The sequence below is a fragment of the Jeotgalibacillus alimentarius genome, assembly GCF_000829445.1.
In the GTDB taxonomy this organism is placed as follows: domain Bacteria; phylum Bacillota; class Bacilli; order Bacillales; family Jeotgalibacillaceae; genus Jeotgalibacillus; species Jeotgalibacillus alimentarius.
On the sequence record NZ_JXRQ01000018.1, the window covers coordinates 113,746 to 229,088 of the forward strand.

Below are 115,343 nucleotides of genomic sequence, written 5' to 3' on the forward strand. Positions count from 1 at the left end.
CTTCAACCTGTCTGCCTGGTCAAATAAAATTTCTGACTGCTTTTCAAAACCTTTGATATGACTGACTGCGTCTGCAAGCTGCAGACTTTTTTCAAGCAGTTCCGACTCATTTCTGACAACTGTTTCAATTGATTCAGATTCATTGATTTCTTCACGGCTGGAGTCCTCGCTGGTCAGGAGGTGGTCAAGAGATGAAATTTTCTCAACACTACCCTCTTCATTCCAGTTTTCAATCCATTGATTTACATTTTCCAGATTCGTATCAATGTTCTCAAGTCCATGAATGTCATCTTCAATTTTTTTCAACTGTTTTAGCACGTTCACTTTCTTGATCAGTTCTGTATGCTCTGCGGACTTTCTCAAAGTATTTTCTTCAATTAAATCCTCAAATTGCTGCAGAATGTGATTTTTTATTTGCAGCATTTGACTTTTTAATTCTTTTCTGCAGTCATCAGCGAGCGCATCGCAATAGTTTAATAACGCTTCACCCGTATATCCTGCCCCCGGCTTGATATTCTTTTTTGCAAGTTTAATTGGGTCATCTATCGACAGTGATTCAATCTCAGCTGTCCATTCAGACTTATTTAAGCCTGACAGCTCCAGATGACGATAAATCAATGCTTTTGCGTGCCAGATCAACTGTTCATCTATGACAGCTGATAAACTTGATCGCAGCTCATTTTCTCTTGCTGTTTTCTCATCCTGCGTTTTTTTAGCTGAGAACATGATTCCTACTTTAAATTTTTCCTGAACTGATTCCAGATACTTTTCAGCAACTGTACGGACTTCTGATGGCATCAGGTAACTTGACCGAAGCATTTTATTCATATCTTTGTCAAACTTTTCAGACCAGTCTTCTGAAGATACGATCTGATCGGCTTCTGAGTCTTCAGCAAGCTTAAACAATTCCTCCTGTTGATCTATATCCTGCCGGCTTATGACCAAACTGTAAGCATCCGTAATTTCTTCAGCTTCTTCCCTGAGGTAATCTGTCATTTCTTCTTTCAGTACGCTTAGAGAGCTAGCCACTGATTCAATTAGAAGGCTATATTTATTAACGGTCATTTTACTGATTTCTTCTTTAAGTTCCGCACTCTGGTTCTCATTCATTTCCGACTGTCTTAGTGAAGTATAGAAAAACTTCTCCGGACGCGCTTCCCATTCAGCAAACGCTCTCTCAACTGACTGTCGATACGTATTGAAAGTAAGCTCTTCTTCTCTATGTTTATCAATCTGATTAATCACAGCGTATATTTTTCGGTTATGCATGGACATTTGCTTTATGTATTCAAAATTCATCTCTGACTGAACGTGATTATAATCCATTACATAAAACAGCAGATCCGCCAGGTGGATAGCTGATTCTGTAGAGCGTTTGTGCGCATCATCAACAGAATCAATGCCAGGCGTATCCAGTAACGTGATACCTTCAGCAAGCGTGGACTCTTTCCAAATATCAATCCGTTTAACACTTACTCCTTCTTTTCCGAGTAAAGAGATTGAACTTTCATTAAGCGGTGGTTCAAGCTCATATACCTGATCATCTGCAGTTGTAATTCTGACAGGTTTGTAACCACCCGCATGAAGCGCTATCAGATTAGCACTTGTCGGAATAGGACTCGAAGGCAAAATGGATTCACCTGCCAGGTAGTTAATCATGGCAGACTTTCCGGCAGAAAAATGCCCACAAAACGCAACAACTATTTCTTCACGATGAAGTTTTTTAGCCAGCATCATTATTTTCTCTGCTCTTTTTACATCTCCTATATCCAGCGCTTTATTGTAAAAGCCGTTACACTCAGCCAGCAGCGCTGACTTACGGGTCATAAATTCAGATCTATCCATTAAAATCATTCCTTTTGTTATTGTTTCTCTATATGACTTTGTTAAAAGTGGCTTTAGATTTATGTACCAAAACAGCATTTGTCTTTATCTTAGACATATTTGAAGGCCGCATGTATGCCTTCATTGTATCGAAAATTCAACATGACAGATAATAAAATTAAAAATAACATAAAAAATATTTGTTCTGACTATTATATATATGAATAAAGTAATGGTATAATATATTCATTATTAGATCGGAGGTTGCGCATGAGTAATTCTAAAGTAGTATCTAATCTCTTAAACGGCATGGTACATTCTATCCGCAGTGTAGTACCTGTGCCAATTGAACATAGTAGCCCTACAGTACTGACTGCACCATATGAGCAGAATCAGATTGCTGTATTAATCGGTATGACCGGCGAGCTCAAAGGTAACATTTTAATAGATGGCGATAAAGCTCACTTCAGCAGTCTGGGAGAGTCTATGTATGGGATGTACCTTGAAGATGACATGCTTATTTCATTTATTGGAGAAGTAGGTAACATGATCGCTGGAAACCTCACTACGTACATCTCTACTGAAGGTGTGGAGATGGATATTACACCGCCTTCTGTTATGTCAGGCCAGACGAAGCTTTATAATTTTGTTCAGGCCATTCATTTACCTTTTAATGCAAATGGAATTGGTGACTTTTCCATTCTGGTTTCGATTCAGCAGTAAAAAGCTGGGACAATGATGTCCCAGCTTTTTTACCGGTTTTAACTGATATTTCAGCTCATGAGTAACATACCGACTTAAATTAAAATCCGTTGATGGTCATGCCTCCATCTACAAATAGCGTTTGCCCGGTGACGTAACTTGCTGCATCTGATGATAAAAATAAAGCTGGGCCAACTAGTTCCTCAACCTGCCCTACTCTTTTCAGGGGCGTCACAGCTAAGATCTGACTCAGATAATGCTCATCTTCAAGCAGCTCTTTTGTCAATGGCGTTTCAAAATACCACGGACCAATCGAATTAACCCTTATATTACTGCTTCCCCACTCAAACGCGAGGACTTTTGTCATTTGTATCATTGCCGCTTTTGAAGCAGCGTATACGACACCTGTTTTGAGTGCCACATGACCAGCAACTGAGGAAACTGAAAGAATACTTCCTCCATTATTCTGCTCCTGCATACGGGCTCCGACGGCCTGCGACATCATGAAGGCAGACTTCACATTCGTATCCATTATTTTTACCCATTCGTCCTCTGTAACGTCACTTGCTTTTGATCTGATATTCATACCTGCATTATTAACAAGCACATCTATACTTCCATGCTCGGCATAAATATCCTGAACTGTCTGCTGAATCGCAGGTGTATCCGTTACATCAAGCGTATATATGGATGCTTTCCCACCATTTTCCTCAACTTCACTTTTTACATGTTCAAGTTCTGTCCTTGTACGCGAGCAAAGAATCACTTCTGCCCCGGCTTGTGAAAAACCGATTGCCAAGGCGCGTCCTATTCCTCTGCCCGCTCCGGTAATAATCGCTTTTTTACCTTCTAGCCCAAACGATGGAAGATGCATTGTCATTGCCTCCTTACTTAACAGCGCTCAGATTATAAAGCTTAGAATATTTTTCTTCGAGGTACTGTATCAGATATTCAGCATTTAACCCTTCGCCTGTTGCCTGCTGCAGGATTTCAAGTGGTTTTTTTGTTTTTCCAAAGCGATGAACCTTTTCAGTCATCCAGTTTTTAATCGGTGTAATGTCGCCGCTTGCAATATGATGATCAAATTCAGGAATATCTTTTAACATCGCCTGTTTGAACTGGGCTGCATACATATATCCTAATGCGTATGACGGGAAGTAGCCAAAAGACCCTCCTGACCAATGTACGTCCTGCAGGATTCCTTCTGCGTCATTTGATGGGACGATTCCAAGATATTCTTCATATTTCCGATTCCATACTTCAGGAAGTTCACTTACCTCACAATCTCCATTGAATAAACCTTTTTCAATTTCATATCTGATCATGATATGAAGTGTATAAGTAAGTTCATCGGCATCAACTCTGATTAGTGAAGGTTTCGATTCGTTAATCCCCTGCAGGAAGTCATCAACAGACACATCACTGAATTGTTCAGGTGAATACTTTTGTAGAGTTGGTAAATGACGACGCCAGAATTCAGGGTGTCTTCCTACGAAATTCTCCATAAAGAGTGACTGTGATTCATGAATACCCATTGATGTACCACCACTCAGAGGAGTTCCTGTAAGCGCAGGATCAATGTTTTGTTCATAAAGTGCATGTCCGCATTCATGGATTGTTCCAAAAATTGCACCTCTGAAGTCATCTTCATCATAGCGGGTTGTAATTCTTACATCACCTGTATTGAGACCGGTTGCAAAAGGATGAACCGTTTCATCGAGTCTGCCCGCTTCAAAATCATAGCCAAGCTCTTTCAGCACATGAATACTGAATTCTTTTTGAGATTCCTTTGGAAAATGCTTATAAATAAACGCTGTATCCGGTTTAACTGTTGATGCTTCGATACCTTTAACCAGCGGTACAATTGCTTCACGCACCCGGCCAAATACCTGGTCAAGAACATCAACTGTTACACCCGGCTCAAACATATCAAGCAGCGTATTATAAGGGTTTTCTTCATACCCCCAATACTCCACAAAGCGTCTTGTAGTCGCTACCAGCTCTGTCAAATACGGTTCAAATAAAGCAAAGTCAGATTTCTCACGTGCTTCTTCCCAGATACTTTCAGCTTTTGATTTCAAAATCACATATTGTTTAAATTCGTCTTCAGGGATTTTGCGGTTCCGGTCAAAATCCTTCCGGCATTCTTCAAGCATTTTGACTGTCAGTTCATCAAGCTCACTTTTGTGAGCAGTTAACTCTTTTATGTATTCAGCCATCTGATCTGATGTTGATAGATTAAATACCTCAGAAGACAGGATTCCAATGACTTCAGATCGCTGTTCAATGGCTTTTTTTGGCGCCCCTGTCCGCAGATCCCAAAAAATTAAACCTAAAGCTTCTTCATATGCAGAAATTTTATTTAAATGGCTTACAAAATTATTTTTTACTGTTTCTAACGTCAACATAATCCCTCCATTCAATAATCACTTTTATCTTATCATACTTTTCTGAACAATCGACTGATTTACTTCGGATTTTGAAATATAAAAAAGATTGAGACGATGTATGTCTCAATCTTTTTTTAGGTCTTTATTCTTTTTATCAATCATACACGATGATTTCAGGCGTTACCGGAAGTATTTTATTAATTTCAGGAATCCACTGTTCTTCTTCAGCAGATAAAAAGATTGATATATGTCCGCTGTCTGCAGAAGAACGGATTAAGCGGCCGACTCCCTGCTGCAGTCTGAGCAGCATATAAGGCAGATCAACTTCAGTCAATGGATCTGCAGCGTGATTTCTTTTCGCTTCAAATACCGGATCATCTGGTGGAAATGGAAGCGAATCAACGATTACATGCTTTAGGCTGCTACCGGGAACATCAAGTCCTTCCCACAAATTAAGTGATGCGAATACAGACATGGCATCCTCCTGAAACTTCTCAACGAGCGAACTGATTTCTTCATCGCCTTCAAATAATAGCTGTTTATGTTCAATTATATTTGTAAACCTGAACAAATCCTGATCATCACGGTTATTAAACAGGATGAGTGAGCCCCCGTCATTTTGATTCACGATCTTAGAAATTGTATCTGTTTTATCGGGATTTTCAAGGTAAATACTGATCTTCATGACTTCATCATACTCATATGGTGATTCCACTGTGAAAGAAGTGTAATCATCAATTCCAAGACTTGAAGCCAGATAAGTGAAATCCTCATCTACTGACAAGGTAGCTGAAGAAAAAATAAATGGAAGTTTTTTCGAAAATACTTCCTCTCTTAAAATTTCTTCTACCATTCTTGGCATAATCACGAGTCTTTCATCATCAAAGCTCTCTTCAAGCCAAATGATCGCATTATCATCTTCTGCAAGCAGCTTTAGTGAGAATAAAACAGTTTCTAAATACTCTTCAGAAATCTTTAGGTCATACTCATCTATCACATATAATTCAGATTCAAAGACAAGCTCTTCAAGCAACTGATCAATTGACTTCTTTAAAGCTGCTGATGTTTTGATTAACTGATCTGTTTTTCTGATTTTCATTCTTTCCGAACTGCGGTCTGCACTTGCACTGATGAGTGAAAACCAGTCATCGTGTAATTCGAGAATTGAATCAATCAAATGCAGCGTCTTTTCTCTGACATCATTAGCAGAAAGTTTCGAAAGGACTTTTTCCATTGATTGCAGAGAAGTTTTATAAGTTAATGCTTTTTGCGCTGCATATTCCAGTAAATGGCCTTCATCAAAAATGACTGAGCTCGCCTCTGGCAATAACGGAAGCTGTCCCTCCCTGATTCTGGAGTCTTTCGTCCAGATATGCTCCATATAAAAATCATGGGAACAAACGATCAGATCGCCTGCCTGCCTGTAATACTCCCTGTGTAGTGTCTGGCCGCAGCGATGTCTCACATCACAGCTGAGGCAATCCTGCAGGGAATCATAATTGACCGCCTGCCACTGTTCATCATCAAGATAAGGATATTCTTTACGGTCTCCGTATGGGTAAAACGATGACATAGACCCTGCTCCATAGACAAACTCAGGCAGCTGAAGATAAACATCTTCAATAGCTTCATCCTCTGTCCGTTTATCGGCATCATCAAGTTTCTTCAGACATAAATACTGTTCTCTTGATTTTGCAAGCCTGACATCAATTTCCATATCAAGCATCTGTTCGATTTTCTTGATATCCCCAGTCGGTTTCACTAATTGTTCTATAAGCGTTTCATCCGCACAGGAAATAATAGCAGGCTTACCTGTATATCTGGCATAGGCAACAGCATAAAGCAGATACGCGATCGTTTTACCGGTTCCTACACCAGCTTCTGCAAAAATGACTGATTTATTTTTATATGCCTGTTCGAGCTGGAATGCCATAAAGATCTGCTCATCACGCAGCTCGAGTCCTTTTTCAGGAAGTATGTCGTAAAATACATCTCCAATCCAGTCCCCCAGTGCTTCATAGAACGACTGGTTACTCGTAATTGGAAAAGGAAGGCTTTTACTTTTCATTATATCATTCCTCTAATTCGTATTTCTTGGTGGGCGCTGACCAAAATACTGATAATAATCTGTACGGATAAAACCGTTGAACAATTTACGTTTCTTCGTAGCCTTTTTACCATACAGATCTTCAAAGTCGGGGTGAGAAGTAATCAGATATTTTGACCAGGTTGGATACTGTTCAAATACCTCACCCATATCGCGGTACATTCTCTCAACCTCTTCTTCCTCACCGATCCGCTCACCGTACGGCGGGTTTCCTACGATAACGCCATAATCTGATGAGGCAGTAAAATCCTTCCCCTGCATCTGTTTAAATTGAATCAGATCACCCAAGCCGGCTTCAATTGCGTTTTCTTTGGCCACTTCAATGATTTTATGGTCTATATCTGAACCATAAATCTCAAGCGGCTGGTCATAGTTTGCTGCTTCTTCAGCATCTAACCTGACTTTTTCCCAAATTGATTCAGGAATGACAGGCCATTCTTCTGAAATAAATTCCCGGTTAAATCCCGGTGCAATATTTTGACCGATCAGTGCTGCTTCGATCGGGATCGTTCCGGAACCGCAAAACGGATCGTGGAACGGTCTGTCAGGACGCCAGTTCGTCAGCTTAATTAATGCTGCAGCCATTGTTTCCTTAAGCGGTGCTTCCCCTTGACCGGTACGATAGCCTCTTTTATGAAGGCCGGCACCGCTTGTGTCAACAGTCAGCGTAACTTTATCATTACGGATTGCTACTTCAATCTTATAAGTAGGTCCGCTTTCTTCGAGAAAGCTCATTCTCTTATAAGCAGCTTTCATGCGTTCTACAATTGCTTTTTTTACAATCGACTGACAGTCAGGAACACTGTACAGCTTTGACTTTACAGACTTCCCTGATACAGGGAAGGCGGCGTCTACAGGCATTAATGTTTCCCATGGCAGCGCTTTTGTGCCTTCAAAAAGCTGATCAAACGTGTAAGCATTGAATTCGCCCATCACGATTTTTACACGATCTGCAGTACGCAGCCACATATTTGATCTTGCAATAGCGAGTTCGTCACCTTCAAAAAATATTTTTCCATTTTCAACCGTTGTTTCATATCCAAGGTCTTTAACTTCTCTTGCTACGATAGATTCGAGCCCCATCGCTGCAGTTGCAACAAGTTTGTAAGTAGCCATATGTCACCTCGTATTTTTTATATCACTTCTGAAAGAAAAAAGGCAGACCTCCTTAAATGGTCATGCCTTCTGAATTGTAAATGTATTAAGTTGGTCAACCAGCTAATGGTCTGTAAGCCATGTTTTGTTCAAGCGTACTGAAGCGCCTTTTAAGCTCGTACGACAAGCGGCAATCATCTATCTGCCGGCATAATAATGCCAGCCTTTCCCTTTGTTCATTTTCTCCGGGAAAGTGCCTCTACCATTGTTTGAGTTTCTCACTCGCGGGGTTTACCTCGTTCCACTTCTGTCATTTCTGACAGAACTTCGTCACTGTGGCACTTTCAAGAGATGCATACCATATCCGGTGGACTTAGGTATCTTCTCTGCCGTCAGTCCGATCACTCAGACTGCCTTCGCTTATTATTTCGCGAAGCACGAACACTACGGGCATCTCAGCACCGTGTGAGCATGGACTTTCCTCTGCATAACGCAGCAATTGCCCAACCAAATAGCCGGTTTCGCCAAAATCAAATTATACATTGATCAGGAAGGTTTAGCAAGTAACATCTTTTACCTGTCTTCGTATAATTTTCTGCCGAATACTTCTTTTTCCAGATTCGAAAGTCTCTTTAGAATATCAAAGTTCGTTGTGCCGCCTGCAGTTGTTTGTGGCTGAGTCTGCTGAACTGATGATCTGCGCTGTGGTTCTGAACTTTTCTGAGCTTTTTTCAATTCATTTTCAAGCGTTTCGATTCTTTCGTTAAATGCTTCATAATCTTTAATAATCTGATCTAAAAAAGCGTCTACTTCCTCAGGCTTATAGCCTCTCATTGCCGTTTTGAATTCACGTTCAAGAATTTCTTTCGCACTTAATTGCGCTACTTCATTTTTCATACCTTTCACCTCGGCTATTCTTTCCAATACGTTTATTTTTTCAAAAAGCGGGACAGTTGTCAATCGGGTTCTGATTCAGATAACGCCTCTTCATCAGCAATCCATTGAAGATCCTGAAAATTTATACGGATTATATCCAGATTATATGTCATATTTTCTTTTTCAGCTTTCTCAAGCAGGAATGATGGTGAACCTTTTTTGTCTTCATCATAAATGACTAAGAGACCGTCTGCTTTTTGCAATATAAAATCATCTCTGTTTTTAAATTGGGATGGATCTGTATATGGTTTATTTGATATGGAAGATACAAAGTCTGCTTTTTTAATTATGTCATGATAATATGACTGATTACCCTCACTCCATTTTTCCTCCTGGTTAAGAAAAGGCGTGAGTATGGCAAGCTTTAACTCAGGCAGAGTTTCTTTTAATGAAATAACCTCTTCTGCTGCCCATAACTCCACTCCTAGAGATCCTGACACTAAAACCCATTCAAGTCCCTCGTCTGCAAGTGACACAAGATGCTGTCTGATAGATTTTCTGATAATACGGACTGCAGGATCATCATTTTTAAATATGCCAATTTCATGTGACTTATAACCTGTAATAAATATAGTCTTCACAAACCTTCACAACCTTTACACTGTATAAAGAAAAGGCTATGTTAAAGCCCAATCTTGTTTTAGCACAGCTGTTGATTGCAGCGGAAATCAACAGCCACCTTTAACAGAGCAAAAGAAAAAGAAAGCGGCGGGACCTTTATCCTGCCGCTTCCGATTGTCTGTTACTCAGCTGATCTAACCGGTATTTTGATATTATAATACTGAAAGTTGATCCCCAATTGCCGAGAACACGTAAGCCGTTGCACCAATGACAAAGAAAAACAGTAGTAATAATAATTTTCTCATGCTTTCAACCCCAAATTTTATCAATAATTTAATAGTACAATTGTTTTGAATTGTAAACAACCACCTGATAAACATCGAATGATGTCTATTTTGTGAAAATTGTGTGTATGCGTGTAATTTTTTGCGCCAAAAAGGGATGAAAGCTGTCATATAATGCGCTTGCCCGGGAAATATCAGCTTGAATTATTTCCTCATCTTCCGGGAAATCCTGTTCATTCTGTATTTTATTTTTTCGAGCTTGTCTGTTTTCCGCTCCTGCTTTAACTCTTCTGAATCAAGTGCTTTAATCGCCTTCATTGTATATAGATAAGCCTGATCAAGTTTCTTCAGCTGATGTTCATGTATCTTTGCGAGTTCGATCGCTGATTCTCTTTGCTCTCTTGGGGTACCGTATTCAAGAGTCACTTCAAAAAGGGAAATAGCCCGCTCAAAGTGCTCCTGTTTTTTGTAATCCATTGCTAAATAAAAGGCAGCTGAAGGGTTTTGGTCCATTTCAAATGATGCTTTCAGATAGTCACTTGAGATTTTCTGTTCCCCTTCTTTTTTGTACCATTTTCCTGCTTCAAGTTTTTCACTGCTGTTCTGATTTTCATCGTTTCCAAGCAGCTGGCCCGAAATATGAGCATATAAAGTAATCAGTGATAATATATCTTTTTCATTATGTTCAAGTACTTTTAACATACCTTCAGGATCTTTTCTCTCCACAAAATCAAAATAAATAGCAGGTGCGAGATAGCCGGGAATGTCTTCTTTTCTTTCAAACCCAAGCTTTTCTTCTTCAATACTTTTAAGCTTTAATGATGCCATACTTGATTTCCATAAACGTTTTGCCGCGTGGTATAAGTCAAAGTGGCCGGTTTCAGGAAGCTTCGGGACATGATTCCTGATTAATGTATGACGGGATTTAACCTGTGGCCAGTCAAATGATTTCCCATTAAAGGTCACCAGCATCTCATAATTGACGTTTTCAAGGAAGCTGAGATATAAAGCTACTTCATTTGAGGGGTCAGTTAATATATGCTGTTTTAAAATGATTTTCTCACCATCAAACCGGGCATATCCCAAAAGAAAAATTGTTGTACCTGTACCACTGAGGCCGGTTGTTTCAGTATCAAAAAAGAATAAATCCTCTGCTTTATACCCTTTTGCGGATAGCGAATGATTGAAATCACTTTTGTTCCACGCCTCAACTGCTTTGAGTAAAGATGAAAGCTCGAACTGACCATGTAAGTGATCTAATTCAAAATGGACTTCTCTGATCAGACAAAATTGATCTTCAAATTCATACACCGAAGTATCGTGATCAGTCCATACATCCAGAAAAGGGAGCTTTTCTGTCTGAAAAACTGGTTTTTGCGGAGTCTGTTTGATATGAGGCTTCATGCGCTCCAGCTTTTTTTTAAAGTTCATGCTGGTTACTCTCCATCGCCTCTGCAAAAAGCTTAAGCAGGATACCTGCATCTCTTTTACCGCCGGTCAGTGAAATTTCAGTTCCCACACATGATGGACAGCCTTCTTCACAGCTGCACCCGCGAACCAGTCCTGCTGCCTCTGAAATAAGTGTGCTGCCGAGTTCATATACCTTTTCACTTAATCCGATGCCACCCGGATAACGGTCATAGATAAATATTGTAGGCAGCTGATTATGGACAGCTTTGACCTGAGGGGTAATCTGAATATCCTGAGGATCACACATCACATGAACAGGAACAATTGCTTTCAGCGCATGAGCAGCTCCGATCAGGCCCTGCTCCACTCTGTCATCAGTCATATCCTGAAGTTCTTCTTTTAATGAGAACCAGGATGCATTCGTGTGCAGTTCCTCTTCAGGCAGGTCAATTGGCCCTGAGCCGATATTTTCGTGCGTATCAAATTTGATTTTCTTAAAGATTGTAGCCATAGCCCTGACAGATACATCCCCATAAGAAACACGCGCAAGCTCTGTCTCACTGCTTTTGTCTTCCTCAAGGACAGACAGCTGTACAGCAAGGTTGGCATCAGTATAATAATCCACTTCAACCTCTCTGACAAAGGCTTTCTTTTCTTCCCAGTCCAGAAATTCCACCTGATACTGTACACCCTGATGTAAATAGATAGCTTCATCATGTAAAAGCGTCATTGCGCTGAAGCGATCCATCTCACCAAGTACTTTATGTGCAGCCGTTTCAGTCTGATCAATAATCACAACATTTTCCTGAGAGGCAGACCTTAAACTGATGTTATGTGCAGGGAAAGCATCATTCATCCAGTGCCATTTCCCCCTGGATTTGTGGAGCACTCTTTCTTCAGTCAAGTACTCAAGCAGATCTTCCGGATCTACATCCCCAAAGTGTTCTCCTTCTTTGAATGGAAGTTCAAATGCAGCACATTTCAGGTGATCAAGCATGATAATAATGTTTTCCGGGTTAATTCTCGCTGTTTCAGGACTTGCCTCCAGAAAATAATCGGGATGCTGAATGACGAACTGATCCAGTGGACTAGAACTGGCCACCATCAGGATCAACGCTTCGCCCTGTCTGCGGCCTGCCCGTCCGGCCTGCTGCCATGCACTTGCAATCGTGCCTGGATATCCTGTCATGACACAGGCCTGAAGCTGACCGATATCGACGCCAAGCTCAAGTGCATTCGTACTGACGACTCCATATACATCCCCGGTTCTCAGCCCTTTTTCAATTTCTCTACGCTGAGTTGGCAAGTAGCCCCCACGATACCCCCTGATGGATTTTGGACCAAGCTCATTTTTAACCAGTTCCTGTAAGTAAGTCAGGATTATTTCAACCCGCACCCTGCTTCTGGCAAATACAATGGTCTGTATTTTTTCTTTCAGTAATAACCCTGCAATCCGTCTGACTTCAAGGGTTGCACTTCTTCTGATATTCATCTGGTGATTCACGACCGGTGGATTATAAAATACAAAATGCTTTTTAGCAGATGGAGCTCCATTCCGGTCGATTAATTGCATTTGTTTTCCTGTCAATTTTTCAGCAAGTTCTTTCGGGTTGGCAATTGTCGCGGATGTACATATAAAAATAGGATCACTGCCATAAAAAGAGCAGATTCTCTTTAACCTTTTGATAACATTGGCTACGTGACTACCAAATACACCTCTGTATATATGAAGCTCATCTATCACGACATATTTCAGGTTTTCAAATAACGATACCCATTTTGTGTGATGAGGAAGTATAGCTGAATGAAGCATATCAGGATTTGTAATGACAATATGGCCTGCTTTACGGACTTTTTGTCTGATTCCAGCAGGTGTGTCACCATCATAGGTATAGGAATTAATTGACGCTTCAGCAAGTTCTAGTAACTCGTTCAGTTCTGCTTTCTGATCCTGTGCAAGTGCTTTAGTCGGAAAAATATATAAAGCCCTGCTATGCTTATTATTCATAATCTGCTGGATAACCGGCAAATTATAACAAAGCGTTTTACCTGATGCAGTCGGTGTAACCGCTGTAATAGATTTCCCATCAGATACTGCCTGGTACGCCTCAGCCTGATGAGAATAAAGCCTGCCGATACCTCTTCTTTCAAGTGCTTTGGACAGATCCGGATGTATTTGATCAGGAAGCGGTGCATACACCGCTTCCTTCGGTTCAATTGTGTGCCATTTAATAATTTGACTTGCGATTTCTTTATCGTTTCTAAAATTTTCTGCGATTTCGCTAAGTGTTTTTTTACGCATAGAACCACCTCATAGCACTATTATACGAACGTATATTCTTTATAGCAAATTACTACCGGAACACTCTGGTCAGGGACAGTATCAGCTGATTTGCCTGGCTGACTGTACTCATCACCTGATAGCAGGTTGACATAATATTATTAACATCAACCCGAGGTTTTCCCGGTACTTGTTGTGGCGTCTGATCCTGTAAGGTCCTTGGGTCATAGGGAAGATTGCAAAACGGACAGTATTTCATAGCTGATCCCCTTTTTAAACAGCATATGCCTATTCAACAGAAGAGTGACTGGTTAATAGATCTCTGAGCTGTTCAAGTACATATAAGCTTGATTGTACGTAGCTTTTAAACCGTTTGTAGCTTGTTTCCGGGAAAAAGCACTGTACAACAATCAATTCAAGATTTTCGGCTGTAGCGGCGATTTGATTCTGATGTATATTTTTTTTCGGATAACGGATCAGATAATCTGAAGCTTCTTTTTTCCACTGATTTAAAATGACATGCGCCTGATCAGCGAAAGGCTTGACCTCCTGATAAAAATCTCCTTTTTCACCTGTTTCCCTTCTCTGGTTATATTGTTCATCTGCATCATGAGTTATTTGAATCAGCTGAACTGTCTGCTGATAGATATGTTCAAATTTCATTTATTCCACCTCAATCCTTGTATGGTGCTATTTTAACAAACGAAACCGATCATGTAACTTCTTTGCATGTCAGTTCGTCTAATAGTCAGACCTCTGCAGTTTGAGCTGATAAGGCTTGTGGTATGATGTTCAGGTGAGGTGTTACGTATGGAATTTCATTATCCCAACGGAAAAAAATTCAGTCCTAAGAATAAAACAGTTAAGAAAGCACAGGAAAAATCGTTTTCTCATGGAAAAAGAGGAATGACCCTCGAAGAAGATCTGAATGAAACGAATGATTATTATGTGGAAACAGGTAAAGCAGTGATTCACAAAAAGCCTGTTCCTGTTCAGATTGTCACAGTGGACTATCCCAAGAGAAGCGCAGCTGTCATTAAGGAAGCTTACTTTAAGCAGGCATCTACTACTGACTATAATGGTGTATATAATGGCTATTATATTGATTTTGAAGCAAAGGAAACAAGAAACCGCACATCTTTTCCGCTTCAGAATTTTCACCAGCACCAGCTTGACCACATGCAGCAGGTTACAAAACAGAGTGGCATTGCTTTTGTCATTATCAGGTTTTCAATGACTGAGGAGATCTATCTGCTGCCTTATGAGCGCCTGCAATACTTCTGGGAAAGAATGCAAAGCGGCGGCAGAAAGTCTATGAAGAAAGAGGAAATTGAGGAATCCGGTTACTTTATTCCTTTGGGCTTGCAACCGAGGATAGATTACCTTAAAATTATTGATCATTTGCTTGAAGAGCTTTTGAAAGAGAGGAATTAACAAATGGCTGATTATAAATCAAGGGAAGAAAAAAGAAATGCGCAAAAATCTTCTAAAAAGAAAACTAAAAAGAAAAAAGGATCAATTTTTAAAAAGATCCTGATTACAATTCTTGTAATAGGTGTTGCCGGACTATTGTTTGGCGGTGGTCTATTTGCATATTATGCTTCACAGGCGCCTGAACTGAATGAAGAAGATTTTGTGGACCCCATTACGACTGAATTACTTGATGTTAACGGTGACGTATTTGCAAAAATCGGAGCAGAGAACAGAGAGTTTGTCCCTTACGACGAAATTCCCCCGATGGTTGAGAACGCTGTACTTGCTATAGAAGATAACCGTTTTTATGAGCATCAGGGCGTCGATTTTTTCCGCCTGATGGGTGCGGTTCTTGCTAATATTACTGAAGGCTTCGGTGCTGAAGGTGCCAGCACACTGACTCAGCAGGTGATCAAGCAGTCAGTGCTGACGCCTGAAAAATCACTTGAGCGTAAAGCACAGGAAGCATGGCTTGCTTATCAGCTTGAGCAAGACTATGAAAAAGAAGAGATCTTTGAAATGTATGTAAACAAAATCTATTATTCAGACAGCATATATGGAATCAGAACGGCTTCTGAATATTATTTTGATGCTGACCTTGCTGATCTTCAGCTGCATCAGGCTGCCCTTTTAGCAGGATTGCCACAGCGTCCTAATGCCTATAATCCATATGAAAACCCTGAGCTTGCGAAAGAGCGTCGTGATATCGTATTAAGACAAATGCATAATCACGGCAAAATCTCAGAAGAAGAAATGACTCAGGCGATTGAAACGGATATTACAGATGGCCTTGTAGACCGTAGTGAAGGGTCCGGTAATCCAAGACAGCAGCTTGCTGCAGAAGAATCAAAATATGATGCTTTTGTAGATGTTGTACTCGATGAATTGGAAAGCTTAGAAGATGTTAATCCTTATGAAGACGGACTGACAATCAATACAACACTGAACCCTGAAGCACAAACAGTTGTTGAAAATACATTAAATGATGGAAGCATTCAGTTTCCTGCTGATATGAATGGCATGATATCACAAGCTGGTGTAACACTGCTTGACACGCAAACAGGTGCTATCAGAGCGATTGGCGGTGGACGCGGTTATGGTGACGAAGTAAAAAGAGGTTATAACTTCGCTACAGATATTAATCGTCAGCCCGGATCAGCGATCAAGCCATTGCTTGATTATGCTCCGGCAATTGAATACTTGGACTGGTCTACTGCTCACACGTTAGTTGATGAACCATATGAGTATTCCGACGGATTTGCACCAAATAACTATGATGGTCAGTTCAAAGGGCCTATGACGATGAGAGATGCACTTGCTGACTCAAGGAACATTACAGCAATTAAGGCTTATATGGAAGTCGGCCAGGAGCAGGGTACACAGTTTTTAAGAGACCTTGGCTGGAATTTTGAAACGAAAGCATGCGGGGACGTCCTGTGTGAAAGTGCTGCAATCGGCGGTGAACCGCGTACGAATACGCTTGAAATGGCAGGCGCCTACGCAGCATTCGGTAATAACGGTGTCTATAATGAACCATATTCAGTGACAAGCATTGAATTCAGAGATGGTTCTTCTATGGAGCTTGAATCAGAGTCGGAAGTTGTGATGAAAGATTCTACAGCCTATATGATGGCAGATATGCTGAAAGATGTATTAGCGTCTGGTGCGACTGGTGAACTGGCTCAGGTTAATGGTTTGCCTCTTGCAGGCAAATCAGGAACGACTAACTATACAGCTGATCAGTTAAGGGACGGCAATATTCCTTCTAACGGCGCACCTGATTCATGGTTCGCCGGGTTTACGACTCAGTATACAGCAGCAGTATGGCTCGGATATGAGGATGACCAGGATGTCAATTACCTGTCACCACAGGACCGCTGGGTATCGCAATACATTTTCAGAGATATCATGAGCGGTGTTCATGAAGGAATCGAGACACCTGATTTTGAAAAACCGGAGAGTGTTGTTGAAGTAGAAATCGAAAAAGGCACCTCCCCTGTTCAGCTCGCAAGTGAGTATACACCGAGTGATCAGAAATCGGTTGAATTATTTATCAGAGGCACTGAGCCGACTTCAGTTTCAGAGGAATACGTCATCCCGGATCTGCAGGCGCCTTCAAATCTGTTAGCAGCTTACAATGATGAAAACGGCATAATACAGCTGACATGGGATCACAGTCAGGATGAAAATGATAATAGAGAAGTTGAATTTGAAGTACTGGTCAGTATTGATGGCGGTGAAGAAAGAGAGCTTGCTGTAACTGGACAAAACGGCTTAAATATCGAGCAGGTTCAGGAAGGTTCAACTTATACCTTCACTGTGACAGCCATTGCCGATGAAGAGCGCAGCAGTTCAGCAAATACTAATATTGAAATCGTCCGTTCTGAAGATGATGATCAGAATGAAGATGAAGACAATGAACAGGAAAATGAAGAAAACGCTGAAGATCAAAACGAAAATCAGGAAGAACAAAATCCTGAAGATGAAAATAATGAAAATGGAAACAACGAAGGCAACAATGGAGAAGGCAATAACGGCCAGGGTGATGGCCAGAACCAGAACGGTGGTCAGGAAGGCGGTAACGGAGACACTGGTGGACAGGATGGAGAAGATACCGGTGGAGATGACAATCCGGATGAACCTGCTGAAGGAGCATCTGAAGGAGATAACAGTGATAATGAACAATAAAAAGAAAGCGCGGAGCTTAACCGCGCTTTCTTTTTCTCATTGCATGAAATTTAGCTGAGGTCTTATTTAACTCACGAAACATCTCATCAAGCTGGATATACGAAAAGTACACAGCCGGACGCTTCATGACAAATGAAATCCTTTCATGAGCATTCATAATTGATACTTCGAAGTTTTTCAGATCTTCCTCCCATGAAGTAAAAGAAACATGCTGCTCGTTACTCCAATATAACAGAGTAAAAAATAAGGACAGTCCTTTCACCATTGAGTCATATGTCTGATCTGCACGTCCTTCAAACAATGGCTTCATTTCAGCCGAAAGGGTATCCCACTCAAGATTAATCAATTTTGTCCACCGGTCAATATCTTCCCAAGGCTTTATCTGTTGATCAAGGTAGAATAGATCAGGACCAAAATGATGTTCAAATAAAAATGCCTCATTTATCTCCACTTCGGTTGTTTCTCTGTAAAACAAAGGGTGTTTGTATTGTGCAGGAACAGTTATTTTCATGTCATTAACTCCTGATTATTTTTCTTTTGACGTTTCTTTCCTTCCCTGCACAAATGAAGGAGTGGACAATTTACGCAGTCAGGTCTCTGTGCTTTACAATGATATCTGCCAAAAAAGATCATTCTGTGGTGAGTAACAGACCATTCATCTTTTGGAACCTTTCTCATCAATGTCTGTTCCACCTCGAGCACAGAATCCTTCCACCTGCAAATCCCAAGCCTTTTTGATATCCGTTCCACATGTGTATCCACTGCAATCGCAGGCCAGTCAAACGCCACGGACATCACGACATTTGCTGTTTTACGGCCAACTCCGGGTAAGGTTGTCAGCTCTTTATGATCGGCAGGAATTTCGCCGTTATAATGCTCTATCAATCTTTCACACAGATTACGGATATGCTTGGCTTTATTTCTATAAAGTCCAATTGAGCGGATATCATTTTGCAATTCTTCAAGTGATACTTCCAGGTAATCTTCAGGTGTTTTATATTTTTTGAATAATTCTGCTGTCACTTTATTAACGAGCGCATCTGTACATTGCGCAGATAATAATACGGCAATTGTCAATTCAAAAGCATTTTCATGAATTAATTCACAATGAGCATCAGGAAACATTTTTTCCATTTCATCGAGACACTCTCTGATTTGGATTTTAGTCAGCATATCTTCACATCCTATCAGTTTTCAAGCCAGTTATAAAATGGTGCAGGTTCGTGAGGTTTTTCTGTCTGCTGCTTAGGTTTTCTGAACTGTTCACCCTGCTTTTTTGCATCAGCAGATGATTTAATTCCTTTCTTTTTCCATTCAAAAAGAATTCTGTCAATATACCTGAAGTTCAATTTTTCAGAAATGACCGCTTCTCTCAGTGCTGCCTTCACAATTTCTGAACTGTGATCATCCTGGTCAATCCACATGGCAAGTGTTTCACATTCAAGCGGGGAGAGAGGCCTGCCAAATTCCTGCTCAAACATTGTATAAAGATCCGTCTGCATCGCCATGGTCTGTTCGACTGTTTCCTGAAATTTTTCCTGCTCTGCAATTGTCAGGATACAGTTCCATAGCGGGTCGAGTGAATAATGTTCAGTCTTTATCTCTTCTTCACCCTCATGTATGGCAATCAGGTTCTTTTTCATCAGCTTCTGAATGATTTTCAGACATTCTGAAGAAGTAAGAGTCATCCTGTCAGCAATCTGATCCGGAGTTGGAAAAAGGTTGCCTTTATCTATGAACGCATGGAGCTGTATGATCAGCATACTCTCCGTTTCTGTCAGGTTTAACTTTTTATAATATTTCAGCAGCATAACCGGTATAGCTGTATAGCCCTCTTTAATCCAGGATTGCAGTGAGGTCTGTCCCATTATGTCACTCCTTCCTGTTGAAAAATGACCGAAAAGCATTGTCGCTCATTCGGCCATTTTTTTATTATGGGTATAGTCTGTTCAATAGTCTTGGGAATGGAATGGTTTCTCTGACATGTTCCACTCCGCTGATCCAGGCAACTGTTCTTTCAAGTCCCAAACCAAAACCTGAGTGAGGTACAGATCCATACTTTCTCAGTTCTGAATACCACTTATAAGCTTCAGGTTCTAGCTGATGTTCTTTAATTCTTTGTTCGAGCAATTCAAGATTATGAATACGCTCTGACCCGCCGATAATCTCTCCGTAGCCTTCAGGAGCGATCAGATCCGCACACAGGACAACATCTTCATTGTCAGCGTCAGGCTGCATATAAAACGGCTTCAGGCTTGTAGGATAATGTGTGATGAACACAGGCTTGTCATAGCTTTCAGCAATTGCTGTTTCATGAGGCGCACCTAAGTCATCTCCCCATTTAATATCATCGAATCCTTTTTCATGAAGAAACTTTAACGCTTCATCATAAGTGATGCGCGGGAATGGTGCTGTGATTTTTTCAAGTGCTGAAGTATCACGCCCAAGACGGGTTAATTCAAGTTGGCAGTTTTTTAATACTGACTGAACGATGAATGATACATATTGTTCCTGCACTTCAAGGTTATCGTCGAATTCATAAAACGCCATTTCAGGTTCGATCATCCAGAATTCTATTAAATGACGGCGTGTTTTTGATTTCTCTGCACGGAATGTAGGTCCGAATGAGAATACTTTACCAAGTGCCATTGCAGCTGCTTCCATATATAACTGTCCACTTTGAGAAAGGTAAGCATCCTCTTCAAAGTATTTTGTATGAAATAACTCTGACGTACCTTCAGGCGCACTGCCTGTTAAGATTGGAGGGTCAACTTTAACAAACCCTTCCTGGTTAAAGAATTCATACGTAGCGCGGATGATCTCATTACGAATTTTCATCACAGCGTGCTGACGGTTCGACCGCAGCCACAGGTGACGGTGATCCATCAGAAATTCTGTTCCATGTTCTTTAGGTGTAATCGGATAATCTGTTGACTCATGAATGACAGTAAGATCTTTTACATCCATCTCATATCCAAAAGGTGATCGCGTATCTTCTTTAATCACACCCGTTACATAAATTGAGGATTCCTGTGTTAATGATTTTGCTTTTTGGAAAATATCTTCGCCAACTTCGCTTTTTACAATAACGCCCTGAATAAATCCAGTACCGTCACGAAGCTGCAGAAATGCAATCTTACCGCTCGAACGTTTATTTGCGAGCCATGCCCCGATCGTTACTTCTTCACCAACATGACTGCCGGCTTGAGTGATTGATGTTTTCAATATTTTTACCTCCAGAAACTTTTGATCTCTATTGTTTCATCCCTAACGTATTATACCTTTGTTAGGTACTTGGTTCAATCAGCGTTTTTTATTTTCAACATAACTGCTGATTCTTGAGATGGCTTTTTCGAGTGATTCAAGATCAGTTGCATAAGATAGACGGATATTATCAGGTGAGCCAAATCCTGAACCAGGAATCACTGCAACATTTGCTTCGCTTAAAAGATCTTTTGCGAATTCATCAACTGAATCAAACCCGCATAAAGCTGCAGCCTCTTTTACATTAGGAAATAAGTAAAATGCACCCTGGGGCTTAATGCAGCGGAAGCCTTCGATATTGTTTACTTTGTCATATACTTTATTCAATCTGCTTTCAAAAGCCTGTCTCATCTCTTCAACTGCATCCTGAGGTCCGTTGTATGCTGCAAGCGCACCAAACTGTGCAGTAGTTGTCGGGTTGGAAGTAGAATGGCTTGCAAGGTTTGTCATCGCTTTAATAATGTCTGCTCTTCCTGCAGCATATCCGATTCTCCACCCGGTCATAGAATGTGATTTAGATACACCATTAACAATCATTGTCTGCTCTTTTAACTCAGGAGAAATTTCAGCGATCGATACGTGTTCTGTTCCGCCGTATAATAATTTCTCATATATTTCATCGGATACAATCAGCAGCCCTTTATCCATACATGTCTGGCCGATTAATGAAAGCTCTTCTTTAGTATAGACCATTCCTGTTGGGTTACTTGGAGAGTTCAGAATCACGGCTTTTGTATTTGGACCTGCTGCTTCAGCTATCTGCTCAGCAGTAATTTTGTAGTCGTTAGATTCTTTACCTTCAACGATGACCGGTTTCCCGCCTGCAAGCTTCACCTGTTCAGGATAACTCACCCAGTATGGCGTTGGGATAATGACTTCATCGCCATCATTTAAAATAGCCTGAAACAAGCAGTAAAGCACATGTTTTGCACCACTTCCAACAAAAATTTCCGGAAGATCATATGTAATGTGCTGATCTTTTTTGAATTTATCTGCTACAGCCTGTTTCAAAGCTACAGTACCGGCAGCAGGCGTATATTTTGTTTCTCCGCTTTTCATAGATTCATAAGCTGCTTCAATGATATGCTCAGGTGTATTAAAATCAGGTTCACCTGCGCCAAGTCCGATCACATCTTTTCCTTCAGCTTTTAATTCCTTAGCCTTTGCAGTAATCGCCAGTGTAGTAGAAGGCGTTAATGATTTCACTCTGTCAGCAAGTAATTCTCTCATTTTGTCCACTCCTTATAAGTTACGGATCGTTCTCCACCATTCGCCGCTTTCGAATTTCACATAATAATAATTCAGCAATTCATCTTCATCTTCATAGATGACTTCCCATACTGCCCCCACCGGTTCCATACCAATTTTAGAAGACAGGATCTTTTGCGGGTTATCATCTGCTTCAAGCATATTCAAAACCTGCTCCTGATCAACCCCGTCAGCTGCATCTATTATGACGGGTTCCTCACCATTTTCAGGAAGGAAGAACAGCTTCTCTACGCCATCTGAAGTCCCTTCTACAACTGAATACGGGGCACTGCCATAGTAATGATAGCTCTTTTCAACTGAGATCCCTTCATCCATAGCAGCAGCTTCAGCGATATCAAGCTGGTTATTAACCTGATTTTTTGCTGCGTTGAAAATAATCAGAATGCAGGCAATAAATACTGTAATGATCGCAATCATTAACAAGATCCACTTTTTCATAATACCCCTCACTTACGTTCTGTAAATCGTGAACACTGCTTTTGACTGATCTTCTTTATCAAGTGCAAGCCCGAACATGAGATCATCTCTTTTTAAAGATCTGTTTAATGCATCCACAATTTTATATAAGTCTTTGGTGTGATCTACTGTAACAGTGGAAATGACTTCAATTTTTTCACCCATCAGCTTCACTTCTTTCATCAGTTTATCTTAAACAGTATAACAGGTTTTTTTGTGTTATAACCATTGTTCAATATCCTCAATACATTCATCGAGGCTTTTTTCCTCAACAGTCATTTCGGGGATGGAATCAGTAAATGCATGACCGTAAGAAGCATTGATCAGTCTGCGGTCAAATACCATAAATATTCCCCGGTCATTTTCATGTCTGATCAACCGCCCGAAGCCCTGTCTGAATCTGAGAACAGCTTTAGGCAGTGAGACTTCCTGAAAAGGATTTTTATTTTCAAGTCTGGCATGGTTCCACTGAGCTTTTACCAGGGGTTCGTCAGGCGGTGAAAATGGCAATCGGACCATTACAAGACATGACAGATCCTCTCCGGGAATATCAAGTCCCTCCCAAAAGCTGCTCGTTCCGAACAAGACTGCCTTATCAAACTTTCTGAAGTTTTTAGACAGCTTTGTTCTGCTGCCTGCAGAGATCCCCTGAGCGATCAGGACAAAATCTTCCATCTGCTGACTCTCTTTGATCAGTTCATAAGTATTACGCAGCATTTCGTGAGAAGTAAAAAGCACAAGCATTCTTCCGGCAGTCGCCTCTGCAATTACAGCAATATGACCTGTAATCCATTCCACATACTCTTCAGGAGACACTGATTTGATATCCGGAAGATCACTCGGGACCATCAGCTTAACGTGGTTTTTATAATCAAAAGGTGAACCATACTGCTTTAAAATAAGTCGACGCTCATCCAGGCCGGCTGTCCTGATAAAATGGTCAAAGGAATGATTGACGGTAAGCGTCGCACTGACAGCTGCTGCAGGCTGTTTTGTAAAAAATGCACGTCTGATCGAATAGCTGAGATCCAGTTCATTAGCCACCATCGTAATACTCCCCGGTACCGATCGGAGATCCCCTTCGATCCATTTCACATAGTGATCATTATTTTTTATAAATAACAGTCTGATTGTTGTCACAAGTTTTTCAATTTCCTGCAGCAGTGAACCGGCATCCTCTATCACTGCTTTTTCCTGCGTGTTCAAGCTGCTTTTCTTTTTCCGTAATTTCTCCAGCTGCTCACTTAAGATTTTCATGCAATTCTTTAATTCTGAGAGGAGCCGCTCGAAACTGTATTTTATCGTGTTCCAGTCGCTTTGCAGGTCTTCAAGCAAAAGAGAATGTTTTTGTAAGCCTTTTTGCCTTTTCACGTGTGTCTTAAAGTAATGGCTGAGCTGATAAAAAGAAAGATCAGTTTCCTGATTTAACCTCTCCCATGTTTCAACATCTAATGAGCGACATTCGATCGCATGCTTATTTAACAGTTTACTCACTTTTTCTGCAATGCCATCTTCATGATTACCCGAAAGCCGGTTAATCGCAAACTTTACATTCATATAATCAAGCTTAATACCCCACTGTTTTCTGCAGGCATCTTCTATATGATGAGCTTCATCAAGAAGAAGATAATCATAGTGTGGAAAAGCTTGTGTTTCTTTCAGCTTATCAGCAGCGAGCATCGCATGATTTGTAATGACGATATGTGATTTTTCAGCTTTTAAAAGGGAGTGGCTGTAAAAATCCCTTTCTGCCCACGGATCATTATTTTTTTCCAGATACCAGCCGCTGTGTCTGATCCTGTTCCAATATAAGAGACTTCCACCTGAAAGATTCAATTCATCGATATCTCCTGTTTCAGTCTCTGTCAGCCATGTCAGAATCTGCATTTTAGCAAGAACGGTATCATATTGTGAATCTTTGTCTGATAATGACTGCTCAAACTTGAGCATGTGAATATAATTACTTCTACCCTTAAGAATCGTTGTACGAAGAGCATGATCGAGCAGGTGATTCATTTTATCAGCAGTGTAGAATAACTGGTCCTGCTGCTGCAATGTCTGGGTTGATATTAACACTCTGCTCCCTTCAGCCGCTTTTTGCAGAGCCGGAATTATAATCCCAAGTGTTTTTCCGACTCCGGTTCCTGCCTCAATTATCGTATGCCTCCCAGTATTGAATCCTTCCAAAATATCATGAATCATATGAAGCTGGGTCTTACGCTTTTGGTAACCGGGAACAAGCTGATCGATAAAATCTTCAATATCCTTGTTAAATGTTAACTCTTTTTCAGGAAAAAATTCTTTCTTTTTCAGAGCAATACCGCGGAATACTTCCATGTGAGGCGGCAGATCTGACAGGTTCTTCTTTTTTTCATCTGCACATGCCTTAAAGAAAAGCTCCAGATCACTTTTTAAAAACACTGCCTGTCCTGTCAGCTGCTCAACCGTTAATAAAGGTAAATTCATTACTTTTTTATGTAATTTCAAAAGCAATTCTGCTGTTGCCCGGGCATCACTGTCAGCCTGATGAGGCCTGTCGTGGTCTACTGAAAGATTTTCAGTTAAATCACCGAGTTTGAAACTTCCGGCTTCAGGCATTATTGCCCTGGAAAGTTCTACCGTATCCCATGCAGGTCCTGAAAAAGACATGAAACCTGCCTGCGTGAGTTCCCCATTTAAAAAAGGTAAATCAAACTGAATATTATGGGCAACAAAAACAGCCCCCTTCAACATGTCAAGAATGTCGGGAGCAATCGTTTCAAACGACGGAGCATCTTTTACATCCTGATCTCTAATACCTGTAAGTTCAGTGATAAATGGAGAAATAGGCTGCATTGGATTTACAAATGATGAATACGTTCTGATGATCTGCATGTCTTCAATCAGGACGACCGCAATCTGAATGATACGGTCGCCCCTTTTATAGGCGTTTCCAGTCGTCTCAATATCCACCACTGCAATTTTTTCTGATAACATAACCTATTCACAGCCTTTTTCTTATTTCTAGCCTATAATTGTCGCTTCAGGCTCATGGTGAATCATTTCAGTAATTTCGTTGTGTTCATTCATGATCGCTACTTTAGGCTGATGATGTTTGGCTTCTTCATTTTCAACCATCATATATGAAATAACAATAATAACATCGCCTTCCTGAACAAGTCTGGCTGCAGCACCATTCACACACATTACACCACTGCCGCGCTTTCCTTTAATTGTATATGTTTCGAATCTGGCACCATTATTATTGTTAACGATCTGGACTTTTTCATTAGGATATATGCCTACTGCATCCATAATATCCTCATCTATTGTAATACTGCCTACATAATTCAGATTAGCTTCAGTTACTTTTGCTCTGTGAATTTTTCCACTCATCATCGTTCTGAACATTATATTTCCTCCTTTATACTGAATATCACATTATCGATCAGCCTTGCCTGTTTGAACTTCACAGCTGCTGCAATAATAAACCGTCGATCTTCATGAGTCGGCACTTTTAATTCCGGATATGAAAGAATGTCAACATAATCAATTTCTCCGTTAATAGCAGAAATCTGTTTTTCAACATGTTCAATTGCAGGTTCAATACCATGACTGATATATATATCCGCACCTGACTTTAATGATTGATAGATGACAGGCGCTTCCTGTCTTTCTTCATCACTCAGATAAACATTTCTTGAGCTTTTAGCAAGGCCGTCCTCTTCCCTGACAGTATGAACCGGAATGATCTCAACCGGGAAATGAAGACTTTTGACAAGCCCATCTACTACAGCAGCCTGCTGTGCATCTTTTTGACCGAAGTAGCTCTTATCCGGTTGAACCAGATGAAAGAGAATTGAAAGAACAGTCACCACGCCGTCAAAATGTCCGGGACGGGATGCACCGCATAAAACTTCAGTCCTGCTCACTGCCTTTACAGTTACTGAAGGTTCTACGGGGTAAAGTTCAGTTACTTCAGGTGTAAATAATAGATCAACACCAGCTTCTTCAGCGAGTAGCTGATCTCTTTTCATATCTCTCGGATACCGTTCAAAATCTTCTCCAGGTCCGAACTGCAGTGGATTCACAAAAATGCTCATTACTGTGATATCAGATTCACTGACTGATTTGTTCACTAATGATAAGTGACCTTCATGGAGAAATCCCATTGTTGGAACAAACCCGATTATTTTCCCCTGTTTCTTCAGATCTGATGCGATTTGCTTCATTTCTTTTACAGTTGTAATAACTTTCACGAGCCTTTTCCTCCATACAGAGCAATTCTTTCTTCTTCTTTCAGGTTGAAAGAATGGGCTGGAGAAGGAAACTCTTTGTTTTTTACTTCATCATGATAGTTTTTAATGGCTTTGACAATCTCTGGATAAACGTCAGTATATTTCTTCACGAACTTTGGAACCCTGTGCTCACCATAACCAATCAGATCATGATAGACGAGAACCTGTCCATCAGCCTGAACACCTGCTCCAATTCCTACAGTCGGAATGTGACATTGTTCAGAAACTCTTTCAGTAATCTGCTGCGGTATACATTCAAGTACAATTGAAAACGCCCCTGCTTCTTCACAGCTAATCGCATCAGCCATTAACTGTTTGCCCTGTTCAGCAGTTTTGGCCTGTACTTTGAATCCGCCCAGCACACCGGCACTCTGCGGTGTAAGGCCTAAGTGGGCCATGACCGGAATACCGCTATCCACAAGTGCTTCGATCATTGTGATGACGCCTTTTGCACCTTCAAGCTTTACAGCATCAGCACCTGACTCCTGCATGATTCTAGCAGCAGCTTTAAGCGTTTCCTCACGTGAGAGATGATACGTCATAAAAGGCATATCGACGACTACAAAAGTATCAGGTGCACCTCTTCTCACTGCTTTAGCATGATGAACCATATCTTCAATTGTTACCGGTACGGTAGAATCATAGCCGAGAACCACCATCCCCAGAGAATCGCCGACTAAAATCATATCTGTTCCTGCTTCTTCAGCAGCCTTAGCTGAAGGATAGTCATAAGCAGTAACCATCGTAATTTTTTCTCCGGATTCTTTCATTTTCAAAAAATCTAATGTCGTTTTCATTTTTTCTCCTCCTTCATTCAGAGGAAGTCGAAATCTCTGATGACATAAATAAAACCTTCTGAATAGACAGAAGGATGCCGCAGATTATTCCGGTCCTCTGTCCCTGTCACATAATGGATCAAGGCAGATAAGTTAAAATAGATTCATTTCATAGGTGCAGTTCATCGCTGATACTGCCCACACACAGTATAACAGATAATAAAGTTTTACATCTACAAAAACTACTCAATATCAGCTGAGTAGATCAGGTGTGTTTTTCCGGTTTCATCAACGAGTTTAAGGACTCCTTCATTCGTAATACCGGCAGCATAACCGCTGATTTCTTTATTGATCGTCCGTGCTGTAATATGTTTACCAATTGTCACTGCGTATTGTTCCCAGATTTCTTTAATTGGTTCAAATCCTTCTTTGATATAAATATCATAATACCTCTCGAGATTCTTTAAAATTTCCTGAACAATCGTTGCTCTCGAAAATGTCCGGTCACTCTCAATCTTCAATGACGTTGCGATGTCTCTGATGTCTTCAGCAAAATCGCTTTCAGATTGATTCACGTTAATTCCGGTTCCTATGATTAACGAATGAATCTGTTCACTGTCTGCCTGCAGTTCAGTTAAAATACCTGTGATCTTTTTCCCTTTGATCAAGAGATCATTAGGCCATTTAATATCTACTTGTAAATCACAGACTTTCTGAATAGCCTCCACAACAGCAACCGCCATGATTAATGTAAACTGAGGTGCTTTTTGCGGCGGAAGAGCAGGTCTGAGTATTAAGCTCATCCAGATCCCGGTTCCCTTTGGTGAATACCAGTTTCTCGCCATTCTCCCTCTGCCCGATACCTGTTCTTCTGCAATCACGAGCGTTCCTTCAGGGGCTTCTTCCTGCGCCAGGGCATGAGCGATTTTCTGTGTACTTTCCACCGACTCATAATAATGAATCTTTCTGCCGAGCACTGAGGTTTTCAGACCGACAAGCAGATTACTTTCATTCAGTTCATCAGCTTTTCCGAGCAGCCTGTACCCTTTTTTTCTTTTGGATTCAATTAAAAATCCTGAAGATCTTAAATCTTCAATATGCTTCCATATTGCTGTTCTGCTGCAGCCTGCTTTATCCGCGAGCTCCTGTCCTGAAAAATAATTGTCTTCTCCAGAAGAAAGTGCATGGAGGATCGATTCCCTTATTTTTGATGCCATTTTGTTTCCACCCAACTTTTAATATCACTCATATTATTTTGCAGTTGACCATCCAGGATCAGCTGCTCAATTAATGCTGTACATTCCTTTACCCATGGCCCGCCTTTTTGACCGGTCCAATGAATTAAATGAGTCCCTTTAAAGACCAGATCAGATTTAGTTTTTATGCTCATCGAATCATAAAGCACCTTGATCTCTGACGCTCTTACTTCTTTTTTATTCAATACAGACCATATTCTATCTGCAGACTCAATAACGTCATACCCATATTCATACAGATCACTTTTATTAAAAGGCCTCTGGTCTTTCTGATTCACCAGCTTGACCAGCAGCTGCTGTTTCTGGATTACTTTATTCGACATTCTCCAGGCTGAAAGAACTTCTTTAGGATGATGAAATCTTCCCAAAATCAACATGAGTGTCAATCGCTCAGCCCCATATAATATCTGCCATTCAAGTTCATTCAGCTGACTGATACCGTCAGCTGAAATAAGCGGCGGCATAAATGAGGTTAATCCTGAATCTAATGCGTATTCGAGACCTTTGACCATTGAAATACCATTTAACAGCTTATCTATTTCAGCTGCTTTTCTTTCTACAGCTACATTTTTCAACTTTCCGGCATGCTGCCTCATTGCTTCAAAAGTGTTCTCTTCAATGAAAAAGTCTAACTGAGAAACAAAACGCACTGCCCTCATCATCCGGAGCGCATCTTCATCAAACCTTTCATCAGGAGACCCCACTGTTTTAATCTGACGGCTCTTCAGATCTTCACGGCCTCCAAACAGATCGATTAGCTGAAAAGAAGAAGATAGAGCCATTGCATTGATTGTAAAGTCACGTCTTTTCAGATCCTCATCAACTGATCTCACAAAATCCACATGATCAGGTCTTCTGCTGTCAGAATATCCGCTTTCAGTTCTGAAAGTGGTGACCTCAAATTGCCCCGCCTCATGCAAAACCAGTACTGTACCATGATCAATTCCGATATCAACCGTTTTTTCAAATATCATTTTTATTTCTTCAGGCATGGCTGATACTGCAATATCTATATCGCTTATTTTTCTCTCTAACAAATAATCCCTTACACATCCCCCGACAAAAAAAGCTTTATACCCATGCTTTTCAATTTCTTTCAATACAGGAAGTGCTTTGTTAAATTGATCATTCATCTGCATTTTGCTCCTGAATCAGTTCCTGATACATATTTTCGTACTGTCTGATAATCTTACTGGAATGAAAATCATTTTGCACTGTTACGACAGCTTCACGCGAGAAAGCTGAGTGAAGCTCTTCATTATTCAGTAGTTCCACAGCAGCAGCACCCATTGAACCGGTATCTCCCACGGGGAAGATATAGCCGTTTTCATGATGCCTGATCACTTCAGGTATACCGCCCGCTTCAGTACCGATACATGGCACACCGCATGCCATCGCTTCAAGCGCTACTAGACCGAAGCTTTCTTTTTCAGATAACAATAGCATCAGATCACTGATTGAATACAATTCTTCAAGGTTATCCTGTTTACCCAGAAACAGGACCGAATTTTCCAATTGAAGTTCTTGTACTTTCTTAATCACTGCAGACATCTCCGGACCGTCTCCTGCGAGAATTAATCTTGAAGGCATATGGTTTCTGATATGTTCAAAAACAGTTATCACATCGAGTACTCTTTTTACTTTTCTGAAGTTTGAAACGTGGATCACGACTTTTTCATGATCCTCAATCCCGTAATCTTTTTTCAGATAATCAGATTGAACTTTTCTATATATTCTTTCATCGAGAAAGTTATATAAAACCTGAATATCCTTATCAGGAGAAATTAACTGATTTGTCTGGTCTACGAGCGCTTTAGAAACAGCTGTCACCCGGTCTGATTTTTCAATTCCGAATTTTATTGCTTTTGTCAGGCTGTCATCTACGCCTAGGACCGTAATGTCTGTCCCATGTAGCGTTGTCACGATTTTTACATCACGATTTGTCATCTGTTTACCTAAGATTGCACAGACTGCGTGCGGAATCGCATAATGGACATGTAAAATATCGAGGTTCTCACGTTCAATAACATCTGCCATTTTATTAGCCAGGGCTATGTCATAAGGCGGGTATTGAAAAACTGAATAATGACTGACCTCAACCTGGTGGAAATAAATATTTGAGTACATTTTATTCAGCCTGAATGGAACACTCGACGTAATAAAATGTATTTCGTGCCCTTTTTCAGCGAGCAGTTTTCCAAGCTCTGTAGCAATAACACCCGAGCCCCCTACAGTTGGATAACAAGTAATACCGATTTTCATTTTTTTCATGATACACCTACAATATCTTTATTAATCAGGAGAGGCTTATCTGACTTGAACCCTTCAGCTGATTTAACTTCAACTTCTTTTCCGAAAATCTGATCTCTTGCGATGACAGTTTCTATGTATTGATCAGTGAGCGGTGTCACCACACCATCAACAGGTGTGAACTGACTCTTATAAGCTGAGAGCGCCTGGATTTTCTGTTCCTGATAATCAGATACGTCGATGACAAAATCCGGCTTGTGAATACCGTTTATCATGTAATAGTAATGAAGTGCTTTATGAGGAGCCTGACCGGTATCATATTTTCTGATGCGTGCAGAAAAGACGGCTTCTTTTACAAGTTTTGCTGCACTGATATGGTCAGGATGACGATCCTCGTAATAGGGTGAAAATACAACTTTCGGCTTCACTTCTCGAATTACACGTACTACTTTTTCAATTGCATTCTGGTCTATGAAGATATTACGATCACCAATTCCCAGATTTATGCGCTTCGATACATTTAATAGCTGGGCAGCACGGCTTGCCTCAATCAGTCTGTTTTCAGGCGTACCGTTAGAAGAAAGTTCCGCTTTGGTTAAATCACAAATGACCACTGATAATCCTTCAGCCGTCCATTTGGCCAGAGACCCGCCCATACCGATCTCAACATCATCAGAATGCGCTCCAATAGCAAGAATATCAGCCTGGGCAACTTGTCTAAGCATTCTGCATGTCACCTCTGATAATCCCTTTGATCAGAATATTTGCTGAGCCTATATTAGTAGCCATCGGGATATTATACACGTCACCCAGTCTTACCAGGGCAGACACATCCGGCTCATGTGGCTGTGCAGTTAAAGGATCTCTGAAGAAAAACACTGCATCAAGCTCCTGGTTTGCAATTCTTGCACCAATCTCCTGATCCCCGCCAAGCGGTCCTGATTTAAAACGGTGAATACTCAATCCGGTCAGCTCCGTTACTCTTAATCCTGTTGTACCTGTAGCAAATAACTGATGCTTAGCAAATTCACCTTTATACTCGTTCACGAACTTTAACAGCTCTTCTTTTTTCTCATCGTGCGCAATCAGTGCAATATTCATACGATCAGCTCCTCAATCTATTATGTTTTCAACGCCATAGATCAGTTCTTCAAGGTCTATTACGCTTTCAATGCACAGCCTAACACCTGTCATGAATGATCCTCTGTCATGAGAATCATGCTTAATTGTAAGCAGCTGCCCGTCCCCGCCGAACATGACCTGCTGGTGAGCGACGAGTCCCGGGAGTCTTACACTGTGAATTCTGATACCATCAATGTCGCCGCCTCTAGCCCCTGTAACTGTTTCTTTCTCATCAGGATGTCCCTGCTGTTTGCTGTTTCGCTGTTCTTTAATCATTTCAGCCGTTTTCAGTCCGGTCCCTGAAGGTGCATCAAGTTTTTGATCATGATGCATTTCAATGATTTCTACGTCTTCAAAATATTTTGCCGCCATCTGTGAAAATTTCATCATCAGAATTGCACCGATTGCAAAATTTGGGGCAATGATGGTGCCAAGTTTTTTATCTGATGATAATTGTTTTAATTCTTCAAGTTCCTGTGATGAAAAACCGGTTGTACCAATTACAGGTCGCACGTCATTGATTAATGCGGCTTTTGCATGAGCATAGCCGGTCTCAGGTGTCGTCAGATCGACCAGCACATCCGGCTTTACGGATGTAAAACACTGATCTGCATCGGTATAGATCATAGCATCAGACGAAAACCCCTCAATATCTGCAAGCTTCTGTCCTTCAAATTTTCTGTCGATCACAGCAGCGAGCGTCAATCCTTTGGTGCCTTCAACCATCTTGACTGCTTCTCTACCCATTTTGCCGCGTGGTCCGGCTATTACGACTGATATTTCCTTATTCATGATCAATGTCCTCCTTTTTGGTCCATCGGTTTTTATCTCTGGTCTGAAATTTGTTCATGACTCTTTTATGCGCTGATTCAAGGCTGATTCCCTGCTGATTGGCAAAACAAATGATCACAAACAATAAGTCTCCAAGTTCCTCTTCAATCGTGCTCTCATCTTCAGACGATTTTTTAGGCTTCTCACCGTAATGATGATTGATTTCTCTTGATAGCTCACCTAATTCCTCTGTCATTCTTGCAAGCATCGCCAGCGGTTTAAAATAGCCTTCTTTGAACTGGCCGATATATTGATCTACTTCATTTTGCATATCTTTCATCGTTAAGTTATTTTCTTTCATAATTACCCTCCGTCTTATTGCTAAAAATCAGATTTTTGACATATAATGTTGAACGTATGTACAAAAGGGGGATCCGTATGTTTGGACTTAAAATCAAAAATATTCTTTTTATTATGTTTGGTGCTGCAGTATTCAGTTTTGGTATAGTTCATTTTAATATTCAAAACAATCTTGCAGAAGGCGGTTTTACCGGTATTACGCTTTTATTATACTTTATATTTGATCTGAAACCTTCTGTGACGAACTTATTATTAAATATTCCGGTATTTATTGTAGGGTGGAAATTACTCGGATTGCGATCGTTTTTGTATACGCTGATCGGAACATTAAGTGTATCACTTTTTCTGGAGATATTTTATATTTATCAATTCTCGATTCCACTTTCAAATGATCTGTTTTTAGCAGCTTTGTTCGCAGGGGCTTTTATCGGGATTGGTCTGGGTATCATCTTCAGATATGGAGGAACAACAGGCGGAGTGGATATTATCGCAAGACTTGTGAAGAAGTACGCAGGCTGGAGCATGGGCAGAACAATGTTTATTTTTGATGCCGCAGTGATTGCGCTGTCTCTTGCCACTTATTTAAATTACCGTGAAGGAATGTATACACTGGTTGCAGTTTTTATAGGTGCAAGAGTCATTGATTTTATGCAGGAAGGCGCTTATACAGCTCGTGGTGCCATGATCATTTCTCCATATCAAAAACAGATTGCAGATTTGATTTCAAGTGAAATGGATCGCGGTGTTACAGTACTGACCGGCTATGGACATTACTCCAAGGAAAAGCGCGAAGTATTGTATTGTGTCATAGGTCGAAATGAACTCGTGAGACTAAAAAGTCTGATTACTTCCGTCGATCCGCATGCATTTGTATCAGTTACAGATGTACATGACGTACTCGGGGAAGGATTTACGCTTGATGAAAATAAAAAGCCATTAGAAGATTAATAAAAACCGGAAGCGGACCGCTTCCGGTTTTTATTTTAATCGTCTCCGTTCATTCCAATAAACATTAGAATAAAGCGCAGCAATTCAAGCAGTGCTACAAGCGCAGCGGCTACATAAGTGAGTGCAGCGGCATTTAGCACTTTCTTTGCATGAGGTTCTTCCTCATTTCTGATCAGCCCAGTGCTGACCATCTGGTTCATTGCACGGGAGGAAGCATCAAATTCTACAGGCAGTGTAACAAATTGGAACAACACTGCTGCAGCGAAAAAGATAATCCCACCGAGCATAAATTGCATCGAACCAAGCAAAATCCCTGCAAGAATCAGAATAAACGAGAAGTTTGACCCCAGGTTTGCAACCGGCACTAATTTGTGACGGAGTCTTAAAAACGCATAGCTTTCCGCATCCTGAATGGCGTGTCCGACCTCGTGGGCAGCTACTGCAGCCCCGGCAACGGACATTCCATGATAATTATCAGGTGATAAAACAATTTCCTTTGTTTTCGGATTATAATGATCACTCAAAAACCCTTTACCAGGTCTTACTGTCACATCATAAATACCATTCTCATGCAAAATTCTTTCAGCTACTTCTGCACCAGTCATATTAGCCGTCGTTTGTACTTTTGAATATTTCTTGTAAGTTCTTTTCACACGGCTGCTCGCCCATATAGGCAGAATGATAATCAGCGCAAAATAAATCAGTATTTCCATTCAGACCCTCCATTATGATCGTTTGATTAAATTTTACCTTTGTTCTAAATTACCTGTCAATTACTACGATGGCGCTTAGATGCTTTCTTTTTTTCGTTGTCATATTTTCGCCATGAAACATAACCCAGGACTGAAATAATTGAGCCTGCAGTAAATACACTCAAAAATAAAAATGATAGACTGGTCATTTTTATAAGTCCTCCTTGACTTATGTTATGACGATTTATGCAGGCTATGTAAAGATCTCTGCCAGTCTTTTCTATAGACACAGCAATACCAGGTAATTAAAATGGAAGTGATACTTAACCAGAAAGTAAAATATCCGATATGTGTAATCATCTCAGACAGCCTCGAGTATATTGGATATTGCATATAGACATAATCAATTACATCATTGTGCAGCGTCCATATTGCAGCTGCTGCTATATGCCACAGTTTTATTCTGTAATAAGGAGCATATAAAAGACCCTGCAGGGCCATTGCAGCATGTGAAATCACAAGCATCCAAGACACTGCTGTCATCTCGCCTGTCACAGTCCATGTCAGCACATTCATGACGACTGCCCATATTCCGTATTTAAAAAGCGTAATGATCGCAAGCGCTTCTATCAAAGGCCACTGCTTTTTAATTAAGTATCCGAAAATGACAATTGTAAAAAATAAACTGGCAGTGGGACTGTCCGGAACAAATATTAAAAAAATCGGTTCAGTTTCTACAAGCTGGTACCGGTACCAGTAATATCCATAAACCGTACCCAGCAGATTCACTATAAACAGTAAAATAAGGAAATAGCGGTTGGACAGCCAGGAGTAAATAAACTCTTTCATGATTTCACCTCTTCATGAGAAAATAATCATTTTAAAAGCTGATTAAAAAAAGAGCCGGAGAAATCCGGCTCTTTTCTACTATTCAGCTGCAGGATCTGAAATGAATTCAGCCAGCTGCTGTAATTCTTCGTCAGTACCCTCAAATAAACCTGCAGGCATTTGTCCTTGTCCGTTCACCGCTATTTCAGCGATTTCTTCCGGTGAAAGACCTGTGTCGCCTAGAGCAGGACCTGCCCCGCCTTCAAGGTTTTCACCGTGACAGTTAATACAACCCTGCTGTTCATAGATCGCATAACCTTCAGCTTCAGTATTGACCTCAACCTCAGCTACGATTTCACCCTGACTGCGTTGAGTTTCCCAGTCATGGTAAGCAACTGATTCCCAAGTCAGGAAAATAGTTGCTGCCACTCCAAGCAGCATAAAGCCTGTTGCAAGTGGACGCTTTCCAGGACGGCGTGCTGGTCCTCTGTCGATAAATGGAGCAAGCAGTAACGCACCAAATGCGATACCAGGAATAACGAAAGCTCCAATAACATTATATGGACCAGAAGCGAAGTCATATTTAAGTAATTGATACAGGAATAAGAAGTACCAGTCAGGAAGCGGGATATACCCTGCATCCGTCGGGTCAGCAATTTTCTCAAGCGGCGGTTCATGAGCCACAGTTAAAGACAAATATCCTATTAGGAACACTGCACCCACAAGCCACTCTTTAAGTAAAAAGTTCGGCCAGAAAGCTTCCGTTTTTCCAGGAAACTCTGAATAATCTTTTGGAATATTCGGTTTACGGTTTGCCGGTACACGAGAATCTCCGACAAACTTCATCCCTTTTCCACGATGCATAGTTTTCCCTCCTTTTAATCCAGGTGATGTGCAATTTTATAGCGGGCCTGAAATACCCTGCTTACGAATCATAATAAAGTGGGCTGCCATCAGACCAAGCAGAGCACCTGGCAGGAAGAATACGTGAATAGCAAAGAATCTAGTCAGTGTCTGAGCACCTAAAATATTAGGGTCCCCTGCTAATAGAACACGGATTTGCTCACCGATCAGTGGTGTAGCAGCAGCAATTTCAATTCCTACCTTTGTTGCAAATAGTGCCTTCATATCCCAAGGTAATAGATAACCAGTGAAACCAAGTCCAAGCATAACGAAGAAAATCAATACGCCTACTACCCAGTTAAGCTCACGCGGTTTTTTGTATGCACCTGTGAAGAATACCCGTAAAGTATGAAGAAACATCATGACAATAACAAGACTGGCTCCCCAGTGGTGCATTCCCCGGACAATTACGCCGAAGGCAACTTCATTTTGTAAGTAATAAACAGAGCGCCACGCATTTTCAATATCAGGCACATAATACATTGTTAAAAACATTCCGGATAAGATCTGTATAACGGTTACAAAGAATGTCAAACCGCCGAAACAGTAAACAAATGCCGAGAAGTGATGAGCAGGGTTAACGTGCTCAGGAACTTCGTGATCGGCAATGTCACGCCACATCGGGGTGATATCCAACCGCTCATCTACCCAATCATAAATCTTATTTAGCACCCATTACGCCTCCTTTACTTTGCAATTGTGTTTGGAACAACTTGTCCAAGCTGCAGGATGCCATCGTCAGATACTCTTGTCTCGTACATGTCAAGAGGAGCAGTCGGTGGCGTCCCCGGTACGTTTTTACCGGATTTCTCATATAAACCATTGTGGCAAGGGCAGAAGAATCTGTTAGGATCACTTTCTCTACCTTCCCAGCTTACAGTACAGCCTAAATGCTTACACGTTGGATTCAGTGCAATGACATTCTGGCTTTCATCTAAATAAACCCATGCAGTATTAGTTACTTCAGACGTATACCATGCATCAACCTGCTCATAAGAAAAGTCTACGCGAGTCGGAACATCACTCAACTCATCAATTGAAGTACCAGTGGAGATGAAATCCCCGCCTGCTTCAGCAGTTAAAACAGGATCAATTGCAAAACGCACCATTGGCATTAGCATTCCTGCCGCCATGAAACCGCCTACACCAGTTAATGTATAGTTTAAAAATTGACGACGTGAAACACGCTGATTACTCATTAATTTCCCCCCTCTACCTTCAGGTCAGTCCATCGGACATTTTTCGCACAAATATATAACTAGGACATATTCATGATATATCAATATATTATCAAGGTCAATAATCGGTTAAACCTTTTCATTTCAACTATGTGAAGTTTTTTTGAACGTTAATTTTTCTGCCATTTTCCAACAACAATTTTAAGTAGCTGACTAACCTGATCTTCTATCATTTTCTGCTTATATTTCCCATCCATATGTTCCATAGGAATAGATGGCAGCCAGATTAATTCTGAAGCCATCTCATCTTCAGCCAGTCTCCAGAATGAATCAGATGTTACCAGAAAAACGTGAGTAAACCCCTGGTCTTTTAAGTTTGTTGTCCACTCATTCAATCTGTTTTTTTTCTGTTCATCACTTTCAGTTGAAAAATATGTATAAGGCGGCAGCAGCAGCATACGCCCCTTAAACTGTTTTTCAAGTAAAGCTGTAACAAGCGGAATGAATTCTGCCTGATCCGCTTCCTGTTTTGCATCCTCTCCAAAACTGACCGGTAAAAGTGGAATGACTGCAGTATCTATATATTTCTTTTCCTGAAAGTACAGCAGAATATCCTTTGTGTTCCAAATCATGACACTCACTCCTAAAAACTGATTTATTCCTTTAAATTGTAGCATAAAAATACAGACAGCAAATGCTGTCTGTTAATTCATACCTTTCAATAGACCGGAAAGCTGTTCAAACTTTTCACGGTCATTGCTGTCAAGCGCTTCATCTATTTGCCGCATCAGCTGTGCACGCTGATTTTCATGAATACTGTCAGCCAAAAATTTTTCAGCTAATTTCTTTTCATTTGCTGTCAGCTTAAGTTCCTCTCTGATATAAGGATTCTCTTCAAGCACTGCTGCATACTGATAGGATGAATACGCAGATTCAAAGTTCAATTGTATATATAAATCTTCATCCCGGTGGAGCCGTATATCATGAAATGACTTTTCAGCATCCGTCGTCATGACGTGCCCCTTATAAAAACGGAAAGGCACTTCATCTGTACATGTTGCTGACATGACAATACCACGAGGACAGTATCTGGCATCTTCAACAAAATGCAGGTTTTCAATCAGTTGTTCGTGGCTCAGCAGATAATTCATAATCCATACCGATTCTCTTTTCTTTAATTCATAATGCTGTAAAAACCATTTAATAAAGTCTTTTTTCTCATTAGCTGAAATTGACGGGGCCAAGCCAATCCCTCCTTTACTCTCTCGATAAATGATCTACATTCATCTGCCATTCTTCATTTGCAGGATCTTTTTCAAGGAGTTTCTGATAAATTGTCAGTGCCTCCCGGTGACGTCCTTCCTCAAGAAGAAAGCTGCCGAAATCTGTTAGAAAATCACTATGATCATTATATACCACATAAGCTTTTTTATATTCTTCCGAGGCTTTAGAATATTCTTCTTTCAATTCATATGCTTTTGCAGCATCCCACAGAAATTGCGGATCATCTTCGCCGGATTCCTGAACGGTAATGATCACTTCTAGGCATTCATCCGCTTTTTCCTGTCTGAGTAACACTTTATTGAGTACAAGTGCAGCTTCAAGATAATCAGGATCAATGGCAATGGCCTGTCTTAGAAAGTCTTCAGCTTTTTGCTCGTCACCCGTTTTCAATGACAATTTACCCGCAGTATGGAAGAGTTCTTTGTTAAACGGATCGCTTTTTAAGCCTTTAACAGCCGCTTCGATCGCGTTCTCCAGATCTTCTTCATGTTCATATGCAGCTGCAAGCAGCTTGTAGGCACTGTGATAATCAGGATCAAGTTCTATTAACTCTTCAAGTACTTCTGCAGCAGTTATATAATGCCCTGACTGGTAAGCTGTGAATCCATATTGAAACAGTGTTTCAGCATCTCTTTCATGGTGTAGCGCATCTTCATAGTATGGAAGAGCTTCTTCAAATGAGCCTCCTGCGCTGTAGCATTCCCCTAATCTCTTACTGATTAAAACACCTACTATTTCTTCTTCAGACAGCATTTTGTAAAACCTGATTGCTTCTAAAAACCTTCCCTGCTGGATATAAAATTCTGCAAGCGCAAACTGAATGGTTTCTTCATTTTTTTCGTGCTCGTATGCCTGAAGCAGTTTTTGTTCACTTACCTCATGAAGACCCTGCATATGATACAGATCAGCTGACAGCAGCATAGCGCGTGAATAAAATTCATTTGAACTGTTGATTTGTTCAAGCAGCAGCATTGCTTCCTCAATCTGATCGAGTTCTGCGTGGGCTTCTGCTTTTAACATGACTAGCTCGGTTTCTTCAGGATAAAGTTCAAGTAAATCTTCATATAGATCAATGCTTTGCTCTAAAAATCCGAGACTGTACAGGGCTTCTGCCGCTTCATATTTTTCATCATCTGAACCTGTTCTTTTTAAATCACTATATATTTTCATTGCTTCTTCGAGACTACCTGCGTGAAGGTGCTCAATCAGCGTTTGTAGTTGGTTCATTTTATACCTTCTTTCGTTCATTTATCATAATAGAATAAAAGAACCTGAGATCAGATTCAACTATAATCTCTTGTATGTAGTATTCTCTTTAGAAAAGTAAAATCCTTTTTTTGCAATAAAAAAGAGCAGAAAAATCTGCTCATTAGCTTGTTACTGATTCGAGGTCTTCAAAAAATTCAGGGTATGAGACACTGATACACTCAGGATTTTTAATATGCACTTCCCCGTTTGTAATCAGAGATGCAACCGCGAGCATCATCCCAATACGGTGATCACCTCTTGAATCAGTCTCAGCTCCGGTTAACTGTGTTGGCCCCTGAATGATCATTCCATCATCAGTTGCCTCGATATCAGCTCCAAGCTTTTTCAGCTCTTCAACTACCGCATCTATACGGTTCGTCTCTTTCACTTTCAGCTCTTCGGCATCTTTAATCACGGTTTTTCCGTTGGCCTGTGTAGCAAGCAGTGCGATAATCGGAATTTCATCGATCAGTTTTGGAATCAGGTCCCCATCAACTGTGCAGGCATTTAGCTTACTGCTCTTAATAGATATTTCCCCTATTGGCTCTTCATCATGATTGACAGGCGTTACTTCAAAATCAGCGTTCATCTGTTTCAGTACTTCGATGATACCTGTTCTCGTGTCATTAATACCGACTTTTTTCAGCAAGAGTGAGCTGTTTTTAGTAACGGCTGCTGCTGTAAGGAAAAAGGCTGCAGAAGAGATATCTCCCGGAACCTGAACATGCTTTGCTTTGAAGGACTGATGTCCACTGACTGTAATGGTAGAGCCTTCCCTCTTTATATTACCGCCAAAGTGCCTGATCATTTTTTCTGTGTGATCTCTCGTTTTTTGAGGTTCAACGATGATTGTATCTTCTTCAGACTGAAGCCCTGCAAGTATTAATGCAGACTTTAACTGTGCACTGGCAACAGGCAGTTCATAGCGGAAAGCATGAAGTGCTCCTCCACGGATAGAAAGAGGTGTTAAATTGCCGTCGTCTCTTCCGTCAATTCGCGCCCCCATTTCTCTCAGTGGATCTGTCACTCTGTTCATTGGACGTTTTGCTATTGATTCATCCCCTGTAACAACAGAATGAAAAGGTCGTCCTGCAAGTATGCCGAGAAGCAGTCTGGTTGTTGTACCTGAATTCCCTGTATAAAGGACTTCCTCAGGTTCTTTCAGGCCTGAAAACCCTTTTCCTTCAATCAGTATTTCATCACCGTTTTCAGTGATCTGAACTCCCATTTTTCTGAAGCAATCAATTGTTGCCAGGCAGTCATCACCTTTGAGGAAGCCTGTTACTTTTGTCGTTCCTTCTGCAATTGCGCCAAACATAATCGATCTGTGAGAGATGGATTTGTCTCCGGGTACTTTAATTGTTCCCTTTACAGAAGGGCTCTTATATTGAAGTGTCTTCATTACAAAACTCCTCACACAATTATTCTATACTGTAAACACGTCATACTCAGTCACTGACGAAATGCAGTCAGCTCCGCGCTTGCGATCTTCCTCAGTCTGAAAACTGATCGTTAAAACCCCGTAAATATCTTCTCTCGTTTCCATAATTCTGAGGTTAACGATACTGATTTCTTCCTTCGCTAAAATACCTGTTATCTCTGAAATGACACCGGGGTAATCCGGCACATCCACAAACAGGTCGTAAAAAGAGGGAATCGCACCTTTTTGCAGTATTGGCATGGAATCCCTGAATGTTTTTGCTTCTGAAAAATACGCATGAATATCCGCTGCGTTATTTCTTTCGAGCATGTCGATCACACGATTCATTTCTTCCTGCCACTCTGACATCAGGGTTTTGAGGGTATCGATATTGTGAACGGTTATATCTCTCCACATTTCAGGGTTTGAAGAGGCAATTCTCGATATATCCCTGAACCCTCCCGCAGCAAGACTGGAAATGAGAGGCTGCCTCTGATAATTATCTTTTACCTGATGGACAAGTGATGATGCGATAATATGTGGAAAATGACTGACCATTCCGGTGATATGATCATGCTCTTCAGGCTTCACTTCAAGAAACTTCGCTTTACTGCCCTTCAGCCATTTTTTCAGTGCTGCAACGGATTCGGTATCATGAGGCTCTGCAGGTGTTAATAGATAAAATGCATTTTCAAAAAGAATCGCTTTGGCAGCGGAGACACCACTTTTATGTGAACCTGCCATCGGATGTCCGCCTATGAATGATATCCCCTTTTCAGAGAACAGATGACTCGATTCCATAATTCTCTTTTTTGTACTACCGACATCTGTCACGATGACACCAGGTTTAAGATTGAATGAAGATATGGTCTTCATCAGCTCAACCGTTTCATTTACAGGTGTACAGATAATAATCAAGTCTGCACGTTCAGCATCCTCCTGTAAGGAGTCAGACCCCTGACTGATAGCGTTAAGTGCTTTTGCGAGTCTGATCTCTTCTTTTTTTATATCAAAGCCGGTCACAGTTGCCCCGGGATATTCTTTCAGTATTGATAAACCGATTGAGCCTCCAATCAACCCGAGCCCAATAATAAACACATTGCCATTCATACGTTCACAACCTTTAATGTGAGATAGTCTCCCTGATTGCTTTAAGCGTCTTATCAACCTGATCACTGCTGCCGATCGTGATTCTCAGGCTGTTAGGGAAGCCAAGTGCCTGTCCGCTTCTAACAATGATTCCTTTTCTTAACAGGGCTTCAAATAAGTCATCTGCATCCTGGTTAAAATGAACCAGAATAAAATTGCCCTGTGAAGGATAATACGTAAGACCATGCTCATGACAGAATTGCTCAAACTTTTGAATACCTTCTCTATTCTGCTGTCTGCAGCTTTCAATGAACGTCTGATCACCAATGGCTGCTGCAGCTGCCTGCTGGGCCAGTGCATTCGTATTAAAAGGCTCTCTTACCGGTTCAAGAGATTGTATCAGCGCAGGGTTGGCAATTCCGTACCCGACTCTGAAGCCGGCAAGTCCGTAAGCTTTTGAAAACGTTCTTGTGACGATCAGGTTTGAATATGAGTTGATGAGTTCTAAAGCATTGTAATAGTCTTCTGCGGTCACATATTCATAATAAGCTTCATCAAGAACAATCAGGACATCTTTTGGAATCTGATCAAGGAATTGTACCAGATCTTTTTCAGCGATGCTGACACCAGTCGGATTATTCGGGCTGCACACCCATACTACAGCTGTTTGTCCGTTAACTGCTGATGCCATGGCCTGAAGATTATGGTGACCTTCAACAAGAGGAACCTCTATCACCTCAGCACCTTCGATGACAGCGTTGTGTTTGTATTGAGGGAAAGTCGGAGCAGCCATTACAGTGTTTTTAGAGGAATCAAGCATTGCTCTTGAGATAATCTGAATGATTTCATCCGACCCGTTCCCTAAAATAAAATGATTTCCTGAAAGATGGTAAAACGCTGCAAGCGCGTTTCTGAGTATTGTTCCGCCGCCGTCAGGGTAAATTGCATAATTCATTGCGTTATCTTTAATATGATTTTTAACCTGATCTGAACAGCCAAACGGATTCTCGTTAGAAGCAAGCTTAATGATTTCTTTAAGTCCAAGTTCATTTTTAACTTCTTCTATTGTTTTTCCAGGTTTATATGGTGATAGTTTTTTAACCTGATCTTTAATATACATCACTGATTCTCCTTTCCGGTCATTGCAAGGTCCGGACGTAACTTTACTGCCTCATGATGATAAATGTGATAAATATCCTTCTGTTTTTTCGCAGTATTCACATGCACCATCACTCTGACACACCCCGGCAATGCATCTTTAACAGGAATTTCCTGCATACACATGACGGGCACATATTGCCAGCCATCAATTTTTCTTAATGCTTTTGCAGGAAACACTGATCGAATATCGTCAGTAGTTGATATAAATACTGAGGCTGTATCGTCTGCATCAATATTATTTTTTTCAATCATCTCCTCAAGCAGAGACAGAGTAGCCTCAATTACTAGTTCTTCCTTATCTGACTCTACCGTTGTTGCCCCTCTAATACCACGGATCAATGTGTTTCCCCCCTCTGCTGCAGTAGTCGGTGAACCTGCAGTAACTCTTCCTGGTCAATCCTTTTTAACACAGGCTTACCCACTTCTTCTAGTAAGACAAAGCGGATTTGGTGTTTCAGATTCTTTTTATCTTTCTTCATGAGTGCAAGCAATTCTTCATACGGTGCTACAGCCTTAGTATCGTATCCTAGTGAATGAACCCATTCTAAAAAGCCGGCTATATCAAACTTTAGTTCTGTTTGCCTTTGACTCAGCAGAATTGCATAGACCATGCCAATCATCACGCATTCACCGTGGAGTTTGCCTCCATAACCTGACCAAGCTTCAACAGCATGACCATAAGTGTGACCGAAATTTAAAAAGGCACGGATATTCTGCTCCCGCTCGTCTTTTGCCACGATTTCACCTTTAATCTGGATGCCCTTTTTAAGCGCATACTGAAGGAAATCCTGATCAAGGGTTTTGAAATCAGTGACTTGTTTCATTAATTCTTTCAGAAAATCGTTATCTGCTATTAACGCATGTTTAATCACTTCTGCAAAACCCGACCTGATTTCACGCTCAGGCAGCGTTCTGAGAAAAGAGCTGTCATAAACAACGGCAGAAGGCTGATGAAAGCTTCCGGTCATATTTTTCCCAAGGGGATGATTAATAGCCGTTTTCCCTCCCACTGCACTATCGTGTGCGAGGATGGTTGTAGGCACCTGAATATATCTGATGCCTCTCATATACGTTGCAGCTGTAAACCCTGCAAGGTCGCCTGTTGCACCCCCACCACAAGCAATAATGAGAGATTGACGATCTAACCCCGATTCAAGAGCTTTTCCCATCGCCTGCTCATAAACAGCAAATGTTTTTGCTTTTTCTCCGGCCGGCAGAACATGAAAGTCATCAAACGGGATACTTTCATGAATCATATCCTTATGATGTTGATACACTGTTTCATCTACTAAAAGCAGAATAGACGTAACTTCCGAAGACAGATCATGAATGAACTGTTTCAGCTTGCCAAGTGCTTTTTCACCAATTAAAACAGGGTAGTCATTCCCTGCCCGGATGATCAGCTTTTCCATATCAGTAATCCTTAGCGTATGCCCGGTGCTGTTCAACAGATTGCTTTAATTGATCAAAACGATCACTGTCAAACTGATCGCATATTGCACATGCGATCTCCCATGCTACTACTGCTTCTGCTACAACAGCAGCTGCAGGCACCGCACAGCTGTCTGAACGTTCAATACTTGCGCTAAATGGCTCCTTAGAGTCAATATCCACACTCTCAAGCGGCTTATAAAGCGTTGGGATCGGTTTCATGACCCCTTTGACTACGATCGGCATACCGGTTGTCATACCGCCTTCAAAACCGCCTAGACGATTGGATTTCCTGTAGTAGCCCTGCTCCTCAGACCAGGCGATTTCATCGTGAACCTGACTTCCCGGAAGACGGGCCATTTCAAAACCAAGACCAAATTCGACGCCTTTAAATGCATTAATACTCATGATTGCAGCTGCAATCTTTGCATCGAGCTTTTTATCATAGTGAACGTAGCTTCCTAAACCTGCCGGAACATTCTCCACAACTACTTCCACGACTCCACCGATTGAGTCACCATTCTTTTTAGCTTCATCGATTGCCGTTTTCATTTTTTCTGAAGCTTCTGCATCAATACACCTTACTTCGCTTTCTTCAGATTTACTTCTGATTTCTTTTGCTGGCAAACCTTCAATCACGTCCGCCTGTACACCGCCAATTTCTCTCACATGACAGGCGATATTAATATTCAGATCTTTAAGGATTTTCTGAGCAAGTGCACCCGCTGCAACTCTTACAGTCGTTTCACGTGCCGATGATCTTTCAAGAACGTTACGCATATCGCGGTGGCCATATTTTATGCCTCCATTTAAATCAGCATGTCCCGGTCTCGGTCTGGTAATTTTTCTTCTTACTTCCTTTTCCTCATCATCACTGAGCGGTTCTGAACCCATAATCTTTGTCCAGTGAGTCCAGTCTTTATTCTCAACAACAAGCGCAATAGGCGATCCGAGTGTTTTACCATGTCTGACTCCACTTAAGATCTGGGCTTGGTCTGTCTCGATCTGCATTCTTCTGCCGCGTCCATAACCTTTTTGCCTTCTGGCAAGATGTTCATTAATATCTGATGCCACAAGCTCTAATCCCGCAGGAAGTCCTTCAATGATTGTTGTCAGCTGAGGTCCATGGGACTCTCCTGCTGTTAAGTATCTCATCATAATACTTTCCCCCTTCAACTCGCTAAAGTGATATTTGTACAGTCTAACATATTTTTTTGAAGGTATGTAGTGAAATTAACCGACAAGTTCAAATTTTCCGGTAGAAAAATGTTTCAATTGATTCAAAACCATATTTTCCGGGATTAAAAATCTGTTCAGTACTTCCAACAAAAAGGATACCCCCTTTTTTCAATGCTCGGCTGAACTTATGATAGAGCTCATCTTTCGCTTCTTCTGTAAAATAAATCATCACATTCCTGCAGACAATTAAATCAAATCCAGTATCAAAGCGGTCATTTAATAAATTTTGCTGTTTGAAAGTAACACTGCTTTTAATCTTGTCTGACACTTTAAAGAAAGCACCTTGTTTAATAAAGTGTTCTTTTTTGATATCATCCGGTACTTCAGCAAGAGCCCTTTCATTATAAAGTCCAATTTTTGCTTTCTCTATTGCCAGACGGTCAAGGTCAGTCGCAAGAATATTGTTCAAACGCCCTTTTTGTACTTTATTTAGCACCATTGCCAGTGAATAAGGCTCCTCACCGGTTGAGCATGCAGCACTCCACACCTTCAGCTGCGATTGACTTTTGATCAGATCAGGCAGGATTTTAGTCTCAAGTACTTCCCACCTTTTCTGGTTCCTGTAGAACTCAGATACATTAATCGTCATCCGGTCAAGAAATTCATCCATGAGATTCTGTTCTGAAGTTAATGCGCTTGAAAATTCCTTGAAAGATCCGTACCCTTTTTTCTCATATAGAGAAGTCAGTCTTCTTTTCATTTGAGCCTCTTTATAAAGCGCAAGGTCAATTCCTGTTTTACTTTTTATATATGTCACAAAGCCTGAATAATCATTCGTCATATGTACACCTCATTTATTAGCACTATTAATAGCTACTATATAAAAACATCTTAAAAAATGCTATAAAAAAAAGCACCTCTTCAGGTGCTTTTACCAATTAATAAACCCATTCATCGGATGATTTTTTGTATTCAAGTGCTGCATCTTCACCAAAGAAAAGAGTGATTTCACGTTCTGCACTTTCAAGAGAGTCAGAACCGTGAATGATGTTTTTACCTACTGTCAGTCCAAAATCTCCTCTGAGTGTTCCGAGGTCAGCTTCACTAGGCTTAGTAGCACCCATCATATGACGTGCAGTCTTGACAACATCTTCACCTTCCCAGATCATTGCAAAAACCGGACCTGATGTGATGAAATCCGTTAGTTCCCCAAAAAACGGCTTATCAGCGTGTTCACCATAATGTTTCTTTGCCAGGTCATCAGAAATAACCATCAGCTTAGCAGCTGCAAGTTTGAATCCTTTACGTTCGAATCGGCTGATCACTTCACCGATTAACCCTCTTTGTACGCCATCAGGCTTAACCATTAGAAAAGTCTTTTCCATTCTCTATTCCCCCAACTATGTATGTCGGTCTCTTTAAGACCCTCTAAAAGATTATCACTCATTGAACGTTTTGGCAACGTTTTCATTGGAATTTAATACTTTCTTTTTCCAATAAAGAGGGCAATATCGCGAAGTGACTTTTTAGCTTTAGACTGGGGGATTTCATCAAGCTGGTCGAGCGCTTTTCGTAAATATCTCTGGCTGATTGCAGAGGACCGTTTAATTGCATCAGTTTTTAAAATATCATCTATGATCTGCCGCAGATCCTCACCCGGCATTTCTTCATGAACTTTTTTGATTCTGCTGCTGATCTCAGGGTTCTCCATCGCATAAAATACAGGCAGTGTGATATTCCCCTGCAACAGGTCACCTCCGGCAGGCTTACCAAGTTCTTTTTCAGTACTTGTAAAATCAAGAATGTCATCAGTAATCTGATAAGCCATTCCAACATAATACCCAAAACGGTAGAGTCTTTTTTGAATATCAGCAGATGCGTTACCTGCAACTGCTCCGAGCTGACAGCTTACTGCAATCAACAGGGCCGTTTTTCTCTTAATCCGCCGGAAATAATCTCTGGTGCTTTGATTAAAGCGGTATTTATCCTGAATTTGCGCAATTTCACCAATACATAATTCAACAATTGCATCTGACAGAATTTTATGAGCAGATGGATTCTGGATCACTGTCATATAGTTCAACGCTCTTGCGAACATATAATCTCCGGTGTACATCGCAATCTGGTTGTTCCATTCCGCCTGAATTGTCGTTCTGCCCCGGCGCATATCTGCATTATCGATGACATCATCATGTACAAGTGAAGCCATATGAATCAGTTCAAGTGCAACAGCAGCATTTTTCACACGGTGAATATCATATTGACCTGTTTTGGCAGCGAGCAGGACAAAAACAGGTCGGATTCTCTTTCCTCCGGCCTGAAGTAAATGCAGTGAAGCATCCTTTAGAAGCTCTGTATCTGAATGAATTGCCTGACTTAGTTCCTTTTCGACCTCTTCAATATCCGCTTTCAGAAACGAATAGAGCATTGTTAATTTCATAACACTTCCACCTAATTTGCATTTTTAAGCTTTTTTATACCCAAGGTGCATTGCTGCTGCCCCGCCACTGAACTGTTTATAGTTCACACTTATAAAACCTGCTTCTTCAAACATGTCAGCCAGCTGCCGGGCTCCCGGAAAGTCTTTCGCTGACTCCTGCAGCCAGGAATACTCATTATAACTTTTTGCAAGGATTTTTCCGAAAATCGGCATGACATATTTGAAATAAGCGTAATACAACTGTCTGAAACCTGGAATTGTCGGCTGTGAAGTCTCAAGACAGACTGCCATTCCACCCGGTTTTAATACCCTGTTCATTTCTTTTAATACCTGAAGATAATCAGGTACATTTCTCAGTCCGAAACCGATCGTGACATAATCAAATGAATTGTCATCGTATGGTAATGCCATTGCATTACCGTGAACAAGTGAGATTTGTGGATAATTCTTTACTTTTTCATGACCTGTTTTAAGCATATTTTTACTGAAATCCAGACCTACTACTTCGCCTTCAGGACCTGCAGCCTCTGCAAGCGCAATAGTCCAGTCAGCTGTTCCGCAGCACACATCAAGTGCTTTCGAGCCTGTATCAACCTGCATTTTTTCCATCGTGTACTTTCTCCAGCGGACGTGCTGCTGAAAACTGATAATAGAATTCATTTTATCGTAACGGCCATGAATTTTCTCAAAGACCCCGTGGACTTTTTGTTCTTTCTCTGTCTGCATAATTATCCTTCCTCTGCATAAATAATCGACTTTTCATAAAAAGAACTGAAAATCGGCAAATTCTTAGTAGTAGATGGAAGGTTAAGTTCCCGCGCCAGATATTCAATCTCTCCTGAAATTCTCTTGATCAGACGTTTGTAGGCTGTCATGTAGTCTGATGTTTTGATGTGGTGTTTTCCATGTTTAAAAAAATAAAACAAACTTGAGTCATCACCTTGTGCAAAAGATCTTTCTTCCTGCTTTAAACGGTTAGCAAGTAAAAGTTTTTCTGCAAGCGGCACCATTTCATCATAACCGAGATGTCTGAATAGACTTGTGATGATGGAAGATTCTATTTTCGTCAGGCTGTTCAGAAATTCATCTTCTGTCAGCGCATGTGCAGATGTGATTTCAATTTTATGCTCATTAATCTCTTCAATTGAAAAAGCAATCTTTCTGATCAGCTCTATATCCGGTATGCCTGATAGAATCTTGTAATACAGGCCACTGTAATAATCTCCGGCAAGTACTGTAAGCTGCTTAATCCGGTGTGATTCACCTGTAATAGAAACTTTTTCATGCGTGTCTAATGCCTGCTGGATCAAAATAGCAGTAGAGACATAGGATTGATCAAGGTTCGTATATTTATTTTTTAAGTAAAAGGGGAGTAAAAGCAGGGACAGCCGCTCCATATCAATTTCAGGCTGACCGATTGATGCATGGAGATAGGGATGATGAATTTGGTCTAGTATGTGCTGAACAGTCTGGCTCATCCAGCGTTCGGATTGTTTATCGCTCATCTTTCTCTCCCCGTTTCATTAGTTCGTATGTATTAAATGAATAAACCTCTCTTATTATACCATATTCAGTACAGACATTGTGAAGTTGAAAGAAGCCAGCGCTTGCTGGCTTCTTAGAGCGGATTATTTTTTCACTTTTTCATCGCTCAGCACTTCACCATGTGCAGTAAGGATGGATGCCTTCCCACGCACTTTTACTGCTGATGTATGCTCTGTGAATTGGGCAATCATCACTTCACCTTTGTCCAGCTTTTCAGAGTGATGAAACTTTGTATCGGTTCCTCTTGTCAGACCGATTACATTTACCCCATCTTCAAGCGCTTTAATACTAATAAAATTCCCTTGGTCGCTCACAGTTTTCGCTCCTTTATTAATCCATTTTAAGAAGAGTCATTACTTCATTACGAAGAACATGGTCCTCTTCATAAACACCTCTTGCAGCGGTTGTTACTGTTTTCGCTCCGGGTTTTTTAACTCCACGCATTGTCATACACATATGTTCTGCTTCAACGATCACATAAGCACCGTGCGGAGCTAGCATTTCCATAATTGCATCTGCAACAGTCGAAGTAATTCTCTCCTGCAGCTGTGGTCTTCTTGCAGTCGTTTCAACCGCTCTTGCAAGTTTACTTAAACCTGTTACCTTACCATCCTTTGGAAGGTATGCAACATGCGCTTTACCATAGAACGGTACAAGGTGATGCTCACACATAGAATGGAATGGAATATCCTTCACGAAAACAAGTTCTTCATGGTCTTCATTGAAAACAGTTTTGAAATATTCTTTTGGATCACTATTAAGACCCGAAAACATTTCTTCATACATTTTCGCTACACGTTTAGGTGTATCAAGAAGACCTTCTCTAGACGGATCTTCTCCAACAGCTTCTAAAAGCATTGTAATTGCACGTTGTATTTTTTCCCGGTCAACCCGGTTCGTATCATTGCTGTTTAATGTTGTAATATTTTCTGTAGTATGGTCCATGCCGATTCCTCCTGCACTGCATTTATTTCACTTCATATTAGCATAACGCATTTCACAGGCGCAAAGGCAAGAGCTCAGTAAATGTGCAGATTATCATACTCAATAAAAAACCGCACATAAATGTGCGGTTTCGCTCGCTAAAGATATGTATTATTTAACAGCATCTTTTAGCGCTTTACCTGGTTTGAAAGCAGGTACTTTGCTTGCTGAGATTTCGATTTCTTCTCCAGTCTGCGGGTTACGGCCTTTACGTGCTGCACGTTCGCGTACTTCGAAGTTACCAAAACCAATCAGTTGTACCTTATCACCTTTAGCAAGTGCATCTTGTACTGTATCGAATACTGCATCAACTGCTTTAGTTGCGTCCTTTTTAGAAAGTTCCGCAGATTCAGCAACTGCATTAATCAGTTCAGTCTTGTTCACGTCATTCACCTCCTCCCAAAAAAGTTATGGGCAAGTCTCTGTTACTTAGTGAACATTGAAAAGCATCTTCACGATCAGAAATAATCGTTAAAAAGCCCATAGAATCAATGTTTTAGATCAATTCTGTTAAAAGATTATCACATAAAAAATACATTAGCAAGAATTATACGATAATTATTGGGAATCTCTTCTTATTATAGCCATAAACAAGGTAAATTAACCTATAATACGCATATAATGATACCTTTGTCATCATTACTTTTAAAATAAAAAAACAGCCCACTAACCGGGCTGCGCAAAGACAAAAACGGATCATTGTTCTTAAAGGATAATGGCAATCATTCCACCGGAACCTTCATTGATGACTCTTTCTAATGTCTCTTTCAGTTTATATCTTGCATTTTCAGGCATAATGGCAAGCTTGGCCTGAATCCCTTCCCTTACAATTGAACTCAGACTTCTTCCAAATATATCTGAACTCCAGATTGAAAGCGGATCATCTTCAAAATCCTGCATGAGATAACGTACCAGTTCTTCACTTTGTTTTTCAGTTCCGATGATCGGTGAAAATTCTGACTCGACATCCACTTTAATCATGTGAATAGATGGCGCTACAGCCTTCAACCTCACTCCGTACCTTGCACCCTGCCGGATGATTTCCGGTTCATCAAGGCTCATATCAGATAACACAGGGGCCGCAATACCATATCCCGTCTGACGGACCATTTTCAGCGCTTCTGAAAATTGATCGTACTCTTTTTTAGCTTCTGTGTAGTCCTTAATTAAGGTTAAGAAATGATCTTTCCCTGTAACCCGCTCCCCGATCAGCTCTTCGATAACCTGATCAAACAGGTCGTCTGCAGCGTGAAGGTCTATATTGGCTACTCCTCCCCCCATATCCATCGCAGAGAGCTGAGCAGTATCAACATGTTCAAACTCTTCAAACTGCCTCACAACACGATCCACATCCCGTATTCTTCTGATATCATGAATCACATCAGTAATGGCTGTTTCAAAATGGCTCCGGAGCCAGTGCTCCTGATCGAGCACCATTACCCAGCCCGGCAGCTGTACATTCACTTCCAATACGGGAAATTCGTATAGAGCTTCTTTTAACACCATCATGACATCTGCTTCACGCATGCTTTCAACACTCATTGCAACAACCGGAATATCATATTTAACCTGCAATTCCCTTCTCAGGTTTTCAGTCTGCTCCTGATAAGGTCTGGCACTATTAAGCACCATAATGAATGGTTTACCCACTTCTTTTAATTCTGCAATAATTCTTTCTTCTGTTTCTTCATAGCTCTCTCTTGGAATTTCTCCTATAGTGCCATCAGTCGACATCATGACCCCGATCGTAGAGTGGTCCTGAATGACTTTTCTCGTCCCGGCTTCCGCAGCCTCATCAAAAGGTATTGGCTCTTCGTACCAGGGAGTGTGTACCATTCGTGGCCCATATTCATCTTCATGTCCTTTAGCACCGGGGATCGTATACCCTACACAGTCTACCATCCTTACATTGACATCCAGACCTTCTGAAACAGTAATTTTAACTGCCTGATTCGGTATGAATTTCGGCTCAGTCGTCATAATGGTTCTTCCGGCAGCACTCTGTGGAAGTTCATCCTGTGCCCGTTCTTTCTCGGCGGGGTTTTTCATATGCGGAATCACTGCGAGCTCCATCATTTTCTTTATAAATGTGGACTTCCCTGTTCTGACAGGTCCCACCACTCCGATATAAATATCCCCCCCTGTTCTTTCAGCGATATGTTCGAATACATTTTGCTTTTCCATCTGCATGCCTCCCTGTTTCAGCTCACGCAATAATAGTCTATGAGGACATGCTGCAAAAAGAACAAAAACCGGCTCAATTAAGAGCCGGTTTCTTCCTGACCATATTTTATTTCACCGTCATCCCCGATATAATAAGGAACACTGTATGCAGGGACAACACGTGATCCTTCAAATAATATCGGACGTAAATCTTCAAGATCCTGTATCGCGGACTGGTCCATATCCTGCGTTAACTGATACAAATCGGTAATGTAATCCACGTAAACCGTACCATCACCCCGGGCAACGAGAGGAAGTTCATTACCTGTATAAGGGCTTGTTACAACAGGATCTTCATCATATCCCAGTTGCGAAAAGTCGATAGAGTACATATTATTCCCCACCTGACCCTCAAAAGGAATTCCTCTGTTAGCCTGTATTCTGATCTGAAGTGATCTGATGGTTTCAGCTACCCTTAAGTCAAATACATAGACTGTAGGATTCTCTTCAACATCAAGAAGTGTGTACTGAAATACACCGCCATTTTCATATGCATTACCAGGCAGGTCAGCCATAAACCGCGGTTTTAATAAAGAAAAATCAATCTGATATTTTCTGTACATCGGTGTATCATTTTCCACCGTCTTAATCGGAAGAAGACCACCGGTACTTTCCTGATACTGTTCAACTGCCGATTGAACACTTTCAATCTGTTCTTCATATGCAATATCATTTCCCGCCCGTTCCTGAGAGGGTAACATACACCCTGTTAAAACAAGCGATAGAACAGCTGATATTGCAAGAAGGTATTTTGTCATATTTATTCCCCCGAATCAGGCTTCCATAGTCGGTCCGCTCAATACGACCCATAACATAATCAAACCGGCTAAAATCATAAAAATATAAGCAGCAAAAGCTGTAATAAACTTTAAAACTTTATTTGAAATCTTATAGCGGCTGAAATAAATAATAATAATGGCTAAAAACATAAAGCCCATCGAACCGAATGAAATCCACATTTTAGTTAATGCATCCATTAAAGCTCACCCTTTCACAAAACGTGCAGTTTTAATTATACCATATGTACTTTCACTTCATAAAAAAGGTATGTAAGAGTCAGAAAAAGTTCAAGGAATTTAACATTGCACAAAAATAAAATAAACCGGGTCATCCCCGGTTTATTCGTTCTGGTTCTCTAATATATTGACCAGTTCTTCCATTTCGTGTGTTTTAACACGTGTCATCAGCTGATCAACTGCCTCTTTAGGATGGACATCTTCAAAAAGGACTTTGTATAAAGCTGTTGTAATCGGCATTGTCACCTGATGCTTTTCTGCTAACTGATATGCAGCTTTAGTCGTTCTGACACCTTCAACGACCATACCCATCTGCTCGAGTACGTCATCAAGCTTGTGTCCTTTACCCAGCATATTACCTGCTCTCCAGTTCCTGGAGTGCACGCTTGTACATGTAACAATCAAATCACCCACACCAGTGAGACCGGAGAAGGTTAACGGATTAGCACCGAGTTTGGTGCCCAGCCTTGCAATTTCAGCCAAACCACGTGTAATCAGGGCAGCCTTCGCATTATCACCATACCCGAGTCCATCGGTTATACCGGCTGCAAGGGCGATGATATTTTTCAGCGCCCCACCTACCTCAACCCCTGTCACATCGTGATTGGTGTAAACTCTGAAGTGCTGATTCATGAATGCATCCTGAACTTTTTCAGCAGCTTTCATATTTTCAGATGCTGCCGTCACGGTTGTAGGATGACGCTTTACTACTTCTTCAGCATGACTTGGACCGGACAACACAACCAGATCCGACATTGCATCGGCTGATAAAGTATCCTGCAGTATCTCAGATATTCTTAAATGAGTATCAGGTTCAATCCCTTTACTGACATGAACAACCAGTGCAGGAGTGTGCCTGATTTTATTCACCTGTTCTGCAACTTCTCTTGTCGCTTTGGCAGGTACAGCAAATACAATCATTTCCGCAGTGTCTATCGCTTTTTCGAGATCTGAATATGCAGTGATTTCTTCAGGAATGTCTATCCCCGGGAGATATTTTTCATTCTTATGTGTCGCATTAATCTGGTCTGCCTGTGCTTTTGTATGTGTCCACAAATTCACCTGGTGAAGGTTGTCTGCAAGCACAATTGCAAGGGCAGTCCCCCAGCTTCCTGCTCCAAGAACTGCTATGTTTTGCTTGTCCAATCCAATCCCTCCTTAACAGCGTTACTTTCTGGCACGGGCAATCAATCTGATTGGTGTACCTTCAAAGCCAAAAGCTTCCCTGATTCTGTTCTCAAGGAATCTTTCATAAGAAAAGTGCATTAATTCCGGCTCATTTACAAAAATGACGAACGTAGGCGGCTTAACGGCAACCTGTGTCGCATAGAAAATCTTCAGACGCTTTCCGTGATCCGTCGGAGTTGGATTCATTGCAACAGCATCCATTACCACTTCATTCAGAATACTTGATTGAACTCTCATTGAATGATTTTCACTCGCCATATTAATGACAGGCAGAAGTGTATGAATACGCTTTTTAGTAAGCGCTGAAACAAATACGACCGGCGCATAATCAAGGAATTGGAAGTGAGCTCTGATTGTTTTTTCAAACTTGTCCATTGTTTTTTCGTCTTTTTCTACAGCATCCCACTTATTCACGACGATAACAACTGCCCGCCCTGCATCGTGGGCATAACCTGCAATCTTTTTATCCTGATCGATGATACCTTCTTCTCCATCAATTAATACAAGGACCACATCAGATCGCTCGATCGCTCTGAGTGCACGAAGTACGCTGTATTTTTCAGTTGATTCATATACCTTACCTTTTTTCCTCATACCGGCAGTATCAATGATCACGTATTCCTGACCATCGTATTTATAAGGCGTATCAACTGCATCCCGGGTTGTACCGGCAACATTACTTACGATGACGCGTTCTTCACCCAGAAGCGAATTAACAAGGGAAGATTTCCCTACGTTTGGTCTGCCGATCAGAGAAAATTTGATGACTTCTTCTCCGTAGTCATCTAGATCAGTCTGGTCAAAGTGTTCAGCTGCAGCATCAAGCAGGTCACCCAGACCTAACCCATGTGAACCTGAGATAGGATAAGGTTCACCGAATCCAAGAGAATAGAAATCATAGATCTGATCTCTCATTTCGGGGTTATCTACTTTATTGACAGCTAATACAACCGGCTTATTAGACTTATAAAGGATTTTCGCAACATGTTCATCTGCTGAAGTAACACCCTCACGTCCATTGGTCATAAAAATAATAACATCTGCTTCATCAATCGCGATCTCAGCCTGCTGTCTGATCTGTTCTAAAAATGGCTCATCTCCAATGTCGATTCCGCCAGTATCAATAATATTAAAATCATGATTCAGCCATTCTGCTGAATTATAAATTCGATCTCTTGTAACGCCCGGTGTATCTTCCACAATGGATACACGTTCTCCTACAATTCTGTTAAAAATAGTGGATTTCCCTACGTTTGGGCGACCAACTATCGCAACGACCGGCTTTGCTTTTGCCATGACGTTCACCCTTTCTACGCACTTTTTCTAATGTGCACTTTCAATTTATTCGTTCTGTACAGCCAAATCATTGTATCAGTATTTAATTTAATGCACAACTTGCCCTGATACAAGTAAAAGCTGATTTCTTTTTAAGGAAATCAGCTTTTACTTGTTAAAATGGCTCATGATCTTCTGCTGAATTGTTCAGGATGCAGCCCTCTGGAATGAAGCCAGTGGTATAAATCACCGGAAATGACTACAGGGGCGCGGTGTAAAGAAGATACGTTACGACAGCCTAAGGCAGTCATCATCATAACCAGATCTTCGTTCACGTATTCAATTTCCTTAATCAGTGCACTTTCTCCATCTTCAGTCAGTATTCTTAAAAACTTTCCTGCAATGCCGGCTGCTGATGCACCTAGGATCAGACTTTTTAAAATATCGATACTGGACTGAATGCCACCTGAAGCGAGTACTGTTTTTTCGGTAACACTGACAGTTTCAACTATTGAAGCCGCAGTTGGTATGCCCCAGTGGTCGAAAAAAAGTTTTTTTCTTTGCTGCCTGCTGTTTTCGATGCTTGAAAAATTAGTTCCGCCGTATCCTCCGGCATCGATTGCAGTAACAGCAGTATCGTTCAGCTTTGCAGCTGCTTCCCTGCTGATACCAAAGCCTGTTTCCTTCACAATAACCGGGATAGAAAGTTCATTTGCGATATGTGAAATTCTCTCTAATGCTCCATTAAATGAACGGTCACCTTCAGGCATAGCCAGTTCTTGGATAACATTCAGATGGATTTGCAATGCATCAGCTTCAATCATTTCAACCGCTTCAAGCGCCTGAGACAGTGTAGCTTCACTGCCGATATTACCGAATATGACACCATCCGGATTTTCTTTACGTACAATGCTGTAAGTTCTGCGTTCCTGTTTGTCTTTAATTGCAGACATTTGTGAACCGACTGAAACAGCAATACCTGTTTCCTTCGCCGCTCTGGCAAGTGAAGCGTTGATCTCAAGTGTTTTTTCTCCGCCTCCACCTGTCATCGCATTGATAAAAAAAGGCGAACTCAAATTAAGTCCGCCTACTTCAGAGTGAAGAGAAACCTCTTCCACAGAACTGTCAGGGAGACTCTGATGAACAATCTGCACATCATCGAATCCTGTCATGCCTGATGGTTTATCATTTAAAGCATATTGAATATGATCAAGTTTTCTTTTCGCTCTGCTCACTATTATTCACCTAATTATTTGTCATTATTCAAATCTTTTAATTTGTCACCAATCATTTCACCAAGCTGGAAGCCGGAAGATTCTTCAGGCATATCATAGTTTTGCGATACAGACCCTTTATCTTCTTTTAATTCTTTAATTGAAAGGGATAGTCTCTGGTCATTCACATTAACATCAAGTACCTTCACCTGAACTTCTTCACCTTCTGTCAGGACTTCATGAGGTGTACCGATATGCTGATGTGAAATCTGTGATATGTGAACCAGTCCTTCAACACCCGGGAACACTTCGACAAACGCACCATATGATACAAGACGTCTGACTTTCCCGTCCAGGACCGCTCCTCTTGGTGCTTTTTCTTCAATATCTGACCACGGTCCAGGTAACGTCTCCTTAATTGATAAAGAGATCCTTTCGTTATCACGGTCAACAGATAATACTTTAACTTGAACCTTTTGTCCTTCTTCAACAACGTCAGAAGGCTTTTCTACGTGCTGGTGCGATAACTGGGAAATATGAACAAGACCATCCACTCCACCGATATCAACAAAAGCACCAAAATCCGTGATTCTCTGAACAGTTCCATCAAGCACATCATCTGCCTGAATTTTTTCAAGAAGTTCTTTTTTCTTTTCAGCTTTTTCGCCTTCAATTACAGCACGATGTGAAAGGATCAGCCTGTTTTTCTCTTCATCGAGTTCAACAATTCTGAAGGTCAGAGATCTGCCTCTGTAATCTTCGAAGTCCTCGACATAATAGTCTTCTACCAATGAAGCAGGTACAAAACCTCTGACGCCAAGGTCTACTACCAGACCGCCTTTTACAACGTCTTTCACTTCAGCCTCAAACACTTCTTCTGACTCATATCTGCGCTTCATTTCTTCCCAAGCTTTTTCAGCTTCTACTTTGCGTTTAGACAATACCAGAAGCTCTTCCTCGACTTTAGTCACGACTAAATCCAGCTCATCGCCCTCTTTAACGACGTCAGAGGCTTTTTCCACATGGAGGCTCGAAAGTTCTGAAATCGGAATAATACCGTCTATCTTGCTGTCTTTTACATCTACAAGAACCTGTTTTTCCTCCACTTTGGTTACAGTACCGGTAACCCGATTTCCTACCTCTAATGAGTTTACTTCGATGTTGTTCATATCCTCTGTCATATGTACTCCTCCTTAATCCAAGACTGCTGAAATTGTATTAAATGTGAAAAAATTCACAGTTTAATGTTAAATTCAGAATATACTACTAACTTCTAATAAATAGCCGTGTTTGTCAAGCGAGAACTTTTATCGATGATTGTCGGATAGTTGTTTAATCTCATTCATAATGATTTCTGTTACTTCTACTGCTGATGCTTTTCTTTCTTTCAGTTCGGTCATATTAATCGGCTTGCCATAGACGACTTTAAGACGTTTAGACAATTTATAAGGTCCGATAATGGCACACGGAACAACTGCTGCATCCGATCTTAAGGCAAAAAAGCCTGCGCCGGCCAGACCCTTTCCGATTTGTCCATCTTTACTTCTGGTACCTTCAGGAAACAGGCCTACAACATGTCCATCTTTCAGCTGTGCCAGTCCCTTTCTAAGAGCTTCTCTATCGCTCATCCCTCTTTTAACCGGGAATGCATTCAGGTTTGGGAGCAGGCTTTTTAAAACAGGTGCCTTAAATAACTCCTCCTTTGCCATGAATGAAACCGGTCTTGGTGAAGTAATTCCCACAACAGGAGGGTCAAGCACATTAATATGGTTGGCACATATTAATACACCGCCTTCTTCCGGTATATGTTCTTTACCCACTGTGCGTATCCTGTAAGCAGGTGTAAGAATTGTTTTTACAAGTCCTTTGGCAAATGAATATAAGTTCATCGTAAAGCCCCCCGTTCGGCAGCTAATTCTGTTACTTTATTCACGACTTCATCAATTGTCATATGAGTCGTATCAAGTTCTATTGCATCTTCAGCTTTTGTAAGCGGAGAAACTTCACGTGTTGAATCAATAAAATCACGTTCTTCAATTTCTGATTTCAGCTGTTGAAGATCTGACTGAATCCCCTGAGACTGATGTTCTTCAAAGCGTCTTCTTGCCCGTTCTTCAGCGGTTGCTGACATGAAAACTTTTAATTCTGCATCGGGGATCACGGCTGTTCCAATATCACGGCCATCCATCACAATACCCCCGTTTTTAAGAAGGTTCTGTTGTCTTTTAACCATCTCGCTTCTTACAGCCTTATGGAGCGCCACATCAGATACGTGTTTTGTTACCTGCTGTTCTCTGATCTCCCTTGTTACTTCCCTGCCATCAAGAAAAACAAGCTGACCATCTTCTCCAGGCTTTAGCTCTATCACTGTATTCATTAACAGGTTATATAATGCCTGTTCATTTTTAGGATCAACCTGCTGATTCACTGCTTTTAATGTCAAAGTTCTGTACATTGCACCTGTATCTATATAAATAAAGCCAAGTTTCTCAGCAATTTTTTTTGCAGCAGTACTTTTTCCGGCAGCTGCTGGACCATCAAGTGCAATTCGTATGTTATTTATCTTGTTCACCGGCGATTCTCCTCAATCTAATTTAATCACAGTTATTGTATCACAAACGTCAGATTTTCTGATGGTTCTAAACGACAAAACGCTCTTTTATTGTTTTCACAGAAAGAGCGTTTCGGGTGTTATTTTTCTTTTAACTTCAGCTGACATTCAAACGTGTACCTTAATAACAGTTGTCTTTCTAGAGCAGTCAGATCAATAAATTTCACCATACCTATATGTACCCTCTCAACCTGTTTGGTGCGAATGACTTCTCCCTCAACTTTTACATATTGTATATCACCGTTTCTCATTGGAAGTACGATAAAAAGTTCGAGAGGATCACCCTGTTCAAAATTCATTCCATTTTTAATGATAAAAGAAAGCCCTCCGGCACTGATATCTTCAGTAACGGTGGTAAAAGTTGCTGCACCGGATTTGATCGATAGATCTATGGATGAATTTACACGGACAAATTGACGCCGCTGAATTTTAATCAAGTCTTTGTCCTCCGGTGCTTCAACCGAAATCATAGGAATATTTGTATTTTTTCTTCCCTTGACTTCTGTTTCAAAAGAGAATGCATCATTTTTGTCGTCTGTATACGTGACTCTCAGCTGCATTCCATCCGTCAGAAAGACTGTTTTATTTGTCGAGATGCTGATTGGATAATCAATAAAGAGTTTATTATCGCTTACTTCAACAAGTCTGCTTTTATATTTATCATTTTGTGAAGCATGCATCGGTTCAATTGTTAATACAGTTCCAATTTTCATTTGTCACACCCGCCTAAACTACGCTATATGGGTATTATCTCATGGAACATCACAATTTCAATTCCTTTTTCAGTAAGAAAGCATAATCTTTTTTATAAACTATGTTATTGGTTGCTGTTGATTTCAGCTGCAGGGGACCGCTTTCTGCAGGGCGTGCTGTGAACCAGCTCACGCTTTTTACTTCAAGACCTATGCCAATTATGCTAAAGCAGCATTTAACGCAAAAGTATATGAAAAAAACCCTTTTACTCAGTATGCTTTATACGTACTGAATAAAAGGGTTAAATTTTACAGTTTTTCTACTTTTTCTTCCTGACCTGTCTCTGCATTAATATAAATTCTGTATGTTTCATCATTTGAAACACCGGTGAATTCAAAGCATAATACATGTTCATCAAACTCATTTCTGATCAAGGTCATTCTCGTTTCCCCATTTTTATAATCTGAATGAAGCAGTGATAAGGCTTCATCTTCAGACAAAGAAGGTTCGGGTATGTCAATCTCCCCGTAACCCGCCCAATAATCGAAGCCGGTAAAACCAAGTACTTCACCATTATCGAGCGCAACCTTTAAATACACTGAATCATCAAGCACCCATACGTTTTCATCTTCGAGATACTTAACGAATGTAAATGAAGCACTGTGATCTGTCTGCTGGGCCTGATCGAGCTTCAAGTCATTCAGCTTGTTTTTCTTGAGAAATGCTTCAGCTTCAGTTGCTGCTTCATTTAAACTGAGGGATGTGTTATTAATTTCACGATCCTTTATCAGATATAATGGATACCCGCCCTTTAAAGAAAGGTCCATTGAAAAGTTTTCTTCCGGTTCTCTGACAGTCAAAAATGGATAAGGTGATCCTTTCATGCTCTTTGAAACTTCAGCCTGATCCAGTGCCGTCTCAGAAAATGATTCAGCGATTTTTAGTGCTTCCTGTTCTGTAATTTCACTGCCGCTCAAGTGCTGCAGTTGTTTTCGCCGCATTGATGCAGTTTCCTGTTCTGTAGGTGCAAAGGTTTCTGAAGCGTACCCTTTCACAGTACCGTCCACTTTAGCAAAACCATCTACAACAGGCTGAGCTTGCGCATCCCCGGTAGCCATAAGCTCTTCAAGGTCGAGCCAGCTTAATTCTTCATTTAAGATTCTTTCCTGAATGTTTCTAAGTTCAGTCTGGATGTCAGCAGACTGGCTGTATAACTGCTTCAGCTTGTCATACTCTTCTCCTGTGAGCGGTTCAGATGATAAATCTCTGACAGATGTGCGATAGCTGAATTCACCAATTTTCATTAGAAATTTTTCCATTTCACTAAACGGTAGAATACCAAGCGGAAGCTGACCGATGTCTGAGTGTATCATTGAAGTCAACCGCCATACTTCAGTGAGCGCAGGTGTCAATGTACGCCCCCCATTCATCGCGAGTGTGGATCCTATTTCATCATGCAGAAGATCCATTTGAAACGTCATTTCATGAAATGCACGCTGGTATTGATTTTCCATATGCGTTTCGAGAGCCTGGACCTGCCCTTTTTGAAAGGCCGCTGCTGCAGTTGCGATAAAAGCACATAAAAACAATGTGATCAGGATTATTTTTTTCTTCTTCACTTTTTAGACTCCTCACTTACAGACAGAATATATGTTCACCAATCTGTTTAATTTGCGGTCTGGACCAGATCCATTTACTCGTTGCAGTCACTGGATTAAAGTAGTACAGCGCATTCTCTGAAGGATCCCAGCCATTTATAGCATCCATCACCGCGCGTTTGGCCTGCTCGTTAGGTGTAAGCCATATCTGACCATCAGCAACCGCTGTAAACGCTAACGGTTCAAAAATCACTCCTGAAGCAGTATTGGGAAATGCTTCATCCTCAATCCGGTTCAAAATAACAGCAGCTACAGCAACCTGTCCCTCATATGGTTCGCCCCGCGCTTCTCCATATACTGCGTTAGCCATCAGCTGAATATCTTTTTCAGAATAGCCTTTAGGTAAAGTCATTTTTTGAGTGGACGGTTCATCTTTCACCTGGTTTTTCAGCGGTGTCCCGCCGTAATGAGTGAATTTCACACCTTTATTGATGTTCCCTTTCACAAAATCCCTATTATATTCACTTGCATTGATCAGTTTTTGCCTTGTTTCCGGACCTGCAAGACCGTCTATATCCATACCATAATCCTGCTGAAAGTTTCGAAGCGCCCAGTAGGTCCCCCATCCAAAATCTCCATCGATCTGGCCGGTGTAATAGCCGATATACTGAAGACGTGCCTGCAACTCAATGACATCGTCTCCGTAAGCCCCCTTTTGAATCACCTGCCCACTGAATGCATTAGCTGCTGAGCTGTTGCTTAAGAATAATAAGCAGATAAGGATTGTAGCAATATATTGTTTCTTCATGCATATACCTCCTGTAACAATGGATAATATTAATCTGAACCAAATTCAGCAAACTATACAAAAGGCATAAGTCAGAACTCAATAAAAAAAGCATGCAGCTGCATGCTTTTGATGGTTATATACGATTAGCTTTGTGGTGTGCATCAGTTAGAATATGGGCTTTCTTGACTTTCCATAAACCCAGCCACCACAGAAACAGCATGAATGGAATCATATAATAGATCCAGTGCCTGCTGCTCATTAGAATAAAGTCATATACAGAGTGAAGAAGTATTGGGAGTACTAATGATATGAAAACAAAGAAATATCTTTTTTGATTAAATTTTGCTTTTCCTATGTAATAACCCATGACCACCCCAAACAATGCATGACTTGAGACTGGTAATAAAGCTCTTCCGATAGCCGTTTCTAGTCCGTATGCCGCGAGATAAAGTACATTTTCTAGTGTTGCGAATCCTAATGAAACTGCAGCGCCATATACAATACCGTCATATGGTTCATCAAATTCAACAAGATGAAAAATAAAGAAATATAAAATAAACCATTTAAAAAATTCTTCTAATAATCCGTATGTCAGTAGTGATTGAAATATCATATTGCTAAAATCTATTTCAACTTCGATCACGTATTGTAAAAACATAACAGGAAATGTTACAGCAACGCCTAAAATAAATGCCCTGAAAACCACTCTGACTGGCTCTGAGTCATATTGATCCTTCAAATAAAAATAGCTTAAAAGAGCCAGTCCGGGTGCTATCGCAGCTGAAATAAGAGCGATCATGATGTTGCCTCTTTTCAATCTGTTTTTCTCATCGTATCATGGAAAAGAATCTAATTACACAGTTAACTTTCACGGAGGGGTCAAATGTCTAAGAAAAAACTATTACTTATTCATACAGGCGGCACAATATCGATGTCGGAAGATGAATCCGGAGCAGTCAAACCAGAAGGTGCTAATCCGTTAATGAGACATACGCATAATCTTAATGATTATGCTGAATTTATCGTAGAAGCGCCGTTCACACTACCTTCACCGCACATTACGCCGAATCATATGCTCGAACTAAAAAAAATAATTGAAAAATATTATTTAGAAGACGGTATACACGGTGCTGTGATTACACATGGAACTGATACGCTTGAAGAAACTGCATATTTCCTTGATTTAACGCTGAGACTATCAATCCCGATCGTTGTAACAGGAGCTATGAGGTCATCGAATGAAATTGGCTCTGACGGGCTATATAACTTAATAAGTGCTGTAAGGGTAGCCACCTCTGATGAAGCATTCGGCAAAGGTGTACTAGTCGTGTTGAATGATGAAATCCACACCGCAGTCAATGTGACAAAAACACATGCAAGTAATGTCTCCACTTTCCAAAGCCCGCAATATGGGCCAATTGGAATCGTAACAAAAGGTGCTGTCCTGTTCCATCATACACCAAAGCTCGACGTTAAATATTCTATCTCTGAGCTGAGTAAAAATGTCTCAATTATCAAAGCATATGCCGGAATGGATTCAAGACTATTTGAAGCACTTGCTTCTCTGGATTTTGATGGTGTAGTAATTGAAGCGCTCGGCCAGGGAAATCTGCCTCCGGGGACGGTGGATGGACTTGCTCATCTGATTGAAAAGAATATACCTGTTGTGCTGGTATCAAGATGTTTTAACGGAATTGCACAGGATGTATACGGCTATGAAGGCGGAGGACGCCAGCTGAAAAAGATGGGCGTAATTTTTTCTAACGGCTTAAATGGTCAAAAAGCAAGGCTCAAGCTGATGATCGGACTATCTCAATCAGACGATCTGGATTATATCGCTGCAATGTTTCAATAAAAAAGCTGTGTCAATATGACACAGCCTTTTTTATTCAACGGTAATCGATTCGGCAATCTGCTTCCCATGAAAACGTCCATTTTCAATAAAAATCTCATTGGCATTATTCCCGGCTGCAATCACTCCGGCTATATAAATCCCCGGCACGTTTGTTTCCATTGTTTCAGGATTAAAAAGTGGACGACCGGTTTCATAGTCTATTTCCACGCCCATCGATTCTATAAATGAATGATCCGGATGATAGCCGATCATTGCAAATACAATATCATTCTTCATTGATATTTCATTGAATCCATCATGATAGATCAACTCTTTGTCTTTAATTTCCTTTACTTCTGCGTTAAAGATCATCTGTACTGAGCCGTTTTTTACGAGCGCTTCAAATTCCGGCAGGATCCATGGCTTTATGCTTTGAGAATAATCACTTCCTCTGTATAACACTGTCACTCTGGCACCTGCTTTTTGGAGTTCAATCGCTGCATCCACTGCAGAGTTTTTCCCGCCAATGACAGCAACATCCAGATCAAAATAAGGGTGGGCTTCTTTGAAATAGTGATGTACTTTGTCTAATTTGGCACCGGGACATTCAAGTCTATTGGGATGATCATAATAACCTGTCGCAACAACAACCTGCCCGGCTGAATATTCGCCTTTATCTGTACTGATCATAAAAAGATCCTGTTCTTTCCTTACACTTTTCACTTTCTCAAATCTGTTAATCCGAAGCTTATGTCTTAGAGCAACTTCACGGTAATAGACAAGCGCCTGATTTCTTTTGGGCTTATGCTGTTCAATGATGAATGGCACATTCCCGATTTCAAGTTTTTCACTTGATGAGAAAAAAGTCTGGTGAGTCGGATAATGATAAATCGCATTCACAATGTTTCCTTTTTCTATCACAAGAGGATCAAGTCCTTTATTTTTCAATTCAATCGCAGCAGAAAGTCCACATGGTCCCCCACCGATCACAATTACTTTTTCAGTTTTCATTTTGTCACTCCTTATTTCAAAGCAAACATCTGCTATACCCTGCTTCCTTTAAAAAACTCCTATTTATTCATAATAGGAGTTTTACAGTCAGTATTCAATTAATTTGCAGACATATTGAGCGAATTACTGATCCAGTTTTCCCAATCCTCTTTATTGAGACCAACCAGATTTTTCTCGAATCCTTCTTTCTCTGTATCATTCATCATATTAACAGCATTTCCTCCAAGCCCGATAGCAAGATCTTTATAATCTTTTTCAAGATCTTTAATCAATTCTTTCGCTCTTTGAAGATTCTGCTTGAGCGTACAGGACATAAAAAGGAATTTCGGTTCAACTGTATCAAGCACCACCTGTATATCGCCTTCTTTGATACTTGAACCCAGATAAATTACATTAAACCCTTTTCTACGGATAAATAACGTGAAAATCAGTAGCCCCAGCTCATGCCATTCACCCGGCGAACAGACGGCAACCACTTTCGGCAAAAAATTATTTTGGGGAAATGAATGCATTAGTATCCCGATTCTTGATCTTAGGATAGATGTAGCGAAATGTTCATGTGCTGTTGTAATCCGTTCTTCTTCCCATAAGAGACCAATTTTTATCAGGATACTACCTAAAATATCAACAAGTACTTTATCAACCGTATAAAGCGAAAATGCTTCATTTATCAGATCATGTGATTTACTCTCATCGAATTGCATCAGTGCTCTAAGGAGATCGTTTCTCAGTACTGAAAGCTGATCTTCGTTTTGCTCTGATGAAACAACCGTATCCTGCTCCTGCTCAGAAAGCGCAACAGCCTGACTGATCGTAAATCCGGCGTTCACTTTAGAAACGAGCCATTTTAACTTTCTTATATGCTCATCTGTATAAAGTCTGTGTCCTGATTCATTACGGACAGGTGCGACCATCTGATATCGTCGTTCCCACGCTCTGAGCGTTCCAGGCTGTATACCAAGTATATTAGAAACTGCTTTTATATTATATTTTCCTTCGTCAGCTTTCATGGCCTACCTCCTGCTCCGAACTTCGTGATACTTAATTATATATTCATTATACAAAGATGTAAAATTTGTATAGGTTTTTTATAACTGTATCATACAATCCGGATTAGATGTACTTCAGATTTTGCACCAAGTCTCAGCGGGAGAAGTGTTGTACCAAAACCGTTACTGATCAGATGTGCATACTGAGGCTTCCGCTCCATTCTGCCTTTTTGGTAAGGACCGAATCCGAAAAACCTGATCTGCCCCCCGTGTGTATGACCTGATAAGATCAGCTTAATGTTAGAGGCATTCGTTATTTGATTTAATTTTTTTGTAATTCTGGGATCATGACTGAGTAATATGACATCTTCATCATGAATATCAGCCATGGTTTTTTTTATATCATCTTTTTGGTAGTTGATATCACCAACACCTGCAATCACCAATCCTTCATTCAGGTGACATTTAACAGACTCATTTTCAAGCACAGTAATACCTTCATTTTCAAGTATATCCGTAAGTAATGTTTTATCTACTTCTTCATCGTTATTACCAAAAACAAAGTAGGTTTTTTTATTTGAGGCAATCAATGCTGCGTTTTTTCTGACTTTCTCATAAGAAACCCCTTTTTCGGTTATATCTCCTCCGATTACAGCGATATCTGTTTCAGGCAGTGACATCAGCCATTTTTCAGAAACTGAGCGTCTATGAATATCTGAAATAAACAGCATATTAACCGGATTATATTTTTTTTGATTATTTAACTTAACTTCATGTGTAACCAGATTATTTTCGAAAGCTCTTTTAAACATAAAAAGACACATTGAAACAATCATACTTAAAGCAACTAAAAGATATTTCATTGTTTCCTCCTGAACTGGCATTAATATTTCAATGTAAAAAGAAAATCATTTCCCCGTACTACGGGGAAATGATTGATTAAAGATCTTCTTTTATATCAAGAATTCTAAATCCTGACTTTTCAAGTTTCTTCAGGAATTTGTCAAGATTATCTCTCTTTTCAATCTTAAGAACAATTCTTCTGACAAGCTTATCAGTTTCATCAAATGTAACAAGTGAAATAACAGATTCATGAAATTGCTGAATAATTTCAGCAAGTCTTGAAATTCTGCCTTCCGTTTCTACGGATGTAAAAGCAATTCTCACACCGTTTTTGTGCATTCCAAATGCGCTTCTGAACTGATTAAACACATCAAACCTTGTGACAATTCCTTTAAACCTTCTGTCAGTATCTACTACTGACATCAGAGGGAAATCATTCAGCTGATATAACGTTGTTTCAAAAATTTCATCACCCTGCAGGTAGTTATCCTCGTGAGTTAAAATATCACCCGCTTTTTTTGTTTCATAAAAAGCTTCTTTGGACATTCCTGATTTAAAGAAAGCCTGATAAATATGATACCTGGTTGTAACTCCCTTATATGTATTACCACTTAAAACAGGTAATGCATCTACTTCTTTCTCTTCAAGAAGGTTAATTACACGTTCAATTGATTCATCTGCCTGAACGGTAAAACATTTTGCTGCTGGTACCATTGCACTTTTTACAAACATATACACTCACCCCGGTTAATTAGTAACAGCTCAGCTGCTTGTTCATACTATTCTGTAAAACATAGTCAAATTCCTTTTTCCTTTTATGGTAATTGTAAAACCTGTCCTACAAATATTTCATTATCACCAAGACCATTAATTTGTTTCAGCTGATCAACCCCGTCCGGTCCCAGTCCATAATTGACTGAGATTCTGTATAAGGTTTCATTAGCCTGGACAGTGTGTGTACTGCCTGATGGTTCAGGCGTTTCTTCAACTGGTTCAGTTTCTTCAGCAGGCTGTTCTACAGGTTCAGCAGGTTGTTCAACCTCTTCTGCCGGCTGTTCTGCTGGTTCTTCTGCAGCCTGGTCCGAAGTCTCTTCCTGCGGGCTTTCTTCAGGCGTTTCTTCAACTATTTCTTCGCTGGCCGCGTCATTATTTTCTTCAGCTAAAACGGGTTCAGTCTTATCACTTAGTGCTGTTTCTCTCATCTTTTCGATTTGAAATTCGTTTGCATTTTCAAGAGTTGCATTTGTGATGCCCGTTTCGTTATCAGAAAAAAGATAAACTGCTGCCAGGACAACGGTTAACGGTAATACAATAAAAGTAGCGAGCAGTAAGCCTGTAAGCGGAAATGGTTTTTTACCTGATTTTTTCTCTTCTCTTTTTTTCCCGTGTAATTCAACTCTAGAATGCGCAGTCTGTTGACTGCTTTCATTTGTAGATGCCGGTTTAGCTGACTGTATTTCTTTTCTGTCTTTTTCTGCACGGTCCCTGTAAGGATCTCTTTTCATTTTAATCCCCTTCTTTATAAGTATAATGAATATAAATACCTAATATATAGTCTATTATAAAGTGAATCGTGAAAACTGACCATAGACTTTCGGTATATTCATACACAAATCCCAAAATAAAAGATAAGCAAGTAATATTTACAAGCAGGACAAGGTTCTTCAAATACCTGAAATGGATCGCTATAAAGATCATACTGGCTCCTATCAGTCCAATATGAGTTTGTAATACACCCCTGAATAACAGTTCTTCACTAAATGCAATCAACCCTGTTAAAAGTAAGATATGAGCAGGCCGAATATAGCTGAAAAGAGTACGGTTAATTCCGCCATCATCAAATGATTGTTCAGGAAAAACCTTCATCAGCAGCAAATCTATTAAAACAATAGCTGCCCCGGTGATTAAACCGGTGATGAATATGTCTGCGTTGATTTGTAACAGCAGAGCAAAGTCGGAAAAACTGTTAAATAAAATGAACCCGAGAAAGATTGATATGATGATCAGAATGATTTGAGTGACATATACAGCGCGTATTAATTCTCTTCCTGTAAAAGGCTGGTGTTTATTCATTCTTGATCAATAACCTGTCCAGTTTCTCTTTCCAGTTTACTTCTTTGTAAGAGGACTTTTCTCTGTTCATCACCATATTCCCGATTCCGCAGTTGTCACAGCAATGATCTGCTTCAGCTGACGGTGATTCTTCAAAGAAAGCCAAAAGCTTCGCTCTCCTGCAGGAATCAGTTTCTATATAGCTTTTCATTTCCATTACTTTTTCCTTTTTACTGTTCACTCGTTTTTCAAGCAGATGATTAATACGTTCTGCCCAATGTTCAGCAGGTTCATGCTGTATATAATAACGCAGTACTCTAACTTGTGTATCTGTGAGCATCAGTTTTTCCTGGATTTCATTAATCGGCATATCCCTTTTGAACATACTATAAAAATTTTCTATCTGTTCTAAAGCAGGTTTTTCAAGTTCTGCAAGCTGCAGCGGAATAAATTCATCATTTGCACTGTATAGAAGAATGGAGTGAGCCTGCTTCAGGTCCCTGCCTGCCCTTCCGATCTCCTGCAGAAAGTTTTCAACTGATGAAGACATATGAAAATGGATAACCGTTCTGATATTATTTTTATTGATTCCCATACCAAATGCATTTGTCGCAAATATCCAGTCCAATTGACCGTTAATAAATTGCTGCTGGATTAAAATTCGCTGATCTGTCTCCATTCCTCCATGATACACAGAGCAACTGACATGCCTGGCTGATGCAGCCGCCTGCATCTCCTCTGCTTTTTTTCTGCTTGAGAAAAAAATAATGCCAGGTGCTGTGTTGCGTTGAACAAGTAAAAGCAGTTTATTTTCCTTTTGAGCCACATCATTAAATGTATTAACCTCTAAAGCAATATTTGGCCGGTTAACTGAATATACCCATTCTTTCCAATTGTTCAGGTTAAGTTTTTTTGCAATATCTTTTCTTATCTCCTCAGTCGCAGTGGCAGTCAGTGCAAGTGTGCATGGGCTGCCAAGTGTCTTTTTGAGATGTCCAAGTCTCAGATAATCCGGTCTGAAATCAGGACCCCATTGTGAAATACAATGCGCTTCATCAATAACGAGTAATCCAATGCCAATTTCTTTTAACTTCTGGAGCACCTCATTTGAATTCAGCATCTCAGGTGAAAGAAAAATAAAGCGGTATGCTTCAAGATTTGCAATCAACTGTTTTCTCTCTTTAAAAGTCAGAAAAGAATTAATTGCCGTTACTCTCTTTTCTCCCCTCAGCTTAATCTGATCCACCTGATCCTGCATCAACGATAACAACGGAGAAATGATCAAAACCCGGTTGTTGTTTACATAAGAGGGATATTGGTAACAAAGACTTTTTCCCGTTCCTGTAGGCAGCATGGCAATCGTATCCTTGTGATTAATGACTGAGCTGATGATCTCTTTTTGCCCTAAACGGAATGATGAATACCCAAATTTCTCATAAAGTAATTTCTCCATGACATCCCATCCCTCTCTGACGTAGCAAGTACCAGCCTGATTTGAAAATAATCGGCTTCCGGTACGCTGTCTTTTATAAACCTAAGCCTTTTACTGTCTTCGCCTGCTGATCGTATTTCTTTTATTAACTCATCCTGCACATAGAGATTCATGTCAAAGTCAGGATCCAGTAAAGCTATTTCAAGTACGTGATCTTCAATGGTGCTTTTCTTTAAATTCCTTAAAGCTGCAATCTGTTCAATTGAATACTGCTTTGATAAGTAGGTGAATGTTTCAGCTGTTGATTTTGTCAGCAACGTATTTCCAGTGTTTTCTAACATCATCATTTCTGACAAAACCGGATAATCTCCGGTCCTTTTTTCAACAGCTGCCACCATAAAATGGAGTGAATTCAAAAACCGGAGATACACATCGGCAGCATCACAACCCAATCTTTCTGCAATTTGCTGATTGGTCAGTCCGATCATGTCAAACCCGGACAGTTTTTGGACGACTAATTCAGGTGTATCAGGAAAATTTGTTAATGTGAGAACTTCCATTAATTCTTTATGGATCTGTTGAGTGTAATCAAGTAATGCTCTATTAGACTGCTTCACATGATGTCTGACCCAGTTTTGTATATGTATATCCCTGCTGACTGGAAGAAAACGCTGTCGATCATGGATCAGGTTAGATGCTGTCTGAATCATGAGTGTCAGCCTGTGCCAGAAAACCGGCGCTGACTTCTGGTATTTCCAGCCATTAAGATCATAAGGAACCGGTCTCACCTCAAAAAAATCAGATAGTGCTTTTTTTCCTGATGCGGTTACAACGATGATTCCATCTCTTTGTTCTGCAAGAAAGTCTTTTTGCAAAAGACCGGATAATCTCTGATCATAATTCTTTCTGCTCAGTGCAGGGTAAATCTGAAACTGAGGGGATACACCAAACAGTTGCGCATCTTGGATGGTTTGTGAAGTTTTTTTACCTTTTAGAAGATGATAGATGGAGGATTGGGTTCTTTCACCATTGATGATATCGAGTCCGACCATCATCATAGCATCAAGATAGTTCATAGAGGATCTCCTTTATTTACGAGTTATACTCATAGTAACATCTGATTCATACATTCGTCAGTTTTCATTTATGCTGAGACGGGTAAAAGAAATTAAACGGTCTTCTGTATTGAAAATCGAATCGCAGACGAGTAAAATAAGTAATGGACATTTTTCAGCTTATAAATGCTTTTATGAGGAGGTAATCCAATTGGCTAAATATACAATCGTAGATAAAGATACATGTATTGCATGTGGCGCATGTGGTGCTGCAGCACCGGACATTTATGATTACGATGATGAGGGTATTGCATTTGTCGTACTTGATGACAATGAAGGTACTGTTGAAGTACCTGAAGTATTGTATGATGATATGCTTGATGCTTTTGAAGGCTGCCCTACTGATTCGATCAAGGTTGCTGAAGAACCGTTTGATGGCGACGCACTAAAGTTTGAATAAAAGACCCGGCCACAAAGACAATTGATGTCTAAAGTGGCCAGGTCTTTTTTATTGCAGATAAGCGATGTTTCCGCCAACCGGAACGGGTACCGGAGCGCTGAAATCATATCCCTCTATAAACCCGTTTTCAATGCCCTCAAACTGAACAGAATTCATGGAGAAAGATTCAGCTGTCAGCAGAATCGATTCAACCATTTTTATTTTATCTTCACCAGTCAGTTCATTGATATTCCCTTCAAATGTCACAATTAATTCATTTTCAACCACTTCATAATTAACATTAATATTCTCAGGAACAGGTGAAGTGTAACGATCATTCGGCACTTCATCTTCTATCGCTGTCAGCGCTTCCTGAAGCGTGGTAAAATTTTCATTGCTTTTTGCATAATAGTAAGTGCCATTATTATTTTCATATACATAAAATCCTTTTTGATCATTGTTGAGCAGATAGGATTCTACTATACCAAACGCGCCTACTTCTGCAGTCTCATTATTTTCATCTACAATTCTGAACTGATTATAGTCGGAGCCGAAAGTTTCTTTTAATACATTAATTAAAAGGGCCGCTGATGCTCCCTGGGTCTTATTTTCAAGTTCATTGATCATACCCGTAATTGTTTCACCTTCTTCCTTCAGGTTATTGCTTACAGGATGATAATCCATAAATCCCATTTGCTGTTCATTAATGGATTCAGCCCATTTTAAGTATAGAGAGGCCGCTGATAACTTTTCTTCACTATCAGGTACGACAAATGTATATGGAATGATGTATGCATCTTCTGTAACAAGTGCCGCTTCAAAATATTGCCTGTCGCCAAGATTTTCTTCAAAAAGCAGACCTGACTCCTGAGTGCTTTCGATTTCTACTGTTTCAAGTTCTTTATCTGAAGCAGCTGCAGCTTCGCCTTCTTCTTCAGCTGCAGTTTCAGCTGTATCTTCCTGTGGTGCAGGATTTGACTCTTGAGGCTGGCTATCTAATGACTCTTCACGCTCAGTTTCCTGTACATTACTTTCGGCAGATTCATCATTCACTGTCACTGCCATATCGGAAGATGATTGTTCAGTGGAGGGATTATCCTGATTAAACAGACCGGGACCGAGTATAATCATCAGAGCTGCAGCTGCAGTTCCTGCAACTGCCGGCATCCAGGGGAAATTCTTTTTCCGTTTGTTCCTCAAATGAATATGCTGATACATATCATCTGCGCTTAAGCGGTTTTTGATGACTGGCAGTTGCTTCAAATGATATTCAATTTCCTTTTCAGTCGGCTTTTGTTTAGTCATTGATATCCCTCCCATCCTCTGACATCAGTTCTTTCAGTTTTTTAATTGCCCTGTGCTGCGTTGTTTTTACTTTTCCTTCTGACCACCCAAGTACCTTTGCAGCCTCTGCTATACTCAGATCCTGAATATATCTTGTTACAATGACAAGCTTCTGGTCAGTTGTGCATAAATCAAGACAGCTGTACAGCTTTTGAACTTCTTCATTCTGCTCAGTAATTTCTTCCGGGAGCGGTCCGTTTGATGAGATCTCTCTTTCTCCCCAGTCAAAGTGGTCCATTACCCGCTTGCGTATTGTTTGCTGCTTTCTGAAATAATCAATCGTTACATTTTTAGCAATTGAAAATAACCAGGTTTTTTCGGAACTTTTCCCTTCAAACCTGTGATAGGAATTCATCACTTTTATATACACTTCCTGCAACAGATCTTCTGCAGTATCTCTGTTTTTGACCATATAGATCAAAAATTGGAAAACATCCTGCTGATATTCCGAATATAATCGTTTAAAAACGGAGTCCATTAACCGTCTCCTCCCCCGTTCATACCATTAGTCGTATTTAAGATGAAAAAGTTTCTTTCATCAGAACGTTTTCTTATGTTGTCTGTATTTTACACCTTCTCATTTTACATGAGAGGTGTGAACTGTAAAAGATGGATTTAAAATAAATAAAAAACGGACAATTGATTTTTATAGCAGAGCCGGAGATGGTTACGCTGATCCGGTCTGTAAAAACCATTGTCCGCTTCATTCAGCAGGCCTATAGGTGGAATCATGAATTCCGTGGAAGATAAAAAGAAAACGTCGTTCCGTGGTCAACCTTACTTTCTGCTTTGATCTTTCCACGATGTGCTTCAATCAGGTTCTTTACAATCGCAAGACCTAAACCGGTCCCTGCACGTCCCCTTGTCCTTGCCTTATCAGCTTTGTAAAAGCGTTCGAATATAAATGGCAGGTCATCTTCCGGGATACCGACACCGTTGTCTATGACATCAAAACGGATAAATTGATTCTCCATATTTGTACTGATTGTAATGTCACCTTCTGTTTTAGTGTGTCTGATTGCATTGTCAAGAAGGTTGGTAAGTACCTGTTCAATTCTGTCAGGGTCAATGTGAATGGTGACTGATTCATCTAATTCACTTATAAACCGCATATGGATATCATTATCATTTAATCCAAGTTTGAACTTCGATAATACTCTTGATGCAAATTCATTTACTTTAATCTGTTCCTGATTCAATACGATATGTCCTGCTTCCATCCGTGCCAGGTCAAGCAGTTCATTCACAAGCCGGCCCATTCTGAGCGACTCATCGTAAATCACTCTTGCAATTTCTTTTCTTTCTTCATCACTTTGTGGTATGTCGTCTATAATTGCTTCACTATACCCCTGCAGCATCGAGATTGGTGTTCTCAGCTCATGTGATACATTAGCGATAAAGTCTTTTCTAAGTGTTTCTAGCTTTCTTTCCTCAGTCATGTCTCTCAGTACTGCAACGGCTCCTCTGACCGTATCTCCGCTATATAATGGGCTGATAATTGCAACATATGACCTGCCGTTCACTTCAAGTTCACCGGTTTGTTCTTCATTTGTCTGCATGACTTTTTGGATTAACTCTTCAAGAGTCGGCGGCAGCGCGAGCTTGGTGAAATCTTCCTGCTCATCATACCAGTTCTTTAAAAAACGTTCTGCAGGCGGATTTGAGACAAGGACTGTACAATCTTTATTAAAAGTGATTACACCGTCTGCCATAGAACTGAGTACACTTGACAGCTGTTCTTTTTCCTGGCTGAGTGCATCGAGGTGGTGCTTGAGCTGACGGCCCATCTGGTTGAATGCTGTAGCAAGCTCTCCAATTTCGTCATTAGATAAGATCGGAACTTTTGTATCGAACTTACCGCGTGCCACTTCAAATGCGCCTTCCCTCATTTTTCTAAGCGGAGCAGTAATTCTTGTAGACAGGAAAAAGGCAAAAATCGTTGTTAATATGATGGCAATTGCAGCTGCTAAAATAATCAGGCGTGTCGTCTGTTCCGTTGTCTGCTGAATGGCTTCAAGAGACTGATACACATACACTGCACCGATCGACTCACCGTCAGTATCTGAAACAGGTACTCCGACGATCATGACATTATTGTAACGGTTATCGAAATCTTCACCAGTGGGGAATTCATCCTGTACAATAACTGACTCTTCATCTACTCTGCTTAACGAATTGCTCCCCTCAATGACAGATAGAATATCTGTATAATTGATATCATCTGAATAAAAAACAGTTTGATCTTCAATTTTCACAATAGAATGAACAGGATCATCAAGAATTTCAGAAACTATCTGAAGGCTCATATCCAGTTCTTCGTGCTCCTCAATAATACTGGCCGCTTTTTGTGCTTCATACCTTAAAGACTCTTCCACTTCTTCCACATGATAGTTCTGAAAAAACTCCAGAAGCAGGATGGTCAGTATAAATAAAACAAAGGAGACAAGCAGCAGAATTGTCATCCACAGCTTGCCTACCACACTTCTCCAGATTCTCATTCGTCAACCTCGAATTTATATCCTACTCCCCATACAGTAACAATCATCTTACCTGCCTTCTCAGAGACTCTGTTAAGTTTTTCTCTCAGCCTTTTCACATGAGTATCGACTGTCCGCAGATCACCGAAGAATTCATAGTGCCAAACCTCTTTCAGTAATTGCTCACGGTCATATACTTTATCCGGACTTTTTGCCAGGAATAAAAGCAGCTCATATTCTTTAGGTGTTAATGTAACTTCGTGTCCATCAGCTGTCACTCTGTGTGCATCATTATCAATAACAAGGTGACTGTAAGCGATCATATCTTTGGCTTTTGTATCTGTTTTCACATGACTGCTTGTGGCAGTCCTTCTGAGTAATGCTTTTACTCTTAATACTACTTCTCTCGGACTAAAGGGTTTAACAATGTAATCGTCAGTTCCAACCTCAAACCCCTGTACTCGATTTGCCTCTTCCCCTTTAGCAGTCAGCATAATAACAGGTGTTGTTTTCGTTTCACGCAGATCCTTACAAACCTCAATCCCGTCTTTTCCAGGCATCATTAAATCGAGCAGGATACAATCGTAATCTTCTTCAAGTGCCTTTTTCAGTGCACTTTCACCATCTTCAGCTTCTTCAACTGTATATCCTTCACGCTCCAGATACATTTTTAACAGCCTGCGGATTCTTTCTTCATCATCAACTACAAGAATATGACCAAGTTCATTCATTAAAGATCCTCCTTGAGATATGTATTTAAAAGAAGCCCTCACTTACTCGTGAGGGCAATTTGATTAAGCGTAAGAATGGAGTCCGGCAATAATTAAGTTTACTGCTACAAGGTTAAACATAATAATAACAAATCCAATTACTGCAAGCCAGGCGGAACGATTCCCTTCCCATCCTCTTGACAGTCTCAGGTGCAGGAATGCTGCGTAAAACAGGAATGTAATAAGCGCCCAGACCTCTTTAGGGTCCCATCCCCAGAAACGTGTCCAGGCAATCTGAGCCCAGATCATTGCAAAGATCAGACCACCTAATGTAAAGACAGGAAAGCCTATCAGAACTGAACGGTAGCCGACTTCATCAAGCATATCCAGGTTTGCTTTCTTAACAAGCGGCTGGAATAAAGCAGCTACTTTCCTTCTTGAGATCAGTCTAATTAGCAAGTAAAGAATAACACCTACACCGATAGACCAGATCACTGTATTCAATCTTGGCGCATTTACAAGCGGATGCATTTCAAGACCTGTTGAGAATGCGCCTTCTGTAAGCAGTTCACCTTCATTAGGCGTAACCAGTGCAGGCATTGAATAGTGTACAACTGTTTCTGCATCTTCAGCATTAACAAATGTAAATTCAGACTCATAACCTGCAACAGAAAATACTGTTGCGCTTAAGACGAATCCAACTACAAGAATAATACCGAAAAGAACAGACTCAAGCCAGAATACTTGTTTTCCCCCTTTTGACAGATCAATGTCTTTTAACAGGAAGATCAGCCCGGCTACAAAGCTGACTGATAAAATCGCTTCACCAGCAGCCACTGTTGACACGTGAATCGCCAGCCAGTCACTTTGCAGTGCAGGAATCAGAGGAGAAACATCTCTCGGGAACATGCTTGCATATGCAATCGTTAAGAGTGCGACTGGCAATGCGAATACGCCAAGGATATGCAAGCGGTAAATAAAGTAAATGATAATAAATGCTGCAACGAGCATCATCGCGAAAAATGTAATAAATTCAAACAGGTTACTGACCGGTGCGTGTCCTGCAGCAATCCACCTCGCAAAGAAATAGCCAAGCTGAGAAGCAAATCCGATCAGTGTAATGGTAATGCCAATTGTTGCCCATCTGTTTTTTCCAGTCTGATTCGTATGTTTTTTTGATTTAATTGAACCTGCGAAAAATACAGTTGCCACAAGATATAACAGAAAAGCTATATACAGCAGCGTACTACTTATGCTCGCGAGTTGTGCCACTTTCATCTTCCTCCTTTGCATTGCCTTTGGATTCTTTCAGCTCCTGATGGTCATCGGGCTGATCGAGTCCAGCATATTCGAATGCCGGAGCAATGTCTTTTTTCAATCCATACCAGTTTTTATTTGTATGGCCTGCTGCATACAAATTAGAATCGGCATCTGTTTTAATCCAGATTCTTCTGTGATTCCAGTAGGATCCAACGATAACCCCAAACATAAAAATAGTGCCGCCTAAAGCAAGAATCCACAGCGTTAAATCTTTTCTGACAGTTAGCCCTGAAATATCTCTTGTTTCAATGCCATTGAAACTGATTTCATAGTCATTTTCTCCAAGAGGTTCAAGGTTTTGCTGTATGGCGACAAACGCTACTTCTCCATCCGGATGTTCAGGTGAAATCATATTAAATAAAAATGCTGGATTGTTAGGCAGAGGAGATACAGATTGCGGCTCCCCGTCGTCAAATCCGCTGAAATCAGGATAATACCCTGAAATCTCAACAGCATAGCCATCGTTTAATTCATATAATCCTGAAGTGTTCGGGTTAAACAAATCGACTGTAAAACTGCCGACTGGTTCACCGGTTTCTTTACTGTCCATTGTAAAGGACATTTTATATAATTCATCTTCAATATAATCAGTCTGATAAAGTGCAAATTGATCAAATTTCATCGGCACATTTACCTGGATTGCGTGATGGTCAACTTCAGTGATATTGTCAGTTGAACCGGCAATTGCGTTATCGTCTTTTTTATAAAGAATGGCATCCGTCTGGAAGTTCTTAGCGATCGCACCTGTGCGCTGAATGGTTTCATCAAACACCTCAGAATCGCCTTCCTGATAAGTTTCAAGCGTGAACCCTTCGTTTTTCAGAAGATACTCCTGCCCTGTCCCGGGAATGATTTCAGTCTCGCCTTCACGAATCCATAACATTTCATCGACATACATACCAGGTACAAACCTGAGCATGGCTCCAATTAAAAAAATAATCAGGCCGGTATGGTTGATATATGGTCCCCATCTTGAAAACTGGTTTTTCTCAGCTAAAAGACTGCCATTTTCAACTCTGACTTTGTAGCGTCTTTTTTTCAGCCCTTCACTAAGACGGTTAAGTGTATCCTGCGAGCCTTTTGCTTCATAGGCAGAATAAATCCGCTGTCTTTTCAGGAAAGAGTCATGTCTTTCCACACGCTGTTTTTTCAGCGCTTTATACAGCGGAACACCCCGGTCCAGACTTGCTATAATAATCGACGTCCCGATCGCTGCTACCAGCAGCATATACCACCAGGACCCATATAAATCATGAAAACCCAAAACATAATAGATTTTACCGGCTATGCCGTAACGGTCTTCATAGTATTCTACAGCCGGAATATTTTGCGGAATAAAAAATTCCTGAGGAAAAATCGTTCCGATTGCTGAAGCAACCAGTGTAATCACAATCAGCCAGACGCCAACTTTAACTGACGAAAAGAAGTTCCACACCTTATCAATAATAGAAGTGTGATAAGTTTGAGACCTTCTTGCCATTCCCTCATACCGCATCACATCATTTGTTTTTCTTTTTGCAGCTTCTTCAGTTAACGTTCTGCCGCAGGCCTGGCATAACTCAGAACCTTCCGGATTCACGTGGCCGCATTTACAAATCAATTTACTCATTCAGAAGACTCCTGACTTTCAGGCTTGATCATGTTCATGTAGGATACAATCATTTCTTCACTCATTTCGCCCGTAATCACCTTCTCAATTTCTCCGTCAGAGTTAACTAGAAGAGTGGTTGGAAGCGGTCCGATTGAATAAGCATCCATTACGTCACTGTTCACATCTCTGACCACAGGAAATGTAAGACCGAACTGATTGGCAAAGTTGGAAACTTTGAATTCAGATTCCCCTACATTTACTGCAATAACTTCTACTCCCTGGTCTTTGAAGACCTCATAGTGTTTTTGCATATAAGGGAATTCCTCTTTACAAGGTTCACACCAAGTACCCCAGAAATTTAAAAATACACCCTGGCCTTTATAATCAGACAGCTGATGCGTGTCGCCATCCAAATCTTCGAGTATAAAATCGGGTGCCTGATCACCAGCTCTGACAAGAGACCTTTCATCCCCCGTCACACTTGAGTAGATTGTATATGAGACTGCTGCAAGCAAAACAGCAAGAATCGATACACGCATGATGAGCCTTTTTTGTTTTTTCTTACTCATATTAGCTACCCCCTTAAAACGGTCACACTAAAGTATCATTGTCATTATAGCATTCGTTATAAAGGCATTAGCGTGTAGTATTTGAATGAACTGTGAAAATTGTCAGTTATGAAGTCCGTTCTCTGCGAATGATCTCAGTTGTTTCACTTCATGCGGAGTCAGTTCTCTTGCTTCCCCGGCATTCAGACCTGTCAGATGCAAAAAGGCGTATCTTTCTCTTTTCAGCTTTTGAACAGGATGTCCTACTGCCTCAAGCATTCTTCTGACCTGTCTGTTGCGTCCTTCATGAATCGTAATCTCAAGAATCGTTTTATCTTTTTGCTTATCAGCTGAAATCACTTTAGCTCTTGAAGGCGCAGTCATTCCATCTTCAAGCTTGATACCTTTTTCAAGTTTTTTAATCACTTCACGTTTTACGAGCCCTTTCACTCTGGCAACGTATGTTTTAGGGACTTCATATTTAGGATGTGTCAACAGGTTGGCAAACTCGCCATCATTGGTTAGCAGCAGTAAGCCTGACGTGTCATAGTCCAGTCTTCCAACCGGATAAATTCTCTCTTCCACATGCTGAAAATAATCAGTTACCACTTTACGGTTTTTATCATCACTGACCGCTGAGATCACGCCGGATGGCTTATAGAATAAATAATATACTTTGTTTTCCCGCTCAATTTTGACTCCTTCAACTTCGATTTTATCTGAAGCTGTTACTTTAGTGCCAAGCTCTGTAACGGTTTTTCCATTCACCTTTACCTTACCCTGTTTAATTAATTCTTCTGCTTTTCTGCGTGATGCCACTCCAGCGTGTGCAATCACTTTTTGTAATCTCTCCATCTCTTACACCTCTTCATTTGTTCTGCTTCTTACAGCATTATGTCACATATATGGTCAAAAGCAAATCACGATCATATAAAACCCTGATTAACTGTTGGATCTGCGTATTTCTTCAGATATAATGAGCATGATGAAAGAATCTCAGCGTATGCGCTAGAATGGTGATGAAATGGAATACACAGTAAAGCTTGATGCATTTGAAGGCCCGCTTGATCTTCTGCTTCATCTGATACAGGGTCTTGAAATCGACATTTATGATATCCCGATGGCGGAAATTTCTGAGCAGTATACACTTTATATTAAAGCAATGAGTGTACTTGAGCTGAATACTGCGAGTGAATATCTCGTGATGGCTGCTACTTTAATGTCAATTAAGAGCAGAATGCTTCTCCCCAAACAGGAAGAAGATTGGGAAGAAGATCAATCATTTGAAGAAGACCCAAGAGAAGAATTAGTTGAAAAGCTCATTGAATATAAAAAATATAAAAAGGCTGCTACCGAATTGAAACAAAAAGAGGATGAAAGAAGTCTCCATTATACGAAGCCTCCTGAAGATCTTAGTTCATACACAGATCAGGTAACGGCGGGTGCCGAAACAAGTATTGACCTGCATGATCTGATTGGTGCATTTAACAAATTAATGCGCCGGAAAAAAATTAAAAAGCCGATGTCTACACGAATTACCAGACAGGAAATCTCAATTGAAACACGCATGTCAGAAATTCTTCAAACCATACGGTCACACGCTGCGCCACGGGCTTTTTCCGAATTATTTCCCGTAGCTGAAAAACCTCATATGGTGGTTTCATTCATGGCAGTGCTCGAATTAGTTAAAAGACAGGAGATTCATATTAAGCAGGACCATAATTTTTCAGAAATTATGGTGGAAAGTAGTGAAGGAGTGTCATTAGTTGGGCAGCGATAATCAACATGCAATTATAGAAGGACTTTTATTTACAGCAGGAGATTCAGGGCTTTCAGAAGAGCAGATTGCTGAAGCACTGAATATGGAGGTTTCGGAGATTGCTGAGCTGATGGAATCGATATCGTCACGGTATGAGGAAGACTTGTCACGGGGACTTGAAATTGCTGCATATGCAGGAAAATATCAGTTTGTGACGAAAAAAAGTCTGGCAGCTCATATTAAGCTGCTGGCCGATTCACCTTCACCTTCCTCCCTCACTCAGGCCGGACTTGAAACACTGGCAATTATTGCTTATAAGCAGCCGGTAACAAGAGTGCAGATTGAAGAAGTCAGGGGTGTTAAGACTGACGGACCAGTTCACACACTTCTGGCAAGAGGACTGATTAAGGAAGTTGGCCGCAATGAAGGCGCAGGGAGGGCTATTTTATATGGTACGACTGCAGAATTTCTGGATTATCTCGGACTGAAAGATTTATCAGAGCTTCCTCCCCTTCCTGAAGATATAGATGATGAAAATGAAGACAGTGATTTATTTTTTGAATCATTAAGAAACGGCCTATCAGGAAATGAATGACACGTGCTCATGCACGTGTCTTTTTTAGGTCTAATTTTCAATAGGGTTCATAATGATACAGTAGGAGGTGTACCCGATTAAAAAGATTCTGGCTATATGTATCATTTTCCTGTTAATCTGCCAGCCTGTTCATGCTATAGATGTCTCCGCACAATCATCCATTCTAATCGAAGCAGAAAGTGGAAGAGTAATTTTTCATAAAAATGAACACGAAAAGTTAAAAATTGCAAGCATCACAAAAATTATGACTGCTCATGCGGCACTAAAACACGGCAACATCAATGATCAAGTGAAAATTTCAGCAAAAGCTTCATCTGCAGAAGGTTCGAGTCTTTATTTAAAACAAGGTGATACCATATCGTTAAAAGATCTTCTATACGGACTCCTGCTCAGATCAGGTAATGATGCTGCCGTGGCAATTGCTGAACATATCAGCGGGTCTGTAGAAAAATTTGCTGAACTGATGAATAAAGAAGCAAAAGCGCTTCAAATGACCAATTCTTACTTTACAAATCCACATGGACTGGACACTGATGACAAGCACGTGTCAACTGCTTATGATATGGCTATATTGACAAAAGAAGCGATAAAGAATGATCAGTTCAAAGCCATTTTTTCCTCTGAATCATACAAGCCTTCATCTGATCATTATCAATGGAATAATAAACACCGCCTCCTTACAGGCTTATATCCCTATGCAGACGGCGGTAAGACAGGATTTACAAAAAAAGCAGGCAGAACGCTCGTTACAACCGCTACTAAAAACAATATAACCTATATAGCTGTTACCATTAATGCACCTGATGACTGGAATGACCATATAGCACTTTTTGAAGATGCATTCAGGCGTTATGCTATGTTCGAAGTGATATCAAAAGGTCCTGTTCCTGTATTGCCGGGAACACATGAACATACGGATTACATTTCTAGGGAGGTAAAAAAAGTACCGCTGACAGAAGATGAAACGAAGCAGGTTGTCTACCATATTACGCAGGGACATAATCCTTCACTGAGCGTCTACGTTCAGGATGAAGAGTTAACCAGTGTAAAGCTTTATGCAGATCAAAATAATCCTCCTGCGTTCTATCAGACACTGATTAGAAAAATGAAGGAGTTTTTCACATGGTAAACCTGATATGGATCTTCATGCTGATCTCCGGTATCCTGTTCAGTCTGTTCAACGGCACCGTAGATGAAGTAAATAAAGGGCTTTTGGAATCTGCGGGGCAGGCAGTGGAATTAGTGATCGGGTTTGTTGCTGTTTTTACACTGTGGCTGGGCATGATGGAAATCGCAAAACGAGCGGGCTTATTAGAGTTAGTAACTAAACTCGGCTTTCCTTTTATTCGTAGATTATTCCCCGATCTGCCTAAAAATCATCCTGCTGCCGGATACATTATGACGAATTTATCTGCCAACTTTTTCGGACTGGGTAATGCTGCAACTCCTTTTGGCGTTAAAGCAATGAAAGAGCTGCAATCCATGAATAAAAATGCTGAACAGGCAAGCAGGTCTATGGTTACCTTCCTCTGTATGAACACAGCAGCCGTGACTTTTTTTCCGGCCACTATTGTATCGATGAGACTATCTGAAGGTGCCGCTGATCCGCTTGATATTGTCATTCCTGCATTTATTGCCACAATCCTGTCATGCTCTGCTGCTATTTTTTATGACAGGATCAGCTGGAAAATCGTCTCAGGTGGCAGCCGTGATTGATCTTGTATTCTTTGCAAAGCTGATACTGCCGCTATTTATACTTGTGATATTGTTTTCAGCACTGATCACCAGAACAGATGCGTACAGTGCTTTTGTAAGCGGAGGAAAAGAAGGACTACAAATGGCTGCTGAGCTTTTACCGTTTTTAGTTGGTATGATGGCTGCAATAAGCGTGCTCCGGTCTTCAGGTTTATTGTTATGGATCACGAACCTGCTGTCACCGTTATTTCTGACTTTTCATATCCCCGCAGAACTATTCCCTCTTTTTTTAACCAGGCCTATTTCAGGAACCGCAGCGTTAAGCATCACGGCAGATTTGACTCATACATATGGAACCGAGCATATTATTTCGAGAATGGCTGCTGTGGTACAGGGAAGTACAGATACAACACTGTATATTCTTACCGTATATTTTGGTGCTGTTGGCATTAAAAAGATGGGAAGAGCACTTGCTGTCGGACTGCTTGCAGATGTAACAGGCATGATACTGGCGGTGGTTGTTACTCTCTGGTATTTTCAAAATGTTTGGAGCTGAAAAAACCATGTGCTAAACTTGTCCACAAACGGAGGTGCTTACGATTAAAAAATATCCTGATTCCTATATTCAATTTTTAGTGCACTTCCACGGTGATCGTGACTACTTCGAATGTCATGAAGTGCTTGAAGAATATTGGAAAGAAAACACAGACAGGAACAAGCATTCAATCTGGGTCGGTTTGATACAGCTCTCAGTCGCGTTATATCATCACAGGCGTGGAAACTTCAGTGGTGCATTCAGAATGATCAGACAGTCTAAAGAAAAAATCTTAAGTTTTACAGATGCTGCAGAACACTTATCTATTGATACTGATAGCCTGATACAACTGATAACTGAATTAGAAGGTGCCATCCGCACTCATTCACCTTACCAGAGTGTCATGATTCCACTGACTGATCAGGACCTCGTAGAAACATGCAGGAAAATTTGCAGTGATAGAGGCTATAGCTGGGGCAGCACAAGTGACCTTCAGGATAAATTGCTGATCGATAGACATAAATTACGTGATAGAACTGATATTATTTCAATGAGACAGCATGCGCTGATCTCCAAATCCAGATCATCACACAATAAAAAATGAAACCGCAGCATTATTCAGCTGCGGTTTCATTATCATTACATTTTTGAAAAAATCCTTCTGTGTACGATGTACTACCCAATTCTTTTTCGTTGTACATTTCTTTAAGCGCTGAAACAATACGGTGCCCTACTCCTTCATTACGGTGAGAGGGATTAACTGAGATGTGACGCAAAGTAACACGCTCCTCATCAATCTCAACACCTGCAAGACCGATAATATCCTCTTCCTTCCAGAGATATAACTGAAAATTCGGTTCTTCCTCATACTGCTTCATTGACTGCTGCAGTTGTTTGATCTCTTTTTCAGTTGGCATAAAAGACATCAGGCCCATTGCAATTTTCTCAAAGGATTTTTTATAACGAATTAACATAAAGTACTCCTCACCAAGTTGTAATCATATCCGGTTAAATCCATTTAGTACTTATACCGTTACATATCATACTAGATGCAGCAGAACTTTTCAATTTTTGCCTTCAGACGATGAAAGCCCAGTAGATAATTCCCCAGATAACAGCCATAATCAACAGGACAATAAAAGTTATGATGTTTTGCTTTTTCATTTCTGACCTCCATGCTGCACTTTTAATGGCAGGTCATGTCTGATCAGGTCTTCATAATTTTCGCGCTCAATGACAAGTTCCGCTTCACCATTTTCAACAAACACTACAGCCGGACGCGGAATACGGTTATAGTTATTAGCCATTGCGTAGCCATAAGCACCGGTGCAGAATACTGCAAGTACATCTCCTGATGAATGCATAGTGATCGGCAGGTCCCAAATCAGCATATCTCCCGACTCACAGCATTTACCCGCAATCGATACAACAGATTCCGGCTTAGCTTCAGGACGGTTTGCAATGACAGCTTCGTATCTGGCATTATAAAGGGCCGGCCGGATGTTATCACTCATACCTCCATCAACCGCCAGGTAATTCCTGACTTCAGGCACATGTTTTGATGACCCTACTGTGTATAACGTTGTGCCTGCGTCCCCTGTAAGCGAGCGTCCCGGTTCAATCCAGATCTCAGGCATTGTGAGCTGATACTCATCCATAAGCGATTTTACTCTGGTAATAATATCTTCTACATATTTACCAGGAGCAAGCGGCTCATCATCTTTCGTATAGCGTATGCCAAAGCCTCCGCCTAAGTTCAGGACTTCTGCTGAAAAATTATACTTCTGCTTCCATACTGACATTTTTTCAATCATTTTTTCAGCGGCCATGATAAAACCGGTCGTTTCAAAAATCTGAGACCCGATATGACAGTGGAGTCCGAGTACGTGCAGCTGCTGAAGATCGAGTGTTTTAACAAGCGCTTCTTCCGCCTGGCCATTTTGCAGGTCAAACCCAAATTTCGAATCTTCCTGACCCGTTAAAATATAGTCATGTGTATGCGCTTCAATTCCAGGTGTCACTCTCAGTAAAATAGATGCAGTCTTACCTTTTTCCTTACAGATACCTGACAAAAGGTTAATTTCATGAAAATTATCCACAACAAAGCAGCCGATATCAGCGTCTAAAGCCATAGCAATTTCTTCAGCGCTTTTATTGTTTCCATGGAAATGAATTTTTTCAGGATTAAAGCCTGCTTTTAAAGCTGTATACAATTCTCCTCCTGACACCACGTCGAGGCTGAGCCCTTCCTGGTCAATCAGCTGGATCATAGCAATTGAAGAAAATGCTTTGCTCGCGTATGCAACCTGGGAGGTAACACCTAATTGATCAAAAGTCTGTTTGAAACCCCGCGCGCGCTCACGGATTAACTGTGTATCATACACATAAAGCGGAGTTCCAAATTCCTTTGCAAGTTCGATTGTATCTACTCCACCGATTGTTAAATGCCCTTTATCATTTACAGATGATGTGCCATAAAAATGCATATTTTAATCCCTTCTTTACTGCGAAATATCATATATAGATAGTAAGTACATTACCACAGTAAAGTAAATTCATGCAATCCATCAATTTTTCCTCTTCTGTCTGATCCGGTCTTCAGATTTGACGATCATCGGCCTTAAAAACGAGCTGGTTACAGGTACACGCGTAATAACCTGCCAGAGTGCAATAGGTCTGAATGGGATCAGCGGCCATAAATATGGTACCGAAAAAACTTTAATTTTTGCGAGGTAGATGATGATAAGTGTCAGCCCAATCACAAGTCCGCTCGCATGAAAAAATGCAGTCATTAAAAGTAGAAAAATCCGTGCAAATTTATTAGCGATACTCAGTTCATAACTTGGAGTAACAAAAGTACCAATCGCAGCGACAGATACATAAAGAATGACTTCAGGCACAAATAAGCCAACATCGATTGCAATCTGTCCAATCAATACGGCTGCAATCAGCCCCATTGCAGTTGATAGTGGAGTTGGGGTGTGTATTGCGGCCATTCTTAAAAACTCTATTCCTATGTCAGCCAGTAACAGCTGCATAATCAATGGAATGGCGGAGTCTTCTTTCGTGCCGATAAAAGATAATTCAATCGGCTTCATAAACGGGTCAATAGCCAGTAAATACCATAATGGCAGCAGAATCACTGAAGCAATAATTCCACTGAACCGGATAAACCTTAGCATCGTGCCGGCTGCAGGAGACTGTCTGAATTCCTCAGCATGCTGAACATGATGAAAATAGGTTGCAGGTGCAATCATCACACTCGGTGACGTATCTATATAGATACAGATATGACCTTCAAGTAAATGCTCTGCTGCGATATCCGCTCTTTCCGTAAATCTGACAAGCGGGTATGGATTAAACCCCTGTTTGACAATGTATTCCTCGAGTGACTTATCAGTCATAATCAATCCATCAGTATTGATCTCTGAAATTTCTTTTTTGATAATACCTATGAGCTCTTCATTTGCGATTCCTTCAATATAACCGATTGCAACATCCATTTTTGATCTTTCTCCAATTTCAAGCATCTCAAACCTGATACCCTTATCCCGGATCCTTCTGCGTGTAAGTGCAGTATTCACGATAATATTTTCGACAAAACCGTCTCTCGATCCTCTAACTACTTTTTCATTATCCGGCTCTTCCGGCTGACGGCCGGGGTAGCTTCTGACATCTACTAAAAAACATTCCTGATCCCCATCAATCTTAAGTGCAATTAGTCCTGAAAAAACCTGTCTGATTAACTCATCTTCTGAATCTGTCATTTCAACTGAATGATGAATAATCCTCTGATTGACTACTTCTCTGAACATGTCACTGTCATCATAGTCATGCAATGCACTTAATTCATCTAGTATTTTCATGATGAATCTCGTTTCACACAGACCATTTACAGCATATATATTTATCTGCTCAGAGCCAAATTCAATTTTTCTGACGATAAAGTCAAAACTTTTGCCGAGTCCAGCCTCTTTTAACCTGCTGTCCAATTCCCGATTTTTTTTAGGAAGCTTTCTCATTCATTTCAACCCTTCCATACCGGTAAAAAGATCAGCCAGTAAAAAAGTGAACCGGCTACTTTTCCCGCAATAATTGCTGTAATAATAATCTCGAGACTGCCTGCAATTTTCAGACGTCTTGTAATAAGCGGAATCACATTCAACACCTCTGTTAGTGCTGCTGCCATCATCCCGATAAACAGTCCGGAAAACAGACCGGCTGCCGGAACCAGAAATGGTATATCAACAGATACAGGGCTGATCAGCACACCTGTCCCACATAGAGCTCCTGCAATCAGCGCCCATTCTATGATCCGTATCTGAGATTTTTGAGATGTTAATAATATGACTCTCGGTAATACACCAAGTACTGAGATAAATGCAACAAACCCGCCACCTACAGCAAATCCGCCAGATATCCCTGTAAATGCTGCAAGCAGATTTGCAATCATTCGTGATCCCGCCGGTCAGCAGATTTCACATAATCTTCAACCGACTTTTCATATTTGTAAATTTCAATATCGAGCGGGCTCGGTTCATCATTAAACTGCTTTTTAATGATCCGGTTAAAAAACAGCAGCATACCTGCCCCTATTCCGATAGAATACGGAATCTGAAACCAGAAAGGATGAGGATCACCCAGCATACCCACAATGACCTTCTGCGTTTCTGCCATGCTTACATCCTCATGAAAATACATAATGGTTAATGCCGAACCTGTAAACAGCAGCAGACAGACTGCCATTAAAAGAGCGACAGAAGAGCGCGATGCTTCCATTTTCTCTACAATTGTAAGGGCACTGCCTGTAATGACAATGTTTTGATGCTGGTACTTCCTTACGAGGTCTGTTCTGCTGATCACTGAGTACCTTCCATCAATATCCTTCAGTACAATGTCATGCATTAAGAGCCGCTTAAGGTGTTCTTCTGCAAAGATTTCAGCAATATCATTCAATGTAACAGGCCCTTCTGTGACCATTGCTTTTGATTTCATTTCGATATAAGCATCCACGCTCTTCACCCCCTTCTTAAGCTCTCTGTTCTTCTTCAAGCCAATCTTTAATTGAGGATAGTACCTTTTTTTCAATACGTGAAACCTGCACCTGTGAAATTCCTAACTCCTTTGCCACTTCTGACTGGGTCCAGTCTTTAAAATACCGGAAGAATATAATCATCCTGTCTCTATGATCAAGTGTCATCAACGCTTCTTTTAATGCGATCTGGTTAAACCACTGATCGTCCCCGCCTGCAAGCTGATCTAAAAGTGTAATTGGATCCCCTTCACTCTCATATACAGTTTCATGAATGGAAGAGGGTGCTTTAGACGCTTCCTGGGCAAGTACAATATCATCAATCGGTACATCCAGATAATCCGAAATTTCTGAGAGTGTTGGCACTTTATTCAATGTGGCAGACAAATGTTCACGTGCTCTTCTGACTTTGTACCCGAGCTCTTTTATGGACCTGCTTACTTTTACAGTTCCGTCATCTCTTAAAAAACGCTGAATTTCACCGATGATCATGGGAACAGCGTAAGTCGAAAATTTCACATCATAGGAAAGGTCAAACTTATCAACTGCTTTTAACAATCCAATTGAACCAATTTGAAATAAATCGTCCAATTCATATCCACGGTGTTGAAAGCGCTGAACAACCGACCAGACGAGCCTGACGTTTTTCTCAACCATTTTGTCCCTGGCCTGCTGATTGCCATCCTGACTTTGTCTGATCCACTCACGAATTTCTTCCTGATTAATAGAATTTGCATTCATACAAAGTGTCCTACAGACAATTGGCATTCACAGCGGAAAGCTGCTTCACCATTTTGACTGTTGTCCCCTGATTAGATGCAGATCTGACTTCGACTTGATCCATAAAATGCTCCATAATCGTAAAGCCCATTCCGGACCTTTCCATATCAGGTCTTGAAGTATACAGCGGCTCCATTGCCTGCTCCACTTCTTCCATTCCCTTGCCTTCATCAATGATCTCTATCGTCAATAGTCTGTTCTCGATTCGCAGCTTCATCGTTATTTCATGGTAATCTTCTTCGTTATAACCATGGATGACTGCATTTGTAACAGCTTCCGAGACAACTGTTTTAATGTCACTCAGTTCACCAACTGTCGGATCGTATGGCGCGATAAATGAAGCAGCAATCATCCTTGCAAGCCCTTCATTTTCACTGATGGAAGTAAAATGACATGTCAGACTGTTTTTCATTGGACTGCCTCCAATCTTGAAAAAGCCCGTTCTTCTGACAGTTCAACGATGAGAATTTTATACATACCTGACATTTCAAATAATCTCTTCACTGCAGGTGTTGCTGCGCATAACACCATATTGCCCCCGATTTTCTGCAGATGCTTATATCTCCCAAGAATTAAGCCGAGTCCGGAGCTATCCATAAATTCAAGGTTGGCAAGATTTAAAATCATATGTCTGATCGACTCTTTTTCCATCAATTCAATCAGTTCTTTTCGAATAGGACCTACTTCATGATGATCAAGCTCACCGCTCATTCTAAGTAAAAGAACGTTACCTTTGACTTCAGCTTCTACGTTGCACGCCATACCTATTCCTCCTTTTTCAGCTGTCAGACTGTAATCTCAGCTGTAATCCGGAGTATTCACGATTAACGTTACGAAATCCTGCCTCATGACAATAGTAGAAAAAACTAGTTATTTTTCGACTTATTCCGCAAATAATACGCGTTTCCACGAACGTCTGAACAGATCCATCCATTCAGCTTTTTTAATATGTTTGGAGGAAATAAGAAGTTCTTTTGAAATTTCTTTACCGTTTTTCTGCAGGGAGACGTATCCAACCTCCTGGCCTTTGCTGATAGGCGCATCAAGTTTTTTATAAACAGTAAGTTTTCTCGTATATTGAGCTTTTTCATTTTTCTTTTCAATTATTTTCAGGGAGTCCTTTAACTCAGCATGTATTTTTTCAGCTGATCCTTTATTAATTGCTGCTTCTGCAAGTACATCACCTTTTTGACTAAAAGTCTTTGTCACATAGTTTTTAAAGCCGTAATTTAATATTTCTGAAGACACCTGATTCCTTTCTTTTGAGCTTGGTGCACCGAACACTACACTGATCAGTCGCATGTCTCCTCTTTTGGCTGTGGCGGTGAGACAGTATTTAGCTTCATTTGTAAAACCAGTTTTTAACCCATCTGCCCCCGGATAAGATCTGATCAGTTTATTCGTATTTACAAGCCAGAATGGATCTTCATCCTGTCTGAGGTAATCATCATAAGTACCAGTAAATTCGGTAATCTCCTCATACGTCAGCAGTTCCATTGCAAGTCTCGCCATATCCATCGCTGAACTGACATGACCTTCTTCGGAAAGCCCTGTTACATTTTTAAAATGAGTGTTCTTCAATCCAAGCTCTTCAGCTTTTTGATTCATTCTGCTGACAAATGTTTCTTCATTTCCTGCAATATGCTCTGCGAGTGCAACTGAGGCATCATTCGCTGAAGCAATGGAGATTGCTTTGATGAGTTCACGGACGGTCATGGTCTCTCCCTCTTTTAAATAGATCTGGGAACCTCCCATACCAGCTGCTGTGCTGCTTGTAGTAACCTCATCATCCCATTTCAGATTGCCACTGTTCACTTCTTCCATGATTAGAAGGAGTGTCGCAATTTTGGTCATAGATGCCGGTGGAAGCTTTTCACTGCTATTCTGGTCATAGATTACCATTCCGGAATCTGCATCGATCAGAATTCCTGATTTAATATTGTCGAAAGCGGGTTCTGCTGCACTGGACTGTGAATGCAGACAAATAAATAATGTCAGGCAAAAGAGAAATATATATTTCTTCAACACATACACGCCCTTTAACGGTTTTTATTATGATTTGTGGTTTTTGATTTTTTATACATAAAAAGCCGCAGCGTTGAGCTGCGGCTTCGATCTTTATTGTCCTGTTACCTGATCTACGATTAAGGCTGGTGCATGACCCTCTGATGAAACTTCAATACTTTCATAAAGCTTTGCTTTCACCTTTTCTACTTCTGATAAGTCATTTGCATAAATCGTGACAAGTGATTCTCCTTCTTTCACTTCATCTCCGACTTTCTTTTTAAGCATCAGCCCAACTGCAAGGTCGATCTCGCTTTCCTTCGTTGCTCTTCCTGCTCCAAGCCACATGGCTGCTGTCCCAACATTGTCGGCGATAATGCGGCTGACTTTACCGCTGCTCTTAGCAGGCAGTTCAATTTTATGTTCTGCCTGTGGCAGCTTAGCCGGGTCGTCCACTACAGAAGCGTCGCCTCCCTGTCCTTTAAGGAATGCTTTGAAACGGTTAAGTGCTTCGCCGCTGTCAATCGCATCTTCAAGCATTTTTCTAGCTTCTTCGTGCGTTTTGGCTTTTTCAGATAATACGACCATATGACTGCCAAGAACAAGACAAAGTTCTGTCAGATCTTCCGGCCCTTCACCTTTTAACGTATCAATTGCTTCTTTTACTTCTAACGCATTACCAATTGCAAATCCAAGCGGCTGACTCATATCCGAAATAACAGCCATTGTCTGACGGCCAACGTTATTACCGATTTTAACCATCGCTTCAGCAAGTTCGCGTGCCTGCGCTTCATCCTTCATAAATGCACCTGCACCTGTTTTCACATCAAGTACGATCGCATCTGCACCGGCAGCGATTTTTTTACTCATGATCGAAGAAGCAATCAGCGGAATGCTGTTTACTGTTGCTGTCACGTCACGCAGGGCATACAATTTTTTATCTGCAGGCGTTAAGTTGCCACTTTGCCCGATAACTGCAAGTTTTTCTTCATTCACAAGACGTGTGAATTCATCACTCGACAGCTCCACGTGGAAGCCAGGAACTGCTTCAAGTTTATCAATTGTACCGCCTGTATGGCCAAGGCCGCGTCCACTCATTTTTGCCACCGGAACACCAACTGCTGCAACAAGCGGCCCAAGAATCAGCGTTGTTGTATCACCAACACCGCCTGTTGAATGCTTATCGACTTTGATTCCCTCAATTGCAGATAAATCGATCTGGTCTCCCGATTCAACCATTGCCATTGTCAAATCTGCACGTTCTGACTGAGACATACCTTCAAAATATATAGCCATTAATAAAGCGCTTACCTGGTAGTCGGGAATTGTTTCATTTGTATAGCCTTCGATGACGAAGTTTATCTCTTCAGTTGACAGTTCCTGACCATTTCTTTTCTTTTCAATAATATCTACCATTCTCATGTTAAGATGCCTCTTTTCAGGTTTATTCATTTCATTCAGAGCGGTATAAAATCCGCTCTGAACAGTTTAATATTATTTTGTTAAATCAGTTAAAAAACTCTTACCAAATGCCGGAGCTTTTACGTTAAAGTTTTCAGCAATGGTTGCACCAATATCAGCAAACGTTTCCCGTAACGGAATTTCCCCTCCAGTTAATGACGGTGAGTATACCAGAAGCGGTACGTATTCACGGGTATGGTCTGTACCGTGGTGAACAGGATCGTTACCATGGTCAGCTGTGATAATTAACAGGTCATCCCCTGTCATTTTTTCGAATACTTCTGTCAGACGCTTATCATATTCTTCTAATGCTTGCCCGTACCCTTTAGGATCGCGTCTATGACCGAATAGTGCATCGAAATCAACAAGATTCAAAAAGCTGAGTCCGGTAAAATTTTTGTCAAAAGTCTGAATCAGTTTATCCATTCCGTCCATATTATCCGCAGTGCGCAGTGATTCAGTCACACCTTCACCATTATAGATGTCAGAAATTTTACCAATCGCAATGACATCAAGGTTTTCATCTTTCAATTCATTCATCACGGTACGGTCAAAAGGCTTTAATGCATAGTCATGACGATTTTTAGTCCGTTTAAAAGAACCCGGTTCCCCGATAAACGGTCTTGCAATAATACGTCCGACTAAATACTTTTCATCGAGCGTGAGCTCTCTTGCAATTTCACAGATTTTATATTGCTCTTCAATCGGAATGATATCTTCATGGGCAGCAATCTGAAGAACCGGATCTGCTGATGTATAAACAATGAGCGCGCCAGTTTTCATATGTTCTTCACCCAGCTCATCAAGAATTGCAGTGCCGCTTGCCGGCTTATTTCCGATTACTTTACGCCCTGTCTTTTCCTCAAGAGCCTGGATAAGTTCAGATGGAAAACCATCCGGATACACTTTAAAAGGTGTATCAATGTTAAGACCCATGATCTCCCAGTGACCGGTCATTGTATCTTTACCTACAGAAGCTTCCTGCATTTTTGTATATTTCGCAAGAGGTTCTGCCTGCGGCTCGATCCCTTTAATGTTTTCTATATTTGAAAGGCCCAGCTTTCCCATATTCGGCATATTCAGTCCATTCATATGCTCTGCAATATGGCCAAGGGTGTGTGCGCCTTTATCATTAAATGCCTCAGCATCCGGAGCCTCTCCAATTCCAACTGAATCCATTACAATCAGATGAATACGCTTAAATCGATTATCACTCATAATTGTTTCCTCCTTTAATCACTGCTTATATTGTACCTATTTTTAATCCAATGTGACAAGAGATACGTCTGAAGTCTGACAACTAATTGTACCGAGAATCAGGCTCTCGGATGAAACTGTGAATATACTTCCCTGATTCTTTTTGTAGATACGTGCGTATAGATTTGCGTGGTTGAGATGTCTGCATGTCCGAGCATCTCCTGCACAGCTCTCAAATCTGCTCCATTTTCGAGCAGATGTGTGGCAAATGAATGTCTGAGGGTGTGCGGTGTCAGTTTTTTTTCAATACCTGCTCTACCGGTAAGCGCTTTTAATATTTTCCAGAAACCCTGTCTGCTCAGTCTTCTTCCATGATGATTCAGAAATAGTGCCTGTTCACCCGGTTTACGGGTTTTTTGCTGCCGGATATAACTTTGAATCACACCTGTTGCTGTCTGCCCGATTGGTATAATCCTTTCTTTATTTCCCTTCCCTCTGCATTTGATAAACCCCATATCAATATTAATATCATCCATATTTAAATCAATTAATTCGCTGACACGCATTCCAGTCCCGTACAATACTTCAAGCATGGCTTTATCTCTTAATCCATTTTTCTTTGTCAGGTCAGGACTCTCGAGCAGTGCCTCTACCTCTTCTATTGATAAAACCTTCGGGAGAGTTTTTTCTGCTTTTGGGGTATTCAGATGTTCAGTAGGGTCTTGTGTGCTTAATCTGTTTCTCATCAGATAATGATGAAATGATCTGATGGATGATGTATGTCTAGCGATCGTTTTAGATGACTTACCCTGCTGCTTCAAATGCTGAAAAAACTGTAGCACGTGAAGTCTCTGGACGTCATTGATTTCGCTGATCTGTTCAACTTTCATCAAATATTCAATATAACTTTTAAGGTCCCGTTCATACGACTGAATCGTATTTTTTGAGAGACCTTTTTCAATGATCATATATTGTATAAAATCCTGCAGATGCTCTTTCATTCCCTCACCCCGTTTCATTTTTATTTAAGCGCTGTTAGAGTTGGCTGTTGATTTCAGCTGCAATCACCAGCTGTGCTGAAACAATATTGGTCTTTAACATAGCTATATTTTAAAGATAATTACAATCAATGTCACCTAGTGAGTTATAGACAGTCCGCAACACTGCGAAAAAAATAAAACCATGCGCATGTGCATGGTTTTGGCTTAATCCTGACATCTATGGCATATCCCATGAAATGTCAGTCTGTGATCCTTTATTTTAAAGTTCCAGTCCCGCTCAACAATTTCTTCAACATCTTCGAGCAGATCATCCTGTATTTCATCTACAGCTCCACATTCCAGACAGATTAAATGGTGATGGAAATGTGCAGCACCTTCTTTTCTTAAGTCATATCTAGAAACGCCGTCCCCGAAATTTATTTTATCGACAACTTTCAGTTCAGATAAAAGTTCAAGCGTGCGATACACAGTTGCAAGGCCTATTTCAGGCGCTTTTTCTTTTACTAGTAAGTAAACATCCTCTGCACTGAGGTGATCAGCTTCGTTTTCAAGTAGCACCCTGACTGTTGCTTCACGCTGAGGGGTTAATTTGTAGCTTGCTGAATGAAGCTGTTTTTTGATTCTCTCAATCCTGTTTTCCACACTGACCCCTCCCTCATTATGTCATCAACATTATAACAAACGTATTCTCATTTGCAAACAATAATCATTATTAATTAGAAGAAAAGGATATTACTATTTAATAATTATTATTATGTGATAAAAAATTCAATTAAAAGACCGGGTATATAAAACTCTACGATACCAGCCAGCACTACTCCAACAGCTGCGGTCCCCAAAAGAAGGGTATAGGAATTTTTCAACTGACGGACAGTATAGATCAGCGGCTGTCTGGCTCCGATACCTTTCCATATCTGGCCTGCAAGCTTTAGTGATTCAGCTGCCATCACAATATACAGGACGATAATCAGCAGGTTATGGGGAAGCAGGATGATAACGGCTTCCAGCACGCCTGACAGGCCCTGTTCGTATATCATCATACCTGCTGCAAATCCGAAAAGACAACCCTTCATATATACTATAAACCAGGCAACAGGAAGACCGGCAAGAGTAAAACCGGATGTCCATATAAACAGGAGAAAGAGCATATCTACAATCAGGGCACTGAATACTTTATCATTCATAAATGTATCAGGATGAAATGAAGGCATAATATCCAGTGGACCATAAATATTAACCAGCAGAGCACCCGCTGCGGTCCCGCCAAAAAGTATGATGGTGATAAAAGTATAGTATGCAATGTGATGTGATAAATAGTTCAATATAACAGTACTTAGATTCGGCTTCAAGTGCATTCCCTCCCTGCACAGAAATCTTATGCAGGCAGATCTATACTATGTATGTTTTCTCAACTGCTTAAGTCTGAGGTACTGCACAGCATAGGCCGTTTTTGCATCATAGATTCTCTGGTTCAATACCATTTCTTCTGCTTCCTCAAGTGTAACTTCCATCAGTTCTACAAATTCATCTTCGTCTGTATCATGAGCATCCTCAATTTTATATAAATCCTCTGCAAGATAGACATGTACCAGCTCATCAGCAAAGCCTGGAGACGTGTAAAATGAAATTAAATGGCTCAGACTTTGACAGCCGTAACCAGTCTCTTCTTCAAGTTCTCTCTCAGCGGTCACTTCAGGCAGTTCTCCAGGTTCAAGTTTCCCGGCAGGAATTTCTACGATTGAACGCTCTAGTGCTTTTCTGTATTGTTCAACCATAACCAATTTGTTGTCTTCAGTTTTTGCGATCACACAAACAGCACCGGGGTGTTTAATGATTTCCCGTTTCGACGTTTTGCCATTTGGAAGCTCTACTTCCTCAACCTGCAGACTGATAATTTTCCCGGTAAACAGTACATCCTTATTCAATGTTTTTTCTTCAAACTTTTTCACTTTCATCACTCCTTCTTTCATATTGTATCAATGTTCTTTCTTATTTGCTCAAGCATAGTTTGAACACGGGTGAATTAGAGAATATGATTGATATAGAGAGGAGAATGATGATGGAAAAAAGACGGATTGGCTCTTCACCGTTAGAGAGCTCGTTACTGGGTCTCGGGTGTATGTCACTCGGAACAGAGTATAACGAAGCAGAAAAAATTATTAAAACCGCTTACGAAAACGGTATTAACTATTTTGATACCGCCGACTTATATGACTATGGAACAAATGAAGAAATTGTTGGCAGAGCTTTAAAGCCATTCAGAAGTGACGTTCTGATTGCAACTAAGGTTGGAAATCGTGCAAAAGATGATAAAAGCGGCTGGTACTGGGACGCATCAAAGTTCTACATAAAAGAACAGGTGAAAAATAGTCTTAAGCGGCTGCAAACAGATTACATTGACCTATATCAGCTGCATGGCGGTACACTGGATGACCCGATTGATGAAACGATCGAAGCATTCGATGAATTGAAACAGGAAGGATTAATCAGAGCTTATGGTTTTTCTTCAATCCGCCCGAATGTAATTAGGGAATATGCACCAAGATCTTCTGCTTCATCAAATATGATGCAATACAGTCTGCTTGACCGCAGGCCTGAAGAACAGGCTTTTCCCTTACTGAAAGAAAATAACGTTTCGGTTATTTCAAGAGGTCCGCTTGCTAAAGGGCTACTGTCTGCAAAGTCCAATGAAAAACTCGCTGGACACGGTGAAAATGGATACGTTCATTACAGCCATCAGGAACTGAAGGAAGTGCTAGCAAACATTACCGGTCACTTTCATACCCGTTCATTGACAGAACTGGCACTTTTATTTAACGCATCAAACCCTGAAGTATCTACAATTATTGCCGGAGCGAGCTCCCCTGAACAGGTACAGGAGAATATTCATGCGATTAATCAGAAACCTCTTAGCCGCGAGGAAATTGAATTGCTGAAATCACTTACAAATAACAGGGGTTATACTGAACACAGGTAACAAAAAATGAGGTGCAGCCGCACCTCATTTTTTGTAGTTCGTCCAATCAAGGTCACTTTCATTAAGCAGTTCTTCAAAGGATTTATTTTTTTCGCGCAATCTTTTTTCTTCAGCTTTTCTTGCAAGCTCTGCTTTTCTTTTATCCTCTTCTGCAGCTGCTGTCTGTTGTTTTAACATTTTGAGCTTTTCAAGCGTTTGCTCATTTAATGCATCCTTCAGTACTGCATCTTTTTCATTTTTCCCTTTTTTCATATGTGTCACCCCGCATTTAGAAAGCTTCCATTCTAATGTTTTCAGAGATACGAAGGTCCGGCCCGGTGCTTGAAGTAATATCATCCACTGTATACCCGCGGGCAACTTCCGATAACTCCAGCCCTGCTGGCGTAACGTCTATGACTGCCCGTTCGGTGATGATCCGGCTGACAACCTTTTTGCCGGTTAATGGAAGTGAACACTCCCTGAGGATTTTAGGACTGCCATCTTTACTGACATGTTCCATAATAATGATTGTTTTTCTTGCACCATGCACGAGATCCATCGCTCCTCCCATGCCTTTGATCATTTTACCCGGTATCATCCAGTTTGCCAAATCCCCTTGTTCAGATACTTCCATACCCCCAAGAATCGCCACATCCACATGTCCCCCTCTGATCATACTGAAAGACTCAGCACTATCAAAAAAAGCAGCTCCTTTTATGGCAGTGACAGTTTCTTTACCGGCATTGATCAGGTCCGCATCCAGCTCATTTTCTTCAGGGTATCTGCCAATCCCGAGCAAACCGTTCTCTGACTGCAGGATCACTTCTTTCCCTTCTGAAATATGATTGGCAACTAACGTCGGCATGCCGATTCCCAAATTCACATAGTCTCCATTATTAATTTCTTTTTCAGCCCTTTTGGCTATGGTTTCCCTTATTTTTTTCTTATCCATTTGATTGACCTCCGGCAGAAACAGTTTTTCTTTCAATTCTTTTTTCCTGGTCCGCCTGCAAAAGCCCCTGAACATATATACTCGGCGTATGAATATGATCAGGATCAAGCGCACCGGTTTCGACGAGTTCTTCCACCTCAGCGAGTGTTACTTTTCCTGCAGCAGCGATCATAGGATTAAAGTTGCGTGCAGTTTTCCTATATACAAGGTTTCCCATGTGATCGCCACGCCACGCTCTTACAATACTGAGGTCAGCTTTTAATGCATGCTCCATCACATATTCCTTACCTTCAAATGTTCTGACTTCCTTCCCTTCAGCAATTTGAGTCCCTACTCCCGCTGGTGTAAAAAATGCAGGTACCCCTGCTCCCCCGGCTCTGATTCTCTCTGCAAGCGTTCCCTGTGGTACAAGCTCAACTTCAAGTTCTCCTGAGAGAACCTGTCTTTCAAATTCTTTATTTTCACCTACATATGATCCGATCATTTTATTAATCTGGTGATTCTGCAGTAAAAGTCCGAGTCCCCAGTCATCCACCCCGCAGTTATTTGATATGACTGTCAGGTTTTTTACTCCGCTGTCTCTGATCGCCAGAATCAGCTTCTCCGGGATCCCGCAAAGTCCGAATCCCCCGGCCATCAATGTATCCCCGTCTTTTAAAACAGCAACAGCTTCAGCTGCTGACTGATAAATTTTCTTCATTATCCATGCCCCTTTCAGACCTTTTCGGCTACTCTATTGTACCACTTCTATGAAAGCGCTTTAATTCCTTCTTTTTCACCTTCTTTTTTTCTGATAAAGTTGAATTATGCTATTTAAAGGAGATGGGTCGTGTGGAATTGCCACGTTATGCTGAAGTAATTGAAGTTGGTCCAAGAGATGGACTGCAAAATGAAGGAAATTTTGTTCCTACAGAAAAGAAAACAGCGTTTATAAATGCATTATGGAGAGCAGGATTCAAGGAAATAGAAGTCACTTCTTTTGTATCTCCAAAATGGGTGCCTCAAATGAGTGATGCAGCTGAGGTGATGAAAGAAGTTGGCGGACATTCAGGAACAATGGTTCTTACACCTAATAAAAGAGGCATCGATACTGCACTGGCAGCAGGTGCTAAAGCTGTTGCCATTTTTATCGGTGTCAGTAGAACTTTTAATCAGAAAAATATAAACAAAACTACTGAAGAAGCAGTTGAAGGTCTGCTTCCACATATAAAAGAATTAAAAGATAGCGGAATCTATATCAGAGCCTGTATTTCCACAGCATTTCACTGTCCATATGAGGGGGCAATTAAACCGGCAGAAACGCTAGAATTATGTAAAAAGCTTGCTGATGCAGGTGTGAACGAATTAAGTGTAGCTGATACAATTGGTAAAGCTACGCCAAAAGAATCTTATGCATTATTCAGTATGCTGATAAAAGAATTGCCTGACGTCCTGATGGCCGCACATTTTCACGATACCCGTAAAATGGCGCTTGCGAATATTTATGCTGCACTGTGTGCCGGTGTCACCAGATTCGATGCCTCAGCCGGAGGTCTCGGAGGCTGCCCGTTTGCGCCTGGTGCAAGCGGAAACGCCGCCACTGAAGATGTCGTGTATATGCTGGAGCGCATGGGTATTGAAACCGGTATAGATCTTGACCAACTTGTGCAGGCAATCAGTATAGTAGAGCCTCATGTATCCCGTGAGCTTTCGAGCTGGTATTATCAGTCTTATAAAAAGAAGGAAAAATAGAAAGCAGGGATTGGATTGAGAAAAAGAAACGTTGCTGCCTTTACAGCAATTACCGGAATCAGCGCGCTTGGCGTGCTGCTTTCTAACAAAATTATGTTTATGAAGCTGAAGGACCCGTCTGAAATCGAAGAACGTGAAAAGGCAGCTGGATATTTCGATCCTGACATGTACAGACAGCTGCCCAAAAAAGAATTCAGTATCCCTTCTCCGACCGGTTATGCTATTCATACAGTCATTATAAAGAAATATCCACAGGCCCCATTTATCGTTTTTTGTCATGGGGTCACTGAAACAAAGATTAATTCGATGAAATACGTAAATTTGTTTCTTGAGAAGGGATTTAATGCGGTTATATATGATCATAGACGCCATGGTGACTCAGGGGGCAGAAGTACGAGTTATGGCCATTTCGAAAAAACAGATTTAAAAGCAGTCATTGATCATTTGATTACCGAAGAAGGTGAACAGACGGTATTTGGTATTCACGGAGAATCAATGGGCGCTGTCACGATGCTTTTGTATGCCGGGAGTGTTGAAGACCGCGGGGCCTTTTATATAGCGGACTGTCCTTTTTCAGACCTGACTGAACAGTTAAGCTTTTTGATGACTAAATCCTCGCGTTCTTCGTATATTATCAAAACGGCTCTAAACCTCGTGGGAACATTTATCTTGATTAGGGACAGATACAGGATCAGGGGGGTATCACCTAAAGCAGCTGTTAAAAACATACAGAAACCTGTTCTTTTTATTCATAGTAAGCATGACAGCTTCATACCTTCACACATGACAGAAACGCTTTATGACTTAAAAGAAGGTCCAAAATCAATCTTTATACCTGAGGAAGGCGGGCATGCACAATCCTATACTGCTAACCCTGACGCATACAGCAAGCAAATCGACGAATTCTTAAATGAATATTTTTATTCTAAGTAGCAAAAAAGCGCCTTTACTCAGGCGCTTTTTTGCTACTTGATCATATTTTTCAAGCTCATCCTGCCATTAATTGTCTGTCCCGGGCTTTTCAGCTGAAACATGCGTGCTGACTCAGAATAGTCGATTTTAAGATTCTGATCATAAAAAACTGTTTTTGATTCTTCAACAAGGATCGGCCGGTCATTCGTCTCAATTAACTGATCTCCATCTGCCGCTTCCTCCACATACCAGAGGATAGGCACACCATTTAATACGCAGCCCGTTCCTTCAGTGTCATATTTTAATTTTAAAAAGCCCGATTCAGAAGGGATTTTTTCAGCAATTTTTTCTGCTGCCATACTGGTAATTTCAATTTTCATATTAACCGCCTCCATTTTTTAAGTATAGCATGATCTTTATTGGATCTGGGGTATCTTGCTTTTGAAAAGCTTTTCAAGTAGCATCAGAAACGAATCATGTTTGCGGAGGGGATTATATGGAGAAAAAAGTACAGATTAAAGTAATGGATAATGGATCTTTAAAAGTGACAGGGGATGTTGAACTCGTAGATATGGATGGCAACCAGTTTCCGGTTAAACAGGTATTCTCACTGTGCAGATGCGGGCAGTCAAAACGAATGCCTTTTTGCGACGCATCACATAAAGGTGTTTTTGAATCTTGTGTCAGAGCAGAAAAAGAGTTGAATGAGTGAGTTAAAAAAAAATAAGCGCAATTGCGCTTATTTTTGGTTAAAGCCTTTTTTACCGAGACGCTCCACCATGCCAGGTGCCAGAGTATAGGCTTTTGACGCTGCATTCATCCAGCCCGGAAGGTTCACTTCTCTTTTATCAGTATAAAATACTTCAACTGTCTTTTTTGCAACTGTACGCGGTGAAAGCATCCACTTCCTCACGTTATCTGTATACCTGCCCGACTGATCAGCTGTTTCAAAAAAGTCTGTTTCAATTGGTCCAGGATTAACTGCAGTAACCCGTATATTGTCCTCTGCGAGTTCCATTCTGAGACTGTTTGAGAATCCCAGTACCGCATGTTTGGCAGCAGAATAGACAGAAGATTTAGGAGTTGCAAGCTTCCCTGCCTGAGAGGCGATGTTAACAAGATGCCCTCCCCGTGCTTTCATGGCTGGAATGACCGCTCTGCTCATCAGCATAAGCGCAGTAACATTTACATTGATCATTGAAATCATTGTTTCTGAAGGAGTATCCTCCAGCTTTTCAAACAGCCCAAACCCTGCATTATTAACCAGGATATCGATGCGGCCGCTTTCGTTTATAACAGATTGTGCGAAAGCCGGGATTTCTTCTATCCGGTTCAGATCAAACGGCCTGATCAGTACTTGACCGGCTCCAAACTGCCGGCACCTCTCCCCTGTCTGAATCAGTCCCCGTTCATTTCTTGCAGTTAAAATCAGATCCGCACCGCTTCTTGCAGCTTCTTCAGCAATCGCTCTTCCAAGGCCACCTGAAGCACCGGTAACCCACACTGTTTTTCCTGTTAAATGACTCATAGTTTCACCCCGCTTTCAGCTTTGTAAATAACAGCTGACCCACTCATATCTGCAGCTCTGATTTCCCCTTCAGCCATCAAATAATCAATTTGTCCCTGGGTTTCTGAAAGCGTGAGACCGAGCTGTTTTTTATAAATTTTGGGAAAAAGCTGAGTGCAGAGTTCAAATACAGTTGCCTCTTTCTGCTGAAGAAGTGATTTTACATATCCGGCGCGTTCGGCCTGTTTGATTAAGCGCTCGGAAATTAATGCAGCGGCCTGAACAATGACTTCTCCATGACCCGGATATACGACTGTAGGATTCAGTGCAGCCAGTTTTTTAAGCGATTCATTATATTGCAGCTGAGGGAGCGGCCTTGGCTGATTGATACCAAATGGAGGTTCAATCAGCGGATTAGATGAAATATGCCTGATCAGCAGATCTCCGCCTATAACCATGCCGTTTTCATGAATGAGTGATATATGTCCCTGCGAATGACCATGGGACTCCATTACACGCCACCCCTGATGTCCGGGCAGCAAATCACCGTCAGCCAAATATTCATCAGCCGGCCTCTTCCCCATGACACTCAGCGTCTCTTTCATTTTTTCAATCAGGATAAAATAAGGTTCCGGCAGACCGGCCTGTTTGAAAAATTCATTGTAAAAAAAGTCATGCATGTTCATAAATGAATCGTTTCTGACCAGAAACCGCTCACTGTCCTTATGTGCAAATAGCTTTGCATCACCGAAAAATTCAGTCAGACCTGCATGATCAGGATGATGATGCGTCAATACGATCTGATCAATGTCTTCTGGCTGAAAACCAATTTCGTTCAGTTTTTTGATCAGCGTACCTTTCCCTTCAGCAGTGTCGGGACCCGTATCTATGAGTGTTACTGCATCGTCTACCAATAAATAAGTATGAACATCCCCCACAGCAAACGGGGTGGGAATTGTAAGTTGGTGAATAACCGGATCTTTCATATATTGAACCTCCTGGAATGAATAACTATTCACTTTTTCTCTAGTGTAGCCTTTTTCCCCTGCTTTGTTAAGCGAAACAAAAATGTTCTTGACATTCAACTCTAAACTAAGCATAATCTCAATAATAAATAAAATCGATGATAAGGAATAGTAAGCGTCTATGGAGACAATAGAGAGCAGAATTCACAGGCTGAAAAATTCTGCAGTCCACCCAATCGCCGAACCTGCCCTTAGAGTGACATAAAACTGTCCGCCCTGCCCGCGTTAGAGGCGCTTTGAGTGTGCAGGATAGTCTGCAAATTAAGGTGGTACCACGGAAGAACCCTTTCGTCCTTTTTACAGGGACGGAAGGGTTCTTTAATATTTTCAGAGGAGGAATGTATCATGAAAATTGTTTTTGTAGGAGCCGGTTCCATGGCTGAAGCAATGATTAAGGGGATGAAAAACTCAAGCGAATTTAAACATACAGATATCTGGGTGACCAATAAACATGATCACGCCAGGCTTGATAAGCTTTCTGAGCATTATGGTGTGAAATCTACCTATAATTTCAGTGAATTATTTGATGCGGCTGATCTGATCATTCTTGCAGTAAAACCGAAAGATGCAAAAGAGGCACTCTCTTCCGTTAAGCCATTTTATAACAGACAGCTGCTGATTTCTGTGCTCGCAGGACTTTCGATCAGTTTTATTGAGCAGATACTTGGCCATGGAGCAATTGCCCGTGCCATGCCTAATACGTCAGCCATGATCGGTGAATCTGCAACAGGGTTATCATTTAACAGTCAGCTCTCTGACTCTCAAAAAGCTGTAGCACGCTCTATATTTTCATCGATCGGGTCAGTTACTTACGTGGAAGAATCACGACTTGATCTTGTAACGGGGTTATCCGGAAGCGGACCTGCTTATATTTATTATGTAGTTGAAGCAATGGAAAAAGCAGCTGCTGAGCTTGGTGAGGATGCCATGCCTTTTATTATTCAGACATTAAAAGGAGCCGCCCATATGCTCGAAACATCCAATCAGTCGCCTGAAAATTTACGAAAAGCCATTACAAGTGAAGGCGGCACAACTGAAGCGGGAATTGCTGAGCTAGACTGCAGACAGGTAAAAGATGCTTTTGCAGCCTGTATTAAAGAAGCCACAGTTCATTCTGAACGCCTGCGGAGACAATTTGAGCAGACTCACAGCAGTTAATACTTGCAGTGCTCGAGCAGCTTTCAGTACGATTGTATAAAAGGAGCTGTGTTCATGCTTTTTATCATACTTTCCATTACAGCTCTGTTCTGGATGGTTATAGCAGCAGATACTTACCGCGGGCTATTAGAACTGCCTGCTTTAGAAAAAGAACCTCCGCTCAGTTCAGGCGGTATGATCAGTGTGATTGTTCCTGCGAGAAATGAAGAAAGACATATTGAAAATAGTATCCGCTCCCAGTTAAATCAGACGTATAGTCAGATAGAATGGATCTTAATCAACGATCGTTCAAGTGATGATACAGGTAAAATAATGGATAAACTCTCTGCACTTGATAACAGAATCAGAGTTATTCATATTCAATCACTTCCTGAAGGATGGCTTGGAAAAAATTATGCCCTTCACAGAGGAGCAAAAGCCGCTTCCGGCAGCGTATACCTGTTCACGGATGCAGATGTACTCTATGAGCCCGATATGGTGGCAAAAGCGTTTCACTATATGAAGCGTATGAAAATTGACCATCTGACGGTCTCACCTGACCTGCAATCTAAAAGTTTTCTATTGAAAGCGTTTGTCGCTTTCTTTTTATTCGGGTTTTCCTATTATAAGAGACCCTGGTCAGCAAACCGGGACCGCTCAAAAAACGGAATGGGCATCGGTGCTTTTAATATGATTACAAAATCATCTTATGCAAAGATCGGTGGTCACCAGGCAATCAGATTAAGACCTGACGATGATCTGCAATTAGGAATACGCATTAAAAAGAAAGGGTTTAAACAAAGGATGGCTACTGCTAAAACCATGCTTCGTGTAGAGTGGTACCCTTCTTTAAATGAAGCTTTCAAAGGACTTGAAAAGAATGCGTTCGCAGGATTGCATTACAGCTATTTCTTTACGCTGTTTGCTATGTGCGGAGTGTTCACTTCGCAGATTCTCCCCTTTATAGCCGTCTTCAGTCCGGACCTTTTAACTGCTGCTATGGCATGGGTCACGATTGCAGCAATCATTGCAGTGTATATTCCGATTACCAAAAGGCTGACTGCCTATCCTGTATGGCATGCTGCAGTGTTTCCTGTTTCGGCAGCCTTATTCATATACGCAATATTCAGAGCTGCTGCATTGACTGCTTTAAGAGGCGGAATCAGTTGGAGAGGAACGACTTATTCCATGAAAGAGCTGAAGAAAAAGAGCTGAAAATTCAGCTCTTTTTTTAATGATGATATACTGGTATGGAATGTCATTACAGGAGGTTATTTGATGAATACAGTTTTGTTCTCCCCATATACAATAAAAGGCGTTACCTTAAAAAATCGTATCGTTATGGCGCCAATGTGTATGTATTCCTGTAGTCAGCAGGACGGAATGGTAACCGATTTTCATAAAGTCCATTATGCTTCAAGAGCTGCAGGACAGACAGGTTTAATTATGCTCGAAGCTACTTCAGTTACGCCTCAGGGAAGAATTTCGAATGAAGACCTGGGGATTTGGAGTGATGATCATATTAACGGCTTGAAAGAGCTGACAGATCTGATCAGTCAACATGATGCAAAGTCTGCTATTCAGCTCGCACACGCCGGAAGAAAGTCAATGACTGACGGCTCAATCATTGCACCTTCTGCAATCGCTTTTAACGAAAATATGAAGCAGCCTGAAGAAATGTCGCACCAGCAGATCCATGAAACAGTTCAGGCGTTTAAAGATGGTGCCAGACGTTCTCGTGAAGCAGGCTTTGACATTATTGAACTGCATGCGGCGCACGGCTATTTAATAAATGAATTTTTATCCCCTCTCTCTAATCGAAGAACTGATGATTACGGAGGCTCTGAAGAAAACCGCTACAGGTTCCTGAAAGAAATCATTGAAGCAGTGAATGAAGAATGGTCCGGCCCTCTATTTGTACGGGTTTCTGCAAGTGATTGGCACGAGGAAGGATTAGAACCTGAAGATTATGCTACATATGCAAAATGGATGAAACAACAGGGTGTTGACCTGATTGATGTCAGCTCAGGGGCTGTCATTCCAGCTCAGATTCATGCTTATCCCGGATACCAGGTGCCTATGGCAGAGGTGATTAAACATAAAGGCGGAATTGATACGGGGGCTGTTGGTCTGATTACGAGCGGACTTCAGGCAGAGGAAATTCTCCAGAACAATCGCGCTGATTTGATCTTTATCGCGAGAGAATTGCTGAGAGATCCATACTGGCCGAGAAGAGCGGCACTCGACCTGCAGACGTCTATTGAACCAATGACACAATATAAGCGCGGCTGGGTATTTTAAACCCAAAAGAAAGGATGGGTCATACACCTGGCCCATCCTGCTTTCATTAATTGATATCTGTTTCATGCAGATCTTTGGCGATATAGGTTTCAGGAAAAATTTCTTTTGCCTGCATCAAAAGTTCTGTTTCTTTCCCATCTGCATAGCGTGCACTGATGTGTGTGAGCCAGAGTGTTTTAACACCGGCAACTTTCGCAATCTCTGCAGCCTGAGCTGCAGTCGAATGATAATAATCTTTAGCAAGCTTCTCATTTTCACTACCGAAAGTTGCTTCATGTATGAGCAAGTCTGCTTTATATGCAAGATCAGCGACAGCAGCACATTTTCTTGTATCACCTGCAATTGCAATCACTTTCCCCTTCTTAGGCTCATCCAGAAAATCATGTCCATCGATCAACTGCCCTTTCCACATAACCTTCTCTCCATTTTTCAGCTGCTTATAAATTGGACCAGGCTCAATCCCGATAGACTGCAGTTTTTCACTATCCAGTTTTCCCTGCTGGTCCTGTTCAACAAGCCTGTATCCGAAAGATGGGATGACATGATCCAGCTGTCTGATACTGATTGTAAAGCCATCCTCTATGTACTCTTCCCCGTCTGATACTTCGATCACTGAAAGCTCATATTTTAAATAGGTTTTACTGAGTCGTAATGAGGTTTCTATATACTCTTTTATCCCCTCTGGTCCATATACAGTTAATGGTCCGGTCCCTCCCTGAAAAGACCTGCTTCCAAGAAATCCGGGCAGGCCGAAGATGTGGTCACCGTGTAAATGTGTAATAAATACTTTATTGATTCTTCTTGGTTTAATCGAAGTATGCAGAATCTGATGCTGCGTTGCTTCCCCGCAATCAAATAGCCAGCTGTCACCATTTTTATTGATCTGTTTTAATACAACGGCGGAAACATTTCTTTCTTTAGCCGGAACACCTGCACCTGTACCTAAAAAATGTAAACGCATAACTTCCTCCTGAATAAATGATAGTAATCATTCTGTGAATATATTTTAACAGGTTAAATCATGTTACCTGTATGTTCAAGTTCAGCGTAAAGGTTGCATCTGACCGGGAGCCGCTATACAATTTAGATATTGCAAATCCGGCATTATGCCGAATGACATTATAAAGTGAGGTCCTGAAAGTGAAACAGACATCAACACCACCAACATTAATTATGATATTTGGCGCAACCGGAGACCTTGCTAAACGCAAATTGTACCCTTCATTATACCAGCTTTATCTAAAAGGAAGTCTGGAAAAGCAATTTGCAGTGCTGGGTATCGGTCGCCGTGAATGGTCAAATGAGCAATTCACAACCCACATCCGGGATTCATTAATGACTGCTTCTGATAATCATGATCATATTGATTCATTTATCGAACACTGTGTATATGAGTCGCATGATGTGGAAGATTCCTCATCATACATAAAGCTTAAACACGTTGCTGATGAACTTGACGAAAAGTTTGACTTAAAAGGTAATAGAATCTTCTACCTTGCAATGGCTCCGGAGTTTTTCGGCACCATTACAGATCACTTAAAATCCGATGGTCTGACAGATAATCAAGGTTTCTGCCGTCTTGTCATAGAAAAACCGTTCGGCCACAGTCTGCCTTCAGCAAATGCACTGAATGATCAGATCAGACAGTCATTTCCTGAAGAATCAATCTACCGGATTGACCACTATCTTGGTAAAGAAATGGTGCAGAACATCGAAGTGATCCGTTTTGCAAACGCACTGTTCGAACCATTATGGAACAGCCGCTTTATTTCAAATATCCAGATTACTTCTTCAGAAGTACTCGGCGTGGAAGAACGCGGGAGATATTATGAAAAAAGTGGTGCTCTGAGAGATATGGTACAAAACCATATGCTTCAGATGGTTGCACTGCTTGCAATGGAGCCTCCGATCAGCCTGAGTACTGATGAGATCAGAAGTGAAAAAGTACGTGTTCTGCGCGCCATGCGTCCGGTTGAAGGTAAAGAGGTGGACAATTACTTTATCAGAGGGCAGTACGGATCTGATTACAAGCGTGAACAAAAGGGTTACAGGGAAAATGATAATGTTGATTCTGAATCCAATACCGAGACATTTGTTGCAGGTAAGGTAATGATTGATAACTTCCGCTGGGCAGGTGTACCTTTTTATATCCGTACCGGGAAAAGCATGGCAGTAAAATCAACAAAAATTGTTGTGCAGTTCAAGGATATTCCAATGAACCTTTATTATAATAAAGAGCATTCAATGGATCCTAACCTGCTGGTCATTCATATTCAGCCTGATGAAGGAATTACACTTCACTTAAATGCCAAGAAAACGGCCCAGGGTATTGATACTGACAGTGTGAAGCTCAGCTATTCTGCAAGCAGTATTGACGGGATTAACACACCTGAAGCATATGAAAAACTTCTATTAGACTGTATTTTAGGAGATGCGACTAACTTTACACACTGGGATGAAGTGAAGCATTCGTGGAGTTTTGTTGATAAAATCTCTGATCATTGGGAAAAAACAAAAGATACTTCGTTTCCGAATTATTTCGCAGGATCAATGGGACCTCACAAAAGTGACCTGCTGCTTGAACAGGATGGTTTTGAGTGGTGGCCAATCGGCGAACTGGAAGTTGACGAATAAGCATAAAAAAAGTAAGGCATCTCTGCCTTACTTTTTTGCTATCTTCAACGCCCACTGAATCAGCGGAATCTGAAAAAGGACTCTTCCCCAAAGCGCAGCAGGCATCTTTTTTCCTGCGATCCTCACATTTTTCTGCGCCATATAGATATTGGCCGGCCAGACGGCAACAAGAAAGAGCGCCAGCAGTTTTCCTCCTAGTTTTGCCCCTTTATCAAGAACAAGCATGGCTCCGATGACAATTTCAATCACACCTGTTATGTAGACAATGGCTTTTTTAAACGGTAAAGCTGGCGGGACGATTTTTCTGAAGTTTCTTTCTTTAAGAAAATGCATAATACCTGCATAAAATACAATTGCACCGTACAGTCTTCTCATGAGAGTCTCTCCATTCTATAATACCCGCCTTCCAAAATGAAAGGCGGGTATTGATTAATCTTCAATCCATTCAGTATGGAATGTACCTTCTTTATCCGTGCGCTCATACGTATGCGCGCCGAAATAGTCACGCTGAGCCTGAATCAGATTAGCCGGCAGAACCGCTGTACGATAACTGTCATAATAAGACAGCGCTGTAGAGAAGCCAGGTACCGGAATTCCATTCTTAACAGCAAGTGCAATCACTTCACGCAGTGCACTCTGATAATTTTCAACAATTGTCTTAAAGTAATCATCAAGCATCAGATTAGTCAGATGCGGATTTCTGTCATAAGCTTCTTTAATCTTTTGCAGGAACTGTGCTCGAATGATACAGCCTCCTCGGAAAATCATCGCAATCTCACCGAATTTCAAATCCCAGCCATACTCTTCAGAAGCAGCTCTCATCTGAGCGAAGCCTTGTGCATAGGAAGCAATTTTAGACATGTAAAGCGCGCGTCTGATCGCTTCAATCCACTCTTTTTTATCTTCCTCAGGTAACTGCGGTTCAGGTCCGCTTAATATACCGCTTGCCTTTACACGCTCATCTTTCAGTGCTGAAATAAACCGTGCAAACACGGATTCAGTGATGATCGGAAGCGGTGTTCCAAGATCAAGTGCACTTTGACTTGTCCATTTACCTGTACCCTTTTGTCCTGCTTTATCAAGAATGACGTCTACCATCGGCTTACCGGTTTCATCATCATATTTTTTAAAGATGTCTGCTGTAATTTCGATCAGGTAGCTGTCGAGTTCACCTTTATTCCACTCTGTGAATACTTCATGTAATTCTGCAGCATCCAGGCCCAGCACCTGTTTCATCAGGAAGTAGGATTCTGCAATCAGCTGCATATCTGCATATTCAATTCCGTTATGCACCATTTTCACATAATGTCCCGCACCATCAGGGCCGATATACGTACTGCAGGCTTCCCCATTAACTTTAGCAGAAATTTCGTTAAAAATAGGAGCTACTAAATCGTATGCTTCTTTTTGTCCGCCAGGCATAATCGATGGGCCTGTCAGTGCGCCTTCTTCGCCGCCGGATACGCCGGTGCCGATAAAGTGTACGCCATACTCACTTAACTCTTTATTACGGCGGATTGTATCCTGATAGAACGTATTACCACCATCGATCAGAATATCACCTTTATCAAGTAATGGCAGTAACCCTGAGATTGTTGCATCTGTAGCAGGACCTGCTTTTACCATCAGCATAATTTTTCTTGGTGTCTCAAGCGAATCCACAAACTCTTCCAGGCTGTATGTACCGTGGATCTGCTTGCCTCCGGATTCATTTAACATATCGTCAACTTTTTCAGAAGACCGGTTATACACAGCAACTGAAAAACCTCTGCTTTCAATATTCCATGCAAGGTTTTTCCCCATAACTGCCAAACCGACAACGCCAAATTGATGTTTTGACATAATCAACTTCCTTTCTGTCTTCGTTCTCCCTTTGATCCTAAACTATTGTATCATTAAACGCCAAAAAATCGAACGATGACCCTCTAATTATGGTCATCAAGAAAATCCTTACTGAAACTGGTCTCTGCATTCTGGACGCTTTTCGCGCTTTT

The 115,343-nt window shown here is 40.9% G+C and carries 123 protein-coding genes, 1 other RNA gene, 2 pseudogenes and 1 other annotated feature (2 of these 127 only partly in view); of the genes and pseudogenes, 20 read left to right on the forward strand and 106 right to left on the reverse strand.

What is annotated here, in order from left to right; translation table 11 throughout:
* Positions 1-1,845: the 5' portion of a dynamin family protein gene (locus tag KP77_RS10390; RefSeq protein WP_052474078.1), read on the reverse strand. 1,725 nt of this gene lie to the left of the window's left edge; only the first 1,845 of its 3,570 coding nucleotides appear in the window; it begins with the start codon at positions 1,843-1,845; the stop codon falls past the left edge of the window.
* A 249-nt stretch (positions 1,846-2,094) separates the two neighbouring features.
* On the opposite strand from KP77_RS10390, the gene KP77_RS10395 reads away from it, so the two are divergent.
* On the forward strand, positions 2,095-2,547 hold the full coding sequence (locus KP77_RS10395) for a chemotaxis protein CheX (RefSeq protein ID WP_041122663.1): 453 nt from the start codon (positions 2,095-2,097) through the stop codon (positions 2,545-2,547).
* Between the two features lie 79 nt (positions 2,548-2,626).
* On the opposite strand, the gene KP77_RS10400 is transcribed toward KP77_RS10395, so the two are convergent.
* The 11 genes and pseudogenes from KP77_RS10400 to KP77_RS10440 form a co-directional block, all read right to left on the reverse strand.
* Complete coding sequence (locus KP77_RS10400; RefSeq protein ID WP_041122664.1) at positions 2,627-3,400, reverse strand: SDR family NAD(P)-dependent oxidoreductase; 774 nt, start codon at positions 3,398-3,400, stop codon at positions 2,627-2,629.
* A 13-nt stretch (positions 3,401-3,413) separates the two neighbouring features.
* Positions 3,414-4,934: a carboxypeptidase M32 gene (locus tag KP77_RS10405; protein ID WP_041122665.1), complete on the reverse strand. Its 1,521-nt coding sequence runs from the start codon at positions 4,932-4,934 to the stop codon at positions 3,414-3,416.
* 136 nt (positions 4,935-5,070) lie between these two features.
* A complete protein-coding gene (locus KP77_RS10410) occupies positions 5,071-6,984 on the reverse strand; it encodes an ATP-dependent DNA helicase (protein WP_041122666.1) in 1,914 nt (637 codons plus the stop codon).
* Between the two features lie 12 nt (positions 6,985-6,996).
* Complete coding sequence (locus KP77_RS10415; protein ID WP_041122667.1) at positions 6,997-8,139, reverse strand: THUMP domain-containing class I SAM-dependent RNA methyltransferase; 1,143 nt, start codon at positions 8,137-8,139, stop codon at positions 6,997-6,999.
* Positions 8,140-8,247: 108 nt separating this feature from the next.
* Positions 8,248-8,629, reverse strand: an RNA gene (gene rnpB, locus KP77_RS17850) — RNase P RNA component class B.
* A 62-nt stretch (positions 8,630-8,691) separates the two neighbouring features.
* Positions 8,692-8,775 (reverse strand): annotated as a pseudogene (locus tag KP77_RS18650) (cell division regulator GpsB); the annotation flags it as partial.
* Positions 8,758-9,015 (reverse strand): annotated as a pseudogene (locus KP77_RS10420) (DivIVA domain-containing protein); the annotation flags it as partial. The pseudogenes KP77_RS18650 and KP77_RS10420, both read right to left, overlap by 18 nt.
* A gap of 59 nt (positions 9,016-9,074) precedes the next feature.
* Positions 9,075-9,635 (reverse strand): SLOG family protein, encoded by a 561-nt coding sequence (locus KP77_RS10425; protein WP_041122668.1) that lies wholly within the window; start codon positions 9,633-9,635, stop codon positions 9,075-9,077.
* A 468-nt stretch (positions 9,636-10,103) separates the two neighbouring features.
* Complete coding sequence (locus KP77_RS10430; RefSeq protein WP_041122669.1) at positions 10,104-11,330, reverse strand: ribonuclease H-like domain-containing protein; 1,227 nt, start codon at positions 11,328-11,330, stop codon at positions 10,104-10,106.
* Positions 11,320-13,611, reverse strand: coding sequence for a DEAD/DEAH box helicase (locus KP77_RS10435; RefSeq protein WP_041122670.1), 2,292 nt, complete (start codon positions 13,609-13,611; stop codon positions 11,320-11,322). Before KP77_RS10435 ends, KP77_RS10430 begins: the two co-directional genes overlap by 11 nt.
* Before the next feature lie 267 nt (positions 13,612-13,878).
* A complete protein-coding gene (locus tag KP77_RS10440; RefSeq protein ID WP_041122671.1) occupies positions 13,879-14,253 on the reverse strand; it encodes a YppE family protein in 375 nt (124 codons plus the stop codon).
* A gap of 147 nt (positions 14,254-14,400) precedes the next feature.
* On the opposite strand from KP77_RS10440, the gene recU reads away from it, so the two are divergent.
* Both recU and KP77_RS10450 read left to right on the forward strand, forming a co-directional pair.
* The gene (gene recU, locus KP77_RS10445; protein ID WP_041122672.1) at positions 14,401-15,024 is read left to right on the forward strand and encodes a Holliday junction resolvase RecU; all 624 of its coding nucleotides are present in this window, start codon (positions 14,401-14,403) and stop codon (positions 15,022-15,024) included.
* A gap of 3 nt (positions 15,025-15,027) precedes the next feature.
* Positions 15,028-17,751, forward strand: a complete 2,724-nt coding sequence (locus tag KP77_RS10450) for a PBP1A family penicillin-binding protein (protein ID WP_052474080.1) — start codon at positions 15,028-15,030, stop codon at positions 17,749-17,751.
* A 16-nt stretch (positions 17,752-17,767) separates the two neighbouring features.
* Here the strand turns inward: KP77_RS10450 and KP77_RS10455 are convergent, their stop codons facing one another.
* The 18 genes from KP77_RS10455 to KP77_RS10540 form a co-directional block, all read right to left on the reverse strand.
* Positions 17,768-18,262, reverse strand: a complete 495-nt coding sequence (locus tag KP77_RS10455) for a YpoC family protein (protein ID WP_041122673.1) — start codon at positions 18,260-18,262, stop codon at positions 17,768-17,770.
* A complete protein-coding gene (nth, locus tag KP77_RS10460) occupies positions 18,259-18,924 on the reverse strand; it encodes an endonuclease III (protein WP_041122674.1) in 666 nt (221 codons plus the stop codon). The genes KP77_RS10455 and nth overlap by 4 nt, the downstream gene beginning before the upstream one ends.
* Positions 18,925-18,938: 14 nt before the next feature.
* The gene (locus KP77_RS10465) at positions 18,939-19,619 is read right to left on the reverse strand and encodes a DnaD domain-containing protein (protein WP_041122675.1); all 681 of its coding nucleotides are present in this window, start codon (positions 19,617-19,619) and stop codon (positions 18,939-18,941) included.
* Positions 19,620-19,683: 64 nt separating this feature from the next.
* Entirely contained in the window at positions 19,684-20,976 is a 1,293-nt protein-coding gene (asnS, locus tag KP77_RS10470; protein WP_041122676.1) for an asparagine--tRNA ligase, read from the reverse strand.
* A 78-nt stretch (positions 20,977-21,054) separates the two neighbouring features.
* Positions 21,055-22,245: a pyridoxal phosphate-dependent aminotransferase gene (locus KP77_RS10475; RefSeq protein ID WP_041122677.1), complete on the reverse strand. Its 1,191-nt coding sequence runs from the start codon at positions 22,243-22,245 to the stop codon at positions 21,055-21,057.
* Between the two features lie 12 nt (positions 22,246-22,257).
* Positions 22,258-22,722 carry a hypothetical protein gene (locus tag KP77_RS10480; RefSeq protein ID WP_041122678.1) on the reverse strand — a complete coding sequence of 155 codons (465 nt, stop codon included), beginning with the start codon at positions 22,720-22,722 and terminating at the stop codon, positions 22,258-22,260.
* Positions 22,723-22,734: 12 nt separating this feature from the next.
* Positions 22,735-22,905: a YpmA family protein gene (locus KP77_RS10485; RefSeq protein WP_084218676.1), complete on the reverse strand. Its 171-nt coding sequence runs from the start codon at positions 22,903-22,905 to the stop codon at positions 22,735-22,737.
* Positions 22,906-22,959: 54 nt separating this feature from the next.
* Entirely contained in the window at positions 22,960-25,716 is a 2,757-nt protein-coding gene (dinG, locus tag KP77_RS10490) for an ATP-dependent DNA helicase DinG (RefSeq protein ID WP_041122680.1), read from the reverse strand.
* A gap of 27 nt (positions 25,717-25,743) precedes the next feature.
* A complete protein-coding gene (gene panD, locus KP77_RS10495; RefSeq protein ID WP_041122681.1) occupies positions 25,744-26,130 on the reverse strand; it encodes an aspartate 1-decarboxylase in 387 nt (128 codons plus the stop codon).
* Complete coding sequence (panC, locus tag KP77_RS10500) at positions 26,130-26,978, reverse strand: pantoate--beta-alanine ligase (protein WP_041122682.1); 849 nt, start codon at positions 26,976-26,978, stop codon at positions 26,130-26,132. The genes panD and panC overlap by 1 nt, the downstream gene beginning before the upstream one ends.
* Positions 26,975-27,814 (reverse strand): 3-methyl-2-oxobutanoate hydroxymethyltransferase, encoded by an 840-nt coding sequence (gene panB / locus KP77_RS10505; RefSeq protein ID WP_041122683.1) that lies wholly within the window; start codon positions 27,812-27,814, stop codon positions 26,975-26,977. The genes panC and panB overlap by 4 nt, the downstream gene beginning before the upstream one ends.
* Positions 27,815-28,035: 221 nt before the next feature.
* Complete coding sequence (locus KP77_RS10510; protein ID WP_041122684.1) at positions 28,036-29,010, reverse strand: biotin--[acetyl-CoA-carboxylase] ligase; 975 nt, start codon at positions 29,008-29,010, stop codon at positions 28,036-28,038.
* Entirely contained in the window at positions 28,995-30,182 is a 1,188-nt protein-coding gene (locus tag KP77_RS10515) for a CCA tRNA nucleotidyltransferase (RefSeq protein ID WP_041122685.1), read from the reverse strand. Before KP77_RS10515 ends, KP77_RS10510 begins: the two co-directional genes overlap by 16 nt.
* The gene (bshA, locus tag KP77_RS10520) at positions 30,175-31,320 is read right to left on the reverse strand and encodes an N-acetyl-alpha-D-glucosaminyl L-malate synthase BshA (RefSeq protein ID WP_200889064.1); all 1,146 of its coding nucleotides are present in this window, start codon (positions 31,318-31,320) and stop codon (positions 30,175-30,177) included. Before bshA ends, KP77_RS10515 begins: the two co-directional genes overlap by 8 nt.
* On the reverse strand, positions 31,317-32,024 hold the full coding sequence (bshB1, locus tag KP77_RS10525) for a bacillithiol biosynthesis deacetylase BshB1 (protein ID WP_041122687.1): 708 nt from the start codon (positions 32,022-32,024) through the stop codon (positions 31,317-31,319). The genes bshA and bshB1 overlap by 4 nt, the downstream gene beginning before the upstream one ends.
* The gene (gene mgsA, locus KP77_RS18320; RefSeq protein WP_041122688.1) at positions 32,017-32,400 is read right to left on the reverse strand and encodes a methylglyoxal synthase; all 384 of its coding nucleotides are present in this window, start codon (positions 32,398-32,400) and stop codon (positions 32,017-32,019) included. Before mgsA ends, bshB1 begins: the two co-directional genes overlap by 8 nt.
* A 12-nt stretch (positions 32,401-32,412) precedes the next feature.
* Positions 32,413-33,213 carry a 4-hydroxy-tetrahydrodipicolinate reductase gene (gene dapB / locus KP77_RS10535; protein ID WP_041122689.1) on the reverse strand — a complete coding sequence of 267 codons (801 nt, stop codon included), beginning with the start codon at positions 33,211-33,213 and terminating at the stop codon, positions 32,413-32,415.
* Positions 33,206-33,553, reverse strand: coding sequence for a nucleotide pyrophosphohydrolase (locus KP77_RS10540; protein WP_041122690.1), 348 nt, complete (start codon positions 33,551-33,553; stop codon positions 33,206-33,208). Before KP77_RS10540 ends, dapB begins: the two co-directional genes overlap by 8 nt.
* Before the next feature lie 77 nt (positions 33,554-33,630).
* Between KP77_RS10540 and KP77_RS10545 the strand changes: the two genes are divergently transcribed.
* The gene (locus KP77_RS10545) at positions 33,631-34,500 is read left to right on the forward strand and encodes a YitT family protein (protein ID WP_041122691.1); all 870 of its coding nucleotides are present in this window, start codon (positions 33,631-33,633) and stop codon (positions 34,498-34,500) included.
* 35 nt (positions 34,501-34,535) lie between these two features.
* On the opposite strand, the gene KP77_RS10550 is transcribed toward KP77_RS10545, so the two are convergent.
* The 35 genes from KP77_RS10550 to prsW all read right to left on the reverse strand — a co-directional run bounded on the left by KP77_RS10550 (position 34,536) and on the right by prsW (position 65,289).
* A complete protein-coding gene (locus KP77_RS10550; RefSeq protein WP_041122692.1) occupies positions 34,536-35,213 on the reverse strand; it encodes a zinc metallopeptidase in 678 nt (225 codons plus the stop codon).
* Positions 35,214-35,426: 213 nt separating this feature from the next.
* Positions 35,427-36,041 carry a lipoprotein heptaprenylglyceryl N-acetyltransferase LhaT gene (gene lhaT, locus KP77_RS10555; RefSeq protein WP_041122693.1) on the reverse strand — a complete coding sequence of 205 codons (615 nt, stop codon included), beginning with the start codon at positions 36,039-36,041 and terminating at the stop codon, positions 35,427-35,429.
* 78 nt (positions 36,042-36,119) lie between these two features.
* Positions 36,120-36,884 carry a menaquinol-cytochrome c reductase cytochrome b/c subunit gene (locus tag KP77_RS10560; protein ID WP_041122694.1) on the reverse strand — a complete coding sequence of 255 codons (765 nt, stop codon included), beginning with the start codon at positions 36,882-36,884 and terminating at the stop codon, positions 36,120-36,122.
* A 36-nt stretch (positions 36,885-36,920) separates the two neighbouring features.
* Positions 36,921-37,595 (reverse strand): menaquinol-cytochrome c reductase cytochrome b subunit, encoded by a 675-nt coding sequence (qcrB, locus tag KP77_RS10565; RefSeq protein ID WP_041122695.1) that lies wholly within the window; start codon positions 37,593-37,595, stop codon positions 36,921-36,923.
* A gap of 14 nt (positions 37,596-37,609) precedes the next feature.
* Positions 37,610-38,122, reverse strand: a complete 513-nt coding sequence (locus KP77_RS10570; protein WP_041122696.1) for a QcrA and Rieske domain-containing protein — start codon at positions 38,120-38,122, stop codon at positions 37,610-37,612.
* 149 nt (positions 38,123-38,271) lie between these two features.
* The gene (locus KP77_RS10575) at positions 38,272-38,733 is read right to left on the reverse strand and encodes a YpiF family protein (protein ID WP_041122697.1); all 462 of its coding nucleotides are present in this window, start codon (positions 38,731-38,733) and stop codon (positions 38,272-38,274) included.
* Positions 38,734-38,805: 72 nt separating this feature from the next.
* Positions 38,806-39,345: a ReoY family proteolytic degradation factor gene (locus KP77_RS10580; protein WP_041122698.1), complete on the reverse strand. Its 540-nt coding sequence runs from the start codon at positions 39,343-39,345 to the stop codon at positions 38,806-38,808.
* Positions 39,346-39,358: 13 nt separating this feature from the next.
* Complete coding sequence (locus KP77_RS10585) at positions 39,359-40,612, reverse strand: tetratricopeptide repeat protein (RefSeq protein WP_041122699.1); 1,254 nt, start codon at positions 40,610-40,612, stop codon at positions 39,359-39,361.
* Positions 40,613-40,754: 142 nt separating this feature from the next.
* Positions 40,755-42,035, reverse strand: coding sequence for a 3-phosphoshikimate 1-carboxyvinyltransferase (aroA, locus tag KP77_RS10590; protein WP_041122700.1), 1,281 nt, complete (start codon positions 42,033-42,035; stop codon positions 40,755-40,757).
* Positions 42,036-42,059: 24 nt separating this feature from the next.
* Entirely contained in the window at positions 42,060-43,163 is a 1,104-nt protein-coding gene (locus KP77_RS10595) for a prephenate dehydrogenase (protein ID WP_041122701.1), read from the reverse strand.
* Positions 43,164-43,176: 13 nt separating this feature from the next.
* The gene (gene hisC / locus KP77_RS10600; RefSeq protein ID WP_041122702.1) at positions 43,177-44,262 is read right to left on the reverse strand and encodes a histidinol-phosphate transaminase; all 1,086 of its coding nucleotides are present in this window, start codon (positions 44,260-44,262) and stop codon (positions 43,177-43,179) included.
* On the reverse strand, positions 44,262-44,642 hold the full coding sequence (aroH, locus tag KP77_RS10605) for a chorismate mutase (RefSeq protein ID WP_041122703.1): 381 nt from the start codon (positions 44,640-44,642) through the stop codon (positions 44,262-44,264). Before aroH ends, hisC begins: the two co-directional genes overlap by 1 nt.
* Positions 44,639-45,715 (reverse strand): 3-dehydroquinate synthase, encoded by a 1,077-nt coding sequence (gene aroB, locus KP77_RS10610; protein WP_041122704.1) that lies wholly within the window; start codon positions 45,713-45,715, stop codon positions 44,639-44,641. Before aroB ends, aroH begins: the two co-directional genes overlap by 4 nt.
* A gap of 1 nt (position 45,716) precedes the next feature.
* On the reverse strand, positions 45,717-46,889 hold the full coding sequence (gene aroC / locus KP77_RS10615; RefSeq protein ID WP_041122817.1) for a chorismate synthase: 1,173 nt from the start codon (positions 46,887-46,889) through the stop codon (positions 45,717-45,719).
* 91 nt (positions 46,890-46,980) lie between these two features.
* Complete coding sequence (locus KP77_RS10620) at positions 46,981-47,754, reverse strand: CheR family methyltransferase (protein ID WP_041122705.1); 774 nt, start codon at positions 47,752-47,754, stop codon at positions 46,981-46,983.
* A gap of 97 nt (positions 47,755-47,851) precedes the next feature.
* Entirely contained in the window at positions 47,852-48,298 is a 447-nt protein-coding gene (gene ndk, locus KP77_RS10625; protein ID WP_041122706.1) for a nucleoside-diphosphate kinase, read from the reverse strand.
* 92 nt (positions 48,299-48,390) lie between these two features.
* Positions 48,391-49,353: a heptaprenyl diphosphate synthase component II gene (hepT, locus tag KP77_RS10630; protein WP_041122707.1), complete on the reverse strand. Its 963-nt coding sequence runs from the start codon at positions 49,351-49,353 to the stop codon at positions 48,391-48,393.
* 24 nt (positions 49,354-49,377) lie between these two features.
* Positions 49,378-50,079 carry a demethylmenaquinone methyltransferase gene (locus KP77_RS10635; protein ID WP_041122708.1) on the reverse strand — a complete coding sequence of 234 codons (702 nt, stop codon included), beginning with the start codon at positions 50,077-50,079 and terminating at the stop codon, positions 49,378-49,380.
* Between the two features lie 2 nt (positions 50,080-50,081).
* Positions 50,082-50,858 carry a heptaprenyl diphosphate synthase component 1 gene (locus KP77_RS17565; protein WP_052474082.1) on the reverse strand — a complete coding sequence of 259 codons (777 nt, stop codon included), beginning with the start codon at positions 50,856-50,858 and terminating at the stop codon, positions 50,082-50,084.
* A 123-nt stretch (positions 50,859-50,981) separates the two neighbouring features.
* A complete protein-coding gene (gene mtrB / locus KP77_RS10645) occupies positions 50,982-51,212 on the reverse strand; it encodes a trp RNA-binding attenuation protein MtrB (RefSeq protein ID WP_041122709.1) in 231 nt (76 codons plus the stop codon).
* Positions 51,213-51,228: 16 nt separating this feature from the next.
* The gene (gene folE / locus KP77_RS10650; protein WP_407637924.1) at positions 51,229-51,756 is read right to left on the reverse strand and encodes a GTP cyclohydrolase I FolE; all 528 of its coding nucleotides are present in this window, start codon (positions 51,754-51,756) and stop codon (positions 51,229-51,231) included.
* Positions 51,757-51,993: 237 nt separating this feature from the next.
* Positions 51,994-52,266 carry an HU family DNA-binding protein gene (locus KP77_RS10655; RefSeq protein WP_039809415.1) on the reverse strand — a complete coding sequence of 91 codons (273 nt, stop codon included), beginning with the start codon at positions 52,264-52,266 and terminating at the stop codon, positions 51,994-51,996.
* Between the two features lie 321 nt (positions 52,267-52,587).
* Complete coding sequence (gene spoIVA / locus KP77_RS10660; protein ID WP_041122710.1) at positions 52,588-54,066, reverse strand: stage IV sporulation protein A; 1,479 nt, start codon at positions 54,064-54,066, stop codon at positions 52,588-52,590.
* 77 nt (positions 54,067-54,143) lie between these two features.
* On the reverse strand, positions 54,144-54,863 hold the full coding sequence (locus tag KP77_RS10665) for a hypothetical protein (RefSeq protein ID WP_041122711.1): 720 nt from the start codon (positions 54,861-54,863) through the stop codon (positions 54,144-54,146).
* A 15-nt stretch (positions 54,864-54,878) separates the two neighbouring features.
* Positions 54,879-55,082 carry a DUF2768 domain-containing protein gene (locus KP77_RS10670; RefSeq protein ID WP_041122712.1) on the reverse strand — a complete coding sequence of 68 codons (204 nt, stop codon included), beginning with the start codon at positions 55,080-55,082 and terminating at the stop codon, positions 54,879-54,881.
* 141 nt (positions 55,083-55,223) lie between these two features.
* Entirely contained in the window at positions 55,224-56,267 is a 1,044-nt protein-coding gene (locus tag KP77_RS10675; protein WP_041122713.1) for an NAD(P)H-dependent glycerol-3-phosphate dehydrogenase, read from the reverse strand.
* A 21-nt stretch (positions 56,268-56,288) separates the two neighbouring features.
* Positions 56,289-57,605, reverse strand: a complete 1,317-nt coding sequence (gene der / locus KP77_RS10680; RefSeq protein WP_041122714.1) for a ribosome biogenesis GTPase Der — start codon at positions 57,603-57,605, stop codon at positions 56,289-56,291.
* A gap of 164 nt (positions 57,606-57,769) precedes the next feature.
* Complete coding sequence (fni, locus tag KP77_RS10685) at positions 57,770-58,819, reverse strand: type 2 isopentenyl-diphosphate Delta-isomerase (protein WP_041122715.1); 1,050 nt, start codon at positions 58,817-58,819, stop codon at positions 57,770-57,772.
* A 14-nt stretch (positions 58,820-58,833) separates the two neighbouring features.
* Positions 58,834-59,979: a 30S ribosomal protein S1 gene (gene rpsA, locus KP77_RS10690; protein WP_041122716.1), complete on the reverse strand. Its 1,146-nt coding sequence runs from the start codon at positions 59,977-59,979 to the stop codon at positions 58,834-58,836.
* A gap of 126 nt (positions 59,980-60,105) precedes the next feature.
* Positions 60,106-60,687 carry a lysophospholipid acyltransferase family protein gene (locus KP77_RS10695; protein WP_041122717.1) on the reverse strand — a complete coding sequence of 194 codons (582 nt, stop codon included), beginning with the start codon at positions 60,685-60,687 and terminating at the stop codon, positions 60,106-60,108.
* Positions 60,684-61,361 carry a (d)CMP kinase gene (gene cmk, locus KP77_RS10700; protein ID WP_041122820.1) on the reverse strand — a complete coding sequence of 226 codons (678 nt, stop codon included), beginning with the start codon at positions 61,359-61,361 and terminating at the stop codon, positions 60,684-60,686. Before cmk ends, KP77_RS10695 begins: the two co-directional genes overlap by 4 nt.
* 128 nt (positions 61,362-61,489) lie before the next feature.
* The gene (locus KP77_RS10705) at positions 61,490-62,122 is read right to left on the reverse strand and encodes a flagellar brake protein (RefSeq protein WP_041122718.1); all 633 of its coding nucleotides are present in this window, start codon (positions 62,120-62,122) and stop codon (positions 61,490-61,492) included.
* Between the two features lie 288 nt (positions 62,123-62,410).
* Positions 62,411-63,721 (reverse strand): germination protein YpeB, encoded by a 1,311-nt coding sequence (gene ypeB, locus KP77_RS10710; protein WP_084218670.1) that lies wholly within the window; start codon positions 63,719-63,721, stop codon positions 62,411-62,413.
* Between the two features lie 16 nt (positions 63,722-63,737).
* Entirely contained in the window at positions 63,738-64,508 is a 771-nt protein-coding gene (gene sleB, locus KP77_RS10715) for a spore cortex-lytic enzyme (RefSeq protein WP_041122719.1), read from the reverse strand.
* A 115-nt stretch (positions 64,509-64,623) separates the two neighbouring features.
* Positions 64,624-65,289, reverse strand: a complete 666-nt coding sequence (prsW, locus tag KP77_RS10720) for a glutamic-type intramembrane protease PrsW (protein ID WP_041122720.1) — start codon at positions 65,287-65,289, stop codon at positions 64,624-64,626.
* A gap of 84 nt (positions 65,290-65,373) precedes the next feature.
* On the opposite strand from prsW, the gene KP77_RS10725 reads away from it, so the two are divergent.
* Positions 65,374-66,345, forward strand: coding sequence for an asparaginase (locus KP77_RS10725; protein ID WP_041122721.1), 972 nt, complete (start codon positions 65,374-65,376; stop codon positions 66,343-66,345).
* A gap of 30 nt (positions 66,346-66,375) precedes the next feature.
* On the opposite strand, the gene KP77_RS10730 is transcribed toward KP77_RS10725, so the two are convergent.
* The 8 genes from KP77_RS10730 to KP77_RS10765 form a co-directional block, all read right to left on the reverse strand.
* Positions 66,376-67,335, reverse strand: a complete 960-nt coding sequence (locus KP77_RS10730; RefSeq protein ID WP_041122722.1) for a YpdA family putative bacillithiol disulfide reductase — start codon at positions 67,333-67,335, stop codon at positions 66,376-66,378.
* A gap of 98 nt (positions 67,336-67,433) precedes the next feature.
* The gene (locus KP77_RS10735; RefSeq protein ID WP_041122723.1) at positions 67,434-68,345 is read right to left on the reverse strand and encodes a MerR family transcriptional regulator; all 912 of its coding nucleotides are present in this window, start codon (positions 68,343-68,345) and stop codon (positions 67,434-67,436) included.
* 89 nt (positions 68,346-68,434) lie between these two features.
* On the reverse strand, positions 68,435-69,187 hold the full coding sequence (locus KP77_RS10740) for a metallophosphoesterase (protein WP_041122724.1): 753 nt from the start codon (positions 69,185-69,187) through the stop codon (positions 68,435-68,437).
* Between the two features lie 76 nt (positions 69,188-69,263).
* On the reverse strand, positions 69,264-69,899 hold the full coding sequence (locus KP77_RS10745; RefSeq protein WP_041122725.1) for a CBS domain-containing protein: 636 nt from the start codon (positions 69,897-69,899) through the stop codon (positions 69,264-69,266).
* 83 nt (positions 69,900-69,982) lie between these two features.
* Positions 69,983-70,672 carry a LysM peptidoglycan-binding domain-containing protein gene (locus tag KP77_RS17570; RefSeq protein WP_052474086.1) on the reverse strand — a complete coding sequence of 230 codons (690 nt, stop codon included), beginning with the start codon at positions 70,670-70,672 and terminating at the stop codon, positions 69,983-69,985.
* 1 nt (position 70,673) lies between these two features.
* Positions 70,674-71,240: a CPBP family intramembrane glutamic endopeptidase gene (locus KP77_RS10755; protein ID WP_041122726.1), complete on the reverse strand. Its 567-nt coding sequence runs from the start codon at positions 71,238-71,240 to the stop codon at positions 70,674-70,676.
* Complete coding sequence (locus tag KP77_RS10760; protein ID WP_041122727.1) at positions 71,233-72,672, reverse strand: RecQ family ATP-dependent DNA helicase; 1,440 nt, start codon at positions 72,670-72,672, stop codon at positions 71,233-71,235. Before KP77_RS10760 ends, KP77_RS10755 begins: the two co-directional genes overlap by 8 nt.
* Positions 72,624-73,727: a helix-turn-helix domain-containing protein gene (locus KP77_RS10765; protein WP_041122728.1), complete on the reverse strand. Its 1,104-nt coding sequence runs from the start codon at positions 73,725-73,727 to the stop codon at positions 72,624-72,626. Before KP77_RS10765 ends, KP77_RS10760 begins: the two co-directional genes overlap by 49 nt.
* 190 nt (positions 73,728-73,917) lie before the next feature.
* Between KP77_RS10765 and KP77_RS10770 the strand changes: the two genes are divergently transcribed.
* Positions 73,918-74,166 carry a ferredoxin gene (locus KP77_RS10770; protein ID WP_041122729.1) on the forward strand — a complete coding sequence of 83 codons (249 nt, stop codon included), beginning with the start codon at positions 73,918-73,920 and terminating at the stop codon, positions 74,164-74,166.
* A 48-nt stretch (positions 74,167-74,214) separates the two neighbouring features.
* Here KP77_RS10770 and KP77_RS10775 read toward each other — a convergent pair whose 3' ends face one another.
* The 8 genes from KP77_RS10775 to KP77_RS10810 form a co-directional block, all read right to left on the reverse strand.
* Entirely contained in the window at positions 74,215-75,450 is a 1,236-nt protein-coding gene (locus tag KP77_RS10775) for a GerMN domain-containing protein (protein WP_041122730.1), read from the reverse strand.
* Positions 75,443-75,967 (reverse strand): RNA polymerase sigma factor SigX, encoded by a 525-nt coding sequence (gene sigX, locus KP77_RS10780; RefSeq protein ID WP_041122731.1) that lies wholly within the window; start codon positions 75,965-75,967, stop codon positions 75,443-75,445. The genes KP77_RS10775 and sigX overlap by 8 nt, the downstream gene beginning before the upstream one ends.
* 250 nt (positions 75,968-76,217) lie before the next feature.
* Complete coding sequence (locus KP77_RS10785) at positions 76,218-77,987, reverse strand: ATP-binding protein (RefSeq protein WP_041122732.1); 1,770 nt, start codon at positions 77,985-77,987, stop codon at positions 76,218-76,220.
* A complete protein-coding gene (locus tag KP77_RS10790) occupies positions 77,984-78,697 on the reverse strand; it encodes a response regulator transcription factor (RefSeq protein WP_041122733.1) in 714 nt (237 codons plus the stop codon). Before KP77_RS10790 ends, KP77_RS10785 begins: the two co-directional genes overlap by 4 nt.
* Positions 78,698-78,760: 63 nt before the next feature.
* Entirely contained in the window at positions 78,761-79,954 is a 1,194-nt protein-coding gene (gene ccsB, locus KP77_RS10795) for a c-type cytochrome biogenesis protein CcsB (RefSeq protein ID WP_041122734.1), read from the reverse strand.
* Positions 79,923-81,605 (reverse strand): cytochrome c biogenesis protein ResB, encoded by a 1,683-nt coding sequence (locus tag KP77_RS10800; protein WP_041122735.1) that lies wholly within the window; start codon positions 81,603-81,605, stop codon positions 79,923-79,925. The genes ccsB and KP77_RS10800 overlap by 32 nt, the downstream gene beginning before the upstream one ends.
* Entirely contained in the window at positions 81,602-82,156 is a 555-nt protein-coding gene (gene resA / locus KP77_RS10805; RefSeq protein ID WP_041122736.1) for a thiol-disulfide oxidoreductase ResA, read from the reverse strand. The genes KP77_RS10800 and resA overlap by 4 nt, the downstream gene beginning before the upstream one ends.
* A 102-nt stretch (positions 82,157-82,258) precedes the next feature.
* Positions 82,259-82,990, reverse strand: a complete 732-nt coding sequence (locus KP77_RS10810) for a pseudouridine synthase (protein WP_041122737.1) — start codon at positions 82,988-82,990, stop codon at positions 82,259-82,261.
* A gap of 169 nt (positions 82,991-83,159) precedes the next feature.
* On the opposite strand from KP77_RS10810, the gene KP77_RS10815 reads away from it, so the two are divergent.
* The 6 genes from KP77_RS10815 to KP77_RS10840 all read left to right on the forward strand — a co-directional run bounded on the left by KP77_RS10815 (position 83,160) and on the right by KP77_RS10840 (position 87,323).
* The gene (locus KP77_RS10815) at positions 83,160-83,915 is read left to right on the forward strand and encodes a segregation/condensation protein A (protein WP_041122738.1); all 756 of its coding nucleotides are present in this window, start codon (positions 83,160-83,162) and stop codon (positions 83,913-83,915) included.
* Positions 83,902-84,489, forward strand: a complete 588-nt coding sequence (gene scpB, locus KP77_RS10820; protein WP_041122739.1) for an SMC-Scp complex subunit ScpB — start codon at positions 83,902-83,904, stop codon at positions 84,487-84,489. Before KP77_RS10815 ends, scpB begins: the two co-directional genes overlap by 14 nt.
* A gap of 67 nt (positions 84,490-84,556) precedes the next feature.
* Positions 84,557-85,618: a D-alanyl-D-alanine carboxypeptidase family protein gene (locus tag KP77_RS10825; RefSeq protein WP_052474088.1), complete on the forward strand. Its 1,062-nt coding sequence runs from the start codon at positions 84,557-84,559 to the stop codon at positions 85,616-85,618.
* The gene (locus tag KP77_RS10830; RefSeq protein WP_041122740.1) at positions 85,612-86,205 is read left to right on the forward strand and encodes a nucleoside recognition domain-containing protein; all 594 of its coding nucleotides are present in this window, start codon (positions 85,612-85,614) and stop codon (positions 86,203-86,205) included. Before KP77_RS10825 ends, KP77_RS10830 begins: the two co-directional genes overlap by 7 nt.
* Positions 86,201-86,740 carry a spore maturation protein gene (locus KP77_RS10835; RefSeq protein ID WP_152614724.1) on the forward strand — a complete coding sequence of 180 codons (540 nt, stop codon included), beginning with the start codon at positions 86,201-86,203 and terminating at the stop codon, positions 86,738-86,740. The genes KP77_RS10830 and KP77_RS10835 overlap by 5 nt, the downstream gene beginning before the upstream one ends.
* A gap of 34 nt (positions 86,741-86,774) precedes the next feature.
* Positions 86,775-87,323 carry a DUF309 domain-containing protein gene (locus tag KP77_RS10840; RefSeq protein WP_235420709.1) on the forward strand — a complete coding sequence of 183 codons (549 nt, stop codon included), beginning with the start codon at positions 86,775-86,777 and terminating at the stop codon, positions 87,321-87,323.
* A 10-nt stretch (positions 87,324-87,333) separates the two neighbouring features.
* Here the strand turns inward: KP77_RS10840 and KP77_RS10845 are convergent, their stop codons facing one another.
* From KP77_RS10845 to KP77_RS10915, 15 genes are all read right to left on the reverse strand, one after another.
* The gene (locus tag KP77_RS10845) at positions 87,334-87,693 is read right to left on the reverse strand and encodes a GNAT family N-acetyltransferase (protein ID WP_041122742.1); all 360 of its coding nucleotides are present in this window, start codon (positions 87,691-87,693) and stop codon (positions 87,334-87,336) included.
* Between the two features lie 186 nt (positions 87,694-87,879).
* On the reverse strand, positions 87,880-89,205 hold the full coding sequence (lysA, locus tag KP77_RS10850; protein WP_041122743.1) for a diaminopimelate decarboxylase: 1,326 nt from the start codon (positions 89,203-89,205) through the stop codon (positions 87,880-87,882).
* A gap of 81 nt (positions 89,206-89,286) precedes the next feature.
* Positions 89,287-90,741, reverse strand: a complete 1,455-nt coding sequence (locus tag KP77_RS10855) for a spore germination protein (RefSeq protein ID WP_041122744.1) — start codon at positions 90,739-90,741, stop codon at positions 89,287-89,289.
* Positions 90,742-90,746: 5 nt separating this feature from the next.
* Positions 90,747-91,172, reverse strand: a complete 426-nt coding sequence (locus tag KP77_RS10860) for a stage V sporulation protein AB (protein ID WP_041122745.1) — start codon at positions 91,170-91,172, stop codon at positions 90,747-90,749.
* On the reverse strand, positions 91,169-91,732 hold the full coding sequence (locus KP77_RS10865) for a hypothetical protein (protein ID WP_052474092.1): 564 nt from the start codon (positions 91,730-91,732) through the stop codon (positions 91,169-91,171). Before KP77_RS10865 ends, KP77_RS10860 begins: the two co-directional genes overlap by 4 nt.
* 16 nt (positions 91,733-91,748) lie before the next feature.
* Complete coding sequence (gene sigF / locus KP77_RS10870; protein ID WP_152614721.1) at positions 91,749-92,492, reverse strand: RNA polymerase sporulation sigma factor SigF; 744 nt, start codon at positions 92,490-92,492, stop codon at positions 91,749-91,751.
* A gap of 10 nt (positions 92,493-92,502) precedes the next feature.
* Positions 92,503-92,943: an anti-sigma F factor gene (gene spoIIAB, locus KP77_RS10875; RefSeq protein WP_041122748.1), complete on the reverse strand. Its 441-nt coding sequence runs from the start codon at positions 92,941-92,943 to the stop codon at positions 92,503-92,505.
* On the reverse strand, positions 92,940-93,293 hold the full coding sequence (gene spoIIAA, locus KP77_RS10880; RefSeq protein ID WP_041122749.1) for an anti-sigma F factor antagonist: 354 nt from the start codon (positions 93,291-93,293) through the stop codon (positions 92,940-92,942). Before spoIIAA ends, spoIIAB begins: the two co-directional genes overlap by 4 nt.
* A gap of 120 nt (positions 93,294-93,413) precedes the next feature.
* Positions 93,414-94,559, reverse strand: a complete 1,146-nt coding sequence (locus KP77_RS10885; RefSeq protein WP_407637923.1) for a D-alanyl-D-alanine carboxypeptidase family protein — start codon at positions 94,557-94,559, stop codon at positions 93,414-93,416.
* A 90-nt stretch (positions 94,560-94,649) separates the two neighbouring features.
* Entirely contained in the window at positions 94,650-95,957 is a 1,308-nt protein-coding gene (locus KP77_RS10890; RefSeq protein WP_041122751.1) for a pyrimidine-nucleoside phosphorylase, read from the reverse strand.
* A 72-nt stretch (positions 95,958-96,029) separates the two neighbouring features.
* Complete coding sequence (gene deoB, locus KP77_RS10895; protein ID WP_041122752.1) at positions 96,030-97,214, reverse strand: phosphopentomutase; 1,185 nt, start codon at positions 97,212-97,214, stop codon at positions 96,030-96,032.
* Positions 97,215-97,312: 98 nt separating this feature from the next.
* The gene (gene xerD, locus KP77_RS10900; RefSeq protein ID WP_041122753.1) at positions 97,313-98,194 is read right to left on the reverse strand and encodes a site-specific tyrosine recombinase XerD; all 882 of its coding nucleotides are present in this window, start codon (positions 98,192-98,194) and stop codon (positions 97,313-97,315) included.
* Between the two features lie 204 nt (positions 98,195-98,398).
* The gene (fur, locus tag KP77_RS10905) at positions 98,399-98,836 is read right to left on the reverse strand and encodes a ferric iron uptake transcriptional regulator (protein ID WP_041122754.1); all 438 of its coding nucleotides are present in this window, start codon (positions 98,834-98,836) and stop codon (positions 98,399-98,401) included.
* Positions 98,837-98,946: 110 nt separating this feature from the next.
* Positions 98,947-99,543, reverse strand: coding sequence for a stage II sporulation protein M (locus KP77_RS10910; protein ID WP_041122755.1), 597 nt, complete (start codon positions 99,541-99,543; stop codon positions 98,947-98,949).
* A 45-nt stretch (positions 99,544-99,588) separates the two neighbouring features.
* Entirely contained in the window at positions 99,589-100,143 is a 555-nt protein-coding gene (locus KP77_RS10915; protein WP_041122756.1) for an NUDIX hydrolase, read from the reverse strand.
* A 110-nt stretch (positions 100,144-100,253) separates the two neighbouring features.
* Between KP77_RS10915 and KP77_RS10920 the strand changes: the two genes are divergently transcribed.
* Positions 100,254-101,171: an aldo/keto reductase gene (locus tag KP77_RS10920; RefSeq protein WP_041122757.1), complete on the forward strand. Its 918-nt coding sequence runs from the start codon at positions 100,254-100,256 to the stop codon at positions 101,169-101,171.
* A gap of 24 nt (positions 101,172-101,195) precedes the next feature.
* On the opposite strand, the gene KP77_RS10925 is transcribed toward KP77_RS10920, so the two are convergent.
* The 3 genes from KP77_RS10925 to KP77_RS10935 are packed head-to-tail and all read right to left on the reverse strand — an operon-like array spanning position 101,196 to position 102,802.
* Entirely contained in the window at positions 101,196-101,423 is a 228-nt protein-coding gene (locus KP77_RS10925; protein ID WP_041122758.1) for a YqkE family protein, read from the reverse strand.
* Positions 101,424-101,439: 16 nt separating this feature from the next.
* Entirely contained in the window at positions 101,440-102,102 is a 663-nt protein-coding gene (locus KP77_RS10930; RefSeq protein ID WP_041122759.1) for a CoA transferase subunit B, read from the reverse strand.
* On the reverse strand, positions 102,095-102,802 hold the full coding sequence (locus KP77_RS10935; RefSeq protein WP_041122760.1) for a CoA transferase subunit A: 708 nt from the start codon (positions 102,800-102,802) through the stop codon (positions 102,095-102,097). Before KP77_RS10935 ends, KP77_RS10930 begins: the two co-directional genes overlap by 8 nt.
* Before the next feature lie 122 nt (positions 102,803-102,924).
* On the opposite strand from KP77_RS10935, the gene KP77_RS10940 reads away from it, so the two are divergent.
* Both KP77_RS10940 and KP77_RS10945 read left to right on the forward strand, forming a co-directional pair.
* On the forward strand, positions 102,925-103,833 hold the full coding sequence (locus KP77_RS10940) for a hydroxymethylglutaryl-CoA lyase (RefSeq protein WP_041122761.1): 909 nt from the start codon (positions 102,925-102,927) through the stop codon (positions 103,831-103,833).
* Positions 103,834-103,848: 15 nt separating this feature from the next.
* Positions 103,849-104,766, forward strand: coding sequence for an alpha/beta hydrolase (locus tag KP77_RS10945; protein WP_041122762.1), 918 nt, complete (start codon positions 103,849-103,851; stop codon positions 104,764-104,766).
* A 32-nt stretch (positions 104,767-104,798) separates the two neighbouring features.
* Here KP77_RS10945 and KP77_RS10950 read toward each other — a convergent pair whose 3' ends face one another.
* Entirely contained in the window at positions 104,799-105,125 is a 327-nt protein-coding gene (locus KP77_RS10950) for an iron-sulfur cluster biosynthesis family protein (RefSeq protein ID WP_041122763.1), read from the reverse strand.
* Positions 105,126-105,241: 116 nt separating this feature from the next.
* Between KP77_RS10950 and KP77_RS10955 the strand changes: the two genes are divergently transcribed.
* On the forward strand, positions 105,242-105,457 hold the full coding sequence (locus tag KP77_RS10955; protein WP_041122764.1) for a CDGSH iron-sulfur domain-containing protein: 216 nt from the start codon (positions 105,242-105,244) through the stop codon (positions 105,455-105,457).
* Positions 105,458-105,484: 27 nt separating this feature from the next.
* Here KP77_RS10955 and KP77_RS10960 read toward each other — a convergent pair whose 3' ends face one another.
* Both KP77_RS10960 and KP77_RS10965 read right to left on the reverse strand, forming a co-directional pair.
* Entirely contained in the window at positions 105,485-106,273 is a 789-nt protein-coding gene (locus tag KP77_RS10960) for an SDR family NAD(P)-dependent oxidoreductase (protein WP_041122765.1), read from the reverse strand.
* Positions 106,270-107,238, reverse strand: a complete 969-nt coding sequence (locus tag KP77_RS10965) for an MBL fold metallo-hydrolase (protein WP_041122766.1) — start codon at positions 107,236-107,238, stop codon at positions 106,270-106,272. Before KP77_RS10965 ends, KP77_RS10960 begins: the two co-directional genes overlap by 4 nt.
* A gap of 128 nt (positions 107,239-107,366) precedes the next feature.
* Positions 107,367-107,576: a binding site (T-box leader), on the forward strand.
* Between the two features lie 46 nt (positions 107,577-107,622).
* Between KP77_RS10965 and proC the strand changes: the two genes are divergently transcribed.
* The 3 genes from proC to namA all read left to right on the forward strand — a co-directional run bounded on the left by proC (position 107,623) and on the right by namA (position 110,715).
* Complete coding sequence (proC, locus tag KP77_RS10970; RefSeq protein ID WP_041122767.1) at positions 107,623-108,435, forward strand: pyrroline-5-carboxylate reductase; 813 nt, start codon at positions 107,623-107,625, stop codon at positions 108,433-108,435.
* Between the two features lie 54 nt (positions 108,436-108,489).
* Positions 108,490-109,629, forward strand: a complete 1,140-nt coding sequence (locus KP77_RS10975) for a glycosyltransferase (RefSeq protein WP_041122768.1) — start codon at positions 108,490-108,492, stop codon at positions 109,627-109,629.
* A gap of 63 nt (positions 109,630-109,692) precedes the next feature.
* Entirely contained in the window at positions 109,693-110,715 is a 1,023-nt protein-coding gene (gene namA / locus KP77_RS10980) for an NADPH dehydrogenase NamA (RefSeq protein ID WP_041122769.1), read from the forward strand.
* 46 nt (positions 110,716-110,761) lie between these two features.
* Here the strand turns inward: namA and rnz are convergent, their stop codons facing one another.
* Positions 110,762-111,676 (reverse strand): ribonuclease Z, encoded by a 915-nt coding sequence (rnz, locus tag KP77_RS10985; protein WP_041122770.1) that lies wholly within the window; start codon positions 111,674-111,676, stop codon positions 110,762-110,764.
* A 179-nt stretch (positions 111,677-111,855) separates the two neighbouring features.
* On the opposite strand from rnz, the gene zwf reads away from it, so the two are divergent.
* Entirely contained in the window at positions 111,856-113,349 is a 1,494-nt protein-coding gene (gene zwf, locus KP77_RS10990; RefSeq protein ID WP_041122771.1) for a glucose-6-phosphate dehydrogenase, read from the forward strand.
* Between the two features lie 27 nt (positions 113,350-113,376).
* Here the strand turns inward: zwf and KP77_RS10995 are convergent, their stop codons facing one another.
* From KP77_RS10995 to KP77_RS11005, 3 genes are all read right to left on the reverse strand, one after another.
* Positions 113,377-113,724 (reverse strand): DoxX family protein, encoded by a 348-nt coding sequence (locus KP77_RS10995; RefSeq protein WP_041122772.1) that lies wholly within the window; start codon positions 113,722-113,724, stop codon positions 113,377-113,379.
* A 54-nt stretch (positions 113,725-113,778) separates the two neighbouring features.
* Positions 113,779-115,191 (reverse strand): NADP-dependent phosphogluconate dehydrogenase, encoded by a 1,413-nt coding sequence (gene gndA, locus KP77_RS11000; protein WP_041122773.1) that lies wholly within the window; start codon positions 115,189-115,191, stop codon positions 113,779-113,781.
* An 83-nt stretch (positions 115,192-115,274) separates the two neighbouring features.
* Positions 115,275-115,343 carry the final stretch of a DNA polymerase IV gene (locus KP77_RS11005; RefSeq protein ID WP_041122774.1) on the reverse strand. 1,161 nt of this gene lie beyond the right edge of the window, so only the last 69 of its 1,230 coding nucleotides appear in the window; its start codon lies beyond the right edge, outside the window; it ends in the stop codon at positions 115,275-115,277.

Excerpts from the sequence above, each read along its gene's own strand:
- KP77_RS10730 (WP_041122722.1), bottom strand. The coding sequence starts at position 67,335 with ATGAAAACTGAAAAAGTAATTGTGATCGGTGGGGGACCATGTGGACTT.
- KP77_RS10575 (WP_041122697.1), bottom strand. The coding sequence starts at position 38,733 with ATGATTTGGAACACAAAGGATATTCTGCTGTACTTTCAGGAAAAGAAA.
- KP77_RS10395 (WP_041122663.1), top strand. The coding sequence starts at position 2,095 with ATGAGTAATTCTAAAGTAGTATCTAATCTCTTAAACGGCATGGTACAT.
- KP77_RS10815 (WP_041122738.1), top strand. The coding sequence starts at position 83,160 with ATGGAATACACAGTAAAGCTTGATGCATTTGAAGGCCCGCTTGATCTT.
- sigF (WP_152614721.1), bottom strand. The coding sequence starts at position 92,492 with ATGAATGCAAATTCTATTAATCAGGAAGAAATTCGTGAGTGGATCAGA.
- KP77_RS10955 (WP_041122764.1), top strand. The coding sequence starts at position 105,242 with ATGGAGAAAAAAGTACAGATTAAAGTAATGGATAATGGATCTTTAAAA.
- KP77_RS10485 (WP_084218676.1), bottom strand. The coding sequence starts at position 22,905 with ATGGGTGAAAAAATTGAAGTCATTTCCACTGTTACAGTAGATCACACC.
- bshA (WP_200889064.1), bottom strand. The coding sequence starts at position 31,320 with ATGAAAAAAATGAAAATCGGTATTACTTGTTATCCAACTGTAGGGGGC.
- spoIIAA (WP_041122749.1), bottom strand. The coding sequence starts at position 93,293 with ATGGCGTGCAACGTAGAAGCTGAAGTCAAAGGTAACGTTCTTTTACTT.
- KP77_RS10860 (WP_041122745.1), bottom strand. The coding sequence starts at position 91,172 with ATGATTGCAAATCTGCTTGCAGCATTTACAGGGATATCTGGCGGATTT.
- dinG (WP_041122680.1), bottom strand. The coding sequence starts at position 25,716 with ATGTTATCAGAAAAAATTGCAGTGGTGGATATTGAGACGACTGGAAAC.
- KP77_RS10475 (WP_041122677.1), bottom strand. The coding sequence starts at position 22,245 with ATGAGAGAATTACTTGCTGACAGAGTGAAATCATTAACGCCTTCTACT.
- KP77_RS10745 (WP_041122725.1), bottom strand. The coding sequence starts at position 69,899 with ATGTTTGTAAAAAGTGCAATGGTACCAGCAGCAAAATGTTTTACCGTT.
- prsW (WP_041122720.1), bottom strand. The coding sequence starts at position 65,289 with ATGATCGCTCTTATTTCAGCTGCGATAGCACCCGGACTGGCTCTTTTA.
- KP77_RS10760 (WP_041122727.1), bottom strand. The coding sequence starts at position 72,672 with ATGGAGAAATTACTTTATGAGAAATTTGGGTATTCATCATTCCGTTTA.
- KP77_RS10545 (WP_041122691.1), top strand. The coding sequence starts at position 33,631 with ATGTTTGGACTTAAAATCAAAAATATTCTTTTTATTATGTTTGGTGCT.
- KP77_RS10960 (WP_041122765.1), bottom strand. The coding sequence starts at position 106,273 with ATGAGTCATTTAACAGGAAAAACAGTGTGGGTTACCGGTGCTTCAGGT.
- deoB (WP_041122752.1), bottom strand. The coding sequence starts at position 97,214 with ATGAGTGATAATCGATTTAAGCGTATTCATCTGATTGTAATGGATTCA.
- KP77_RS10725 (WP_041122721.1), top strand. The coding sequence starts at position 65,374 with ATGTCTAAGAAAAAACTATTACTTATTCATACAGGCGGCACAATATCG.
- KP77_RS17565 (WP_052474082.1), bottom strand. The coding sequence starts at position 50,858 with ATGAGCGATAAACAATCCGAACGCTGGATGAGCCAGACTGTTCAGCAC.
- resA (WP_041122736.1), bottom strand. The coding sequence starts at position 82,156 with ATGAGTAAGAAAAAACAAAAAAGGCTCATCATGCGTGTATCGATTCTT.
- gndA (WP_041122773.1), bottom strand. The coding sequence starts at position 115,191 with ATGTCAAAACATCAATTTGGCGTTGTCGGTTTGGCAGTTATGGGGAAA.
- KP77_RS10595 (WP_041122701.1), bottom strand. The coding sequence starts at position 43,163 with ATGAATGGCAATGTGTTTATTATTGGGCTCGGGTTGATTGGAGGCTCA.
- xerD (WP_041122753.1), bottom strand. The coding sequence starts at position 98,194 with ATGAAAGAGCATCTGCAGGATTTTATACAATATATGATCATTGAAAAA.
- sleB (WP_041122719.1), bottom strand. The coding sequence starts at position 64,508 with ATGAAGAAACAATATATTGCTACAATCCTTATCTGCTTATTATTCTTA.
- KP77_RS10515 (WP_041122685.1), bottom strand. The coding sequence starts at position 30,182 with ATGAATGATCAATTTAACAAAGCACTTCCTGTATTGAAAGAAATTGAA.
- aroC (WP_041122817.1), bottom strand. The coding sequence starts at position 46,889 with ATGAGATACTTAACAGCAGGAGAGTCCCATGGACCTCAGCTGACAACA.
- KP77_RS10405 (WP_041122665.1), bottom strand. The coding sequence starts at position 4,934 with ATGTTGACGTTAGAAACAGTAAAAAATAATTTTGTAAGCCATTTAAAT.
- ccsB (WP_041122734.1), bottom strand. The coding sequence starts at position 79,954 with ATGAAAGTGGCACAACTCGCGAGCATAAGTAGTACGCTGCTGTATATA.
- KP77_RS10755 (WP_041122726.1), bottom strand. The coding sequence starts at position 71,240 with ATGAATAAACACCAGCCTTTTACAGGAAGAGAATTAATACGCGCTGTA.
- KP77_RS17570 (WP_052474086.1), bottom strand. The coding sequence starts at position 70,672 with ATGAAAAGAGATCCTTACAGGGACCGTGCAGAAAAAGACAGAAAAGAA.
- KP77_RS10735 (WP_041122723.1), bottom strand. The coding sequence starts at position 68,345 with ATGAAAGCTGACGAAGGAAAATATAATATAAAAGCAGTTTCTAATATA.
- KP77_RS10480 (WP_041122678.1), bottom strand. The coding sequence starts at position 22,722 with ATGAAAAAGTGGATCTTGTTAATGATTGCGATCATTACAGTATTTATT.
- KP77_RS10925 (WP_041122758.1), bottom strand. The coding sequence starts at position 101,423 with ATGAAAAAAGGGAAAAATGAAAAAGATGCAGTACTGAAGGATGCATTA.
- KP77_RS10550 (WP_041122692.1), bottom strand. The coding sequence starts at position 35,213 with ATGGAAATACTGATTTATTTTGCGCTGATTATCATTCTGCCTATATGG.
- KP77_RS10890 (WP_041122751.1), bottom strand. The coding sequence starts at position 95,957 with ATGAGAATGGTAGATATTATTGAAAAGAAAAGAAATGGTCAGGAACTG.
- KP77_RS10465 (WP_041122675.1), bottom strand. The coding sequence starts at position 19,619 with ATGGGACAGACCTCACTGCAATCCTGGATTAAAGAGGGCTATACAGCT.
- KP77_RS10540 (WP_041122690.1), bottom strand. The coding sequence starts at position 33,553 with ATGAAAGAAAATAACTTAACGATGAAAGATATGCAAAATGAAGTAGAT.
- KP77_RS10670 (WP_041122712.1), bottom strand. The coding sequence starts at position 55,082 with ATGGATGCATTAACTAAAATGTGGATTTCATTCGGTTCGATGGGCTTT.
- KP77_RS10950 (WP_041122763.1), bottom strand. The coding sequence starts at position 105,125 with ATGAAAATTGAAATTACCAGTATGGCAGCAGAAAAAATTGCTGAAAAA.
- proC (WP_041122767.1), top strand. The coding sequence starts at position 107,623 with ATGAAAATTGTTTTTGTAGGAGCCGGTTCCATGGCTGAAGCAATGATT.
- KP77_RS10560 (WP_041122694.1), bottom strand. The coding sequence starts at position 36,884 with ATGCATCGTGGAAAAGGGATGAAGTTTGTCGGAGATTCTCGTGTACCG.
- KP77_RS10810 (WP_041122737.1), bottom strand. The coding sequence starts at position 82,990 with ATGGAGAGATTACAAAAAGTGATTGCACACGCTGGAGTGGCATCACGC.
- mgsA (WP_041122688.1), bottom strand. The coding sequence starts at position 32,400 with ATGAATATTGCACTGATTGCGCACGATGAGAAAAAAGAAGAGCTGTTA.
- bshB1 (WP_041122687.1), bottom strand. The coding sequence starts at position 32,024 with ATGCTTAGACAAGTTGCCCAGGCTGATATTCTTGCTATTGGAGCGCAT.
- rpsA (WP_041122716.1), bottom strand. The coding sequence starts at position 59,979 with ATGACAGAGGATATGAACAACATCGAAGTAAACTCATTAGAGGTAGGA.
- KP77_RS10455 (WP_041122673.1), bottom strand. The coding sequence starts at position 18,262 with ATGAAAATAACTGTTCCTGCACAATACAAACACCCTTTGTTTTACAGA.
- KP77_RS10430 (WP_041122669.1), bottom strand. The coding sequence starts at position 11,330 with ATGAACTTTAAAAAAAAGCTGGAGCGCATGAAGCCTCATATCAAACAG.
- dapB (WP_041122689.1), bottom strand. The coding sequence starts at position 33,213 with ATGAATAAGGAAATATCAGTCGTAATAGCCGGACCACGCGGCAAAATG.
- ndk (WP_041122706.1), bottom strand. The coding sequence starts at position 48,298 with ATGGAAAAGACTTTTCTAATGGTTAAGCCTGATGGCGTACAAAGAGGG.
- KP77_RS10415 (WP_041122667.1), bottom strand. The coding sequence starts at position 8,139 with ATGGCTACTTACAAACTTGTTGCAACTGCAGCGATGGGGCTCGAATCT.
- KP77_RS10995 (WP_041122772.1), bottom strand. The coding sequence starts at position 113,724 with ATGAGAAGACTGTACGGTGCAATTGTATTTTATGCAGGTATTATGCAT.
- KP77_RS10440 (WP_041122671.1), bottom strand. The coding sequence starts at position 14,253 with ATGAAATTTGAACATATCTATCAGCAGACAGTTCAGCTGATTCAAATA.
- hepT (WP_041122707.1), bottom strand. The coding sequence starts at position 49,353 with ATGAAATTAACAATGCTCTATTCGTTTCTGAAAGCGGATATTGAAGAG.
- KP77_RS10705 (WP_041122718.1), bottom strand. The coding sequence starts at position 62,122 with ATGAAAATTGGAACTGTATTAACAATTGAACCGATGCATGCTTCACAA.
- KP77_RS10975 (WP_041122768.1), top strand. The coding sequence starts at position 108,490 with ATGCTTTTTATCATACTTTCCATTACAGCTCTGTTCTGGATGGTTATA.
- namA (WP_041122769.1), top strand. The coding sequence starts at position 109,693 with ATGAATACAGTTTTGTTCTCCCCATATACAATAAAAGGCGTTACCTTA.
- KP77_RS10665 (WP_041122711.1), bottom strand. The coding sequence starts at position 54,863 with ATGACAAAATACCTTCTTGCAATATCAGCTGTTCTATCGCTTGTTTTA.
- panB (WP_041122683.1), bottom strand. The coding sequence starts at position 27,814 with ATGAAAACGACATTAGATTTTTTGAAAATGAAAGAATCCGGAGAAAAA.
- KP77_RS10570 (WP_041122696.1), bottom strand. The coding sequence starts at position 38,122 with ATGAGTAATCAGCGTGTTTCACGTCGTCAATTTTTAAACTATACATTA.
- nth (WP_041122674.1), bottom strand. The coding sequence starts at position 18,924 with ATGCTGACTAAAATCCAAATCAGAGAGTGTCTCGATGAAATGGAAAAA.
- folE (WP_407637924.1), bottom strand. The coding sequence starts at position 51,756 with ATGCTTTTAGAAGCTGTTGGAGAAGATCCGTCTAGAGAAGGTCTTCTT.
- spoIVA (WP_041122710.1), bottom strand. The coding sequence starts at position 54,066 with ATGGAAAAGCAAAATGTATTCGAACATATCGCTGAAAGAACAGGGGGG.
- KP77_RS10940 (WP_041122761.1), top strand. The coding sequence starts at position 102,925 with ATGGGTCGTGTGGAATTGCCACGTTATGCTGAAGTAATTGAAGTTGGT.
- panD (WP_041122681.1), bottom strand. The coding sequence starts at position 26,130 with ATGTTCAGAACGATGATGAGTGGAAAAATTCACAGAGCAAAAGTAACT.
- KP77_RS10635 (WP_041122708.1), bottom strand. The coding sequence starts at position 50,079 with ATGCAGACAGAGAAAGAACAAAAAGTCCACGGGGTCTTTGAGAAAATT.
- rnz (WP_041122770.1), bottom strand. The coding sequence starts at position 111,676 with ATGCGTTTACATTTTTTAGGTACAGGTGCAGGTGTTCCGGCTAAAGAA.
- KP77_RS10920 (WP_041122757.1), top strand. The coding sequence starts at position 100,254 with ATGGAAAAAAGACGGATTGGCTCTTCACCGTTAGAGAGCTCGTTACTG.
- aroA (WP_041122700.1), bottom strand. The coding sequence starts at position 42,035 with ATGAAGACACTTCAATATAAGAGCCCTTCTGTAAAGGGAACAATTAAA.
- KP77_RS10775 (WP_041122730.1), bottom strand. The coding sequence starts at position 75,450 with ATGACTAAACAAAAGCCGACTGAAAAGGAAATTGAATATCATTTGAAG.
- der (WP_041122714.1), bottom strand. The coding sequence starts at position 57,605 with ATGGCAAAAGCAAAGCCGGTCGTTGCGATAGTTGGTCGCCCAAACGTA.
- KP77_RS10585 (WP_041122699.1), bottom strand. The coding sequence starts at position 40,612 with ATGAACCAACTACAAACGCTGATTGAGCACCTTCACGCAGGTAGTCTC.
- recU (WP_041122672.1), top strand. The coding sequence starts at position 14,401 with ATGGAATTTCATTATCCCAACGGAAAAAAATTCAGTCCTAAGAATAAA.
- KP77_RS10510 (WP_041122684.1), bottom strand. The coding sequence starts at position 29,010 with ATGGCATCAAAAATAAGGGAATCGATCCTCCATGCACTTTCTTCTGGA.
- lhaT (WP_041122693.1), bottom strand. The coding sequence starts at position 36,041 with ATGAAAGAGTTTATTTACTCCTGGCTGTCCAACCGCTATTTCCTTATT.
- KP77_RS10965 (WP_041122766.1), bottom strand. The coding sequence starts at position 107,238 with ATGAAAGATCCGGTTATTCACCAACTTACAATTCCCACCCCGTTTGCT.
- lysA (WP_041122743.1), bottom strand. The coding sequence starts at position 89,205 with ATGCATTTTTATGGCACATCATCTGTAAATGATAAAGGGCATTTAACA.
- KP77_RS10450 (WP_052474080.1), top strand. The coding sequence starts at position 15,028 with ATGGCTGATTATAAATCAAGGGAAGAAAAAAGAAATGCGCAAAAATCT.
- KP77_RS10785 (WP_041122732.1), bottom strand. The coding sequence starts at position 77,987 with ATGAGAATCTGGAGAAGTGTGGTAGGCAAGCTGTGGATGACAATTCTG.
- KP77_RS10930 (WP_041122759.1), bottom strand. The coding sequence starts at position 102,102 with ATGGATAAGAAAAAAATAAGGGAAACCATAGCCAAAAGGGCTGAAAAA.
- KP77_RS10400 (WP_041122664.1), bottom strand. The coding sequence starts at position 3,400 with ATGCATCTTCCATCGTTTGGGCTAGAAGGTAAAAAAGCGATTATTACC.
- hisC (WP_041122702.1), bottom strand. The coding sequence starts at position 44,262 with ATGTATATTAAAGATCAGGTTAAAAAACTATCACCATATAAACCTGGA.
- KP77_RS10800 (WP_041122735.1), bottom strand. The coding sequence starts at position 81,605 with ATGAGTAAATTGATTTGTAAATGCGGCCACGTGAATCCGGAAGGTTCT.
- aroB (WP_041122704.1), bottom strand. The coding sequence starts at position 45,715 with ATGGAAAAGCTGATCATCCGGGCAGGGAATGACTACCCTGTTTTAATT.
- KP77_RS10740 (WP_041122724.1), bottom strand. The coding sequence starts at position 69,187 with ATGAAATATCTTTTAGTTGCTTTAAGTATGATTGTTTCAATGTGTCTT.
- KP77_RS10935 (WP_041122760.1), bottom strand. The coding sequence starts at position 102,802 with ATGAAGAAAATTTATCAGTCAGCAGCTGAAGCTGTTGCTGTTTTAAAA.
- KP77_RS10695 (WP_041122717.1), bottom strand. The coding sequence starts at position 60,687 with ATGAACTTATATTCATTTGCCAAAGGACTTGTAAAAACAATTCTTACA.
- KP77_RS10845 (WP_041122742.1), bottom strand. The coding sequence starts at position 87,693 with ATGTTAATTCGTTATAAAAAATCCTTTGAGAAAATTGCAATGGGCCTG.
- KP77_RS10855 (WP_041122744.1), bottom strand. The coding sequence starts at position 90,741 with ATGAGAAAGCTTCCTAAAAAAAATCGGGAATTGGACAGCAGGTTAAAA.
- KP77_RS10830 (WP_041122740.1), top strand. The coding sequence starts at position 85,612 with ATGGTAAACCTGATATGGATCTTCATGCTGATCTCCGGTATCCTGTTC.
- KP77_RS10620 (WP_041122705.1), bottom strand. The coding sequence starts at position 47,754 with ATGACGAATGATTATTCAGGCTTTGTGACATATATAAAAAGTAAAACA.
- spoIIAB (WP_041122748.1), bottom strand. The coding sequence starts at position 92,943 with ATGAAAAACAGTCTGACATGTCATTTTACTTCCATCAGTGAAAATGAA.
- KP77_RS10765 (WP_041122728.1), bottom strand. The coding sequence starts at position 73,727 with ATGAACTATCTTGATGCTATGATGATGGTCGGACTCGATATCATCAAT.
- KP77_RS10410 (WP_041122666.1), bottom strand. The coding sequence starts at position 6,984 with ATGAAAAGTAAAAGCCTTCCTTTTCCAATTACGAGTAACCAGTCGTTC.
- KP77_RS10435 (WP_041122670.1), bottom strand. The coding sequence starts at position 13,611 with ATGCGTAAAAAAACACTTAGCGAAATCGCAGAAAATTTTAGAAACGAT.
- KP77_RS10790 (WP_041122733.1), bottom strand. The coding sequence starts at position 78,697 with ATGAATGAACTTGGTCATATTCTTGTAGTTGATGATGAAGAAAGAATC.
- sigX (WP_041122731.1), bottom strand. The coding sequence starts at position 75,967 with ATGGACTCCGTTTTTAAACGATTATATTCGGAATATCAGCAGGATGTT.